Below are 112233 nucleotides of genomic sequence, written 5' to 3'. Positions count from 1 at the left end.
CAATTGGCATTGACTTTTGGCACGCTGTTGAGTTCTCAAGGAACGGACGCTTCCTTCAAGACCCTCTCAGGCCTCTCCGGGCGCTTCCCTTCGGTATGTCCACTACTTTAGAGGCATTCCCCGGCTTTTCCAAATCGGCCCCCGCGCGGTCTATTCGGGCCATGCCGAATAAGACCCTTGCGGGCTTCGAGATGTCGAGCGAGAGAGTGCCACTTCAGTGGCGGAAGCCGCTTACCGGAATCGCCGTTGTACACGGCGGCTCGGTGGCAGCTCGGAGAACGTTACGCCGCTGTGGCGGGCGCGTCAAACCGGCTGCTCAGGCGGCCACCGGGGCCTCCGCCTCGCGGTCGGCGGCCACCACGTCGCCCGTCTCCCCCGCCGCGGCGGCACGTCTGCCGACCACGAAGACATAGAGGAGGAACAGCGCCTCCGCCACCACCCCGATCGCGATCCGCGCCCAGGTCGGCAGACCCGAGGGGGTCACGAAGCCCTCGATCAGTCCGGAGACCAGCAGGACCACGGCCAGCCCGACGGCCATGCCGAGGGCGGCCCTGCCCTCCTGTGCCAGGGCCGTCGCGCGTGTCCGCGGCCCCGGGTCGATCACCGTCCAGCCCAGGCGCAGGCCGACCCCGGCCGCGAGGAAGACGGCCGTCAGCTCCAGCAGGCCGTGCGGCAGGATCAGGCCGAAGAAGACGTCGAGACGGCCGGCCGAGCCCATCAGCCCGACGCCGATGCCGACGTTCACCGCGTTCTGGAGGAGCACCCACAGGACCGGGATGCCGAGCAGCGCGCCGAAGGCCAGGCAGGTCGCGGCGACCTGGGCGTTGTTCGTCCAGACCTGGGCCGAGAAGGCGGCGGCGGGACTGCTGGAGTAGTACGTCTCGTACTGGCCGCCGGGCCGCGTCATCTCGCGGAGGTCCTCCGGGGCGCCGAGAGCGGCCTGGACGTCCGGGTTCCCGGCGATCCACCAGCCGGTCACCGCGATGACCAGGACGCTGACCAGTGCGGCGGGCACCCACCAGCGCCACGTGCGGTAGCAGGCCGCGGGAAAGGCGGAGGTGAAGAAGCCGAGCGCGTCCCGCCAGGTCGCGCGGCGGGTGCCCACGACGGCGCTGCGGGCGCGGGCGACGAGCGTCGTGAGCCGGCTGATGAGCGCCGGGTCGGGGGCTGTCGACCGCAGCTGGGAGAGATGGGTGGCCGTGCGCTGGTAGAGCGTGACCAGCTCGTCGGCCTGCGCGCCGCCGAGCCTGCCCCTGGGCGTGCGCAGCAGGGCTTCGAGGCGTTCCCATTCCGCCCGGTGGGTGGCGACGAAGACGTCCAGGTCCATGGGACAGAGCTTGTCAGACGGGAATGCCACACTGTCCAGAGGAAGGGGGTCACGATGAGTCAACTGGTGACGGGGGACGCGGTCGTCCTGGGGCTCCAGCCCGCGCGTCTGCCGAGCCGGGCGATGGCCGTGCTGCTCGATCTGCTGATCGTCTTCAGCGCCTATCTGCTGATCTCGATGCTGCTCCTCAGCTCCGTGTTCTCCCTCGGCACGGCCGCGACGGCGGCCGTGCAGGTCGCCCTCTTCGTCCTCCTGCTGGTCGGTGCCCCCATCGCGGTGGAGACGCTGAGCGGGGGGCGCTCGGTGGGGAAGGCGGCGTTCGGGCTGCGGGTGGTGCGGACGGACGGCGGGCCCATCCGCTTCCGGCACGCGCTGGTCCGCGGGGCGGTCGGGGTGGTCGAGCTGCTCCTGACCCTCGGGACGGTCGGTGTCATCGCGTCGCTCGTGTCGGCGGAGGGGCGGCGGCTCGGGGACATCTTCGCGGGCGCGCTGGTGGTGCGCGAGCGGCTGCCGGGGGCGGCGTCACGGCCCGTGCCGCCCGCCCCGCACTGGCTCGCGGGCCACTTCACCGAACTCGACCTGTCCCGGGTGCCCGACGATCTGTGGCTGTCCGTACGGCAGTTCCTCACCAGGCTGCCGCAGCTGGACCGGACGGTGGCGTGGTCGATGGGGGTGCGGCTGTCGCAGGAGCTGATGGCGCGTGTCGGTGTCGCCGCGCCCGCCGGGGTGCAGCCGGTGGACTACCTGTCCGCGGTGATGGCCGAGCGGCAGCGGCGTGAGGCGGCGCGGATGTACGCGGCGGGTCAGCACGTGCAGCACGTACAGCAGTGGCCGCAGGCGCAGTACCCCCAGCAGCAGTACCCGCAACAGCACTACGCGGCGCCGCAGTACGCGCCCCAGCAGCCGTACTTCCAGCCTGAGCAGCAGGCGCAGCCGCAGCCCGTGGCCGAGCCGCGGGAGATACCCGTGGAGGAGCCGCCGTCCGGGGGCGGGTTCACTCCGCCTGGGTGAGGACGGACGGGGGTGAGTCGAGTGCCTCCAGTTCGACGCCCGGTGCGGCGAGGACGACGTCCCCCGCGAGGTGGACCGTGCCGCGCGCGCCCGTCTCCAGGTCGTCCAGCTGGTAGTGGTCGACGGTGAGCGTGCCGGTGTCGGTGGCGTGGTCCTCGGAGCCGAGGAGCGTCCAGCCCTGGTCGAGTGTGCGGGGCGCGAGGTGCGGTGCGGTGAAGGCGACCGTGCGGACGCGTGCCGTGGGGGCGTCCGGGGTGAGGCGCAGCAGGCGGGCGGTGGCGATGAGGAAGGCCGGGGACTCGCCGGAGAACGCGCGGCCGTCGGCGGTGCGCTGCTCGGCGTCCGTGCCGTCCGCGCCCATGCGCACCCAGGTCAGGCCGTCGAGGGCGGCGCCGCGTACGCGCCAGTGGGCGGCGGCCAGTTCGAGGCGTATGGGGCGGCCGAGCGCGTCGAGGGTGAGGTCCACGGAGCCCGTGGGGGCGCCGGTCCCGGTCGTGCGCCGGGAGACGTACCGCCATCCGGTCGGGCCGGGCGCGCACTGGAAGTGCTCGTCGGCCGGCGGGGTGCGGTCGTCGGGGTCGTGCAGGCGGTAGCGGCCTCTGGGCATGGGGTGGAGTACCGGTGCGCCCGGCCCCGCGAACGGGGCCGGGCACAGGGACGGCTGGTCAGTAGCGGTAGTGCTCGGGCTTGTACGGGCCCTCGACCTGGACGCCGATGTACGACGCCTGCTCGGGGCGCAGCACGGTGAGGCGCGCGTCGAGCGCGTCCAGGTGGAGGCGGGCGACCTTCTCGTCGAGGTGCTTGGGCAGCGTGTAGACGCCGGTCGGGTACTCGTCGGTCCGCGTGTAGATCTCGATCTGGGCGATCGTCTGGTTCGCGAAGCTGTTGGACATGACGAACGAGGGGTGGCCGGTGGCGTTGCCCAGGTTCAGCAGGCGGCCCTCGGACAGGACGATGATGGTGTGGCCGTCCGGGAAGGTCCAGGTGTGGACCTGCGGCTTGATCTCGTCCTTGACGACGCCGGGGACGCGGGCGAGACCGGCCATGTCGATCTCGTTGTCGAAGTGGCCGATGTTGCCGACGATCGCCTGGTGCTTCATGCGGCTCATGTCGGCGGCCATGATGACGTCGCGGTTGCCGGTGGCGGTGACGAAGATGTCGGCCGTCTCCACCACGTCGTCCAGGCGGGCGACCTGGTAGCCGTCCATCGCGGCCTGGAGGGCGCAGATGGGGTCCACCTCGGTGACGATGACGCGGGCGCCCTGGCCGCGCAGGGACTCGGCGCAGCCCTTGCCGACGTCGCCGTAGCCGCAGACGACGGCGGTCTTGCCGCCGATGAGGACGTCGGTGCCGCGGTTGATGCCGTCGACGAGGGAGTGGCGGACGCCGTACTTGTTGTCGAACTTCGACTTGGTGACGGAGTCGTTCACGTTGATCGCGGGGAACAGCAGGGTGCCCTCGCGGAACATCTCGTAGAGGCGGTGGACGCCGGTGGTGGTCTCCTCGGTGACGCCGCGGATCTCGGAGGCCGCCTGGGTCCACTTCTGCGGGCTCTCGGCGACGGTGCGGGTCAGCAGTTCGAGGATGACGCGGTGCTCGTCGTTCTCGGCGGTGGACGGGTCGGGGACCTTGCCGTCCTTCTCGTACTCGACGCCCTTGTGGACGAGGAGGGTGGCGTCGCCGCCGTCGTCGAGGATGGCGTTGGGGCCGCCGGTCGGCGCGTCGGCCCAGGTGAGGGCCTGCTCGGTGCACCACCAGTACTCCTCCAGCGTCTCGCCCTTCCAGGCGAAGACGGGGATGCCGGCGGCGGCGATCGCGGCGGCGGCGTGGTCCTGGGTGGAGAAGATGTTGCACGAGGCCCAGCGGACGCGGGCGCCGAGGGCGATGAGGGTCTCGATGAGGACGGCGGTCTGCACGGTCATGTGCAGGGAGCCGGTGATGCGGGCGCCGGCAAGCGGCTGGGCGGCTCCGTACTCCTCGCGCAGGGCCATCAGGCCCGGCATCTCGTGCTCGGCGAGGGTGATCTCCTTGCGGCCGAACTCGGCGAGGGAGAGGTCGGCGACCTTGAAGTCGCCGGAGGTGTTCGACGTCATGACGTCTGCTCCTGTGGAGGTGAGCGGATGGCGGACAGGGTGCGGCGTCGGGCGCGCGGGGGGGCGCGACCGTGCTTCCGCGGTCCGTCGGAGGGCCTTCTTACCCCTCGGCCGGGCGGTGTGCCGCCCGACTGCCATCAGCATCGACTGTGACTCCGCCGCCGAATCTACACCGCGGCCCCCGGGGCGGCTCAAGGCCCGGCGGTCGATACCGGCCACACGTCGCGCCGGGGCGGCGCGTTCCGCCGTCCCGGGGCGGGGCGGTCAGGGGGCGACGGCGGCGCGGAAGAGCGTGCCGGAGCCGGAGGCCTCCACGCGGTCGGCGGCGGTGGCCCAGGCGGACCGGCCGGGGGCGAGGGTGAGGGTGGTGCCGTCGGCGGTGCGCAGGTCGGCGTGTCCTTCGGTGCACAGCAGGATCTGCGGGCTGCCGTAAGGCAGGGCGCGCGGGGGTGCGCCGTCGGTGAGGAGGTGGCGCGAGAGGCGGAACTCGTCGATGGGCACGTCGTACGTGTGGTCCGCGCGATCGGCCGGGTCGCCGACGGGGCCGATGACGCCCGGGTCCGTCGGCTCGAAACGGACGATGCGCAGGAGTTCGGGCACGTCGATGTGCTTGGGCGTGAGGCCGCAGCGCAGGACGTTGTCGGAGTTGGCCATGATCTCGACGCCCAGGCCCTTGAGGTAGGCGTGCGGGACACCGGCGGCGAGGTAGAGCGCCTGGCCGGGCTGGAGCCGTACGTGGTTGAGCAGCATCGCGGCGATGACGCCGGGGTCGCCGGGGTAGTGGCGGGCGATGTCGGCGTAGGCGGCGTACGGGCCCTCGGGGTCGTCGGCGCCGAGGCGTGCGGCGGCCTCCGCGGCCTGGGTGGCGGAGGCGGCGATGGCGTCGCGGTCGGCCGTCAGGACGGCGGTGAGGACCTCGCGCAGGGCGTCGGTCGCGGGGCGGGCGCGCAGCAGGTCGGCGTACGGCTTGAGGCTGTCCACGCCGAGGCCGTCGAGGAGGCCGGCGGTCGCGGCGGGGTCGCGGAAGCCGCAGAGGCCGTCGAACGGGGTGAGGGCGCAGATCAGTTCGGGCTTGTGGTTGGCGTCCTTGTACGTGCGCTCCGGCGCGTCCGCGGGGACGCCGCGCGCCTCCTCGGCCGCGTAGCCGGCCTGGGCCTGGGCGCGGTCGGGGTGGACCTGGAGGGAGAGCGGTGACCCGGCGGCCAGGACCTTGAGGAGGAAGGGCAGCGACGGGCCGAAGCGGTGGACGGTGTCCTTGCCGAGCTGGCCCTCGGGGTCGGCGGCGATGGCGTCGGCCAGGGAGAGCGGGCCGCCGGGGCGTTCGAGGCGGGAGGGGGCGCCCGGGTGGGCGCCCATCCACAGTTCGGCCTGGGGCTCGCCGGTGGGCTCGGTGCCCAGGAGTCGCGGTATGTCGGTGGTGGAACCCCAGGCGTAGGGCCGGACGGTGTTGGTGAGGCGGTCCACGTGTGCGTCGTTCCTTTGCGGTTCTGCCGGTGGCGCGCGGCGGGCTCGGTCAGCCGCGGGCGCCGGAGGTGAGGGCGAGGTAGACGGCGGCGAAGTCGAGCTGGGCGATCAGCTCGGCGGCGGTGGCGAGGAGGCCGCCGCCCTCGGCGATCGCCGGTTCGCCGAAGGCGATGCCGTGTGCCTGTGCCAGGTCGCGGGCGGTGTCGGCGGCGCTGCCGGTGCCCTCGTCGGTCGCCGGGAGGGGGCTGCGGAGCAGCAGGACGCGGGCGTGGAGGGGCGCCGGCTCGTCCACGCGGTCGCGGAAGAAGTCGTCGGGGTCGCCGGTGGAGGCTGCGAGGTTGCCGGACAGCAGCGCGCGGTGGGTGAGGAGCGCTTCGGGCAGCTCGGCCGTGAGGGCGGGGCGTCCGGCGAGGGAGGCGAGGGTGGTGGCGGCGTGGCGGGCGGCGGCGCCCGCGACGGGCCCTTCGCTCCACAGGAGCGGGAGGGTGTCGGCGAAGCCGGTGGCGAGGGTCTTCGCCGGGTTGTCGGTCGTGCGGACGGTGGGTCCGCAGCGTTCGGCGACGGAGTCCAGGCGGTCGGCGAGGAGTTGGAGGGCGGCCGGGCTCGCGTGGGGGTCCTCGTCGGGGCCCGCGCCCGGCGGCGGGTCGAGCAGGCCGAGGCGGTCGGCGAGCATCAGCGCCGGGGTGACGAGGGCCCAGGCGTGGCCGGGGGTGGCGGCGGGGCCGCCCGTCTCCAGGTAGGGCGCCGGGGTGAGCGGGATGACGGGGCTGCGCCGGTGCGCGGCGACGCCCGCCAGGGGGCTGTCCGCCGGGGCGATGACGGCGACCGCGCAGCCACGGCGGAAGGCGGCCTCGACGAGCAGTGCGAGGCCGGGCTCGGAGCCGTCGGACGTCGTCAGGAGCAGCAGGTCCAGTGAGCCCACCCAGCGGGGCAGCGGCCAGGTGAGGGCGCCGTGCGCGGCCAGCGGGCCGGTGGGGCGCAGGTGGGTGACGCGGACGGAGTCGCCCGCCAGGGCGGTGAGCAGGCCCGCGGTGAGCGGGGTGGCCGGGCCGGTGCCCGCCACGAGGAGCGTCCCCGGGCGGCCCTGCGGGGTGAGGCGGCCGAGGTCGGACTCCTCCGCTCCCCTGGCGGCGGTGCGCACCTGGGCGCCGGACGCGGCGACGGCGCGGAGCATGCCGTGCGGGTCGGCGCGGAGCAGTTCGTCCGGGGCGTCGAGCAGCGATTCGTCGATCATGCGGGAGCTCTCTCCGGTCGCCGTGCGGCGTGCGTGTCGGGCCGGGGTCAGCCGGTCCTGCGGGCCTCGTCCTCCAGGAGGACGGGGATGCCGTCCTGGACGGGGTAGGCCAGTCCGCAGGTGTCGCTCGTGCAGACGAGTTCGCCGGACTCGGCGTCCCCGGTGCCCTCCTCGGCCTCCTCGCGCAGCGGCGCGTGGCAGGCGGGGCAGGCCAGGATCTCCAGCAGAGCGGCCTCGACGAGCGGCATGGCGTCTCCCCTGCGGCTGTGCGGTGCGGGCGGGAGGCCCGTACGCGGGTGGTGTCGGATGGTGTCGCTGTTGTCGCGGATCACCCTACCCGCAGGTCCGCCGCCCCGGCGCGGCGAGCCGGGGCGGCGGGTGACGCGGTCAGGCGCGGACGAGGGCGAGGACCTCGTCGCGGACCTTCTCGACGGTGCCGGCGTCGCGGGCCTCGACGTTGAGGCGCAGCAGCGGCTCGGTGTTGGACGGCCTGATGTTGAACCACCAGTCCGCGGCGGTGACGGTGAGACCGTCCAGCTCGTCGAGCGTGACGCCCTCGCGGTCGGCGAACGCGGCCTTGACGGCGGCGGCGCGGCCCTCCTGGTCGTCCACGCGGCTGTTGATCTCGCCCGAGGCGGCGTACCGGTCGTAGGCCGAGACCAGGCCGGACAGCGGTCCTTCCTGCTGCCCGAGCGCGGCGAGGACGTGCAGGGCGGCGAGCATGCCGGTGTCGGCGTTCCAGAAGTCGCGGAAGTAGTAGTGCGCCGAGTGCTCGCCGCCGAAGATGGCGCCGGTACGGGCCATCTCGCCCTTGATGAACGAGTGTCCGACGCGGGTGCGGACGGGCGTGCCGCCGTTCTCCCTGACGACCTCGGGGACGGTCCACGACGTGATGAGGTTGTGGATGACCGTGCCGCCCGGCGTCTTGCCCAGCTCGCGGGCGGCGACCAGGGCGGTGATGGCGGACGGGGGGACGGGCTCGCCGCGTTCGTCCACGACGAAGCAGCGGTCGGCGTCGCCGTCGAAGGCGAGGCCGATGTCGGCGCCGGTCTCGCGGACCTTCGCCTGGAGGTCCACGATGTTGGCGGGATCGATGGGGTTGGCCTCGTGGTTGGGGAAGGTGCCGTCCAGCTCGAAGTACATCGGGACGAGTGCGACGGGCAGGTCGGCGAGGACGGTCGGGACGGTGTGGCCGCCCATGCCGTTGCCCGCGTCGACGACGACCTTCAGCGGGCGGATGCCCGACAGGTCCACGAGGGTGCGGAGGTGGGCCGCGTAGTCGCCGAGGACGTCGCGCTGCCCGATGGCGCCCGGCTCGGCGACCGGCTCCGGCGCGCCGTCGGCTGCCCAGCGCTCGACCAGCGCGCGGATGTCGGCGAGGCCGCTGTCCTGCCCGACGGGGGCGGCTCCGGCGCGGCACATCTTGATGCCGTTGTACTGCGCCGGGTTGTGGCTCGCGGTGAACATGGCGCCCGGCACGTCCAGGGCGCCGCTGGCGTAGTACAGCTCGTCGGTGGAGCACAGGCCGATCTCGGTGACGTCGGCGCCGCGCCCGGCGGCACCCTTGCCGAAGGCGCGGGAGAGACCGGGGGACGACGGACGCATGTCGTGCCCGATGACGATGGCGGTGGCGCCGGTGATCTCGGCGAACGCGGCGCCGAACAGCTCGGCGAGCCGCTCGTCCCACTGATCGGGGACCACACCGCGTACGTCGTATGCCTTCACGATCTGTGACAGGTCCGGCACAGCTAACCCCTTGTCTGGCGGTGGCTTCATGGGCGGTGTCCGGGCCGTCCTGTGGTCCGCTGACGGGGCGTTCGGCGGACGGTCCGGTCGGGAGCGCTCCACCGTTCAATGTACCGGCCGCCGATCACTGCTCCGGGGAGCGCAGAATGCGCAGATGCCCGCGGCGGGCGACCTCAACCGGGTCCGCGCCGCGCGGCGGGGGCCCGGGGGGCGGGTTCTGGCGGGGCGGCGGGGTGCGGGCGGCCTCGCGGACGGCGTCGGCGAGCGCTTCGAGGTCGTCCCCGCTGGGCCGGGCCGCCGCCGGGTCCACGGCGAGCCTGACGACCTCCCAGCCGCGCGGCGCGGTGAGCCGCTCGGAGTGCTCGGCGCACAGGTCGTAACAGTGCGGCTCGGCATAGGTGGCCAGGGGGCCGAGGACTGCGGTGGAGTCCGCGTAGACATAGGTCAGGGTCGCCACGGCGGGGCGGGCGCACGCGGTGCGCGAACAGCGGCGGACGGGACTCACGATGTTGGACCGTACCGCACTCCTGAGCGGGCCGCGACGACTCGGGGCGGCGTCACCCCGCCGTGTCGCCCTAGGGGCGTCCGGCCTGTACGGATTCGCCCGGAGGTTCGGTGTTGTCCTCCCCCGGGACGGTCCCGCACCGTGTGCTCACCATCTGGCGCCCCGTCATCTATGGTCGGACGTTGATGGACGATTCCAGCGGCGCATCCCCGGCTCCCCCGGGTCCGGCGGGCAGGCACCGGCACCGGGACAGGCACGGCCGCGGCATGCGCGGACCCGTGGCGCCGCCGCAGGTGCCGCTCGCGGTGAGCAGGGCGGACACGTTCGACTCGCTGGTGCACGACTCGGCCGAACGGCTGCGGCGGCGGCTGCCGGAGCTGGACGACGTGGTGTTCGCCGTCCTGGACGTCCCGCTGCTGCCGCCGGAGGGCGGGGGCGGTACGCGCGGGGTGTCGCCGGACGCCGTGCCGCTGGGCGGGGTGCTGCGCGGGAAGGGCACGCGGCCGGACCGCATCGTCGTGTACCGGCGGCCGGTGGAGCTGCGCAGCAGGGACCGTGACGAGTGCGCGCAGCTGGTGCACGACGTCGTGGTGGAGCAGGCGGCCGAACTGCTGGGGCTCGCGCCGGAGTCCGTGGACCCGAGGTACGGGCAGGACTGAACCTGGAGGTCCGGTCCCGCCCGTACGGCCCGCGTTCAGTCCGTGAGGATGGACAGGTCCTGCTCCGTCCCGGGCACGGCGACCGTGGAGTGGTCGTCGGGCAGCGTCTGGACGGTGACGAGCGGCGCGTCGCCGTCGCCCATCGTGAGGATGCGGGCGGCGTGGAGCGGGCCGCCGTCCGTCTCGACCGTGAGGGAGTACGGCGCCTCGGTGCCGTCGGGCAGCTCGGGGTCGAGGGCGAACGTCGTCCTGCCGTCCACGGTGTACTGCTCGGTGACGGGCTCGCCGCCGTCCGTTCCCGCCGAGACGGTGACCGACACGTCGACCGCGTCCTCGGGGGCGGTGAGGATGAGGCGGGTGCCGGACGCCGTGTTGCCGGTCGCGGTGGCGCGGTGCCCCACGGGGGCGGTGACCGGGATGAACGCCGTCTCCGGCGGGGCGTCCTCGTCGTCGCCGCCCACGATCACCTGGAGCGCGGCGAAGACCGGGCCGGTGCCGGTGCCCTCCGCGCGGGTGAGGACCAGCGAGCCGGGCTCGTCCTGCGTCAGGCCGCCGAGGTCGACGGCGGTGACGGCGCCCGCCGTGACGTCCACCGTCTCGTGCCCGGCCGGGGTGATCGTGCCGCCGCCGCCCGCGAGGCCGACGTCGAGGACGACGTCCGCGTCACCCGGCGTGAAGGCGAACAGCCGGACGCTGCGCGCCCCCGCCGGGATGCCGGGGAGGACGAGCGCGCCGTCGGGGGCGGCGGACGGGGGCAGCCAGTCGGCGCCGCCCGCCGTGTCGACCGCCTCGATCTGCGCGCCGATGCGCCCGCTGCGCGCCGTCACGTGGACGGCGAGGGCCGGGATCTCCTCGGCGGTCAGCGTCGCGAGGCGGACGGGGACGCTGCTGCCGCCGGGGACGGCGATGTTCTGGCCCGCCTCGCTCTCGACCGCGCCCTCGGGGCCGTACAGCTCGATGTCCACGACGGTGGCGGCCGGGTCGGGGTTGGTCAGGTGGACGTAGTCGTGGCGGGCGGCGCTCGTGCTCGCGCCCGCGAACCAGAAGTCCGTGTCGGGGGCCTGGCAGGCGGTGCCGAGGAGGGCGTCGCCGCTGTCGCCCTCCGTCCTGGTGGTCTGCTGGACCGTCCAGCCGGGGGCGAGGGCCTCCTCGGCGGTGCCGGTCAGCGCGGGGTGGTCGGGGCCGGTGACGCGGCCGGTGACGGGGATGCCGGGGCCGGCCAGCGGGAGGACGGGGTCGGGGGCGTCCTCGGCGTCGCCGGACTCCCCGGACTCGTCCGTCTCCTCGCCGTCCTCCGGCTCCCCGGCATCCTCCTCGGTGCCGGGGGCGTACTCCGGCGCGGGGACGAGCGCCGCCAGGCTCTCCTGCTGCTCCTCCCCTTCGCCGTCGGGCGCCTCGGGCGCCGACAGGCCGGGGAGCGGCGGGGTGTACGCGGTGTACCAGGTCGTCGCCGACTCCGCGGACGTGGGGCGGGGGCAGGCGAGCGTGGACCGTTCGACCGGGCGGGGCTCGGTCGGCGGGGCCGCCGCCTCGCCGTCCGCCGGGCGCAGCGCGGCCGCGCCGGTGATCGCGCCGATGGCGGCGACGACCGCGACGAGGGACATGAGGGTGCGGTTCACCGCTGGTTGCTCCCGTCACCGTAGTCGGCCGGGTAGTCGTACGGCCTGACGTGCTGGGGGTCGTAGGGACTGCCGTCGTACCCGTCCTGGCCGTAGCGCTCCTGGCCGTTCCAGCTGCCGTCCTGCTGCTGCGGGATGGCGCCGCCGTCCTGGTAGCCGCCGTCCTGGTAGTACGGGCCCTGCTGCGCGTACGGGTCGCCGTACCCGCCCTGCCCGTACGGGTCGGGGGCGTAGTCGGGCTCCGGGGCGTACGCGGGCGCGGGGTCGGGCTGCTGTTCCGCCTCGGGCTCCGGCTCGTGCGCCGGCGCGCCGGGCACTCCGTCGGGGGTGAGGTCGGTGTCCGGGCCCTGCTGGGCGGGGACGGTCGCCGTCCGGCGTGCCCTGCGGCCCTGGGCGGGCTCCGCCTGCTCCTCGGCCTCCGGCAGGTCGTCGTCCAGCTCGCGGCGGCGGCCCGGCAGGGCGAGCACGCACAGCACCAGCAGGCAGAAGCCCTGCGCCCACACCCACACCGTGTGGGTGAACGGCGTCTCGTGGACGACGTCGAGTCGTCCGCCGCCCGCCGGGAGTTCGAAGCCCTGGGCCCAGCCGTCCAGCGTGACCGGGGTGAGGGCCCGCCCGTCCAGCGTGGCCTGCCACGCGTCCGAGGCGCTGTCGGCGAGCCGCAGCGTGCGGCCCTCCGGCCCGTCGGGCAGGTCGGTGTGGATCTCGACGGTGTCCGCCGGGACGGGGACCGCGTCGGCGTCCGGGGCGTCCGCCCCCGCGGGCAGGACCATGGCGCGGGCCACCTCGCGGTCGACGCGCCACAGGGACGTGCCGTCCTCCTGGCTGAGCCGCTGGAGTCCCGGGGTGGTGTCGAGCACGCGCCGCAGTTCCTCGGGCGAGCCGTCCTGCACGAGGACGTACCGCACCGCGTATCCGGCGAGCACGGCCGTCTGGTCGGCGCCCGAGCCCGCGACGAGTTCGCCGACCGCCTGGCCCAGGGTGTCGTTGGCGCCGAGGGCGTCGGCGAGGTCGGCGTCGCCCAGGCGGGCGCCCGAGCCGCGGACGAGGGTGTACGTGACATGTCCCGCCGGTTCGGAGCCGCCGCCGGGGCGTCCGGACAGGACGAGGGTCCTGGCCTGGTCGCGGGTGGTGCTCTCGGCGGCGACGAACGCGGGCACCTGTACGGCGTTGCCGCGTTCCAGGGGCCCGTCGGCGCCGCCGAGCGCCCAGCCCGCGGCGACCAGCAGCGGACCGGCCGCCGCTGTGCCCGCGACGGCCACGGCGAGCGGCTGCCGCCAGCCGAAGCTCTGCGCGGCGACGCGGTACCGGGCGCCGTCCGCGCCGAGGACGCCCGCGCACAGCAGCGCGAGGCCGTAGACGAGCGTCGCGGGCCCGGACCAGGTCTCGCCGCTCGACCAGACCGCGAAGAGCAGGCCGGCGAGCGCCACCGTCCAGGCCGTGAGGATGGCGGGGCGGCGCTCGGCGCGCAGGAGGGCGCCGAGCGCGGCGAGGACGACGCCGATCAGCAGCCAGGTGCCGGGGGTGCCGGGGCCGCCCGGGTTGGCGTTCAGCAGCTGTGCCGCGCCCGGTTGCCCGGTGTCGAACGGCAGCCCCGCCTCGTGGAGGAACTCGGCCGGGCTCAGCAGCACCGACCACGACCACGGGCCGAGCAGCACGGCGGGGGTCAGGAGCACGGCCGCCGCCCGCAGTGCCTTCGCCTTCAGCACGCCGGGCGCGGGGCGCAGCGGGAGGACGAGGGCGACGACGGCGAGCAGCAGCGTGAGCGGCCAGACGACGGGCGTGAACGCGGTGGTGACCGTCAGGAGGAGCGCGTACGCCCACACCGCGCGCCAGGGTCCGCGCCCGCCACTGGTGTGACCCGCGGCGAGGACGGCGCAGCGTGCCATCAGGGGCAGCAGGACGGCGAGGACCGCCGTGCCGATGCGGCCGCCGGCGAGCGCGCCGGTGACGGCGGGCAGGAAGGCGTACGCGATGCTGCCCCAGGCGCGCAGGAGGCGGGACATGACGAGCGGCCGGGACGCGAAGTAGGCGCTGGCGCCCGCCAGGGGGACGGAGGCGACGAGCAGCAGGCTGATGGCGCCGCCCGGGCTGCCGAGCAGCAGTGTGGAGAGCAGGCCGAACAGCGCGAGGTACGGCGGGGCGTTCTCGGTGCCGCCGGTGCCGACGGGCTGCCAGGTCTCCAGGTAGCGGTCCCACAGGGCCGAGGCCTCCGCGGGGGCGGGCAGCAGGGCGCCGCCGGTGAGGGCGCCGCCGCCGATCAGGTCGCGGCAGGCGAGCAGCGAGGCGAGGAGGAGGCCGAGGAAGAGCATCGGTCCCGGGCGCCGCGCGAGGCGGCGCAGGCGGGCGAACTGCTCGACGTGGAGGTCCTCGGCGTCGTCGTCGGTCGGGCCCGACTCGACGGCGCCGTGGCGGCCGCCGGAGGAGGCGGCCGGGTCGTTGCGTCCCCCGAAGTTGCTGACGACCTGTTCGGCGGTGGTGCGGAGGGTGGCGCCCGCCGGGGGGAAGAGGGGGCGCAGTTCGCGCGGGTCGAAGCCGGGGGCCGTGGCGCGCTTGCGGTTGCGGCGCGCGGCGAGGATGCGTTCCGGTCTCAGGAAGGTGCTGAGCAGTCCCGCGGTTTCGTCGAGGGCGCGGCCGGGGAGCTTTCCGACGAGATAGCCGAGGACGCGCAGGAGGGTGCCGAGGACGAGGCGGAAGACGACCCAGGGCAGGGTGCGTCCTGGCGCGTTGACGAGGAGCGCGTAGGCGGCGGCCGCCTTGTCCACCCGGTGCGGGCTGCCGCCGAGCCGTCCCGCGCAGTCGATGGAGCGGCGTTCGCGCGCGGCCGCCTCGGCGTGGCGGACGACGGCGGCCGGGGCGACCAGGACCTGGTGTCCGGCGGCGTGGGCGCGCCAGCACAGGTCGAGGTCGTCGCGCATGAGCGGCAGGCGCCGGTCGAAGCCGCCGAGTTGCTCGTACACGTCGCGGCGGATGAGCATGCCCGCGCTGGACACGGACAGGACGGGTCTGACCTGGTCGTGCTGGCCCTGGTCCTGCTCGCGGCGGTCGAGGCCGGTCCAGCGGCGTCCGCTGTTGGCGACGCTCGCGCCGGTCTCCAGGAGCTGCCTGCGGTCGTACCAGCCGCGGAGCTTGGCGCCGATGACGGTGGCCGAGGGGCTGGCGTCGGCCTGGCGGAGCAGTTCGAGGAGGGCGTCGGGTGCCGGGGCCGAGTCGTCGTGCAGCAGCCACAGCCAGTGGACCGGTTCGCCGTGGGGGAACTCGGGCAGGTCGTAGGTGCTGTTGTCCCAGGTGCGGGTGACGGGGTCCCAGGCGGGTGGCCGCTTGAGGTAGGGCAGTTCGTCCGGCGTGAGGACGGGTGCGGTGCGGGTCGCTTCGGCGACGGCGGCGCCGAAGCCGGTGCGGCGGGCGAGGTGCAGCACACGCTCGGCGCCGAGGGCTTCGGTGACCAGGGTGGCGGAGGAGTCGGCGCTGCCGGTGTCGGCTGCGATGACGTCCTGGACCGGCCGGTCCTGGCCGAGCAGTCCCCGGAGAACCTCGGGGAGCCAGCGTTCGCCGTCGTGCGAGACGAGCACAGCGGTGACGACGTGCCGCGGGAATTCGGGATGGCTTTGCACGGACATCGAGGGCGGGCCCCGGTTCGCTGGACGGTGGTGGACGTCGCACCACACTAGCGGCTGGGAACGGCCTGACCCTCCTGTCCGGCGGGCCCGTCCCGCCGGTCGGCGCGCCGGGCGCGTCAGACGGCCGCCTTCTTCAGGCGGCGGCGTTCCCGCTCGGACAATCCGCCCCAGATACCGAAACGTTCGTCGTTGGCGAGGGCGTATTCGAGACATTCCGAGCGGACCTCGCAGGCGAGGCACACCTTCTTCGCCTCGCGTGTGGAACCGCCCTTCTCGGGGAAGAACGACTCGGGATCGGTCTGGGCGCACAGCGCGCGCTCCTGCCAGCCGAGTTCTTCGTCCGCCTCTTCGACGAGCAGTTGTTGGAACAGCTCGGTCATATGCGCGCCCCTCGTCTTCTTTGCGTCCCCGTGATGCCGTCGTTATCGATCCCGCTCGAACGACATGAGTGAAATTACAAGTGTGGGGCTCTGCGGCAGTCAAGCCACGATCTGCCATTCACCAGATGATTCACCCTGCGGCACCACAGCCATACGGAAAGTGTTCAAATCGGCACAAACTATGCTCGCCCACCCCACCACCGGCCTCCCAACCCGGTCGATCTCATTCACTTCGGGTCTCCTTGTGCAAAGAAGGACGACCACGCGCGCCGACGCGTTGCCACCGGCGTACGACAGCGACAGGGATCACAGCCGCATCACGGATGAGCAACGGGGCACCTGTCCCGGACCTGCCGCGCATAAACCTTTCCGCATCCAGACGGACCGGAAGTGATGAAACAATGCCCGTGGCCGCGTACCCCGTTGACCGGGACGTACGCGGACGCGCGCGTCCGCGCGTACCCGCCGGTCCCGTCCGGCCGGGTCCGGTCCGACGCTCACCGGCCAGGCGGCCGTTCACCTTTCCCGACGTCAGAACACCCCAGCCGTCCGAGCGACCCGAGCAACCGAGCACCCAGAGGCGCACCGCACTCCATGGACAACGACAACGCGATCGCCGGCGACCCGCTGGCGATCCCCCACCTGCTGCCGCCCGTCACGGGGCACCCCGCCACCGTCGCCCAGTTCGCCGGCCTCGCCGGTGCCCTGGCCGGGGACCGGGAGTGTTGGGCGCCGCTGGTGCGGTACGACGCGGTGAGCCGCTGGTACCACCGGCTGCGGACGGGTCCCGGGTACGAGGTGTGGCTGCTGAGCTGGGTGCCAGGACAGGGCAGCGGGCGGCACGACCACGGCGCGTCCAGCGGCGTGTGCGCCGTCCTGTCGGGGGCGCTCACCGAGGACGCGGGACCGCGCGGCGCGCGGGTCCTGACGCCCGGTTCGCTGCGCGTCTTCGGCCCCGGCTACGTGCACGAGATGGTCAACGCGTCGCTGGAACCGGCCGTCAGCCTCCACATCTACTTCCCCGGCCTGACGGAGATGCGGATGCACCCCCGGGAGGCCGCCGCACCCGTCGCACGGGCCGCCCTGGGCTGCTGACAGACTGGCGCGCATGCGACGTATCGTGGCTCTCTCCGGCGGCATCGGCGGGGCCCGCTTCCTGCGGGGCCTGCGCCGGGCCGCCCCCGAAGCGGACATCACCGTCATCGGCAACACCGGCGACGACATCCACCTGTTCGGCCTCAAGGTCTGCCCCGATCTCGACACGGTGATGTACACCCTGGGCGGCGGCATCCACGAGGAACAGGGCTGGGGCCGGGCCGGGGAGACGTTCGCCGTCAAGGAGGAGCTGGCCGCGTACGGCGTCGGGCCCGAGTGGTTCGGGCTCGGCGACCGCGACTTCGCCACGCACATCGTGCGGACGCAGATGCTCGCGGCCGGCTACCCGCTCAGCGCCGTCACCGAGGCGCTGTGCCGCCGGTGGGAGCCGGGCGTGCGCCTGCTGCCGATGACGGACGACCGCGTCGAGACGCACGTGCTGACCGACGACGGCGACGGCGGGCGCAAGGCCATCCACTTCCAGGAGTACTGGGTGCGGCTGCGCGCCGAGGTGCCCGCGCACGCCATCGTGCCGGTCGGCGCCGAGCAGGCGAAGCCCGCGCCCGGCGTGCTGGAGGCGATCGGGGCGGCGGACGTGGTGCTCTTCCCGCCGTCGAACCCGGTGGTGAGCATCGGCACGATCCTGGCCGTCCCCGGCATGCGCGAGGCGATCGCCGACGCGGGGGTCCCGGTCGTGGGCCTGTCCCCCGTGATCGGCGGGGCGCCGGTGCGCGGCATGGCGGACAAGGTGCTGGCGGCCGTGGGCGTGGAGCCGACGGCGGCGGCCGTCGCCCGGCACTACGGCTCCGGGCTGCTGGACGGCTGGCTCGTGGACACGGTGGACGCGGACGCGGTCGGGGCGGTGGAGGAGGACGGCATCCGCTGCCGCGCCGTGCCGCTGCTGATGACGGACCTCGACGCCACCACCGAGATGGCGCGGGCGGCGCTGGCGCTGGCCGGGGAGGTCGTGAACCCATGACAGGCGAGGGACAGCCGGCGGGGGACGCGCCCTCGTACGCGGTCTGGGCGCTGCCCGGCATCCCCGAGGTGCGGGCCGGGGACGACGTGGCGCGGCTGGTCGCCGACGCGGCGTCGGGGGCGGGACTGCCCGGCCTCGCCGACGGGGACGTCGTCATCGTGACGTCGAAGATCGTGAGCAAGGCGGAGGGGCGGCTGCGGCAGGCCGACGACCGGCAGGCGGCGATCGACGAGGAGACCGTACGGGTCGTCGCGCGGCGCGGGCAGGCCAGGATCGTGGAGTCGCGGCAGGGGTTCATCATGGCCGCGGCCGGGGTGGACGCGTCCAACACCCCTGTCGGCACCGTGCTGTTGCTGCCGGAGGACCCGGACGCGTCGGCCGAGCGCATCCGGCGGGGGCTGCGGGAGCTGCTGGGCGTCGAGGTCGGCGTCGTGGTCACCGACACGTTCGGCCGGCCGTGGCGCGAGGGGCAGACGGACGTGGCGATCGGCGCGGCCGGGATCGAGGTCGTGGACGACCTGCGGGGCGGCACCGACCCGTACGGCAATCCGCTCGGCGTCACCGTGACGGCGCTCGCGGACGAGCTGGCGGGGGCCGGTGACCTCGTGAAGGGGAAGACGGCCGGGCTGCCCGTCGCCGTCCTGCGCGGGCTCGGGAACCGGGTCGGGGAGACCGGGCAGACGGCGCGCGACCTGATCAGGGACGCGGCCGGGGACATGTTCCGGCTGGGGACGTCGGAGGCCGTGCGGGAGGCGGTGACGCTGCGGCGGACCGTGCGGGAGTTCACGGACGAGCCGGTGGACCCGGCGGCGGTGCGGCGCGCGGTGGCCGCCGCGGTGACCGCGCCCGCGCCGCACCACACGACGCCGTGGCGCTTCGTGCTGCTGGAGTCGGCGGGGGCGCGCAAGCGACTGCTCGACGTGATGCGGGACGCGTGGGTCGCGGACCTGCGGCGGGACGGGAAGTCCGAGGAGAGCATCGCCCGGCGCGTGCGGCGCGGCGAGGTGCTGCGGGCGGCGCCGTACCTGGTGGTGCCGTGCCTGGTCGCCGAGGGGGCGCACGCCTACCCGGACGAGCGGCGGGCGGCGGCGGAGCGCGAGATGTTCGTCGTGGCGATGGGCGCCGGGGTGCAGAACCTGCTGGTCGCGCTCGCGGGCGAGGGCCTCGGCTCGGCGTGGGTGTCGTCCACGATGTTCTGCCGGGCGGCGGTGCGGGCGGAGCTGGGGCTGCCGGACGACTGGGACCCGATGGGCGCGGTCGCGGTGGGGTACGCCGCGGGGCGGCCGAAGGCGCGGCCGGCGCGGGACGTGGAGACATTCGTAGAGGTCAGGTGAGCCGTCGAGGTCAGGTGAGCCGTAGAGGTGCGGTGAGCCCGGCGGGGCGGTGTCAGCACAGGACGTCCTCGGCCGTGGTGGTGGGCGGGGCATGCCCTTCGGGGGGCGCGCTGTCGTTCTTGTCGCGTGCGCCGGAGCGTCCCGGCTCGTCCGGCAGCGGCTCGTCCTCGCGTACGGCGTCGAACAGGCGGTCGGCCGCCGTTCCGTCCCAGACGACCGTGGAGCCGAGGCCGGGGACGTCGCGCGCGGTGTCGGCGATCGGGACGGAGCCGAAGCGGGTGTCGGAGGTCGTGAGCCTGCCCATGGCGCGGGCCAGCGTCAGCATCTCCTCGGCGCCGAACCCGCGGTCGGCGCTGACCGAGCCGAGGAGGGCGTCGACCGTGTCGGACAGGCGTCCGGGGTTGAGGAGCGTGCCGCTGCCGAGCGCCTGGTCGAGGAAGGCGGCGAGGAAGCGCTGCTGGCGTTCCATCCGGCCGAGGTCGGAGGCGCCGTCCACGTGGCGCGCCCGGACGTACGCGAGGGCCTCGGCGCCGTCGAGGGTGCTCGTGCCGGCGGGCAGGTCGAGGCCCGCGTAGTCGTCCTTCAGCGGGCGCTCCGCGCAGACGCGGACGCCGCCGACGACGTCCACGGCCCGCATGAAGCTGACGAAGCTGACCTCCAGGTAGTGGTCCACGCGGACGCCGGTGAGGTCCTCGACCGTGCGGACCATCAGCCCTGGGCCGCCGTGGGAGAGCGCGGCGTTCAGCTTGTCGGGGTGCGCCGGGTGCTGTTCGCCCGTCACGGCGAAGGTGTGCTCCGGCAGATCGGCGTACGAGTCGCGGGGCAGGCCGATGAGGTCCACGCGGTCGCGGTCGGCGGAGACGTGGAGCAGGAGGACGGCGTCGGCGCAGTGGCAGGCGGTGCTGCCGAGGTGGTAGGCGCGGCGTTCCTCGTCGGTGAGGCCCTCGCGGGTGTCGGTACCGACGAGGAGGATGTTCAGGCCCCGGCCCGCCTCGGGGCGGCCCGCCAGGTCGTCGAACGGATCGACGCGGTGCACGCCGCCGGTGACCGTGCCGACCACGCTGTGGCCGACGCCGCTGGTGGCGAGGACGAGGGCGGCCAGGCCGGCGGCGGCGCGCAGGGCCCGGCGGCGGGTGCGTCGTGCGGGCATGGTCCACCACCTCCCGACGTCACGGTATGGCCATACGATCTACCGACCGGGGCGGCGCGCGCCGGGTTCGCCCGTTCGCGGGAACGCGCCCCGGGGTCCGGCGATCCCGGCCCCCGGCCCGTACGGCACATCGGCGGACAGCGACACGCGGGCCGGACCGGGACCGTGATCGCCGCGCGCCCGGTCGCCGAGGGCAGCCGGGTGTGGACCCGCCGGGCTCGACGTGGCGCACAGCGCGTCAGGGCACCCGGGGTGGACGGGCACGGGGTGCTGTCGCCCCCGGACGTGATGGAGCAGTAGGGCGGCTGGCGAGGGGCCGGGCGCCCGGGCGCGTCACCAGGTGTACATGGGCAGCGGGTTGACCTCCATGCACGTGTCCGAGTCGGCGCCGGAGAGGATGTCCTCCTCGTCGACGGCCTGGCCGCCGCCGTCGCCGCCGCTCCCCTCCCCCGTGCCGCTGCCGCCGTCGTCCGGGGCGGGCGCCTCGGACGGCGGGACGAACTCCGTGCCCTCGCGCCAGTCGGCGCCGATGATCAGCGTCACCTGGTCCACGCTCGTGGAGATCCGCACCGCGCTGCCCGGCAGGCCGAGGGCCTCCGCGACGGCCTGGGCGTTCGGCTTGTCGGCCTCGTCGGCGTACAGGACGCGGGTGGTGACCTCGCTCGACATCGTCGCGTCGGTGGCGGCCTGGGTGAAGCCGAGGCTCAGGAGGTGGTCGGTGATGACGGCGGCGCGGCCGTCGACCGGGACCTGGCCGTCGGCGCCCGTGCCGTTGCGCACGGCGACGGGGATGGCGTCCTCGGGGTCGGCGGTGGCCTCGGCGGAGGCGTCCGCGCCGGACTCGGCGGGGGCGGCGTCCTGGTCGTCGAGCGGGATGTCGTCGCGGACGAGGGCGAAGAGCGCCTCGGCCTCCGCCGTGTCGGGGACGATCCGGTTCTCGTCGTCCGGGTCGGGGAGCCAGGGGAGGGTGACGCTGTTCATGCGGTCGCCGGGCACGGAGCGCAGGTCCTGGCCGAGGTCGTAGAGCTTCTGGACGCTGCCGAGGCCGTGGTCGACGGTCAGGGCGTTCGTCGCCGCCTCGGCGAGGTCCATGAGCTGGCCGGCGTTGGTGAGCGAGGTGCTGTTCTGCAGCTCGTCCACCATGTTGCTCAGGTACATCTGCTGCGCCTTGGTGCGGCCGACGTCGCTGCCGTCGCCGAACGCGTGGCGGGTGCGCAGCCACTGGAGGGCCTGCTCGCCCTCGACGACGCTCTCCCCGGCGGGGAGGCGGAGGTGGGAGTCGGGGTCGGCGATGTTCTTGTCCACGCAGACGGGCACGCCGCCCACCGCGTCGGCCATGCTCACGACACCCGCGAAGTCGAGCATCATGAAGTGGTCGATGGGTATGCCGGTCAGTTCCTCCCAGGTGGCGACGGTGCAGCCGGGGCCGCCGTGGCCGAGGGAGGAGTTGATGGCGGCCTTCGTCACGGCCGGGTACACCTCGCCGGTCTCCGGGTCGGTGCACTCGGGTATGGAGACCATGGTGTCGCGCGGGATGCTGATCAGCGTGACGTTGCTGCGGTCGGCCGAGGCGTGCATGAGGATCTGGACGTCGGCGCGCTGGCCGCCGTCGCCGCCGCCGCCGAGCGCGGCGTTCTCGGCGCCCTCGCGGGAGTCGGAGCCGAGCAGCAGGATGTTCAGCGGCGTCTGGCCGGCGGCGTTGGGCTGGGAGCGCTCGACCTGGCTGTTGCCGAGGTTCAGCTCCTCCTTGTCCAGGTTGCCGTTGAGGTGGCGTATGTAGAGGTACGCGCCCACGGCGACGGCCAGGACGACGAACGCCAGCGCGCCCGAGCCCCAGACGAGGGCGCGGCGCCAGCGCGGCTTGGGCTTCTTGCGGCGCCGCTGCGCCCGCCCGCCGGTGGCCGGGGCGGGGGACGGCGGAGGGCCGCCGGGCCGGGCGTCCGGGGCGGCCCGCTGGAGCGGGACCGTGCCCTGGTCGCGGTGGAGGTCCTCGTTCCTGGCGCGTGCCGCCGCGCGGGCGGAACCGGCGGAGGACCCGCCGTCATCGTCGCCGCGCATTCCGCCTCGCCGCACGGGTACCTCCACTCTTCTCCGGTCGCGGGGCGCGGGCCACGGGGGTGGCGCCGCTCGTCTCAGGAGGCGCAGACATCCTCGTCCGCCTGGATGCTGTCCACGCCGTCGGGGATCTCGGCGGGAACCTCGATGGGCTCACCGGCGCCCCGGAAGTCGTCACCCAGGACCAGGACCATCGCCTCGCGCTCGCCCGACTCGCCCGGCAGCTCCTGGAGCGCCGAGTCCGGCAGGCCCATGACGGCGGCGAGGGTGGCGGCCTGGTCGGCCTGGTCCGCACGGTACTCCAGAGTGGTGGTCTCCTGGGGCTCCGGGGCGTTGCTCTTGTTGGTCGCGAGGCGCATGCCGTGCTCGTTCTGCAGCCACGTGAGGGTGTCCTGGGCCGCGCCGATGACGCCGCCGCCGTTGTAGATGTCCACGCGGACGTCCTCGGGGGCGGCGCGGTTCGCCTCCTCGGCCGCCGCCTCGGCCGCGGCCTCCTCCTCGGCGGCCCGGTCCGGGTCGATGTCCTCCTGGAGCATCCGGAAGATCGGCGCGGCGCGCTCCTCGTCCAGGACGACGGTGGCGCGTTCCTCCGGGGCCTCCTCCGGGTTGTCGCGCACGGGGAGGGTGACGAAGTTGACATCCGACATGGGGATGCGGCCGATGTCGGAGGCGAGGTCGTAGAGGCGCTCGATGTCGCCGATGCCGGTGTCCACGGTCAGCGCCTTGGTGGCGGTGTCGGCGAGGTCCCAGAAGTCGGTGAGGCTGGAGAGCATGTCCGACTCGGTGACCTGGCGGGCCATGGAGGCGAGGAACTGCTGCTGGAGGCGGATGCGGTCGAGGTCGCTGCTGTTCCCGACGCCGTAGCGGGTGCGGACGAAGGAGAGGGCGTCCTCGCCCTGCAGGACGTGGTCGCCCGGCGCCAGGTCGAGGCCGGACTTCTCGTCCACGATGTGCTCGCTCACGCAGACCGGGACGCCGCCGACCGCGGTGGAGAGGTCCTTGACGGCGTCGAAGTCCGCCATCATGAAGTGGTTGATCGAGACGCCGGTGAGCTGCTCGACCGACCGCCAGACGCAGCCGGGGTCGCGGCCGAAGGCGCCCATGCTGGTGTTGAAGCGCTCGCCGTAGGTGGCGGGGATGGTCTCCTTGCTGCCGTCCTCGTGGGTGACCTCGCACTCGGGTATGTCGGTGACGAGGTCGCGCGGGATGCTGAGGGCGGTGGCGTGCTCGCGGTTCTGGGAGAAGTGGATCAGGATCGTGGTGTCGTTGCCCTCGCTGGCCTCGCCGCCGTACGAGTCGTTCCCGTCGCCGGTGCGCGTGTCCGTGCCGATGATCAGGAGGTTGACGGCCTCGTCGTGGGAGAACGGGTTGTCTATGCCCGTGTCGACCTTGTCGATGTTGCCGTTGAGGCGGTCCCAGGCGTACCAGGCGAGGCCCGCGGCGACGACGACCACGAAGGCGGTCGAGCCGCCCACCCAGAGGAGGGCCTTCCTGGTGCGGGAGCGGCGCGGCTTGGCCTTGCGGCGGCCGCGGGCGGCGCGGCGGCCGCCGGGCGGGGCGGTGCCGGCCCGTTCGGCCGGGGTGTCGCCGACGGGGCGGGGGCCGGTCGCGGGGCCGCTGCCGGTGCCGCTGGTCGTCGGGGCGGAGCGGTCCCCGGTGCTCTCGACGGACGGGGCGCGACGCTGCCGTGGCGGCGCGTTACGGGGTGTGCCCGTTCCCTGGTCCGCCGGGGGGCGGGCGGCCGGTTCCGGCTGCCGTGCCCCTGGCAGTCGCAGTTCGTAACTGCCGGTGTCCGGGTTGAACACCCACTGATCCGCGGGGTCGATGTCGCCCGCGCCCCCACGTCCCTGCGCGTCCACGTTTCGGCTTGCCCTCCGTGTGCCTTCTAGAGGATCAGACGGCACACACTAGCGGGCGGTTTCAGGCGCGGGGGATCTCGGTGACGCATTCCACCCCTTTCGAGGCGGACCGGCGCGCGCCCGGGGTCGGACGCGTCACCTCTTCTCCCCCGGCAATCCTCGGATTTCCCTATCGTCCGCACAAAGCGGCGTCCCCGGCGCCCGTGGGGCGTACGGAGTTGTCGCCGCCCCATTCGGGATCGACTTCCGTGTCGGCGCGCAGGGCGGTGAACAGGGAATTGGCGTCCGGCTGGGCCGGGAGGCCGTTGTCCAGGGGCACGGTGAGGAAGCGGAGGCCGTCGTCCGGAACGGCCCGGACCTGGCGGACGAGTTCGTACAGTTCGACAAGGGAGTCGAGTTCTGTGTCGGATGTGATGGACGAGGTGAGTGCGTCAAGGACCGGCAAAAGTTTCGCGGGGTTGAGCAGGACGCCGCTGCTGGAGACTTTGCGGGCGAGGGCGTCGAGTGTGCAGGTCCTGACGCCGCCCACCGCGTCCGCGACCTTCCGCAGGGCGGTGAAATCGACGATCAGATGATGATCGATGCGGATTCCCGTGAGGCGTTCCAGGGTGCGGATGGCGCAGGCCGTGCCGCCGCTCTCGAAGGAGAGGGCGAGCGGGCCGCGGCGGGCGGCGAGGTCCGTGCCGTCGGCGCCCGTGCAGGCGGGGATCTGGGTCGTCAGGTCGCGGGGGACGCCGAGCGCGGTGGCGCTGCGGCCGTCGCCCGCGAGATGCAGGAGGACCAGGGACTCGGCGCGGCGGGGGGAGCCGTCGGGTGTCGCGTCGGACCGGATCAGCAGGACGTTCTCGGCCTTGCCGGGGGCGCGGGCGGGGCGTTCCGCGCGGTGCCGGTCCAGCTCACGGGCGGTGGTGGTGTCGGTGGTGAGCCTGCCGTCGAACCCGCGCAGGGACAGCCAGCCGACCAGCGCGCCGGCGAGCACCAGGACCGCCGCCCCCAGCGCGATCCAGCGCAGGCCGCGCGGACGTCGCCGCCGCGGTGGCTCAGGCGGCTCGGCCGCTGGTCCGGCGGGCGGGTGGTAGGCAGGTTGTCGCGGCACCCTCATGGGGACGATCCTGCGGGCGCCGCCGCCGGGCGGCCACTGTCACTCGGCGAAGTGGGTGACGCGCTCACTCTCCCGCCGGGCGGCCCTGGCGGCGGCGTCGAGGTGGTCGGCGTTGCGGCACAGGACGAGGGACGAGCCGGCGGCGAGCGGGGCGAAGAGACCGGCGGACAGTCCGGGCCAGGTGCCGTAGCCGGCCTGGGAGAGGAGGCGGCTGCCGGGGCCGAGGCCACGCTCGGCGGCGTCGGCGTGCGCCAGCGCGAGGACCTGGGCGCCGGTGAGGTCGCGGCCGCCGACGCTCAGGGCGACGTCGTCGGGCCCCGGGGGGTCGTACGCGTCGAAGGCGTCCGGCTGGGCGGGGACGGCGACGGCGTAGTCCGTGAAACCGGCCGGGGGGTCGGTGAAGCGGGCGCCGAGGGGGCGGAGGCTGAGGGCGACGCGCTCGCCCGCGCAGGCGCGGGCATCGGCGAGCCGGTCGGGGCCCGAGACGACCAGGTCGGCGTCGCGCGGGTCGCCGTCGACGTCGGCGATGACGCCGGTGGCGGCGCAGGCGAGGAGCCAGGCGGCGGTCTGCCAGTGGGCCGGGAGGAGGAGGGCGAGGCGGTCGCCGCGTGCCGCGGACAGCTCGTCCTGGAGGAGGTTGGCGGTCTTGGCCACCCAGTTGGCGAGGGTGGTGGCGGACAGTTCGACGCGCTCGCCGGTGGCGTCGTCGTAGTACGTCAGCAGCGGGCGCGCGGGGTCGGCGGCGAGCGCTGAACGCAGGAGGTCGGCGGGAACGCGTTCGGTGGAATTCATCGCCGTCAGCGTAGCCGCGGGCACCGGCGGCCCGCGGGGGCGGTACGGAACCTCTTTCGGGCTACAGCGGGAAAACTCCCTTGACCTGCGACGAGCAGCGACGGTTACTCTGTGTAGCGAGAGGAGTACGCCATGAATAGACAGATTTGCCGCTTGTACGCAAGATCAGCTGTATGCGTGCATTCACTGCTTCCTCCTTCGCCGCCTCCCGGTTCGCCTCGCCCTTCATGGCGACCGTCGGGGCCGCCTGCTCGGCCGCCCTGGCGGTGCCCCTCGTCCTCCTGCCCGGTGGTGCCGCCCAGGCGGCGGACGTCCCGGCGGGCGGTCTCCAGTCCCTGCCCCTCCAGCCGCTCAGGGGCCTCCAGCCACTCGACGCGGGCGGTGGTGAGGCCGGTGACCCGGCGGAGAGCGCGGCGGGCGGGTCCGGCTCCGCCGCGGGCCAGGGGCTTCCGGCCACGACCACGGAGCCGTTCTCCCTGCTGGGCATCGTCTGGACCGACGCGGACGCCGAACTGCACGGGCGGGCGCAGGTGAGGACGCGGGCGATCGGCGACGGCGGGACGGACGAGGCGGGCGGGGACGGCGGGAACGGCGGGGGCGGCGGGGAGGAGGAGTGGTCGCCCTGGCGGGAGCTGGAGGCCGACCCCGCCCACACGCCCGACCCGGACTCGGCCGAGGCCGCCGACCCGGGGGTGCGCGGCGGGACCGCCCCGCTGTGGGTCGGCCCTTCGGACGGGGTGCAGGTCCGCGTGCTGCCGGACGACGGGTCGGCGGCGGAGGAGGGCCTGCCGGACGGGCTGCGGCTCGAACTGATCGACACCGGGCAGGACGCGGCGCCCGAGGCGGTCACCCAGCCGCAGGCGGTCGTGCCCGCCGCGGCGGCGGCCGGGGCGCACGAGGGGCCGCGCCCGCCGATCGTCATCCGCTCCGGCTGGGGCGCCGACGAGAGCCTGCGGGAGAGCGGCTTCGCGTACACGGACACCGTCAAGACCGTCTTCGTGCACCACACGGCGGGGACGAACGACTACTCCTGCTCGGAGGCGCCGTCGATCCTGCGCGGCATCTACCGCTACCACGTGGAGAGCCAGGGGTGGCGCGACGTCGGCTACAACTTCTTCGTCGACCGCTGCGGCACCATCTACGAGGGGCGGGCCGGCGGTGTCGCCGAGCCGGTCCAGGGCGCGCACACGCTGGGCTTCAACCACAACAGCATGGGCGTCGCCGTGCTCGGGACCTACTCGAGCACCAAGCCGAACAAGGACATCACCGACAACCTGTCCCTGCTCACCGCGTGGAAGCTCGGCCTGCACGGCGGCGACCCGCAGGGCACCCGCAACCGCACGTCCTCGGGCGGCAAGCACGCGGCGGGCACCACGATCAAGCTGAAGAACGTCTCGGGCCACCGCGACGCGTACAGCACGGACTGCCCCGGCGGCGAGCTGTACGCGTCGCTCGGCACCATCCGCTCCACCGCCGCCCGCCTCCAGGGCAGGTGACCCGGGCGGATAGCCTTGCCGGTCGTGCCGGACCGAAGCTGGGCGCCGCCCGAACCGTACGACCTGCGCCGCAGCCTGCTCGTGCTGCGGCGCGGGCCGTACGACCCGGCGTTCCGTGAGACGCGCGACGGCGCGGTGTGGCGGGCGACGCGGACCCCGCGGGGTCCGGCGACGGTGCGGCTGCTGCCGGGCCGTCCCGTGCGCGCGACGGCCTGGGGGCCGGGCGCCGACTGGGTGCTCGACCGGCTCCCCGCGCTGCTGGGGGCGGACGACGCGCCGGACGCGTTCACCGCGTGCCATCCGCTGGTCGCCGAGGCGCACCGCCGCCACGGCGGGGTGCGGCTGATCAGGACGGGGCTCGTGCTGGAGTCCCTGATCCCGACCGTCCTCGAACAGCGGGTGACCACGGAGGAGGCCTACCGCGCCTGGCGGCTGCTGCTGCGGCGCTTCGGCGAGCCCGCGCCGGGGCCCGGCGGCGAGGCGGCCCCCGAGCTGTGGGTGATGCCGGAGCCGAGGACGTTCGCCCTGCTCCCGTCGTGGGAGTGGCACCGGGCGGGCGTGGACCCGAAGCGTTCGGCCGCGGTGGTCCGCGCCGTACGGCTGGCCGGGCGGATGGAGGAGGCGGCGCGTCTGCCGCTGCCCGCGGCGCTGGCCCGGCTCCAGGCCGTCCCCGGCATCGGCCCGTGGACCGCCGCCGAGACCCTCCAGCGCAGCAACGGCGATCCGGACGCCGTCACCGTGGGCGACCTGCATCTGCCCGGCGTCGTCGGCCACGCCCTGGCCGGGGAGCGCGAGGCCGACGACGCCCGGATGCTGGAGCTGCTGGCTCCCTACGCCGGGCAGCGCTACCGGGCGACGCGGCTGATCCTGCTGTCCGGCGTCCTGCCTGCCCGCCGGGCGCCGCGCCAGCGCCACGCGCGGATCGCCCGGCTCTGACTTGCCCCGGGTCTCCCCCGCGGCCGGACGACGCGTGCGACGTCACGCGGCGGTCCCGACGTTCCGGATGCGCCCGGAGACGCGGTCGCGCTCCTGGGTGAGCCGGTCGAGCCCGCGTCCGATGTGCGTGACGCAGGTCACTTCCTCTGCCCTTGAACCTCACGCCAACGTCAGGTCCTACGTTGGCGGTGCCGCCGGGAACCGCGCGGATCAGCACACCGGCCCCACCCGGGCCGGCCTTGCCGAAAGGGCACGTGGATGAACCTCTCCGGAGCGACGGCGCTGGTGACCGGCGCGAACCGCGGGATCGGACGTCACCTCGCGGCGCAGCTCACCGGGCGCGGCGCCAAGGTGTACGCGACCGCCCGCAGGCCCGGCAGCATCGGCCTCCCGGGCGTCGAGGTCCTCCGGCTCGACGTCACGGACCCGGAGTCCGTCGCGGCCGCCGCCGCGGCGGCACCGGACGTCGATCTGCTGGTGAACAACGCCGGGATCTCCACCGGCACCAACCTCATCGGCAGCGGGACGGACGCCATCGCGCGCGAACTCGACACGCACTTCTGGGGCACCCTCGCCATGGTCCGCGCCTTCGCCCCCGTCCTCGCCGCGAACGGCGGAGGCGCGATCGTGAACATGCTCTCGGCGCTGTCGTGGTTCTCGTACGACGGCAGCAACGCCTACGCGGTGGCCAAGGCGGCGGAGTGGAGCATGACCAACGGCATCCGTCTGGAACTGGCGGAGCAGAAGACCCTCGTCACCGGAGTCGTGCTGGGGGCGGCCGACACCGACATGATGGCGGGCGCCGCCTACGACGGGCCCCTCACCGACCCCGCCGATGTCGCCCGTGCCGTGCTCGACGGCGTGGAGCAGGGGCGCGTCGAAGTCGTCGTCGACGAGTGGAGCGCCCACGTCAAGGCGTCGCTGGCCGCCGACCCCGCCGAGTTCTACGGGCAGGCGCTCGGCTGACGCCACCGAGCCGGGCGGCACCGGCCCGTTCGGCCGCCCCGCGCCGCCGTCCTGGGGGGGCACCTCCCAGGCCTTGCGACGCACCGCGTCCGACAGCGCCGCCCGACCCGACGAGACCCGGACGACGGACCCTAGACGTCCGTGGGGAACGGGCGGCCCGCGCGCAGTGCGGTGATCTCGCGGCGTCGGGCGAGCCGGTGTGTGCGGCGGATCTGCGCCTCCTGGAAGCGGCGCTTGTCCCGCTCGCTGCCCGGCAGGACCGGCGGCACCGGGCGCGGCCTGCCGTCCTCGTCCACCGCGGCGAAGACGAGGTAGGCGGTGGCGACGCGGGTGGCGGGCGCCGCCTCGTTCCACCGCTCGGCGAGGACGAGGGCGCCGATCTCCATCGAGGTCCTGCCGGTCCAGTTGCACTGGGCGCGGACGTGGACGAGGTCGCCGACCCTGACCGGTTCCAGGAAGACCATCTCGTCCATCGCGGCGGTCACCGCCGGGCCGCCGGAGTGGCGCCCGGCCACGGCGCCCGCGGCGTCGTCCACCAGTTTCATGATCACACCGCCGTGGACGGTGCCCAGGAGGTTCACGTCGTTCTGCGTCATGATGTGCGACAGCGTGGTGCGGGACGCGGCGGTGGGTTTTCCGGGCAGGTCCTGTGGCAGATCGGTCATAGGGGTCAGGGTAGGCAGGGGCCTTTGCATCAGCTTCGCCACAGTCCCTGTAGCGCGTTTTTGCCGTACGGCCGACGCGGGGCAGACTCCTCGTTATGAGCGACTGGCCGGACGGGTGGACGGACGAGCAGGGCAACCGCAGCAGATATGGGCGCGGCAGCGCGGACGCACGCCCCGAGGGCGCCCGGGTCATGCCGCACGTCCCGCCTGGCCGGGCGCAGCGCCCGCCGCGCCAGCGGACCCCGTACGACGCGGACCGGGGGAACGGCGCGCCGCAGGGCGGCTCGTACGACTCCGGGTACAGCGACGGGCAGATCTACCGGGGCTCCGGCCACCGGCAGGGCCCGCCGCCCCCCGCGCCGGGACCGCAGCCGCCCGACCACGGCCCGCGGCCGCGCCGCCGCTGGGGCCGGATCGTCGGCTTCTCGGCGCTCGGCCTCGTGCTCGTGCTGCTGGTCACCGGCGTGGGCACGTACTTCTGGGCGGACGGCAAGCTGCGCCGCGAGGTGGACCTCTCGGCCCTTGAGGACCGGCCGGAGGCGGGCGAGGGCACCAATTACCTGATCGTCGGCTCGGACAGCCGCGAGGGCCTGACGCGCGAGCAGCAGCAGGACCTGCACACGGGCAACGCCGAGGGCAAGCGCACGGACACGATGATGCTGCTGCACGTCGGCAGCAACGGGAACACGATGGTGAGCCTGCCGCGTGACTCCTGGGTGACGATCCCCGAGTTCACCGGCTCCGAGAGCGGCAACCGCATACCCGAGCAGCAGCGCAAGCTCAACGCGGCGTACGCGATCGAGGGCCCCTGGCTGCTGGCCCGCACCATCGAGCACAACCTGGACATCCGCATCGACCACTACGTCGAGATCGGCTTCGGCGGCTTCGCCAACGTCGTGGACGCCCTCGGCGGCGTCGAGATGTGCTTCGACGAGCCGATCCAGGACGAGAACTCGGGCGCCGACTTCGCGGCGGGCTGCCAGCAGCTCGACGGCCGGGAGGCCCTCGCGTTCAACCGGCAGCGGTACCAGGAGGCCGAGGGCGACCTCGGCAGGACGCAGAACCAGCAGGAGTTCCTCAGCACGCTGGCCAACCAGGCGGCGTCGCCCTCCACGATCCTCAACCCGTTCCGCCTCTACCCGGTCCTCGGGGCGAGCCTGGACGCGCTGATCGTGGACGAGGACATGTCGCTGTGGGACCTGCGGTCGATGTTCTGGGCCATGCGCGGCGCGCACCGGATGAACATCCCGGTCTCCGACCCCGGCTATGCCACGTCGGAGGGCTCGGCGGTGCTGTGGGACGAGGAGCAGACGGCGCAGCTGATGGACCAGCTGCGCAACGACGAGCGCGTCACCGTGGGCGTGGACGAGTAGCGGCGCGCCCCTCCCCCCGTTCGCCCGGCCGCCCGCCGGGACCGGCAGCGCGCCGGTCCCGGCGGGCGGTCGTGTCACCGGACGCAGAGGCAGAACGGGTGGCCCGCCGGGTCGGCGAAGACGCGCCAGTCGCGGGTGCCGCCGTGGTCGTCCTCCAGGAGCTTCGCGCCGAGGGCGATCACCTGCCGCTCCGCCTCGTCCATCCGGTCGGCGGGCACGTCCAGGTCGAGGTGGAACTGCTGGCCGTGCTCGGTGCCGGGCCACTCGGGCGGCCGGTAGCCCTCGGAGCGCTGGAACGCGAGCTGCCGCCCGTGGGGGCCGTCCAGCTCGACCCACTCGCCGCCGTTGTCGTCCTTGTCCGACACCCGCCAGTCGAGCACGGCGGCGTAGAACGCGGCGAGCGCGCGCGGGTCGGGACAGTCCAGCACGGTCACTCCCATGGTGGCGATGGCCATGTGCGTCTCAGCTCCTCGGTGTCGGCGGCCCGGACGGGCCGTGGGGGTCATCTTCCGTCAGCCTGTCCGGAAACCGCGAGCGCGATACGGGGTCAGCGCGTACGGGCCGCCTCCCGCGCGGCGCGGCGGGCGAGGACGCGGTCGTGCAGCGTGCCCATCTCGCGGAGGGCGGCCTTGCGGTCGCGGGCGGCGAGGCGGTCCACGTACAGCTGCCCGTTCAGGTGGTCCGTCTCGTGCTGGAGGCAGCGGGCGAAGTAGCCGCGGCCCTCGACGACGAGCGGGCGGCCGTCCTTGTCCGCCCCGCGCACGACGGCGCGGCCGGGGCGCGCGAGCGGCACGTACGGTCCCGGCACGGACAGGCAGCCCTCGGGCTCCTCCAGGAGGCTGCGGTCACCGGCGGGCAGGTCGTCGAGCACGGGGTTGGCGATGTGGCCGACGTGGCGGGTGCCCCACTCGTCGGTCATGTCCCAGACGAACAGGCGCAGGTCGACGCCGATCTGGTTGGCGGCGAGCCCCGCGCCCTCGGCGACGTCGAGGGTGGCGAACATGTCGTCGATGAGCGCGGCCAGTTCCGCGCCGCCGAAGTCCGTGACGGGGCGCAGGGCGCGGTGCAGGATCTCCTCGCCGATGACGGTGACGCGCCGCGGTGTGCCGCGGACGGCCTCGGGCGACGGGGCCGGATACCCCTCGACGGGCTGTCCCTGGACGAGTACGGCCATCCCGGCACGCTCCTCACTGCTCGGCGGATGCCCCTGCTTGACGGGCGCTTTGCAAAGTACCAGACTTTGCAAAGTGACCGAAGACGACGAACGGACCCTGGCGCCGCTCCCCCCGCACCCCGTACGCGACGCGCTGCTCCGCCTGTTCGCCGAGCTGGCCACCGTGACCTCGACCGAGGCCGCGCGGCGGCTCGGCGTCAGCTCGGGCCTGTGCTCGTTCCACCTGCGGCAGCTGGCCAGGCACGGGGTGATCGAGGAGGCGCCGCACCGGGGCGGCGGGCGCGTACGGCCCTGGCGGCTGCGGACGGACGCGCCGGACGCGCCTGAGGAGGCCGCCGCGGGCGACGGGACGCTCAACAGGGCGCTGGAGGACGAGAGTTACCGCCACTGGCTGGAGAACCGCGACCGTGCGCCCGGGGAGTGGCGGCGCGACGCGGCGTTCAGCGAGGTCCTGCACCTGACGCCGGACGAGCTGGACGAGGTCGCGGGCGCGCTCCGCGCCGTGCTCGCCCCGTACCGCGACCGGCGGGGGCGGCCGGAGGGCGCCGCTCCGGTCGCGGCCGTGGCGCGTCTGTTCCCCCTCCTGGTAGACCTGCCCCATGGACGCTGACGAACCGGCGCTGCTCCCGCTGCCCGACGGCGGGCGGCGGCCGCCCGTCACCTGCCGCCTGTGCGGGCGGCGGCTGTACGGGCGCGAGGCGCGGATGTGGGGACTCGGCCCGGAGTGCCGGGCGAAGCTGGCGGTGCGCGTGGCGCCGCTGCCGCCGGAGCACCCGGTGGAGCAGGAGACGCTGCCCGGAACCTGACGGAGGCGTGATGCGATGATCAGCTCATGTCTCTGCTTGCCGCCGCGCGCCGCCGTACCCCGCTGCTGCTGATACCGGCGGTCCTGCTCGCCGCCGCGTGCGCGCCCGAACAGACGGACACCCACGCGGCGTCGACGCCGGCGGCCACGCCGAGCCCGCCGGAGCACGGGGACGCCCGGCGTATGGCGCCGGAACCGGATGCCGCGAGCGCCGGGCAGACCTGCCCGCCGGAGGGCGTGCGGCTGACCCCCGGGCTGGTGGACGCGGCCCTGGGCGCGCGTGGCATGCGCGTGACGCTGACGAACTGCGGGACCGAGCCGTACACCGTCGAGGGCTACCCCGTCTTCACCGTGCTCGACGAGGACGCCGCGCTCCTCGACGTCGAGCAGGAGCGGAGCGCCACGGCGGCGGAGCCCCCCGCCGAGGTCGTCGTCCCGCCGGGCGGATCGGCGTACACGGTCCTGGAGTGGCGCAACACGGTGACTGACGTCACGCGCCCGGCCACCCTCGGCACGGAGCTGTCCTTCCTCACCTCCGAGGACGGCGCGACGCAGTCCGTCTTCCCGGACGGCGGCCTCGACCTCGGGACCACCGACCTGCTGAAGGTGACGCCGTGGACGGCCGCGGAGGCGGAGTAGGGACGCCGGCTACTCCACGGGCCGCAGATCCGGCTCCTCCGTCAACCCGCCGTCGTCCTCACAGCCCATCTCACCCGCCAGCGCGAAGGCGGCAGCATGGGCAACCGTCATCATGGCGCTCTCCTGGCCCGTGTCCGCGTACACTCCCCAGCGCGCGACGTCAGTGACGAGTGTGGTGGACCGGCCGTCAGCCGTCGGGACCACGCAGTCGAGGAAGAGCACGGCTCGGTCGGACGACGCATGGGCCTCACGCCCCATGGGATACACCCTGGAGCCCTCGGGAAGATCACCGTCGTCCGTGAGCTGATAGGAACGGGCCGTGCTGTAGGTGATGGTCAACGTCATGATGGAACTGGCCTGCGACTCGTAAACCACGCACATCTCGTACCCACCGTCCCGAAGGCCCTCGTCGGGAACGCCGACCTCCCTCGTGAGTCCTTCGGTGATCTCGCCGAAGCCGGTGGAGGAATGTGCGACATAGGCGGGACTTCCGGTGATCTCCTCAAGAGCCGCCGTCACGCCCGGACCGTCCATCACTCCGCACGCCTCCGAGCGATCCGTCATGGTCGGCGCGGGGGTGCGTGCTTCGCCATTCCGGTCCTCGCCCGAGCAGGCGAGGAGGAAACCGCACAGGAACAGCGCCGCAGCTACACACCTGGAACTTTTCAACCACATCATCCGTTTCGCCCGTCACCCGGTCTGGGGCAGCAGCCCCAGCCGAGCCTGGTTGCCCGTACCCAGCATGTAGCCGGTGTTCATGCTGCCGAACAGGTCCTGTCCCAGGCCGCTGGTGTTGTCGATCCCGTGGCGTTCGAGAAAGGACGAGATCGGTGCGCTCACGTTCTCGTAACCGGCACTGAAAATCCGCGCCCCGGCACTCTGCGTCTCAGCGGAACTGTTCTGCTGGTCGGACCGCGACCACTCCCCGAGCCACTGTCCCATCTGCTCAGTGGCTGCTCCGCTCCCCGCCGTCACAGCGAGAGGAATCAGGATCGCGCCCGCGGCGGCGGGCGGCATGAGGGCCACGGCTCCGGCCACGGCCATCCCCGTCCCGTACCTCAGCCAGCTGGTCCTTTCATCCAGCGCCCGGTTGAACGCCTCGTCCCCTGCGGCGCCTTCGGCCCTCAGCTGGTCGACACGGGCCTGGTCGAGAAAACCCTGGACCTGTGCCCCGATTCCGACGGCACTGCGTGCGCGGCCCTCGTCCACCGAACCGTCAGCGCCCAGCTGATCCTCCAGAAGAGCGGTCGTCAGGACGCGCTCGGCCTGCGAAAGGGTGGCGTAGGAGTCCGGATGCTGCCCGATCGTACTGAGGAACGGCTGGACGTTGTCGCCGAACCTGGCGTGCAAGGGCATGCCGTCCCAGTCGGGGCCGAACAAGCCCACGTTCGGCTGTCCCCCGTCCAGCGCCCAGTTGATGTCATCGACATAGCCTGCCGCCATGGCCCCGAGACTGTCCGCCAGCGCGGAGAGGCGGTGGGAAAGGCCCGGGTCGTGCGCGAAGCGGGCGACGACGTCCTCCATGACGCCCACCGAGGCCTCGGTGCGGGTGATCTCCAACGGTGTCTCGTCCCAGGCGTGGCCGAGGGTTGCGGCCTCCAAAGCGTGGCCGAGGGCGTCCGGCAGGTGGTCGGCGGACCCCTCTGCGGCAGCAGCAGCATCGTGGGTGTTGACGTCGGGGAACTGTGCGTAGCCCTCTTGGAGAAAGTAGTCGATGTAGCCGGAGACCGGGCTGTCCCCGCCGCGCAGGATGCCCGCGTCGCCGTCCGGGTCCACCGTGCCGTCCTCGCGGTACGCGGTCGGGGTGGCCGAGAAGAACTGTGTGGCCGCCTCCGGGCTGTGCCCCAGTGCCTCCAGGACGCCGAGCACCGGGTCGTAGCCCGCGCCGTTCGCGCCCACCGGGTTGAACGGGTGCTCGGGACCGGCGCCGCCCTGTCTGGCGTCGGCGAAACGCAGCGGGTCGTCCGCGTGCAGTTGCACGACGTGCTCGGCGATGGGGGTGAGGAACGCGGGGTCGTACGCGCCGTACCGGAGTATGCCGCCGAGCAACTGGTAGCCGTAGGGCCCCTCGACGGCGTGCGCGGTCAGTGGCAATCGCTCGGTGCCCAGCCGCCGGAGATCCTCGCCGAACGAGGCGGGCAGGTGGTGTCCGTTGTCCGGATCGGTGGCGGTGGCCAGGCCGAGACCGAGGTTGCGTTGCAGCGCCTGCACCTGTTCGAGCCGGTGCTCGTCCACCTCGTAGCCCTCCCCCATGGTGCTCATGCTCAGGGAACCGAAGAGAGTGAGCGTCCCCTCGGCGCCGAGTTGCCGGAACAGCCCTGTGGTGAACTCCGGGGAGTCGCGGTTGTCCGCCAGCAGCTCGTTGAACTGCTCCAGCTCGCGCGACGACATCTGGTCACCCTCCCGGGCGAGCAGCAACGCTTGGGCCAGCTCCTCCTGGTCGAGCGTGGTGTACACGGGGGCGCTGAAGTCGTGCCGGTCCTCGTCGGCTTCGGCCAGCAGCGCGCGGGCCAGCGTGCGGTCCGCGTCGTCGAACCTTTCCACCAGCACGTCCACGCGCCGCTGCATCGCCGCCACGGCCTCCCGTTCGGCCGTGAAGTTGGCGCCGTAGTCGGGGTCGAGCAACTGGCGCGCCGGATCCTCTGTCATCGAGCGCCGCGCGGCGACGGCGCCGGACTCCGAGACCGTCAGCGCGGCGGCCGGGGCATCGATCTCGACGAGTTGGCGCAGTCCGTCCTGCGCCGCCTTCAGAGTGGCGTGGCCGTCGTCGAGGAGCTGCGCCAGTCCCCTGGCAGCCGCGGCCGCGTCACCGAACTCCCGGACGCTCTGCGCCACGAAGGCCCGGGTGACCGAGGCGTTGACACCCTCCCAGCGCGCCTGCTCGGAACGGGCCAGCAGTGTGTCCCGCGCGTCCTGGGCCAGGTCTTCCAGCCTGCCCGCCATGGCCGACCAGTCGTCAAGCGCCGCCTTGAGCCCGCCGAGCGACGCGTGCCACACCTGGGTGAAGGTCAGCGTCATCCGTGCTCACCTCTCACCGGAGAGACGGCGGTCTATCTCCGTGATCGAGAGGGAGGCGGCGATGTCGGCCTCGTCCTGCTGGTGGGCGGCGGCGGAGTGGTCGAGGTGGTTGGAGATGTGCGCGCAGGCGTCCAGCAGCGTCGTCGTCTGGCCGGCCCAGGTCTCCAGGAGGGTCGCCAGGGCGGTGCCGGTGACGAGGCCGTCGGCGGTCAGCCCCGTCGCGGCCTCGGCTGTGGCGGCACGCGCGTGGTCGGCGTCGGTGGCGAGCCGGCCGTGCAGTTCGTACGCCGCCGAGCCGACGCGTCCCAGGTCGTCCTGGTGCACCGACAGGTCCCGCGTGGCGCGTGCCGACTCGGCCTGGATCGCGCGCCACTCGTCGTCGAACGACATGGCTCCCCCTCCGCCCTTCGCGCCGCCCCCGCGGCAATGGCTCTGTCCCCCAGCCCCTGTCCCCCCAGGAGAACTCGACACACGGTACCCATGGCTTCACTTTCTGTCCACGCCCGAACGGGTGACAGCCGCACGGTGTCAGGCGGCGCCGAAGAGGGGGAGGCAGTCCGTCGTCAGGCCGGTGAGGGTGACGGGCACGGTGCGGTGCTTCTCCCAGCGCTCGCGCGACAGGCGCAGGCGGTGTTCGGTGGCCGGTGTGCCGCGTACGACGACCCGCGCGAGGCCGTCGCGCTCGTAGCCCAGCTTCTCCGACACGCGCAGCGAGGCGGCGTTGTGCGTCATCGCGCCCGAGACGGCCTCGGCCGCCCCCAGGCCCGCGAACGCCAGCTCCAGCACGGCGGCCCGCATCTCCGTGCCGAGGCCCTGCCCCTGGTGGGCGCGGCCGAGCCACGAGCCGCTGGCGGCCTGGCGCAGGACGGCGAACCCGTCGGCGCCGAGCGACTGGTAGCCCACGGGCCGGTCGTCCAGGAAGGCGACGAGGCCCATCGACCACGACTCGGGTGTCCACGCGCCCAGTTGACGCCAGTGGTACTGGACGACCGAGCGGGCGCGGTCGGGCGGGGGCAGGTCGGTCCAGGGGACGAGGAAGGGCATCTCGTCCGGGGGATGGACGCCGGGGAGGACGAGGTCGGCGAGGCCGGCCAGCTCCTCGTCCGTGGGAAGGCGGAGCAGCAGACGCGGGGTGCGCAGGCGGATGCCCATAACGGGCCAGTGATCGATCAGCATGGCCCATTCTGTGACCGGTTCCGCGCACCCCGCATCCGATTTCGACCGGGGTGACGGTCAGTTCACATTCGCCGAGAACGAGTTGACGCCGAGGCCCGCGCCGCCCTGCCAGGGCTCGAAACCGGCCTGGACGCTCGTCAGGTACCAGGACGGGTTCGCCAGCCCGCGGCTCACCGTTACGTCCACGAAGTCCATCACGTCGAAGCTGAGCGAGCCGATGGCGGACGGCGCGACGAAGGAGATGACCTGGTTCGCGCCGTTGCTGCCGGTCCAGACCTGCCAGCTGCGGCCGGCCACCGTCGCCGTGCCGGACTGCGACCCGATCGGCTGGATCGGGCCGACGCGGTTGAGCCAGATCATGATCTCGGTCTGGTTGACGCCCGTCCGCTTGGGCGTCGGGTCGAGCCAGATGTCGTACGACGCGTTGTACACGGCGTTGCCGGTGTACTGGTACGAGATGCTGCTCTGCGCGCTGCCGATCGAGCTGATCTGGCGGGGCAGGTTGGTGCCGGGCGAGCAGTTCCCGTAGTGGCAGCCGAAGTAGACGGACGGGTACGACTTGGGCGCGCCGTTGGTGGGCACGCTGCCGTCCGCCTGGGTGATGCGGAAACCGCTGCCCGAGACGTCGATGCACTGCGTCGCGCTCGTGCCCCAGCGGTTGTTCTGGACCGTGTAGCGGCCCTGGATGGTGGTGGAGCCGTACTGGTCGCAGATGACGGCGTCCGCGCCGATGGGCCCGGCGGCCCCGGCGGTCGGCGTGGCGGTCAGCAGGCCCGCGACGGAGGCGACGGCGGCCAGGACCGCGACCACCGCGCCGCGGAACCGGGACCGCGCGCCTCGCGTGCCCGTGAGGACGGATGTGGTGCTCATGTTGCTCCCTTCGGACGGTATGTGCGTTCGGGGGAGCGCTCCCAAGGCGATACCGCCGTGGAATCTAGGGGCAACGGGCACGCACGGCAAGGGGTCGCGCACGCACGGGCGTCACGGCGTGCGCGTCAGGGCGCGGGCGTGGCCGCCGGGGCGGGGGTCTCGCCGGTGGCGCCGCCGTCCGGGCCGTCGCCGGGGCCGCCCCGCCGTCCGCCCATCAGCCGGTTGCCCACCCACATGCACGCCCACAGCCCGACGCCGATCAGCATCAGCCAGCCCGCCACCTCGTAGTCGTCACCGGCGCGGCCGGACAGCGGCGTCGCCAGGTAGACGCAGAGCACGGCGCCGATGACCGGCAGCGCGGTGGGGGCGCGGAAGTGCTTGTGCTCGACGGGGCTGCGGCGCAGCACGAGGACCGCCACGTTGACGATGGCGAAGACGCACAGCAGCAGGAGCGACGTCGTGCCGCCGAGCGCGGCGAGGTCGGCGTACCCGATGAGGAGGAACGCGAGCAGCGTCGTGAACACGATGGCGACCCAGGGGGTGCGCCGCCGGGGCAGGAGGCGGCCGAGCGGCGCGGGGAGCGCGCGTTCGCGGGACATGCCGTACAGCAGGCGGCTGGCCATCAGCATGTTGATCAGCGCCGAGTTGGAGACGGCGAACATCGTGATCCACGCGAAGAGGTCGATGGGGAAGCCGGGGGCACCCGCCTGGACGACCTTCAGCAGCGGGGTGTCGCCCTCGCCGAGGTCGGCCGGGGTGACGAGCGCGACGCTCGCGATGGCGACCAGGACGTAGATGACGCCGGTGACCGTCAGTCCGATGAGCATGATGCGCGGGAACGTGCGGACCGGGTCCTTCGTCTCCTCCGCCATGTTCACCGAGTCCTCGAAGCCGACCATGGCGAAGAACGCGAGGGCGGTCGCCGCGCTGACGGCGCCGAACGCGGTCTCGCCGCCGCCCGTCTCGAACTCGGTGACGCGGCCGAACTCGCCCTGGCCCTGCACGATCGCCCAGACGCCGACGCCGATGACGATCAGCAGCCCGGAGAGTTCGACGGCGGTCAGCGCGACGTTCGCCTTCACGCTCTCGCCGACGCCGCGCAGGTTCACCAGGCTGATGAGGACCATGAACGCGAGGGCGATCGTGAGGGTGACGCGGCCGTGACTGCCGTCCACGTCGAGCGCGGACAGCAGGTTCGCGGCGAACGCCTTGGACGCGCTGGACGCCGAGGTGAGGCCGGACGCCATGACCGCGAAGGTGACGAGGAACGTCAGGAAGTGGATGCCGAACGCGCGGTGGGAGTACGCGGCGGCGCCCCCGGCGCGGGGGTACTTCGTGACGAGTTCCAGATAGCTGGTGGCCGTCAGCATCGCGACGACGAAGGCGCACAGGAAGGGGAGCCAGACCGCCCCGCCCACCTCGGCGGCGACGGTGCCGGTCAGCGCGTAGACGCCGGTGCCGAGGATGTCGCCGATGATGAAGAGCAGGAGGAGGCCAGGGCCCATGACCCGCTTGAGTTCGATCGGTTCCGCCGGTGCCGGCGGGGTGGCTGGATTCCCCATGGTCTCTGGCATGCCCGGACCCTAGCGCACCACACCCGTCACAAAGTGGGAGAAATGGTGCGCTTGTGGTGACTGTCCGTGGCGAGCGGGGGGGCGTCAGGCCGTGGGCCGCCCGAGGGCGCGGTACGTCCAGCCCGCCTTGCGCCACAGCGCCGGGTCGAGGGTGTTGCGCCCGTCGAGGATGCGGCGGGCGGTGACCACCTCGCCCATGGCGGCCGGATCGACCTCGCGGAACTCGCGCCACTCCGTGAGGTGCAGCACGGCGTCGGCCGACTGGGCGGCCTCCAGGGCGGACGAGGCGTAGGCGAGGGTGGGGAAGACGCGGCGGGCGTTCTCGGTGGCCTTGGGGTCGTAGACCGTCACCTGGGCGCCCTGGAGGTGCAGTTGGCCCGCGATGTTGAGGGCGGGCGAGTCGCGGACGTCGTCGGAGTCCGGCTTGAAGGCGGCGCCGAGGACGGCGACGCGCTTGCCGAGCAGCGAGCCGTCGAGCGACTCGCGGGTCAGCTCGACCATGGCGGCGCGGCGGCGCATGTTGATCGCGTCGATCTCGCGGAGGAAGCCGACGGCCTCCGCCGCGCCCAGCTCGCCCGCGCGCGCCATCAGGGCGCGGATGTCCTTGGGGAGGCAGCCGCCGCCGAAGCCGATGCCCGCGCGCAGGAACTTGCGGCCGATGCGGTCGTCGTGCCCCAGCGCCTCGGCGAGCTTCACCACGTCGCCGTCGGCGGTCTCGCAGATCTCGGCCATCGCGTTGATGAAGGAGATCTTGGTGGAGAGGAACGCGTTGGCGGCCGACTTGACCAGCTCGGCGGTGGGCAGGTCGGTGACGAGGAACGGCGATCCGGCGGCGACGGGTGTGGCGTACACCTCGCGCAGGGCCGCCTCGGCGCGCTCGCTGGTCACACCGGCGACGATGCGGTCCGGGCTGAGCGTGTCCTCGACGGCGAAGCCCTCACGGAGGAACTCGGGGTTCCACGCCAGCTCGGCCTCCTCCCCCGCCGGGGCCAGCTCGGCGATGCGCCGGGCGAGGCGGGCGGCGCTGCCGACCGGCACGGTGGACTTGCCGACGACGAGGGCGGGCCGGTCGAGGTGCGGGGCGAGCGCGTCCACGGCGGCGTCGACGTACGACATGTCGCACGCGTATTCGCCGGGCCGCTGGGGGGTGTTGACGCAGATGAAGTGGATGTCGCCGAAGGCGGCCAGGTCCTCGAACGAGGTGGTGAACGACAGGCGCCCGGTGGAGCCCGGGAGTCCGGCGACATGGCGGCCGAGCAGCTCGTCGAGGCCCGGTTCGTAGATCGGCGCGTGTCCTCTGGCCAGCTTCTGGATCTTCTCCGGCACGATGTCGAGGCCGAGGACGTCGAAGCCCAGCTCCGCCATGGCCGCCGCGTGGGTGGCGCCGAGATAGCCGAGGCCGATGACCGTGATCTTCGTCGGGCTGTTCACGGGTCCAGAGCATAGCCCCCGCGACCGACAGCGGGCCGCGAGCACCGGCGCCCGTTGCCCCGGACGGCGACGGTGCGCTTTAGTTACTTAACAGTCGTTAGCATCGCCGCAGCCGTCAGCAAGGAGTTGGGACCCGTGGTCCGAGCCGCAGACTTCGATCTCTACCGCCCCGCCGAGGAGCACGAGATGCTCCGCGAATCGGTCCGCGCGCTGGCCGAGGCGAAGATCGCGCCGTACGCCGCCGAGGTGGACGAGGCGGGCCGCTTCCCGCAGGAGGCGCTGGACGCGCTCGTGGCGAACGACCTGCACGCCGTGCACGTCCCCGAGGAGTACGGCGGCGCGGGCGCGGACGCGCTGGCGACGGTGATCGTCATCGAGGAGGTCGCGCGGGTGTGCGCCTCGTCGTCCCTGATCCCGGCCGTGAACAAGCTGGGCTCCCTGCCGGTGATGCTGTCCGGCTCGCCCGGGCTGCGGGCGAAGTACCTGGCGCCGCTGGCGAAGGGCGACGCGATGTTCTCGTACTGCCTCTCCGAGCCGGACGCGGGCTCGGACGCGGGCGGCATGCGCACGCGCGCGGTGCGCGACGGCGACGCGTACGTGCTCAACGGCGTGAAGCGCTGGATCACCAACGCCGGGGTGTCCGAGTACTACACGGTGATGGCCGTCACCGACCCCGACAAGCGCACGCGCGGCGGGATCTCGGCGTTCGTCGTGGAGAAGGGCGACGAGGGCGTGTCGTTCGGCGCGCCGGAGAAGAAGCTCGGCATCAAGGGCTCGCCGACGCGCGAGGTGTACCTCGACAACGTGCGCGTCCCCGCCGACCGGATGATCGGCGAGGAGGGCACCGGCTTCGCCACCGCCATGCGGACGCTCGACCACACCCGGATCACCATCGCAGCGCAGGCGCTCGGCATCGCGCAGGGCGCGCTGGACTACGCGAAGGGGTACGTGCGGGAGCGCAAGCAGTTCGGAAAGCCCGTGGGGGACTTCCAGGGCGTGCAGTTCATGCTGGCCGACATGGCGATGAAGCTGGAGGCGGCGCGGCAGCTCACGTACGCCGCGGCGGCGCGGTCGGAGCGGGGCGACAGCGATCTGACGTTCTTCGGCGCGGCGGCCAAGTGCTACGCGTCGGACGCCGCGATGGAGATCACCACCGACGCGGTGCAGCTCCTCGGCGGCTACGGCTACACGCGGGACTACCCGGTCGAGCGCATGATGCGGGACGCGAAGATCACACAAATTTACGAGGGCACGAACCAGGTCCAGCGGATCGTCATGGCCCGCAACCTGCCCTGACCCCCCCGCGCGGCGCGGCGGGGGCCGTACGGGCTCCCCGCCGCGCGCCGCCGTCACACCGCGCCGTCCTCCGCGGCGGGGGCGGCCCGCCGTTCCAGGAGCGCGGCGATGCCGTCGAGGACGAAGCGCAGGTTGTAGAGGAAGTCCTCCTCGGCCGAGGAGCGGTCGTCGGCGAAGACGCCCGACCTCACCAGGCGCGACAGGGCCGGATAGGCCGGGTCGTGCACCACCGTCTCCAGCATCCGCTGGTACGCCTCGCCCCACTCCATGTAGTCCATGCCCGTGCGCGGGGTGGCGCGGAGCATGGAGACCTCCTGGCGCACCTCGCTGAGGACGAAGCCGGAGACGACCATCAGCACGCCGAGCTTCGTCTCCTCGCTCATCGGCGTGTCCGACAGCGAGGCGAGCAGGACCTCCATCCACGCGATGTTGTTGGGCCCCATCGGGGGGCCGCTGATAGGGATGTCGATCATCCAGGGCCGCGCGACCATGAGGCGGCGCACGTCCTTGCCGTAGGCGAGCAGGCGGCCGTACCAGTCGTCGGGCCAGCCACTGGTGTCGGGCCGCCCGGTGCCCATCTCGAACATGAGGTCGAGCAGGTCGTCCTTGCCCGGCACGTAGCGGTAGAGCGACATCGTCGTGACGCCCACCTTCTGCGCGACCTTGCGCATCGACACGCCGTCGATGCCCTCGGCGTCCGCGATCTCGATGGCCGCGCCGACGATCTGGTCCAGGGTGAGGCTGCCGCGCGGGCCGCGCGTCCCGGGGCGCTGCCGCCGCCAGAGCAGGTCGAGCAGGTATTGCGGGTCCCGTCCGCCGCCTTTCGGCTCGGTGGCCATGCCCGTTCTCCCGTTCCCTCGGTCCGGCCCGCCCGCCGGTTGACGTCATCCTAGAACTGTGTATGGTGTACAACGAAATCTACAGTGTAAACAGTTTGCGCTGTAGAGAGTTCCTTGTACTCAGGGGGTTCCCCATGGCAGACCTCGCCATAGCGGCCGACGGGCTGCGGAAACGGTTCGGCGACCCGGGCGGCGGCGGCAAGCTGGCGCTGGACGGCTTCGGCCTGACCGTGCCCGCAGGAACGGTCCACGGGCTGCTCGGCCCGAACGGCGCGGGCAAGACCACCGCCGTCCGCGCGCTCACGACACTGCTGCGCTACGACGAGGGCCGCGCCGAGATCTGCGGCCTCGACGTCGCGCGGCGACCGGACGAGGTACGCGGCCTCATCGGGCTCACCGGGCAGTACGCGGCCGTGGACGAGCAGCTCAGCGGACGGCAGAACCTCGTCATGTTCGGCACCTTCCACGGCCTCGGCCGGCGCGGGGCGCGGCGGCGGGCGGACGAGCTGCTGGAGCGGTTCGGCCTCACCGAGGCGGCCGGGCGCAACGCGGGGCAGTACTCGGGCGGCATGCGCAGGCGTCTCGACCTCGCGGCGAGCATGGTGCGCGTACCGCGCGTCCTCTTCCTGGACGAGCCCACCACCGGGCTCGACCCCCGCAGCCGCAACCAGGTGTGGGACGCGGTCAGGTCCCTCGTCGCAGGGGGGACGACCGTCCTGCTGACCACGCAGTACCTGGAGGAGGCCGACCAGCTGGCGGACCGCATCTCCGTGATCGACGCCGGGCGGATCGCGGCGGAGGGCACGGCGGACGACCTGAAGGCGCGGCTCGGCGGCGCACGGATCGAGGTCGTCGTGCGCGACTTCGCCGACCTGGCGGGCGTGACGCAGCTGCTCGCCGGGGTGGCCGGGCCGGGGGCGCGGCCGGAGTCGGACCCCGACACGCGGCGGGCGTCCGTACCCGTCAGCGATCACGTGGCGGCGCTCACCGGAGTGGCGCGGGCGCTGCACGAGGCAGGCATCACGGTGGAGGACATCGGCACACGGCGGCCGACGCTGGACGAGGCGTTCCTGCACCTCACCGGACACACCACGGACGCCGGGAAGGAGCGTGCCGCATGAGCGCGGACACGGTGCACGAGGGGTACGCCCCGGCGCGGCGGCGGGGGCTCGTCGCGGACAGCCTGACGATGACGCGGCGGCACATGGCGCACCTCGTGCGGGTCCCCGAGGAGGCGGTGCTGTACTTCGTGCTGCCGATCATGTTCGTGCTGGTCTTCGGCTACGTCTTCGGCAGCGGCATGTCGGTCGCGGGCGGCGGGAACTACCGGGAGTTCCTGGTGCCCGGCGTCTTCGCGATGACGATGCTGTACGGCATGGGCGCGAGCGGCACCGCCATCGCCGTGGACGTGCGGCGCGGTGTCGTGGACCGCTTCCGCTCGATGCCGATCGCCCGCCCCGCTCTGCTGATGGGCCGGTGCACGGCCGACCTGCTGCGCGCGCTGGTGGAACTGGTGGTCGTCCTGGTGTGCGGCCTGCTGGTCGGCTGGGACTGGCACCGGGGCATCGGGCGCGCGGCGCTGGCCCTGCTGCTCGTGCTCCTGCTGCGCGTGGCCATCACCTGGATCGGCATCTACCTGGGCCTGGTGGTGCGCAACGAGGAGGCCGTGGGCGGCATCGTCTTCCCGCTGGCCTTCCCGCTGACCGCGGTGTCCAACGTCTTCACCTCCCCCGAGCTGATGCCCGGCTGGCTCGGCACCGTCTCGGAGTGGAATCCGCTGTCCGCGACCGTCACCGCGCTGCGCGACCTGTTCGGCAACCCCGGCGTCAGCGGCGGCGGCTGGGCGTCGGACAACGCGCTGCTGCTCGCCGTGGCGTGGCCGGTCGTGCTGACGGCGGTCTTCGCGCCGCTGGCCGTACGCCGCTACCAGGCGCTCAGCCGCTGACCCGGCCGGGGGACGGCGCGCGGGGGGCAGGGCCCGGGGAACCGGGTCCTGCCCCCCGCGCGTGTGGGGACGGGGTGGGCCGTCAGGCGGTCACGCCGTGCTGCGCCAGGTAGGCGATCGGGTCGATGTCCGAGCCGTAGTCGGGGCCGGTGCGCACCTCGAAGTGCAGGTGCGGGCCGGTGGAGTTCCCGGTGGAGCCGGACAGGCCGATCTGCTGGCCCGTGGAGACGGTCTGGCCGACGCTGACGGAGATCGACGACAGGTGGGCGTACTGGCTGTAGTGGCCGTCGGCGTGCCTGATGACGACCTGGTTGCCGTACGAGCCGCCGGAACCGGCCGTGATGACCTCGCCGTCCGTGATGGCGGCGACCGGCGTACCGCTGCCGACCGGGAAGTCGGCGCCGGTGTGGTGCCCGGAGGCCCACAGGGACCCGGCCGTGCCGTAGCCGCTGCCGTGGACGCCCGCGACGGGGGCGACGTACGAGCCGGTCGCGGGCTGCGCGGCGGGCGCCTCGGCGGGCGCGGGGGCGGCGGCCTGGGCGGTGACGGAGATGCCGTCGAGCGTCAGGGTCTCGCCCGGGTGGATCAGGCCCGGGTCGGTGCCGACGACGTCCTTGTTGGCGCCGTACAGCGCCTCCCAGCCGCCGTCGACGCCCTGGGCGGCGGCAATCTTCACCAGGCTGTCGCCGGGCTGGACCTCGTATGTGTCGGGCGTCGCGGCGTTCGCCCCGCCCGCCGCGACGAGGGGCAGGGCCACGCCGGCGCCGCCGGCGGTGAGCAGCAGGGAGACGCGGGAGATGCGGCCGGCTCGCCGGCGACGGTGACGTCCGTGTGCGGGCATGCGTGTGCTCCTCTCCGACGCCTGCGAGGTCAGCTGTCGGGTTCGGGCCGGAGACTGCCCGGCCGACGGCGTTCCGGGCACACGGATGCCCGGTGCACGGCGTCGGCTTCACCCCGAGCCGGTGCGTCCCCTGGGGTCGGCACCGGCGGAATTGGGTCCCCCGCTCCTGTCACGCGGAAAGCTCTGTGTCCCCGCCTCCGGTGACAGGACTCGGCGTCCGGGGGCGGTGCGCCGCGGAGACGCGGCGCGGCAGAACGTTAAGCCGATGAATTCGGACGGCACAAGAAAGAGGGCGCAGAAGGAGTGTGACCGGCGATACCCGGACGAGGCACCCGTCACACCGCGCGTCCGGTCCGGCACGGAGGGCGAGAACCGGCGGCGGTGACGCACCGTCAACGACCCTGGTCCGGCCGTTGATCGGCGGACGGCGGTTGACGCGCGTCACGTTCACAGGATGAACGGGCCGCGGGCCGAGTGAACTCGGTCACCAGGAGGCAACCGGCGTCCACTTGGCTCCGCTATGCGGCAGATGCCCGTTTCGTTCGCGAGGGTCAGCCGTCGAGCCGCGCGAGGGTCGCGAGCGACGGGCCGCGCCGCCCGGCCACGTCCCGGGCGACCGCCTCGGCGTCCCGCAGGACGCGCACCGCGTTCCGCCACGTCAGCTTCGCCAGGTCGGCCTCCGACCAGCGCCGGTCGAGCAGCTCGGCGACGAGGTTCGGGTAGCACGCGACGCTGTCGAGGCCGTCCGGCAGGTACGCCGTCCCGTCGAAGTCGCCGCCGAGGCCGACGTGGTCCACGCCCGCGACGTCCCGCATGTGGTCGAGGTGGTCGGCGACGGTGGCCACCGTGGCGTGCGGCCGGGGGTGGGCGGCCTCGTACGCGGCGAGCAGGCGCATGGCCTCAGGCGTGTGGTCCAGCGGCCGGAAGCCGTGGGCGCGCATGTGGTCGGCGGCGCCGGTGAACCACTCGTACGCGGCGGGCAGCACGAACTGCGGCACGAAGGTCGCCATCGCCACCCCGCCGTTGGACGGCAGCCGCTCCAGCACGTCGTCCGGGATGTTGCGCGGGTGGTCGCAGACGGCGCGCGACGACGAGTGGGAGAACAGGACCGGCGCCTCCGTCACCCGCAGCGCGTCGCGCATGGTGCTGGGGGCCACGTGCGACAGGTCCACGAGCATGCCGAGACGGTTCATCTCGCGCACGACCTCCTCGCCGAACGCGGACAGGCCGTCGTGGCGGGGCGCGTCGGTGGCGGAGTCGGCCCAGTCGATCGTCAGGTTGTGCGTGAGCGTCATGTAGCGCACGCCCAGTGTGTGGAGGGCACGGAGGGTCGCCAGGGAGTTGGCGATGCTGTGCCCGCCCTCCGCGCCCATCAGCGACGCGATACGGCCCTCGGCGCGTGCGGCCTCCAGGTCGTCGGCGGTCAGCGCGCGGCGCAGCGACCCGGGGTAACGGGCGAGCAGCGCGGCGACCGCGTCGATCTGCTCCAGGACGGCGCTCACAGCGCGGTCCCCCGCGTACTCGGCGGCCACGTACACCGACCAGAACTGGCCGCCCACGCCGCCCGCCCGCAGCCGGGCGAGGTCCGTGTGCAGGCTGGCGCTCTGGTCGGCGGCGATGTCGAGGCGGTCCAGGTCGTAGCCCGCCTGCTCGCGCAGGGCCCACGGCAGGTCGTTGTGCCCGTCCACGACGGGGTGTTCCGCGAGCAGCGCGCGGGCCGCGGCGAGGCTGTCGGTCACGCGGCGGGCCCTTCCGCACGGGCGGCGCGCAGTCGGCGGCCCTTCTCGGTGGCCTGCTCGCGCAGGGAGAGCTGGAACTCTTGCATCCGCGTCAGCAGCGCCTCGTCGTGCGCGGCGAGCAGGCGGACGGCGAGGAGCCCGGCGTTGCGCGCGCCGCCGATGGACACCGTCGCGACGGGCACGCCGGCGGGCATCTGCACGATGGACAGCAGCGAGTCCATGCCGTCCAGGTGCTTCAGCGGCACCGGCACGCCGATCACCGGCAGCGGCGTCAGCGCGGCGAGCATGCCCGGCAGGTGCGCCGCGCCGCCCGCGCCCGCGATGACCGCCTTCAGGCCGCGCCCGGCCGCCTCCTCCCCGTACGCGAGCATCTCGTGCGGCATCCGGTGCGCGGAGACGACGTCCACCTCGTGCGGCACGCCGAACTCGTCCAGCGCCTCGGCGGCGGCCCGCATCACCGGCCAGTCGGAGTCCGATCCCATCACGATGCCGACCAGGGGCGGGCGTCCTGCGGTGTCCTGCGGGCTCATTCGGTGATGACTCCTCTGAGGTAGTCGGCCGCGTGCCGGGCGCGCTCCCTGACGTCGTCCAGGTCGTCGCCGTAGGTGGTGACGTGGCCGACCTTGCGGCCCGGCTTCACGTCCTTGCCGTACATATGGATCTTCAGCTTCGGGTCGCGCGCCATGCAGTGCAGGTAGCCCTGGTACATGTCGGGGAAGTCGCCGCCGAGGACGTTGGCCATCACCGTCCAGCGCGCGCGGGGGCGCGGGTCGCCGAGCGGCAGGTCGAGCACGGCCCGCAGGTGGTTGGCGAACTGGGAGGTGACGGCGCCGTCCTGCGTCCAGTGGCCGGAGTTGTGCGGGCGCATCGCCAGCTCGTTGACGAGGACCCGGCCGTCCCTGGTCTCGAACAGCTCGACGGCCAGGTGGCCCGTGACGTCCAGGTCGGCCGCGATCCGCAGCGCCAGCTGCTGGGCCGCGAGGGCGAGGTCGTCGGGCAGGTCGGGCGCGGGGGCGATCACCGTGTCGCAGACGCCGCCGACCTGCACGGACTCCACGACCGGGTACGCGACGGCCTGGCCGTGCGGGGAGCGCACCACGTTCGCCGCCAGTTCGCGGGCGAAGTCCACCTTCTCCTCGGCCAGCACGGCGACCCCGGCGCGGAACGGCGCGGTGGTCGCGGCGGCGGAGGCGGCGTCCGGCACGACCCACACGCCCTTGCCGTCGTACCCGCCGCGCACCGTCTTCAGCACCACGGGGAACCCGCCGGTCTCGGCGGCGAAGCGCACCACGTCGTCCGGGTCGGCCACGACGCGGTGGCGCGGGCAGGGGACGCCCAGCTCGGTGAGCCGGGCGCGCATCACGCCCTTGTCCTGCGCGTGCACCAGCGCGTCCGGGCCGGGGCGGACGGGCACGCCGTCCGCCTCCAGGGCCCGCAGGTGTTCGGTCGGGACGTGTTCGTGATCGAAAGTGATCACGTCACAGCCCTTCGCGAACGCGCGGAGTGTCGCGAGATCGCGGTAGTCGCCGATCACGACGTCCTGCACCGCCTGCGCGGCGGAGTCCTGCGGCGTGTCGCTGAGCAGCCTGAATCTGATGCCGAGCGGGATGCCCGCCTCGTGGGTCATACGGGCGAGCTGCCCCCCGCCGACCATGCCGACCACGGGAAATGTCACGCACACAGCGTATCCGCCACGCCCCCGGAGGACGCAGGGAGGCGCCTGGTTACCATGGCTGCCATGACCGAGGCGCTCACACTCCGCGACCGGCTGCGCGGAGTCGCGCGGGAGGCGGCCAAGTTCGGCACCGTCGGGGCGTTCGGTTTCCTCGTCAACGTCGTGGTCTTCAACCTGTGTACGCAGGCGGCGGGCCTCGCCCCCGTGCGCTCCGGCGTGATCGCCACCTCGGCCGCGATCTGCACCAACTACGCGGGCAACCGCTACTGGACCTACCGCCACCGCGACAAGACCGGCAGGAGCCGGGAGGCCGGACTCTTCCTGCTCTTCTCCGGCGCGGGGATGGTCATCGAGAACGGGCTGCTCGCGCTCTCGCACTACGGCCTCGGCTTCACCTCGCCCCTCGCCGACAACCTCGCGAAGAACGTCCTCGGCCTCGGCATCGGCTCGCTCTTCCGCTTCTGGTCCTACCGCACGTGGGTCTTCCGCGCCACCCCCGCCACCGCCCCGGCGGAACCGGCGCCCGGCGGCACCGTGCGGACGACCGGCCCGTCAGACGCGGTCTGAGCCGCCGCCGCCCTGCTCGGCGGCCTCCCGGCTCAGGAACAGCGCGAAGACCGGCGGCCGCGCCTGGAGCAGTTCGAGCCGCCCGCCGTCCGCCTCCGCCAGGTCGCGCGCCACCGCGAGGCCCAGGCCCGTCGAGTTGCGGCCGCTGACCGTGCGTTCGAACACCCGGGCGCCCAGCTCCGAGGGGACGCCGGGGCCCTGGTCGGTGACCTCGACGACCACCTGGTTGCCCGTCGTGCGGGTGCGCAGCGCGACCGTGCCCGCGCCGTGCATCAGCGCGTTCTCGATCAGGCAGGCGAGGACCTGCGAGACGGCGCCCGGCGTGCCCACCGCGCGCAGGCCCGCCCGGCCCGAGTGCACTATCGCCCGGCCCTCGCTGCGGTAGGCGGGCTTCCACTCCTCGATCTGCTGGACGACGACCTCGTCGATGTCGAAGGCGACGGCGGAGCCGAGCCGGGGGTCGCGGGAGTTCGTCAGCAGCCGCTGGACGACGTCGGTGAGCCGCTCCACCTGCGCCAGGGCGATCGCCGCCTCCTCCTGGACGGTGTCGCGGTCCTCGGTGGCGATGATCTCCTCGAGCCGCATCGACAGGGCCGTCAGCGGGGTGCGCAGCTGGTGGGAGGCGTCGGCGGCGAGGCGGCGCTCCGCCGTCAGCATGCGGGCGATCCGCTCGGCGCTGGCGTCCAGGACGTCGGCGACGCGGTCCAGCTCCGGGACGCCGTAGCGGCGGTGGCGGGGGCGCGGGTCGCCCGAGCCGAGCCGTTCCGCCGCCTCGGCGAGGTCGGTCAGCGGCGCGGAGACCCGGTTGGCCTGCCGGACCGCCAGCAGCACGGCGGCGCCGACCGCCAGCAGCGAGACGACGAGCGTGATCGTCACCATGCGGCCGATCTCGTCGCTGACGACGCTGCGCGGCTGCGCCACGGTCACCCGCTCGCCGTGCACGCCGGTCTCCACGGCCGTCATGTCCTCGCCCGACGGCTCCTCGCCGATCAGGACCGGCTCCCCCTCCGCCAGCTCGATCTCCACGAACCGGTCGGCCGGCACAGACGCGCGCAGCTCCTCGGCCGTGACCGGGTCGCCGGACGCGATCCGGCTCTCCACGTCCGCCAGCACGCGGGCCGCCTCCGCGTCCAGCCGGTCGCGGGCGGTCGACTCGATGGACCTGGCCTCCACCAGGAAGAGCGAGAAACCGAAGACCGCGAGGACGACGAGGACGACGGCCAGGGTCGAGTTGATCAGGCGACGGCGCACGGCGGGGGTCCGTCAGCTCTTCTCGAAGCGGAACCCCACGCCGCGGACCGTGGCGATGTAGCGGGGGTTGGCCGCGTCGTCGCCGAGCTTCTTGCGGAGCCAGGAGATGTGCATGTCGAGGGTCTTCGTGGAGGACCACCAGGTCGTGTCCCACACCTCGCGCATCAGCTGCTCGCGCGTCACGACGCGGCCCGCGTCCCGTACCAGCACGCGCAGCAGGTCGAACTCCTTGGCGGTCAGGTGCAACTCCTCCTCGCCCATCCAGGCGCGGTGCGACTCGACGTCGATCCGGATGCCGTGGACGGCGGGCGCGGGGGCGGACTCCGTCGTGCCGCGGCGCAGCAGGGCCCGGACGCGGGCCAGCAGCTCGGCCAGGCGGAACGGCTTCGTCACGTAGTCGTCGGCGCCCGCGTCGAGCCCGACGACGGTGTCCACCTCGTCCGCGCGGGCCGTCAGGACCAGCACGGGCAGGGTCAGACCCTCGGTGCGCAGCCGGCGGCAGACCTCCAGGCCGTCCATCCCCGGCAGGCCGAGGTCGAGGACCACGAGGTCCACGTCGCCGCGCAGTCCTGCGCGCAGGGCCGCGGGGCCGTCCTCCCGCACGTCCACCTCGTAGCCCTCGCGACGCAGGGCACGTGCCAGCGGCTCCGAGATGGATGCGTCGTCCTCTGCGAGCAGTACTCGGGTCATGGGGCGATGGTAGACGCCCCGCGACGCCGTACCGGTGTCACCGGGCAATCCCGGCGGACGGCGGAGGACCCGGTGGAGCCGGGAGGGGCGGACGGGCCCCGCGGGTCACGCGAGGCCGGGCGGGGCGGCCACCTCGGCCCAGACGGTCTTGCCGCCGGACGCGGTGTCGTGCGCGACGCCCCAGTCGAGGCAGAGCCGTTCCACGATGAACATGCCGTGGCCGCCTGGCTGGCCGGCGCGGCGGGTGGTGCGCAGGGCGGGGTCGCCCTCGCCGCCGTCCACGACCTCGATGCGCAGGACCTTCGCGGCATGGCCGACGCGCAGCTCGTCGGGGCCCCCGGCGTGGAGGCAGGCGTTCGTGACCAGCTCGGAGACGACGAGCAGGGCGTCCTCGGCGGTGGCGCGCTGCTCCTCCGTCTCGGAGGGGAGCCAGCCCCAGTCGTGCAGGGCCTCGCGCAGGAACTCGCGCGACCGCGCGACGACACCGGCGGTGCCCACCAGCCGCAGCCGTCTGATCTGCCGCATCGGCTCCGCGCGCGGGCGCCCCTCGTCCGCCGTGTCCGTGTCCGCGTCCGCCGCGTCCTCCGTCACCGGCGGGGCGCCGTGCTCCCGCACGTCCGTGCCGGTCTCGCCCACGGCCTCGGCGCCCACCACGTCCCCGTAGCCGGCGGTGCCGTATCCGCTCTCGTCGACGGCGGCCGGGCTCTGTGGCTCCGGCCCGGGGTCACCGCTGCCTGCCGGGATCGGCCGGGTCGCATTCATGCCCACGCCTCCCCTCACCGCGTCCCCACGCTGCTGAAACGTTCGTCCGCCGGCGTCCTGGGGACGCCGGGGACACATCGGTCTGTGTGGTCTCCTGCCCGGAGGGCGGGTCGCCACACCCACCCCATCCCGGCAATCGTGTGACGCGCGCGCCTGTGGCGGTTCGGCGCGTATCGCCCGTCACTCAGTCCGCCGGGAGCGCCGCGAGGGCGTCGGCAAGGGTGCTGTGCACGGTGAAGACCGAGCCGGCACCGGTTATCTCGAAGACCCGGGCGACGATGGGCCGCATCGCCGCCAGGTGGATCTCGCCACCGACCGCCTCCGCCTCCAGCCGTGTGGCCAGCAGCACATTGAGTCCGGTCGAGTCGCAGAACTCGAGCGCCGAGCAGTCGATGACGATACGGCGGCAGCCGTCCGCGATGCACTGCTCCAGGGCGTCGCGCAGCGCGTCGGCAGAATGGTGGTCCAGCTCACCTGCCGGGGTGACCACGGCGCCAGGCCCGTTGCGCCGCACGTCGATCGTCAGCTGCTTCCGGTGCGCGCTGTCCGGTGTCCCGCGGTCCATGCAGCCCCCTCTTCTCCTCCGAGCCTTCACTGGCTAGGTTCGAAACCTTAGCCCGTGCCCTCTGGTCCCGACAGCCGAACGAATCGGGCATCCCTCCGGTTCCGGGCGGAGCGAACTTGCCAGGGCGGCCCGATCCCCGATAGGCGTAGGGGTTGAAGGAATCCGATACGGCCGGCTTGGAGGCGCCGCACCTCGCAGTGCACGTCACGGCTTCGGCAGCCATATGCCGAGATACTTACGGAGGACACCGTTATGTCACCCGCCCCTCGACCGCGCACGTTCACGGCGGCGGACCCGGTACTCGAACCGGCCGCCACGGCGTTCGTGCCTGCGCAGTTCCGGGCCACGGAGGACGATCTGTTCGCGTCCCTGGCCGAACTGCCCCCGTTCGAGGACGTGGCGCCGCCCGACGCGCGCGCCCTGTCGAAATCCCTCTTCGCCCGCCTGGCGGCGCTTGAGGAGGGCACCCACGCCTACGCGTATGTCCGCAACACGCTGGTGGAACTCAACCTGGCGCTGGTCCGCTTCGCCGCCTCGCGCTTCCGCTCCCGCAGCGAACCGATGGAGGACATCGTCCAGGTCGGCACGATCGGGCTGATCAAGGCGATCGACCGGTTCGACGCGGAGCGCGGTGTGGAGTTCCCCACATTCGCGATGCCGACGATCATCGGGGAGATCAAGCGGTTCTTCCGCGACACCTCGTGGTCGGTGCGGGTGCCGCGCCGTCTCCAGGAACTGCGGCTCGACCTCGCCAAGGCGGGCGACGAGCTGACGCAGCAGCTGGACCGCGCGCCCACCGTCGCGGAACTGTCCGAGCGGCTCGGCGTGCCGGAGGACGAGGTCGTCGAGGGACTGACGGCGTCCAACGCGTACACCGCCAGCTCGCTGGACGCGCAGCCGGAGGAGGACGACAGCGAGAGCGCGCTGGCCGACCGGCTCGGCTACGAGGACCACGATCTCGAGGGCATCGAGTACATCGAGTCGCTGAAGCCGCTGATCGCCGGTCTGGCGCCGCGCGACCGCACGATCCTGTCGCTGCGGTTCGTCGCCAACATGACGCAGTCGGAGATCGGCGAGGAGCTGGGGATCTCGCAGATGCACGTGTCGCGGCTGCTGACGCGGACGCTGGCGCGGCTGCGACGGGGGCTGCTGGCCGAGGACTGAGCCGGGCGCGGGGCCGCGGTGACGCCCCGATCCCGCAGGCGCCGTTTCCGCGCCACCGCAGGGGCCCGCCGGGGCATTCACGACCTTCACGTGCGTGGATGCCCCGGAGGGCCTCTTTCGCGTGCGCGCGGGGCGGCGGAACGGCCGGGCGGCTCAGGGGGCGCCGAGCAGCGGGGCGATGTCCGGGAGGGTGGCGAAGGACTCGCGCATCCTCGCCTTGAGCGCGGCGCGATCGGGCGCACCGCCCTCGGACCAGCGGGCCAGCGCCCAGCGCCAGGCGGTCAGGAAGAGTTCGAGCAGCAGGCGCAGCTCCAGCTCGGAGCGGCCGGGCGGCAGGCTGACGGCGACGACGCGGTCGGTGACGTCGGCGCAGTGGCGCAGGCTGTGCGCGACGAGGACGGGCGTGCGGTCGCACAGCGCCCTGCTGGCCAGGAACCGGGTCTCCCACCCGTCGGCCATCGCGTCGAGCGCCGCGTGGAGCGCGGCGACGTGGTCGGGCAGCGGGGACGGGCCGGGCGGGTGCTGTTCGACGTGGGCGAGGTACGCCGCCCACAGCTCCTTCTCGGGCGCGAGCGCGACGTCCTCCTTCGAGGCGAACATGCGGAAGAACGTCCGCTGGGAGATCTCCACGGCGTCCACAAGTTCGTCCAGCGTGGCGGCGGCGAAGCCCTTCTCGGTGAACAACCGCAGCGCCTCGTCCACCAGCGCGTGCCGGGTGCGCAGCTTCTTGCGCTCCCGCAGCGTCAGTCCGGTGTCCGTCATGCGACGGAGTCTACCCGCCGCCGGTGACATCCAGAAGCCTGTTGCACGCATGTGCCGGTGACTGGCACTATCTGTCCGTCGCCCGGTCGGGGACCTCCGTCCCCACCGGCGCCGCCCGACATCTGCGTGCCCGACCGACAGAGAGGTGACGCGCCATGCGTGCCTGGACCATCGACCACTCGGCTCCCGGCCATCTCGCGCCCGCCGAGGTGCCCGACCCCGAGCCGCGCCCCGACGAGGCGCTGGTCCGTGTCTCCGCCTTCTCGCTGAACCACGGCGAGGTCACGCACGCCGTGCCCGAGGGCGAGGCCGGCACCGTGCCCGGCTGGGACGCGGCGGGCGTCGTCGTCCGGGCGGCGGCGGACGGTTCGGGGCCGCCGGTGGGCACCCCGGTGGTCGGGCTCGGCGAGGGCGGTGCCTGGGCGGAGCTGCGCAGTGTGCGGACGGACTGGCTCGGCGCGATACCGGAGGGGGCCGACCCCGGCGCGGCCAGCACGCTGCCGGTCGCCGCGGGCACGGCGCTGCGGGCGCTGCACCGCGTGGGGCCGCTGCTGGGCCGCCGTGTGCTGGTGACGGGGGCGGGCAGCGGGGTCGGGCGGTTCGCGCTCCAGCTCGCCGCGCGCGGCGGCGCGCATGTGATCGCCACGACGCGGGACGCCGCCAACGAGGCGGCGCTGCGCGCGCTGGGCGCGGACGAGGTGGTCGTCGGCACCGAGGGCATCACGGACGGGCTGACCGCGCCGGTGCACGGCGTGCTGGACACGGTGGGCGGTGGTCATCTGGTGGCGGCCTTCGGCGCGCTGGCGTCGCACGGGACGCTGGTGGCGGTGGGGCACACGGAGGGACGGGGCGAGACGTTCCCCTTCGGCGCGCTGTTCGGCTCCCTGGGGCACGACCGTGTCGTGACGACGTACTTCCTGCTGCACGACGGCGTCGGGCTCGGTGCGGACCTGAGCTGGCTGGCCGGGCTGGTGGCGCGGGGTGAGCTGGACCCGCAGATCGGCTGGCGCGGCTCCTGGGACCGCACCGGTGAGGCGGTCGCGGCGCTGGGCGAGGGACGCGTGACGGGGAAGGCGGTGCTTGAGGTCACTCCCGCCACGGGGGGTTGAGGACGCGGGGGCGGCCGTATCCTCGGCACCGTGCGAGAGACCACTGTGCCGGGCGACACCGCGCCCTTGGACGTACCGATGGTTCCGACCGTGCTGACCGTCAACGTCGGCAGCGCCGGAGCGGTGGCGACGACCGACGCGCCGTCGGGACTGACCGGGATCGACAAGCGCCCGGTCGCCGGGCCAGTCGCCGTCAGCGCCCCGGGACCGCGCGGGGTCGGCGGCAGCGGGCTCGCCGGGGACACGGTGTGCGACCTGCGGTTCCACGGCGGCGACGACCAGGCGGTGTACGCGTACGCGCGGGAGGACCTGGACCGCTGGGAGGCGCTGCTCGGGCGCCCGCTGGCCAACGGCGTCTTCGGCGAGAACCTGACGACGGTCGGCGCCGACCTGTCGGACGTGCGGATCGGGGAGCGGTGGCGCGTCGGCGGCGGGCTGGTGCTGGAGGCGTCGAGCCCCCGCATCCCGTGCCGGACCTTCGCCACGTGGCTCGGTGAGCGCGGCTGGATCAAGAGGTTCACCGCGGAGGCGCGTTCCGGGGTCTACTTCCGGGTGCTCGTCCCCGGTCCTGTGTGCGCGGGCGACGGCATCGAGGTGCTGCACAGGCCGGACCACGAGGTCTCGTCGATGTTCCTGTTCAGGGCCATGACCACGGCGCCGGAGCTGCGCCCCCGGGTGATCGCCGCCGGGGACGCGCTGCACTCGCGGGAACGGGCGCGGGCCCGCGCGTGGGCGGGCCTGCCCGCGGCGGCCGACGGGGCGGCGGACGCCCCCGTGCCCGACCCCGCCTGACCGGGGCGGGTGCCTCAGGGACGCGTGCCCAGCGCGGCGTCGATGCTGCGCTGGCGCAGATGCCGCCGCATGTAGAGCGACAGCGCGGCGATCCCCAGCAGCGCGACGGCGTACGGGGCGCGCAGCCCGGCCTCCCGGCTTACGAGCGCCTCCACCGCCACGGCCAGGCCGCCGACAGCGGCCATGCCCAGCGGCATGGTGCCCCAGCCGAGGAGGCGGTAGACGCTGTTGACGCGGCCCAGCAGGTGGTCGGGGATGAGAGTCTGCCGCAGCGAGACTGTCACGACGTTCCACATCACCACGCCGAAGCCGGAGATGCCCATCGCTGCGCCGACCGCGTAGGCGTTCGACGACAGGGCGGCCGTCCCGTAGGCCACGCACTCGATGGCGAGCAGGCAGAAGAGGGACCGCGCCTCGCCGATACGGCGCGTCAGCCGCGACGCGAGCAGGCCGCCGAGCAGGCCCCCGACGCCGCCCACGGACGTGAGGACGGCGAAGCCGAGCGCGCCGAGGCCCAGGATCTCCTGCGCGTACAGGACGTAGGTCGCCATGGCGCCCTGCCCCACCATGTTGAGGACGGCGAGCGAGATGGCGAGCGGGCGCAGCAGCGCGTGGCCCCACAGGTAGCGGACGCCCTCGGCGATCTCGGCGCGCATCCGCCGCCGGGTGGCGGGCGCCGCCTCGGCGGGCCCCGGCTGGGCGGGCACGCGCACCGCCCGGAAGGTGCCGCGCAGCGTGAGCAGCAGGACCCCGGCGACCACGGCGGTGAGCGCGTCGAAGGCGAACGGCACGGCGACGGCGACGCCGATCAGGAAGCCGCCGAGCGGGCGGGCGAAGAAGTCCTCGGTGACGACCTGGCCCGCCATCAGCCGCCCGTTGGCCGCGGCGAGGCGGTCGCGGTCCACCAGCGAGGGCAGCAGGACCTGCGAGGTGTTGTCGAAGAGGACCTCGGCGAAGCCCAGGACCAGCGCGCACACGTACAGCAGCGGCAGGGACATCACGTCGAGGGCCACGAGCAGCGCGACGGTCCCGACCACGACGGTGCGCGCGGCGCTCATCGCGAGCATGATCCGGCGGCGGTCGAGTCGGTCGGCGAGCACCCCGGCCGGGAGGCTGAACAGCAGCCAGGGCAGGCGGACCGCGGCGCCGACGAGGGCGATGGCGAGCGGGTTGCCGGTCAGGGTCGTCGCGAGCCAGGGGAAGGCGATGGCGCTGGCGCCCTGGCCGAGGTTGGAGAACGTGACGGCCGCCCACAGGCGCAGGAAGCGCGAGCCGAGTCCTGTGGCGGGCGCCACCGGGGCCGGGGGGCCGGGCAGGGGCGCGGCCGGGTCGGCGACCGTTCCTGACGGGTGGGGTGGCGTGGCGGCGCCCTCGCCGCCGGTGGTCCGTCCCCGGGTGTCCTTCGCCATGTGCTGTTCTCTCTCCGCCGGGCCGGTGTGGTCCGCCCGGCACGGTCGCGACCCTAGTGCTGTGACCGGAAAGGTTCACCGACTCACGACGCCCGGCGTGGGGGCACCTCCCAGGCCTCCAGGCCTGGGGGAACCTCGCTGCGTTACCGAATCGCGCAAGTACGGCCGAGTACGAGCTGCGATCCGGCGCCTTGCGATGCACCGCACCTGGGGGCACCCCCAGCCGCCAGGCTGGGGGAGCCGTGACCCGGCAAACCTCCCCGGCCACAGCACTAGACGACGCGCCGTCCGGCACGCCAGACCATTGTGACGAGGGGGACGCCGGGCCGGTAGGCGAGGTGGACGGGCGACGGGGCGTCGAGGAGGACGAGGTCGGCGCGGGCGCCGGGCGTGAGACGGCCGATGTCGGTGCGGCGCAGCGCGGCGGCGCCGCCCGCGGTGGCGGACCAGAGGGCCTCGTCCGGCGTCATGCCCATCTCCCGGACCGCGACGGCGATGCAGAACGGGAGCGAACTGGTGTAGGACGAGCCGGGGTTGCAGTCGGTGGCGAGGGCGACGACGGCTCCGGCCGCGAGGAGGCCGCGGGCGTCCGGGTAGGGCGAGCGGGTGGAGAACTCGCAGCCGGGCAGGAGGGTCGCGACGGTCCGGCCGCCGCTGTCGGCGAGGGCCGCGATGTCGGCGGCGGTCAGGTGGGTGCAGTGGTCGGCCGAGGCGGCGCCCAGTTCCACGGCGAGCCGGACGCCGGGGCCGGGCCCCAGCTGGTTGGCGTGCAGGCGCGGCGTCAGTCCCCGTGCCGCGCCCGCCGTCAGGACGGCGCGGGCCTGGTCGGCGTCGAAGGCACCGCGTTCGCAGAAGGCGTCGATCCAGCGGGCGTGGGGGGCGGCGGCGTCGAGCATCGGGCCGGTGACGAGGGCGACGTAGGCGTCGGGCGCGTCGGCGTACTCGGGCGGGACGACGTGCGCGCCGAGGTAGGTGACCTCGTCGGTCATGCCGCGCGCGATGCGGAGGGCGCGGGCCTCGTCGGTGACGGTGAGGCCGTAGCCGGACTTCGTCTCGGCGGTGGTGGTGCCCTGCCGGAGCATCTCGCGGAGGTGGGCGGCCAGGCGGTCGGCGAGGTCGGCGTCGGTGGCGCGGCGGGTGGCGGCGACGGTGCGCCGGATGCCTCCGGCCGTGTACGGGCGGCCCGCCATCCGCGCGGTGAACTCGTCGGTGCGGTCACCGGCGTACAGGAGGTGGGCGTGTGAGTCGACGAAGCCCGGGATGACGGTGCGGCCGCCCGCGTCGACGTGACTGTCAGTGGCGGGTGCTTCACTGGTCGTGCCGGTCCAGACGACGCGGTCGCCTTCCAGGGCGAGGGCGGCGTCGTGGACCGGGCCGAGCGGACCGGCACCGAGGGAGGGGTCGTTGGTGACGAGGGTGCCGATGTTCGTGATGACCGTGCTGCGGCTGCTGGCTGGGCTGGTGTCGGCGGTCGGCATCGGCTGCGGTCTCCCGGCGGGTGGTGCGGGCGGGCGGGGGTCAGGCGGCGCGGTGCAGGGCGGTGATGGCGCGGTCCAGGAGCCGGGGGACGTCGGGCATGAGCTGGTGCACGCCGTCGCGGACGATGTGCCGGCCGGCGACGACGGTGTGCCGGACGTCCGCGGCGGTACCGGCGGCGAGCGCCGCCTCCACGGCGAGGGCGGGCGGGCAGCCGGTGGTGCGGACGGTGTCGAGGGCGAGGGTGGTGAAGTCGGCGAGCGCGCCCGTGGCCAGCCGTCCGCCGTCGGGGCGGCCCAGTGCGGCGTGCCCGGCGGCACCGGCCGCCCGGAGCAGTTCGGCCGGGGTGAAGTGGCCGCGTCTGCCGGTGCGCAGCCGTTCGCCCCCTTCGAGGGCGCGGGCCTCGGCGAGCGGGTCGATGACCGTGTGGCTGTCCGTGCCGAGGCACAGCGGGCTGCCCGCGTCGCGCAGCCGGGCGGCGGGCCCGATGCCGTCCGCCAGGTCGCGTTCGGTCGTCGGGCAGAGGCAGACGGCGGTGCCGGAGCCGGCGAGCAGGCCGATGTCCTCGTCCGTGAGATGGGTGGCGTGCACGGCGGTCGTCCGGGGGCCGAGCAGCCCGTGGTCGGCGGCGAGGCGGGTGGGGGTGACGCCGTGGGCGCGGCGGCAGTCGTCGTTCTCGGCAGGCTGCTCGGAGAGGTGCAGGTGCAGCGGGGCGTCCCGGTCGGCGGCCCAGCGGGCGACGGTGGCCAGCGCGGCGGCGGGCACGGCGCGGACGGAGTGGACGGCCGCGCCGACGCGGACGGCGGGACCGGACAGCTGGTCGTGCAGGGCGGCGGCCCGGTCCGCCCAGGCGTCGGCGGTGCCGTCGCTGAAGCGCAGCTGGCGGGGGCCGGGCGGGCTGCCGAATCCGGCGGCCAGGTAGCAGGTGTCGAGAAGGGTGAGGCGCAGGCCGGCGTCCCGGGCGGCGGTGGCGAGGGCGAGCCCCATCGCGTTGGGCTCGTCGTAGGGGGTGCCGTCCGGGCGGTGGTGGACGTAGTGGAACTCGCCGACGGACGTGATGCCCGCCAGTGCCATCTCCGCGAAGACGGCGCGGGCGAGGGCGGCGTACGAGGCGGGGGTGAGCCGGGCCGCGATGTCGTACATGCCCTCGCGCCAGGTCCAGAAGGTGGCGCCGCCGACCTGGGAGAGGCCGCGCAGCGCCCGGTGGAAGGCGTGGCTGTGGGCGTTGGCGAAGCCGGGGACGGTCAGCCCCGGCAGGGCCACGGCGCCGACCGGGGGCGCGGCGAGACCGGGGTGCACCTCCGTGATGCGGCCGGACGCGTCGGTGGCGAGCGCGACACCGGGCTCGACCGTCCCGTCGAGCCAGGCGAGTTCCGCCCAGTACAGCTGCGCCGTCAGGGACACGCGAGGCCCTCCAGTACGCGGGTGAGCGCGGCGACACCGGCCAGGCAGTCGGCCTCGTCGGCGTGCTCGGCGGGGGCGTGCGAGACGCCGGTGGGGTTGCGCACGTACAGCATGGCCGTGGGGACGGCGGAGGCGAGGACGCCCGCGTCGTGGCCGGCACCTGTCGGCAGGGCGGGGGGATCGCCGCCGACGCGGGAGGCGACGAGGCCGCGGAGCCCGCCGTCGAAGTGGACGGCGGCCGTGGCGGACTCGCGCGTGATGTCGACGGTCACGCCGTCCCGTTCGCCGCGCTGGGCGGCGCTGTCGGCGATGGCGGTGACGAGGCCGTCGAGCGCGGTCTGGTCGGGGGCGCGGCAGTCGAGCCAGCCGCGGACGCGGGACGGCACCGCGTTCACCCCGCCGGGTTCCGCCGCGACCTTGCCGAAGGTGGCGAGGGCGCCCGCGAGCCTGGCCCGCTTCCTGGCGGCGAGGACGGTGTGGGCGTACGTGAGCATCGGGTCGCGGCGGTCCTCGACGCGGGTGGTGCCCGCGTGGTTGGCCTCGCCGCCGAAGTCGAGGCGCCAGCGGCCGTGCGGCCAGATGACCGAGCCGACGCCGACCGCGTGCGGCGTACCCGCCAGGGCGCGGCCCTGCTCGATGTGCAGCTCGACGAACGCGCCGATGCGCGCGAGGCGTTCGGGATCGGGCCCGAGGCCGTCCGGGTCGAGTCCCGCCCCGGCCAGGGCGCGGTACAGGGGGACGCCGTCCGCGTCGCGCAGGGCGCGCGCCCTCCTGGGGTCGAGCTGCCCGGTGGCGAGCCGCGACCCGGCGCAGGCCACGCCGAAGCGGGCGCCCTCCTCGTCGGCGAACGCCACGACGCCCAGGGGGCGCCGGACCGGCCGTCCCCGGGCGCGCAGCCCGTCCAGCGCGGCGAACGCGGAGACGACGCCGAGCGGCCCGTCGAACGCGCCGCCGTCCGGCACCGAGTCGAGGTGCGACCCGGTGACGACGGCGTCCCCCGCGGCGGGGTCGCCCTGCCAGGCCCACTGGTTGCCGTTGCGGTCGGTCTCGTGGCGCAGGCCGCGCGCGTCGGCCTCGGTGCGGAACCAGGCGCGCAGCTCGATGTCGGCGGCCGTCCACGCGTAGCGGCGGTACCCGCCGGTGGCGGGGGCGCGGCCGATGGGCAGCAGCCGTTCCCACATCGTGCGGAACGAGGCGGCGGCGGCCGGGTGCGGCGCGGTGGTCACGCGGTCTCCCGCATCGGCACGCGGACGCCGTGCTCCTCCGCGACGGCCTCGGCCCGCTCGTACCCGGCGTCCACGTGCCGGATGACGCCGGTGCCCGGGTCGTTGGTGAGGACGCGGCGGATCTTCTCCCCCGCGAGCGGGGTGCCGTCCGCGACGGTGACCTGTCCCGCGTGCAGGGAGCGGCCCATGCCGACGCCGCCTCCGTGGTGGACCGAGACCCAGGAGGCGCCGGACGCGACGTTCACCATGGCGTTGAGCAGCGGCCAGTCGGCGATGGCGTCCGAACCGTCGCGCATCGCCTCCGTCTCGCGGTAGGGGGAGGCGACCGATCCGCAGTCCAGGTGGTCGCGGCCGATGACGACGGGCGCGGACAGCTCGCCGGAGGCCACCATGTCGTTGAACCGCTCCCCCGCGCGGTCGCGCTCCCCGTAGCCGAGCCAGCAGATGCGGGCCGGGAGCCCCTGGAAGCGCACCCGCTCCCCCGCCAGGCGCAGCCAGCGGGCCAGCGGCTCGTTCTCCGGGAAGAGGTCGAGGACGGCGCGGTCGGTGGCGGCGATGTCCTTCGGGTCGCCGCTGAGCGCGGCCCACCGGAAGGGCCCCTTGCCCTCGCAGAACAGCGGCCGGATGTAGGCGGGGACGAAGCCGGGGTAGTCGAAGGCGCGCTCGTAGCCCGCGAGCCGTGCCTCGCCGCGCAGGGAGTTGCCGTAGTCGAAGACCTCGGCTCCCGCGTCCTGGAAGCCGACCATGGCCGCCACGTGCCGCGCCATCGAGTCGCGGGCGCGGCGGACGAAGTCCTCGGGGCGTTCCGCGGCGTGGGCGGCCATGTCGGCGAAGCCGATGCCGAGGGGCAGGTAGGCGAGCGGGTCGTGGGCGCTGGTCTGGTCGGTGACGACGTCCACCGGCGCGCCGCGCGCCAGCAGCGCGGGGACCACCTCGGCGGCGTTGCCCAGGACGCCGATGGACAGCGCGCGGCGCTCGCGGCGGGCGCGTTCCGCCTGGCGCAGGGCGTCGTCCAGGGAGTCGGCGGCCACGTCCAGGTAGCCGTGGGCGACGCGGCGGGCGATGGCGCGCGGGTCGCAGTCCACGCACAGGGCGACGCCGCCGTTCATCGTCACCGCGAGGGGCTGCGCGCCGCCCATGCCGCCGAGCCCGGCGGTCAGGGTGAGGGTGCCGGCCAGCGTGCCGCCGAAGCGCTTGGCGGCGACGGCGGCGAACGTCTCGTAGGTGCCCTGGAGGATGCCCTGGGTGCCGATGTAGATCCACGACCCGGCCGTCATCTGGCCATACATGGTGAGGCCGAGGTGTTCGAGGCGGCGGAACTCGTCCCAGTTCGCCCAGTCGCCGACCAGGTTGCTGTTGGCGATGAGGACGCGCGGGGCCCACTCGTGGGTGGTCATGACGCCGACCGGGCGGCCCGACTGGACGAGCATCGTCTCGTCGGGGCCGAGCGTGCGCAGGGTGCGGACCATGGCGTCGAACGCGTTCCAGTCGCGCGCCGCCTTGCCGCTGCCGCCGTAGACGACGAGCCGGTCGGGGTGTTCGGCGACGTCGGGGTCGAGGTTGTTCTGCAGCATCCGCAGCGCCGCCTCCTGGGGCCAGCCCCTGGCGGTCAGCGCGCCGCCGCGCGGTGCCCGGACGGGCCGGGGTCCTGCCGGACCTGCCATGCGTGCCTCCCCGGTGAGGACGGACTGTGCCTTGCGCGCGCACCGATCCCTCCGACTGTAGGGGCTGAGCAAGGCGAGTCAACAACCCCGCACCGGCCGCCCCCTGGGCCCGCCGGACGCCGCCCGGCCCGCCCGTACCGCGGGCCGCGGCGGGTCAGGCGCCCGTCGGCGCGTCGAGGAAGTCGAGCACCAGGGGGCTCGCGACGGCGTGGAACTCCTCGAAGTAGGCGTGCCGCGCGCCCGGCAGGAGGTGGAGCCGCGCGCCCGGTATGCGGTCGGCGAGCAGGGGCGCATTGGCCGCCGGGTTGAACGTGTCGTCGCTGCCGTGGACGACGAGGGTCGGCGCGGTGACGCGGGGCAGCGCGTCCCAGGCGTCGTGCCGCTCGCTGGCGGTGAAGTGGCGCCGCCGGGCGTACACCGGCATGTCCGGGTCGCCGATGGTGGTCCACGGGCCGTGGCGGCCCTCCAGCCACGCCGGGGTGTACATGAGGCCGAGCAGGATGCGGGCTGCCTCGCGGGGCGTGGCGCGCGCCAGGGAGCGGCTGATGGCCTCGTCGCGCGGGACGCTGTGCGGGCCGCCCGGTGTGGTGCAGCCGAGGACGAGGCGCCGTACGCGGTCCGGGTGGCGGACCGCGATCCACTGGGCCGCGCGGCCGCCCATGGAGGTGCCGTACACGTCGGCACGGTCGAGGCCGAGGTCGTCGAGGACGGCGACGGTGTCGTCCGCGAACTGCCGCGTGCTGTACTCGTCGCGCGGCTTGTCGCTGTCCCCCGTGCCGCGGTAGTCGAGTGTGACGGTGCTGCGCGCGGCGTGGAAGTCGGCGCGGACGGGGTCCCACCAGCGGTGGGTGTTGGCCTGCCCGGCGAGCAGGACGAGCGGCGCGCCCGTGCCCTCGACCTGGTAAGCGATGCGCGTGCCGTCCGGGGCGGTGGCGTGCGGCATGGTGGCGGGCCCCCTGGGGGTGTGCGGTCCGGAGGCGGGACGGCCGGTCCCGCCGCCGAGGATCGTGGCACACCCCGGGCCGCCGGGCGGGACCAGGTCCCGTGGGCGGGCGTGACCGGAACTGGTCGCGGGTGGGCGGGACAGGACGCTTCCGACCGTTGTCGCACCGGCTCCGACCGGTTCACCGGTCGGTGTCTCCTTCACTGACGAATTGTCAGTGCCCTCCCCTACAGTCGGGCGCATGAACGAGACGCAGCAGGACACGTACAGGCAGCAGGTCCAGGCCCCCCGGGGCAGCGAGGGGTGGGGGGCCGCGCGCTGGGGTGAGCGGCGGCCCGGTGTCCCGGTCGTCATGTCGCTGGCGGAGGCGCTGGGAAGGCCAGGGGGAGCGGGGCGGCGTGCGATAGCGGACCGGGCGGTGCCCGGCGGGTGAGCCGGGCGCCCCGGGGACTCAGGGGAACCGGCGATAGGGGGGCTACCCCTAATGGCAACGGCCGGTCGGCCCCCGTAGCGTGGACCGCATGATGAGTGGCAGTGACCGCGGCTTCGAGCGTGACCCGGAACTCCGGGCGGATCTCGACGCCGCGTTGCAGACCCGGAAGGAACTGGGCCCGGCGTACGAGGCGGAGCTGGTCGACGCGTTCCTGGAGAAGGTCGAGCAGCGCGTGGACGCGGCGGTGGAGAAGCGCGTCCGGCGGCAGCTGGCCGAGCAGCAGATGGTGATCGCCAGGGGCGGCCGGACCAGGACCCCCGGCGAGGTCAGGGGCCCCGGTACCGAGTTCATCCTCGCGTCGATGTCGCTGGTGCTCGCCATCCCGCTGTCGGCGATCGCCGCGAACCTGGCCGACATGGAGGGCCTGCTCACCTGCTGGGCCGGGATCGTGGCCGTGAACGCCTGCTACGTCCTGCGGCGCGGCGCCCACCGCGGCGAGGACGACTGACCGCCGTACGTTCGTCCGCGGGCGGGCCGCGCCGCTGCCCGGAGCGCTGACGCCCGCCGGTGGACGGTTGTGCGGGCGCTCCCACCGCCGCCGGTGGTGGTCGTAAACTTCCGGCCTCCCGTGCGCGCCTGTCTGGTCAAGGGGCGGCCGCTTGCCCGGGTGGGAACGCCGACACCCGACAGCCGCATCGGCACGTGACCGTCCGTCGCCCGCAGGGGCCGAGGGGGAAGAGGTTGGCGGGGACCGCCGCACCCCGGTGAGCGCATCACCAGGGGCGGGACGACGGCGGTCCCCGCGGGGACGCCGGCCGGGTCGGGGCCTGGCGTCCGGGCGACCAGGGAGGTCCGGGAGCCGCTCCGGAGGTCCTTGGTGCCGACAACCGCTACTCTGCCGGGCCGGTGTTAACGACGCGTTGCCCAGCCGTGACACTTCGGGATCTCTTGTCCGGCCCTTCCGCGACGCTCCGGAGTCGGCGGCTCAGCGCCCGCCCGCGAGATAGGCCAGCAGGTCCTGCCTGCTGACCACCCCGGTCGGCTTGCCGTCCACCAGGACGACCGCCGCGTCGGCCTCGCGCAGCACCTGCATCAGGTCGGCGACCGGCTCGCCCGAGCCGACGTGCGGCAGCGGCGGGCTGACATGGGTCTCCAGCCGGTCGGCGAGGGCGGCGCGCTGCGTGTACAGGGCGTCGAGCAGCTCCCGTTCCACGACCGAGCCGACGATCTCGGCGGCCATGACGTCCGGGTGCCCCGCGCCCGGCTTGACGACGGGCATCTGCGAGACGCCGTACTCGCGCAGCACCTCGATGGCCTCGCCGACCGTCTCGTCCGGGTGCATGTGGACGAGCGAGGGCATGTCGCCCTCCTTGGCCCGCAGCACGTCCCCGACGCGCGCGGTGGGCTCGCCGCCCTCCAGGAAGCCGTAGTCGGCCATCCACTCGTCGTTGAAGATCTTGCTGAGATAGCCGCGCCCGCCGTCCGGCAGCAGCACGACGACCACGTCGTCGGGGCCCAGGCGCCGCGCGACCTCCAGCGCGCCGACCACGGCCATGCCGCACGAGCCGCCGACGAGCAGCCCCTCCTCGCGCGCCAGGCGCCGCGTCATCCGGAAGGAGTCCTTGTCCGAGACGGCCACGATCTCGTCGGCGATCTTCCGGTCGTAGGCGTCGGGCCAGAAGTCCTCGCCGACGCCCTCCACCAGGTAAGGACGCCCGCTGCCGCCCGAGTACACCGACCCCTCCGGGTCGGCGCCGATCACGCGCACACGCCCGTCGCTGACCTCCTTGAGGTAGCGGCCGGTGCCCGAGATGGTGCCGCCCGTGCCGACGCCCGCGACGAAGTGCGTGATCCGCCCGTCCGTCTGCCGCCACAGCTCGGGGCCGGTGGTCTCGTAGTGGGACAGCGGGTTGTTCGGGTTGCTGTACTGGTCGGGCTTCCAGGCGCCCGGCGTCTCGCGCACGAGGCGGTCGGACACGTTGTAGTACGAGTCCGGGTGCTCGGGATCGACGGCCGTCGGGCAGACGACGACCTCGGCGCCGTACGCGCGCATCACGTTGATCTTGTCCGTCGAGACCTTGTCCGGGCAGACGAAGATGCAGCGGTACCCCTTGCGCTGGGCGACGATGGCCAGGCCGACGCCGGTGTTGCCCGACGTCGGCTCGACGATGACGCCGCCGGGGCGCAGTTCGCCCGACGCCTCGGCCGCCTCGATCATCCGCAGCGCGATGCGGTCCTTCACCGAACCGCCGGGGTTGAAGTACTCGACCTTGGCGAGCACGGTCGCCCGGATTCCGGCCGTCACCGTATTGAGCTTCACCAGCGGGGTGTTGCCGACAAGGTCGATCATCGACTCGTGATACTGCACCTGGGTCTCCGCACGTCCGGGGCGCGGGAGCGGGTTCTTCCGCCCCACCGGCAGCACTGTATTGCGTTGCGCGGCGCGCCGCGCTGGGCACCACACAGGTGAGGAGACGGGTCGGGACGGGACGGACGGGAGGCGTGAGGCTTGCCATGTCGTCAAGGGCGCGGGTGGCACGGAGGATCGCGACCGCGGCGGCGCTGGGCGGCGGCGGCATCAGTGTGCTGGGGGGCGCGGCGGTCGGGCTGCTGCTCACCGAGGTGCGGTACGCGCGGCGGCGGCTGAGCGGGGGCGGCGACCGTGAACCGCCGGTGGCGGACGGGCTGTACGGCGCCGCGTTCACCGACGCCCCGGGACCGCCCCTGCGCCTGGCCCTGCTGGGCGACTCGACGGCCGCGGGGCAGGGCGTACCGCGCGCGGGGCAGACACCCGGCGCACTGCTCGCGGCGGGGCTCGCGGCCGTCTCCGAGCGCCCCGTCGAGCTGCACAACGTCGCGCTGTCCGGCGCCCGTTCCTCCGACCTCGAACGCCAGGTGTCGCTGCTGCTCACGGAACCGGGCCGCGCGCCCGTGCCCGACGTGTGCGTGCTGATGATCGGCGCGAACGACATCACCGGCCGCGTCTCGCCCGCCCGTTCGGTGAAGTACCTGTCGGAGGCGGTGGCGCGGCTGCGCACCGCGGGCTGCGAAGTTGTCGTCGGCACCTGCCCCGACCTCGGGTCGGTGGAGCCCGTGGCGCAGCCCCTGCGCTGGCTGGCGCGGCGGCTGTGCCGGCAGCTCGCGGCGGCGCAGACGATCGCGGTGGTGGAGCTGGGCGGCAGGACCGTGTCGCTGGGGGCGCTGCTCGGGCCCGAGTTCGCCGCGCACCCGAGGGAACTCTTCGGCCCGGACCGCTACCACCCCTCCGCCGAGGGCTACGCCACCGCCGCGATGGCGATCCTGCCGACGCTGTGCGACGCGGTCGGGGTGTGGCCGCTGGAGGAACGCCCGCCGTCGCAGCGGCGCGAACGCGTCCTGCCGGTGGACAAGGCGGCGGCGCGCGCCGTGTCCGAGGGCGGCTCCGAGGTGAGCGCGGCGGACGGCCCGGACGGCGCCCGGGGCGCGGCCGGGCAGCGCGCGCCCCGGGCGCTGCTGCGGCTGCGGCGCAGGCGGCGGCTGCCGGAGGAGGAGCGCGATCCCGTCGCCGGGAGCGGGACGTGACAGCCGATACTACCTGCGAGTAACTTCGGGGTACGGGCCGCGGCACCCGCCGCGGCACCTCCGAGAGAGGCCAGGGACATGCCTGAAGCAGTGATCGTCGCCGCCGCACGCTCCCCGATCGGGCGCGCCGTCAAGGGCTCGCTGAAGGACATGCGGCCGGACGACCTGACCGCCGCGATCGTCCGCGCCGCGCTGGACCAGGTGCCCGCGCTCGACCCGGCCGACATCGACGACCTGATGCTCGGCTGCGGCATGCCGGGCGGCGAGCAGGGGCACAACCTCGGGCGGGTCGTCGCCGTGCAGCTCGGCCTCGACCGGCTCCCGGCCTGTACGGTCACGCGCTACTGCGCCTCGTCCCTCCAGACGACGCGGATGGCGTTCCACGCGATCAGGGCGGGCGAGGGCGACGTCTTCGTCTCGGCGGGCGTGGAGACGGTCTCGCGGCACCGCTTCGGCTCCTCCGACGGCCAGCCCGGCACGCGCAACCCGCTCTTCGCCGCCGCCGGGGAGCGTACGGCCACCCGCGCCGAACGGGGCGGCGAGGGCTGGCACGACCCGCGCGAGGACGGCGGACTGCCGGACGTCTACATCGCGATGGGGCAGACCGCCGAGAACCTGGCGCGCCTCAAGGGCGTGACGCGCGAGGAGATGGACGCGTTCGGCGTCCGCTCGCAGAACCTGGCGGAACGCGCCGTCGCGGACAGCTTCTGGGCGCGCGAGATCACCCCCGTGACCACGCCGGACGGCACGGTCGTCGCGGCCGACGACGGCCCGAGGCCCGGCGTGACCCTCGACGGCGTACGCGGCCTGAAGCCCGTCTTCCGCCCGGACGGCCTGGTCACGGCGGGCAACTGCTGCCCGCTCAACGACGGCGCGGCGGCGCTCGTCGTGATGTCCGACACCAAGGCGCGCGACCTCGGCATCACACCGCTCGCCAGGATCGTCGCCACGGGGGTGTCGGCCCTCTCGCCGGAGATCATGGGCCTCGGCCCGGTGGAGGCGAGCCGCCAGGCGCTCGCCCGCGCGGGGATGGGCGTCGGGGACATGGACCTCGTGGAGATCAACGAGGCGTTCGCGGCCCAGGTCATCCCGTCCTACCGGGAGTTGGGCGTGGACCCGGAGCGGCTGAACGTGAACGGCGGCGCCATCGCGGTCGGCCACCCGTTCGGCATGACGGGGGCGCGTATCACGACTACGCTGATCAACGCGCTGCGATGGCACGACAAGCAGTTCGGTCTGGAGACCATGTGCGTCGGCGGCGGCCAGGGCATGGCCCTGGTGCTCGAGCGCCTGAGCTAGGCGGGCCCCGCGGGTCCCCGGCGCCAGGGCGCGTCCGGAGCGCGGGAGGCGCTCCGCGGGACGGGGGAGGCTGAAGTGACATCCGTCACCCGGTATATACGGGCGATACCGAAGCGCCCCCGGGATGTGATGCAGGGCGGAAACGGACGGAAAAGCGCAGCTCACAGCGGTGTGCGCGGGACGCCCCGGACGAAGGACCTGTCCGGTGGATGACGTTGTGCACTGCACGCCGTGGCCTCGCCCCGGAAACCTGGGATAAGAAGTCAGGGACAAGAACACTGGGAGCGAGTCCGTGAGCGCCATATCCGTCATCCTGCTGGTGACCGCAGGCACCGCCGTCGCCCTGGGCGCGGGAGCCCTGATCACCGCGCGCGGGCTGCGTGCCGACCTGGCCGCCCTGCGCGCGGAGCTGGCCGCGCACCGGGTGCCGGGCGCGCGGCCCGTGCCGCCGGAGGAGATCCGCCGCGCCGTCGCGGCCGCGCTGGCGGACGAGCGGGACCGCGAGCTGGCGGAGGCCCGCGCGTACTGGGCGGAGCAGGACGCGGCCGAGCACGGCGTCCCCGGCGGGCTGCTCTCGGGGCGCGGCGGCCTCGGCCACGACGTGGCGGACGCGGACGAGGAACTGCTCGACGCGCTCCTGGAGCGTTACCTCCTCAGCGACTCGGGCCTTCCCGGCCCTGGACGCGACGGGGCGCCGCTCATCCCGCGCCAGTCGGCGGAGGCGATGGACGAGGACCCGGCCGGTGCCGCGGCCGGCGCCGAGCAGGACCCCCAGGACGGCGGCGAGTCGCCCGAGCTGGCGGCCGCCCGCCGCCGCCACCCCTCGCACCCGGGCTACACCCTGTCCGGCGAGCCGGTGGACCGCTCCACAGCGGCGGAGCGCGCGGCCCGCGACGAGCACCGGCGCACGGCCGAGCGGCTCGCGCGGCTCGCCGAGGCGCGGACGCCGCTGGCGGACGTGCGCCCGGGGCCGCTGGGCACGCTGGACGTCTTCCTGTTCACGGACGGCACCACGCTGTGCCTCTCCCCCAGCCACCAGGAGGCCGCCGGGCGGCTGGCCGAGGCGGTACGGTCGGGGGAGCCGCCGGTGCTGATGGGCGGCTCGGGAGTCTCGGGGGCGTACGCCCTCACGTTCTCCTGCGGCGACGACAGCGTCTACCTGCTGGCGGACCGCGTGGTCGCCTCGTCCTACCTCAACGAGCCGAACGAGTAGCCGTACGTGACCGAGCGCCCCCGCCCCGACGACCTCGACGCCGCCGTGGACCGCGTCGCCGACCGCGTGCGGCCGATGCCGGAGAGCGCGCTGCGGCGCGGCACCGGCGCCCGGGGGCTGGCGCTGGCCCGCGAGCTGGCCCGCCGCGCGCAGCTGGTGGAACGCCCGGACGCGCCGCCGCGGGAGCTGCCGGACGACGGGCTGTACGTCGTCGGGGACCAGGTCGCCGTCGCGGGCCACGACCTGGCGCACGCCCTGCGCGCCGCCCCGCCTGGCCCGGCGGCCGAGGCCGAGCTGGCGGCGGCGCTCGACCTGCTGCGGGCCTTCTGATCCGGCCGGGTCGGCCTGGTCGCCGGACGCGGCGCCCGTACTCGCGCGATACGACAGCGCGGCGAGGTCCCCGTCCCGGCAGCACGGTCCCGGGAGGACCCGGTGGACGGGCTCCAGGGGCCGCACCCGGGCGCGTACGGGTCGCAGGGCACCGAAGACACCTTCTCCACCGGGCACACCCGGGCGACACGGCGAGCGTGCGCGTCCGAGGGCGTCACGAGCAGGAGGCCCTCCCCCGGCGGGCACCGGAGCCGCTCAGCCGCCCGGGTGCGTGCGGGTCGCGCGGCTCCGGAGGCACCTTCGCCGGGCGCGCTCAGGCAACGCGGCGAGCGGGCACGTCCGGGGGAGTCACCCGCAGGACGGCCGCTTCCCCGGCATCGCGCCGGCGCCCAGGTGCGTACGCCTTGCGCCCGTACGCACCCGGGCAGGGCCGCCTCTGTCGAGGCAGGCGCCGGGACCCCTCAGGCGCCCGGCTGCCGCCGCGCACACACGTGGGCCCCGGCGGGAGGTCTCCCGCCGGGGCCCACGGACGGTATGTCACACCCGTGCCTGCCCGCGTCAGTCACCTTGCAGGATGGCGATGAGCCGCAGGAACTCCAGGTAGATCCAGACCAGCGTCAGGGTCAGGCCGAACGCCGCCAGCCACGACTCGCGCTCCGGGGCACCGTAGGCGATGCCGTCCTCGACCATCTTGAAGTCGAGGGCGAGGAAGCAGGCGCCGAGGACGATGCCGATCAGGCCGAAGACGACGCCGAGGGCACCGTCGCGCAGGCCGAGGCCGTTGCCGTCACCGATCAGGGCGACGACCAGGTTGACCATGGCCAGGAGGACGAAGCCGACGGCCGCGGCCAGCACGAACTGCGTGAACCGCTGCGTCACCCGGATGATGCGCTGCTTGTACATGAACAGCACACCGGCGAAGACCGCCATCGTGCCGATCACGGCCTGCATCGCGGCGCCGGGCGCCACCTGGTTGATCGCCGCGCTGATCGTGCCGAGGAACAGGCCCTCGAAGACGGCGTAGGCCAGGATCAGCGCGGGCGAGGCCTCGCGCTTGAAGCTCTGCACCATGGCCAGGACGAAGGCGACCAGGGCCGCGCCGACGCCGAGGGCGACCGGCAGGTCGCCGATCCAGGCGGCGGCCGCCGCGAGGACGACGGTGCCCAGGGTGAGCGTGGTGCGGGAGACGACCGAGTCGATCGTCATCACACCGGCGCGCTGCGGTGCGGCCGGGGGCACGGCACCGCCGGCGGGGCCGGTCTGCGGCTGGGCGTAGGGGTTCGCGGGCTGGGCGTACGGGTTGCCCGGCTGCGCGTAGGGGGTGCTCGGGCCGCCCGCGTAGGGATTCCCGGTCTGCGGCTGCGGTCCGGCGTTGAAGCCGGCGTAACCACCGTCCCGACTGAACCCCCGACGCGTGAGGACCGGGTTGCTACTCCTCATCTCACTCCTCCATGGCCGCACGGCACGGCCTTGACCACCAGAGTAATGCGTTCGCAAAGAACGCACGGTAGTGCAGTCGGGGAAACGAGCGGAAGGGGGTTTGTGTTCCCGTACGGACTCGGTACGCGGCCGGGCGGGACGCCCGGTCACCGCGCGGGGGGACGAGGGGCGCGGGTGTCCGGGCGGAGGGAGCCGGACGCGGCGCCCCGGCGGGTCCGGGGCGTCCCCCGCGACGGACGCGGTACGGGCGGGGGCGGACGTCTGTTCTCCGGTGCACCGTCCCCGGTCACCGGTTCGAGCCCAGGGATGCCCGGAGCCGGACTTGAACCGGCACGGCCCGAAGGCCAGCGAGTTTTAAGCTCGCCGTGTCTGCATTCCACCATCCGGGCACAGATCCCCAAGCCGTACCGGGCACGTGCGCGCCAGGGCCTCTACCGAGCTTATCCGGCCGATTCGGCTGAACACCGGTGCCCCAGGCCGATGTTGTCTGATTTTATGAGCCCCTGATGGCTCATCAGACCAGCACCGGGCGGCCACGTGCCGTTTTGACTCCGTCACACGAGCGACGCGGTGGACGAGGATTGACGCAAATCAACCCTCCGCATCCTCACGGGCACACAGGGGTGCCGTCCTCCTCAAGGATGACGCCGGGACACGCGGCGTACCCCTGAAGAGAACAGAGAACAAGCACGATGACGGATCGCGCCCGGCGGGCGGCGTGGCGGAGGATGGCGGGGCACCATCAGCCACCCACTCTCCAGGAGCGCTCCCGTGTCCACGTTTGCCGACGCCTCCCCGGCCGCCCCCACCGCGCCGGTGGCCGCACGTGCCATCGACCTGACGAAGGTCTACGGCAGCGGTGAGACCCAGGTCGTCGCCCTGGACCACGTGTCCGTCGAGTTCCGGCAGGCCGAGTTCACCGCGATCATGGGGCCGTCCGGCTCGGGCAAGTCCACGCTGATGCACTGCATGGCGGGTCTCGACACGGTCTCCGGCGGCTCGGCGCACATCGGCCCGACGGAGATCACGGGGCTGAAGGACAAGAAGCTGACCCAGCTGCGCCGTGACCGCGTCGGCTTCATCTTCCAGGCGTTCAACCTGCTGCCGACGCTGAACGGCCTGGAGAACATCACGCTGCCCATGGACATCGCCGGGCGCAAGCCCGACAAGGAGTGGCTGGACCGCGTCATATCCACCGTCGGGCTGGCCGACCGGCTCAAGCACCGCCCCGCCCAGCTCTCCGGCGGCCAGCAGCAGCGCGTCGCCGTCGCCCGCGCCCTCGCGAGCCGGCCGGACATCATCTTCGGCGACGAGCCCACGGGCAACCTGGACTCGCGCGCCGGCGCCGAAGTCCTGGGCTTCCTGCGGGAGTCGGTGCGCGAACTGGGCCAGACGGTCGTGATGGTCACCCACGACCCGGTCGCGGCGTCCTACGCGGACCGCGTGGTCTTCCTCGCCGACGGGCGCGTCGTCGACGACATGGCGGACCCGACCGCCGAGCGGGTGCTCGAACACATGAAGCGGTACGACGTCAAGGGCCGCACCAGCTGACGCGGCCGCCGCCGTTCCACCGGTACCGCACAGACCGACCTCACCCGACACCGTTCCCGGGAATCCAGCATGCTCAGAACCGCCCTGCGCAACGTCTTCGCGCACAAGGCGCGCTTGCTCATGACGACCCTCGCCGTCCTGCTCGGCGTCGCGTTCGTCGCGGGCACCCTCGTGTTCACCGCCACCCTCTCCGAAGCCTTCGAGCGCAGCGCGGAGGACGGCCTCGCCGACGTGGACGTGGCCATCAGGCCCGACGACGACAGCGACGCCGCCGAGGAGACCCCGGGCGGCGCCGCCGACCTGCCGCCGGAACTGCTCGGCGCCGTGGCCGCCCTGCCCGGCGTCGCCTCGGCCACCGGCGACGTCTCCGGATTCGCCGCGCTCGCCGACAAGGACGGCGACCTCGTCGGCGACGGCTGGGACACGACGGGCGCCAACTACTTCGCCGGCGCCGACGGTTCGGGCACCGACGCGCGCTACCCGCTGGCCGAGGGCCGCGCCCCCGAGCGCGACGGCGAGATAGCCGTCGACGCGAAGACGGCGGAGCGCACCGGCTACGCCGTGGGCGACACGGCCCGCCTGTCCGTGGACGGCCCCGTCCGCGAGGAGACCATCACCGGCGTCTTCACCACCGACGACGGCGCCGTGGCGGCGGGCGGCTCGCTCGTGCTGTTCGACACCGCGACCGCCCAGGAGCTGTACACCTCGGACGGCGGCTGGACCGAGATCGTCGTGGCTGCGGAGTCCGGCACCTCCCAGGACGCGCTGCGGGAGGCCGTCGCGCCGCTGCTGCCCGACGACGCCGAGGCCGTCACCGGCGAGCAGGCGGCCGAGGACCAGGCGGAGAGCATCGAGGCGACCACCAGCGGCATGCGGACGGCGCTGCTCGGCTTCGCCGGGATCGCCCTGTTCGTCGGCGTCTTCATCATCGCCAACACGTTCACCATGCTGGTGGCCCAGCGCACGCGTGAGCTGGCGCTGCTGCGCGCGGTCGGCGCCAGCAGGCGGCAGGTGACGCGCTCCGTCCTCGTCGAGGCGCTGGCCGTCGGCGCCGTCGCGGGCGCGGCCGGGCTCGCCGCCGGCATCGGCATCGCGGCCGGGCTGCGCGGCATCATGTCGGCGACCGGCGTCACCGTCCCGGACGGGCCGCTGGTCGTCTCGGCCTCGTCCATAGCCACCCCGCTGCTGGTGGGCGTCGTCATCACCGTGCTGGCCGCCTGGCTCCCCGCGCGGCGCGCGGCGAAGATCCCGCCGGTGGCGGCGATGAGCAGCCTGCACGCGGTGCCCACCATGCGCGGCCTGCTGGTGCGCAACGCGATCGGCGCCCTGTTCGCCGCGGCGGGCGGCGCGCTCGTCCTGGCGGGCATCGGCGCGGACGACAGCGGGGCCACGATGGGCCTCGGCGCCGCCCTGCTCGTCATCGGCGTCTTCGTCCTCACCCCGCTGCTGTCCCGGCCGGTGATCGCGCTCGCGTCCCCGCTGATGCGGCCGTTCGGCGTCTCGGGCAAGCTGGCGCGGCTCAACGCGGTGCGCAACCCGCGCAGGACCGCCGCCACCGCGTCCGCCCTGATGATCGGCCTCACCCTCATCACGGGCATGACGGTGATCGCCGACTCGCTCGCCAAGGGCATCGACCGGCTGGCCGCCGAGTCGATGACGTCCGACTACGTCGTCTCGATGGCCAACTTCGCGCCGCTGTCGCCCGAGGTCGGGAGCACGCTCGCCGAGCAGCCCGGCGTCACGGCCATCAGCGGGCTGCGGGCCTCGCCCGTCCTGGTCGCCGACGACCCGGACGTGCAGTACCTCACCGGCGTGGACGGCGCGGCGATACCCGAGCTGGTGAACGTCCGCTTCACCGCCGGGTCGTTCGACGGCCTCGACGGGCAGAACGCCGTCGTGGACGAGGACATGGCCGACGAGTACGGCTGGGGGCTCGGCGACACCGTCGACGTCACCTGGGAGGACCAGGAGACCGGCAGCCTCACGGTCTCGGGTGTCTACGAGGGCAACGAGCTGATCAGCGGCATCATGCTCGACAGCGCGACGCTCGACCCGCACATGAGCCGCGTGCGGGACTTCCAGGTCATGCTGCGCACCGAGGACGGCGCCTCCGACGCCGCCAAGGACCGGCTGGAGAGCGCGCTCGGCGACAACCCGGCGATCCTCGTCCAGGACGAGGAGGACATCTCCGAGGACATCGCCTACCTCTTCACGCTGATGCTCAACATGCTCTATGGGCTGCTCGCGATGGCGGTGATCGTCGCCGTCCTCGGCGTCATCAACACCCTCGCCATGTCGGTCTTCGAGCGGCGCCAGGAGATCGGCATGCTGCGGGCGATCGGTCTCGACAGGCGCTCCACCAAGCGCATGGTCCGGCTGGAGGCGATCACCATCGCGCTGTTCGGCGGCGTGCTCGGGCTGGCGCTCGGCGTCTTCTTCGGCTGGGCCGTGGGCCAGGTGATAGGCGACGCGATGTCGACGTACGAGATGGTCCTGCCCTGGGGCCGCATGGCGGTCTTCCTGCTGCTGGCCGGGCTGGTGGGCGTCCTGGCCGCCCTGTGGCCCGCCCGCCGCGCCGCGCGGCTCAACATGCTGGAGGCCATCAAGGCCGACTGACCGCCGGGACGGAGGGAACGGCGCGGCCCGGCCGGGAGAACCCCGGCCGGGCCGCGCCGTTCCCGTCGGGCGGTCCGTCAGGCGGCGCGTTCCACCCAGGCGCGGGGGCGCAGCGGCAGTGACGACGCGCCGTCCGCCGGGGGACGCACGGCGAGGATCTGGTTCACGCCGATCCGCCCCCGCTCGAAGGCGAGCGCGGAGGCCGCCATGTACAGCCGCCAGACGCGCGCCCGCCCGGCGCTCGTCAGGCGCACGGCCTCGCCCCAGCCCGCCTCCAGGTTGCGCACCCACTGCCGCAGCGTCAGGGCGTAGTGCTCGCGCAGCGCCTCGGCGTCCCTGACCTCGAAGCCCGCGCGCTCCAGCAGCCCGGCCGTCGTGCCGACCGGCGCCAGCTCGCCGTCCGGGAAGACGTACGCGTCGATGAACGGGTCGATGCGGTAGGCGCCCTCGTCCTGCCACGGGCGGCGGGCGATCTGGTGGTTGAGGAGCCGCCCGCCCTCGCGCAGGAGGCCGAACAGGCGCGTGGCGTACTCCTGGTAGCGCGCGGCGCCCACGTGCTCCGCCATGCCGATGGAGGAGATGGCGTCGAACGGCCCGTCCGCCGTCTCGCGGTAGTCCTGGACGCGGATCTCGACGCGGTCCTCCAGGCCCTCCTTGAGGACGCGTTCCCGCGCGTAGGCGGCCTGCTCCTCGGAGAGGGTGATGCCGACGACCCGCACCCCGTACTCGCGCGCCGCGTGGATCGCCATCGAGCCCCAGCCGCAGCCGACGTCGAGCAGCCGCTGCCCCTCGCGCAGGGCGAGCTTGCGGCAGACGAGGTCGAGCTTGGCGGCCTGGGCCTCCTCCAGGGTGGTGTCCTCCGTGCCGAAGACGGCGCACGAGTAGACCATCGAGGGGCCGAGCACCAGCTCGTAGAAGTCGTTCCCCACGTCGTAGTGGTGGCTGATGGCGGCGCGGTCGCGGCGCAGGGAGTGCATCGGCCCGCTGCGCCGTGACACCTCCTCGGGCGGCGGGGGCAGCGGGACGGGGACGACCGGGCCGATCAGGCGGACGAGGTCGCGGACGAGGGAGAGGCGTGTGGCCGGGGCGAGCGGGGGGCGCCGCGCGGCGAGCGAGGTCAGGCGGTCGAGCGCCTCGTACAGGTCGCCCTCGACGTCCAGCTCGCCCGCGACCCAGGCGCGCGCCAGGCCCAGTTCGCCCGGCCGGTAGAGGAGGCGGCGCAGGGCCCGCCGGTGCCGTACGACGAGGACCGGTCCCGTGGTCCCGGGCGGCCCGGCCTCGCTGCCGTCCCAGGCGCGCAGGCGGACGGGGAGCGGACCGCCGAGTACCTGTTCGATGAGTGCGGCCAGCCGTTGGGCAGCGGGCATACGGACACACCTCCAGAAAAGGGAACAGTCTGATTCTGTTCAGCCCGGAGAGTCAGGCGATCCAGAAACGCCCGGGGAGGCAGGTGCATTCCGCAGGTATTAACGCCCGAGGCGTAACAAAGCGGTACAAAACGTGGCACAAGGAGAGGGTAAAAAGTAGGAAAAGCGCCCGTCGCCGGGAGGCGCGCACGGCGGAGGGGGCGGTCCGGCTTCCGCCGTACCGCCCCCTCCGGGGTCGCTCTGATGCCTGGTCAGCCCGCCTTGACGGTGGGCTTCGCCTCGGCCTCGGCCGGTGCCGCGGCCAGCCGCTTCTGCTCGGCGGCGGCCGTCACCGGCGCCGCGGCCTCGTAGAACTCCTCGCGCGGCCGCTCCATCGCGCCGAGCGAGACGACCTCGCGCTTGAGGAACAGGCCGAGCGTCCAGTCCGCGAAGACGCGGATCTTGCGGTTCCACGTCGGCACGGCCAGGCCGTGGTAGCCGCGGTGCATGTACCAGCCGAGCCGCCCGCGGAAGCGGAAGGTCAGCTTGCCGAGCTTGATCGCGGCGACGCCCTTGTGCAGGCCGAGACCGGCGACCGCGCCCATGCTCGCGTGCTTGTAGTCCTTCTGCGGGAAGCCGCGCATCCCCGAGATGACGTTGTCACCGAGGACCTTGGCCTGCCGCAGGGCGTGCTGGGCGTTCGGCGGGCACCAGGCGTTCTCGACACCCGCGGCGCGGGCCGCGAGGTCGGGGACCTGGGCGTTGTCGCCGGCCGACCAGATGTAGTCGGTGCCCTTCACCTGGAGCGTCGGCTCGGTGTCCACGTGGCCGCGGGGGCCGAGCGGGAGGCCGTAGCGGGCGAGCACCGGGTTGGGCTTGACGCCCGCCGTCCAGACGATGGTGTTCGAGTCGGCGGTGACGCCGTTGCTCAGCTCGACGTGGCCGTCCACGCAGGAGTTGACCGACGTCTTGAGGTGGATCTCGATACCGCGCGCGGCGAGGTGCTCCAGGCCCCACTCGCCGAGCTTCGGGCCGACCTCGGGGAGGATCTTGTCCGCGACGTCCACGAGCACGAACCGCATGTCCTCGCGGGTGATGCCCGGGTAGTACTTGGCGGCGTCGCGCGCCATGTCCTCGACCTCGCCGATCGTCTCCGCGCCGGCGAAGCCGCCGCCGACGAAGACGAACGTCAGCGCCTTGCGGCGGATCTCGGGGTCGGTGGTGGAGTCGGCCTTGTCGAGCTGCTCCAGGACGTGGTTGCGCAGGCCGATGGCCTCCTCCACGCCCTTCATCCCGATCCCCTGCTCGGCGAGCCCGGGGATGGGGAACGTACGGGAGACCGCGCCGAGCGCGACCACCAGGTAGTCGAACGGGACCTCGTACGGCCGGCCGACGAGCGGCGCCACGGAGGCGACCTTGCGGTCCTGGTCGATGGAGGTGACACGGCCGGTGAGGACCTCGGCCTTGGGGAGCACCCGGCGCAGCGGCACCACAACGTGACGCGGGGAGATGCTTCCTGCTGCCGCTTCGGGGAGGAAGGGCTGGTACGTCATGTAGGAACGCGGATCGACGACGGTGACGGTCGCCTCGCCGTACCGCATCTTCTTCAAGATCCGGCGGGCTGCGTACAGACCGACGTACCCGCCGCCTACGACGAGAATTCGGGGACGCTCCGTGGTGCTCATGCCATCGAGTATCCACCCGGCCCAGGGGGGTAGCTCGTGAGGGGCTTCACAAGCATGGGGTGCCGTTCTGCTACACTGCGCCCCCTTTTCCGCCCGCCGTCCGCGCGGGGCGGCCGGCGGCGGCGGGGCGGAGGGCGCGCGTGCGGCCGTAACCGGACGAACGCCGCAGCTCGCGGCCGGTGCGCCGGGCGCCCCGTGGCGGCCGCCACTCCCCCGCCGCCCGGTGCGCGGCCCGGCGGCTCCGGTACGGAACCGGCCCGCCCAGCGGCGCTTTCCGGCCACCCGGACCCGTCGGCGACCCGTCCACCACCCTTGTGGGGTCGATCCCATGTGAAAAACTTCACGAACCTTTCGGCGGGGCACTTCCCCGGCACCGGACGCACCTTCCGCGCGGAGGACGGCAGTCGTCCGCGCGCAGGCCGCTGACCTGCGCGTACACCTGCCGGGCGCCCGGCGTGTACACATGCCGTATGAGAGACGACATCGCGAGCGTACGGGCGGTCCGCGCCCGCTTCGCCGACCACGTCGAACGGGCCGGGCGGGGGATCCCGACCGTGATCACCCGCCACGGGGTGCCCGTGGCCGCACTGGTGCCGATCGCCGACTTCGACGCCGCCGAGGAGGCGGCGGACCTGCGGCTGTCCCGCGAGGCGGAGGCCGAACTCGCCGCCGGGGAACCCACGGTGTCCATGGCGGAACTGGTGGCGGGCCTGTTCCCCGAGCGGACCGGCGGCGCCCCGGCGTGACGGCGGGCGCGGGCCCCGGCGTCAGGCGTGGTCGGCCACGCCGTAGGCGATGCCGTCGAGGATGTCGTGCTCGCTCACGACGACCTCCGACGCGCCCGTGCGCTCCATGACGCGGCGCAGGATCAGCGCGCCCGCGCCGATGACGTCCACGCGGCCCGGGTGCATCACGGGGATCGCCGCGCGCTCCGCGTGCGTGGCGGCGAGCAGCCGGTCGGTGGTCTCGCCGACCTGGCCGACGCCGATGCGCGCGTGGTGGATGGCGCCCGGGTCGTACGCGGTCAGGCCGAGGGCGATCGCGGCGACCGTGGTGACCGACCCGGCGAGGCCCACCAGCGTGCCCGCCTCGGTGAGCGGCACCCGCTCGGCGGCCAGGTCGAGGGCGGCGTCGATGTCGGCCGTCATGGCGGCGACCTGTGCGTCGGACGGCGGGTCGGCGACGGCGCCGTCGTCGCCCGTGAGGTGGCGCTCGGTGAGCCGGACGCAGCCGATGTCCACGCTGCGCGCCGCCCGTACGCCGCCTGCGCCGAGGACGAACTCCGTCGAGCCGCCGCCGATGTCCGTCACCAGGTAGGTGTCCTGGGCGAGTTCGCGGGTGGCGCCGGTGAACGACAGGGCGGCCTCCTCGTCGCCCGTGACGACCTCGGGGGTGACGCCGAGGATCTCCCGCACGCCGCGCGTGAAGTCGTCGCGGTTGGCCGCGTCGCGCGTCGCCGAGGTGGCGACGAAGCGGACCCGCTCGGGCGGCACGCCGTGCGCCCGGATCGCGTCGGCGTACGCGCGGCAGGCGGCGAACGTGCGCTCCAGCGCCTCCGGGGCGAGCCGCCCGGTGCGGTCCACGCCCTGGCCGAGGCGCACGATCTCCATGCGCCGGTCGAGGTCGGTGAGCAGCCCGGTGCCCGGGTCGGTGCGGGCGACGAGGAGGCGGATCGAGTTGGTGCCGCAGTCGATGGCGGCGACGGACGTCATGCGGGAAGGTCCTCTCCTGAACCCGTGCTGCTGCTGTCGGCGGCCCCGCGCGGGACGCAGGGCCCCTTGCGCCACCACTCGGGCAGCATCGCCAGCGCCTCGTCGCCCAGCGGGTTGACGCCTGGCCCGGCGGCCAGGGAGTGCGCGACGAGGACGTGCAGGCACTTCACGCGGTCGGGCATGCCCCCGGCGCTGGGGAAGCCGGGGAGGACCCCGATGGCGTCGCGCCGGGCGATGTAGTCCTCGTGGGCGGCGCGGTAGGCGGCGGCCAGCTCCGGGTCCTCGGCGAGCCTGGCCGTCATCTCCTTCATCACGCCGTTGGCCTCCAGCGTGCCGATGGCGGACGCGGCGCGGGGGCACGTCAGGTAGTACGTGGTGGGGAACGGGGTGCCGTCGGGCAGCCGGGGGGCGGTCTCGACGACGTCGGGGTTGCCGCAGGGGCAGCGGTGGGCGACGGCCCGCAGCCCGCGCGGGGGGCGGTCGAGCTGGGCGCGCACGACGGCGGTGTCGGCGGCGTCGGGGGCGGTGGGTGTCGTCTCCACGGGGAACTCTCCGGTCACGGCTCATCGGGGGCGCGGACCCGTCCCGCCGTGCCGCGCGCGGCGGTCACGGTGTGGCGTCCGCGCCGTCGGCGCGGTCGAGTCCTTCCCACATCTTCTCGTGCCACGGCCGCTCCCCGGCGGCGCCCCTGTTCTCCAGGCGCTCGCCCTCGTCCGCCTCTGCGGTGTCGCCCGGGTCGGGGATGACGTAGCCGACCTCGCCCGGCAGGACGAACAGGAGCCGTTCCCTGGCCTGCCGCTGGACGTACGCGTCGTCCTGCCAGCGCGCCTTCTCGTCGCGCAGCTCGGCGACGCGGTCGCGCGCCTCCTCGGCCTGGCGGCGCTGGTCGGCGATCTCGGAGCGCTGCTGGATGTACTGCCGCAGCGGGTACGCGAGGGCGACGACGAGGGAGCAGATCACCAGCGCGAGGACGGCCGCGCGGCCGGTGAGGCGCACCCGGCGGGGCCGGGGGGTCAGCCTGCGGGTCTGCGCCTGGTAGACGCGGGCGGCGGCCTGTTCGCCGAGCGCCCGCAGTCTGGTGGCGGTGGAGAACCGGTCGCGCTCCGCGGCCACGTCGCCTCCCGTCCCGGCCCTGCCGTGTCGCCGTCTCGTCCGTGCACCCGTCCCCGCCACCGTACGGGACGGAGGGCGGGGAGGGGCGCTGGGGACGGGTGGTGGCGGGCGGATGTCGCGCCCGCCGGTGCCGTACGGGTCAGCCGCGGAAGCGCGGGAAGGCGGTGCGGCCCGCATACACGGCGGCGTCGTCGAGGATCTCCTCGATGCGCATCAGCTGGTTGTACTTGGCGACGCGCTCGGAACGGGCGGGCGCGCCGGTCTTGATCTGGCCGCAGTTGGTGGCGACGGCGAGGTCGGCGATGGTGACGTCCTCGGTCTCGCCGGAGCGGTGGGACATCATGCACTTGAAGCCGTTGCGCTGGGCCAGCTCGACGGCGTCGAGGGTCTCGGTGAGGGAGCCGATCTGGTTCACCTTGACGAGCAGCGCGTTGGCGGAGCCCGCGTCGATGCCGCGCTGGAGGCGCTCGGGGTTGGTGACGAACAGGTCGTCGCCGACGATCTGGACCTTGTGGCCCAGGGTCGCGGTGAGGGCCTGCCAGCCGTCCCAGTCCTCCTCGCTCAGCGGGTCCTCGATGGAGACGAGGGGGTACGCGTCGACCAGCTCCGCGTAGTAGGCGGTCAGCTCCTCGGCGGTGTAGGCCTTGCCCTCGAAGGTGTAGACGCCGTCGGAGAAGAACTCGGTGGCGGCTACGTCGAGGGCGAGCGCGATGTCCTGGCCGGGGGTGTAGCCGGCCTTCTGGATGGCCTCGACGATGAGGTCGAGCGCCTCGCGGTTGGAGCTGAGGCTCGGCGCGAAGCCGCCCTCGTCGCCGAGGCCGGTGCCGAGGCCGCGCTCCTTGAGGACCTTCTTCAGCGTGTGGTAGGTCTCGGCGCCCCAGCGGACGGCCTCGGAGAACGACTCCGCGCCGATCGGGGCGATCATGAACTCCTGGATGTCCACGTTGGAGTCGGCGTGCGCGCCGCCGTTCAGGATGTTCATCATCGGCACCGGGAGCTGGTGCGCGTTGGGGCCGCCGAGGTAGCGGAAGAGCGGCAGGTCGCGGGACTCGGACGCGGCGTGCGCGACGGCGAGGGAGACGCCGAGGATGGCGTTGGCGCCGAGGGACGACTTGTCGGCGGTGGCGTCCAGGTCGAACATGGCCTGGTCGATGAGGCGTTGCTCGGTGGCGTCGTAGCCGACCAGCTCGGGGCCGATCTGCTCGATGACGGCGAGGACGGCCTTCTCGACGCCCTTGCCGAGGTAGCGGCTCTGGTCGCCGTCCCGCAGTTCGAGGGCCTCGAAGGCGCCGGTGGAGGCACCGGAGGGCACCGCGGCGCGGCCGGTGCTGCCGTCGTCGAGGCCGACCTCGACCTCGACCGTGGGATTGCCTCGCGAGTCCAGGATCTCGCGGGCGACGACGACGTCGATGGACGGCACGTGGGTCTCCTTCTGTCACGGGGCCTGGTGCGGCTGCTGGGCGCGGGGCTTCTCGGCGCCCGAGCCCTCTGAGCCTAACCGGCCCGTGGGCCGCCACCGCCCCTCAGCTCGCCAGGTCCGGCTGAACATCCGACGAACTCGCAGCTCAGCGGGGGTGCCAGCTTTTTGTTTATCCAGTGAAGAAAACCCGGTGCCCGGGGGTCGTGCGACCCCCGGGCACCGGGCCTGTACCCTCCGCGCGCGGCGGACGGCTCAGAGCACGAACTGCTGGCCCGGGAGGATCAGGTCCGGGTCGCCGCCGATCACGTCCTGGTTGTCGGCGTAGATCTGACGCCAGGTCGTGTCGTGGGCGGCGGCGATGGCCGACAGGGTGTCGCCCGGCTCGACCGTGTAGTCGCCGGTGGCGGCGGGGGCGGCCTGCTGCACGACGGGGGCCTCCTCGACGGGCGCGGGCGCCTCCTCGACGGGGGCTTCCTCGACGGGGGCTTCCTCGACGGGCGCCGGGGCCTCCTCGGCCGGGGCCGGCTCGCTGCCGCCCAGCTCGGGGGCGGGACCGCCCGCGGACAGTCCGGCCTGGGCGCCGCAGACCGGCCAGGCGCCGGGGCCCTGCATGGCGAGCAGGTTCTCGGCGGCGGCGATCTGCTGCTCCTTGGTGGCCTGGTCGGCGCTGGCGGCGTACTGCGTGCCACCGGCCGCCGCCCAGCTGGACGCGGAGAACTGGAGGCCGCCGTAGTAGCCGTTGCCCGTGTTGATGGACCAGTCGCCGCCGGACTCGCACTGGGCGACGGCGTCCCAGGTGTCGACGGAGGCGGCGCTGGCGCCGGTGGCGCCGATCAGCGGCACGGCGAGGGCCGCGCCGGTCACACCGGCGGCGGCGGCGAAGCGTACGGGCCTGCCCGGACGGCGGTGACGGCCCTTGGCGGAGGAGAAGCGCATGACGTTCCTTCTCACCGACGCCTGCGAGGTGAGCTGTCGGGTTCGGGCTGGTGAGTGCCCGGCCCCGGATGCCCTGCGGCGTCCGGGACTTCACCCCTAGCCGTTCCGTACGGTGCGTACGGCGCGGCGTCCGCGGCCCGGCCATGACGGCCGCCGGGTCGCGGGTTCGGGTCCCCCGCTCCTGCCCGCGGTGGTGCGGTGGTGGTCCCCCGGACCGGGGCAGGATTCGGCGTGGTCGGTCCGGGCGCCCGGCGGTGAACCGGGCGCAGGACACTAAACACACGTCGCCTAACGATTCAAGAACGATCAAGATCGTCCGAGATCGGTAAAGATCGCCACAATGCCGCGTCGCACTCGCGAACACCCTGAATCCGCGCAGGTCATGCGGCAATCGGACAGGTGGGACGAGAGGGGCGGAACGGAAGGCGGGAGAGACGATGCTCACACCCCGCACGCCCTCGCGGACCCCACCCCGGGCGCCCCCGCCGTTCAGGCCGCGGCGGACCTCAAGTACGCGCGGCGACGCGGGGAGATGGCGACGGTATCGCCCCCCATGTCGGATTTGTGAAAGGCGGCCGCGCCCCGGCGGAACGGGAGGACCGCCCCCCGCAGCGCGCGGCGCCCCTGCGCGGAGACGGGCGCGGCCGACTCCTCGGGACCGCCCATCTCCTCCTCGGCCTGCGCCTCCTCGGCCTCCTCGGCCCAGTCGACGTCGTCGCCGTAGTCCTCCCGGTACTCCGGCCGGAGACCGGCCCGCGCGGCGAACCGCCGGGCGCCCGCCCTCCCGGCTGCCGCCGCCCCGGCACCGCCGTCCCTGACCTGCCACGGACGACGCTGACGACCAGTCCCCGAGCGCATTTTGTAGGGCCTCCCTGAACGAACATGTACGAACACTGTTGCGGCTGAGGGGAACCTAGCCCTCCCCACCACTCGATCACAAGCCGATCCCACAGAGATCACGCGCGGATCACACTATTGACGCGGGGTCACCCGTCCCGGCCCGAACTCCACGGGCAGGGCGCGGAGTCCGCGCATGATGAGGCCGCCGCGCCAGCGCAGCGCCGACCAGTCGCCGCCGGGGCGCAGGTCGGGCAGCCGCGCGAGCAGGATCTCGAACGCCGTGCGGGCCTCCAGGCGGGCCAGGGGCGCGCCCAGGCAGTAGTGGATGCCGTGCCCGTAGCCGAGGTGCGGATTGTCGGCGCGCGCGAGGTCGAGGCGGTCCGGGTCGGTGAAGCGCGCCGGGTCGCGGTCGGCCGCGGCGAGGACGACGAGGACGGGGTCGCCGCGTTCCACCGCCTGCCCGCCGAGCGTCAGCGGCTCGTCGGCGAACCGCCAGGTGGCCAGCTCGACCGGCCCGTCGTAGCGCAGCAGTTCCTCGACGGCGCGCGCGGCGCGGTCGCCGCCGTCGGCCGCGTCCGCCGCGAACAGGCCGCGCATCGCGTCGAGTCGGCCCGGCGCGCGCAGCAGGGTGTGCAGCCCGTTGCCGATGAGGTTGACCGTCGTCTCGAAGCCGGCGAACAGGAGGATGAACGCCATGGCCGCGGCCTCCTCCTCCGTGAGCTGCTCGCCGTCGTCGGAGGCGCGGATGAGCCCGGAGATCAGGTCGTCGCCGAGGTCGGCGCGCTTGCGGTGGATCAGCTCGGCCAGATACGCGCGCATCCGCTTCACGGCCCGCCCTACGCCGCCGCGCCTGCCGGTGGTGTGCAGCATCATCCCGGCCCACGCGCGGAAGTCGTCCTGGTCCTCGCGCGGGACGCCCAGCAGGTCGCAGATCGCGAGGATGGGCAGCGGGAAGGCGAAGTCGTCGATCAGGTCGGCCGAGCCGCGCGCGGCGAACCCGTCGATCAGGGCGTGCGTCAGCTCGCGCACCCGGGGCTCGAACGCCGCCACGCGCCGGGGCGTGAACGCGGCGGACACCAGGCGCCGCAGCCGCGTGTGGTCGGGCGGGTCGATGTTGAGCAGGTGCGTCATGACACCGGCGCCGCGCTCGCCCGGGATGCCGACGCGGCCCCGCGCGTGGGCCTCGGCGGTGTGCGCCCCCGGGTTCTTGCTGAGCCGCGGGTCGGCGAGCGCGCGGCGGGCGTCCGCGTAGCGCGTCACCAGCCAGGCCTCGACGCCGCTCGGCAGCGTCGCCCGGTGCACCGGCGCGTGCTCGCGCAGCCAGGCGTAAGCGGGGTACGGGTCGGTGGCGAAGGCGGGGTCGAAGAGCGCGGGCGGCGCGTCCCCGCCGACCGGGCAGCGCGGCTCAGGCACCGGACGGCTCCCGCCGGTCGGGGATCACGGCCGAGACGCGGAAGCCGCCGCCGTCCGTCGGCCCCGAGACGAAGCCGCCGCCCAGCGCCATGACGCGCTCGCGCATGCCGAGCAGGCCGTTCCCGCCGCTCGGCAGGCGCGCGCCGGGGACCTGCGCGCCCTCCGGGGCGTCGTTCTGCACCAGCACGGCCACCTCGCCGTCGCGGTGCGCGAGCCGGACGCGGGCGGCGGCGCCCGCCGCGTGCTTGTGGACGTTGGTGAGCGCCTCCTGCACGACGCGGTAGGCCGTGGACTCGACCGGCTCCGCGTAGCCGCGCGGCTCGCCCTCCACGGACAGGTCCACGGACATGCCCGCCGCGCGCGACTGGTCGATCAGCGCGGCGAGCCCGTCGAGCGCGGGCCCCTCCGGCGGCGGGACGGCCTGGGGTCCTGGGGCCGCGGGCGGGCCGGTGGGCGCGGGGCGGGGCGGGGCGGCGACGAGGGGCTTGTCGGCGGCGCGCAGGACGCCGAGCATCGTGCGCAGTTCGGTGAGTGCCTGGCGGCCCATGTCACCGATGAGGGTGGCGTTGCGCGCGGCCTGCTCCGGGTCCCTGGGCGCCACGGCGGCGACCGCGGCGGCGTGCACCACCATGAGGCTGACGCGGTGCGCCACCACGTCGTGCATCTCGCGGGCGATGCGGCGGCGTTCCTCTCCCCTGGCCCACTCGGCGCGCTCCTCGGCGCGCTCGGCGAGGAGGACCAGCTCCCGTTCGAGCCCGCCCGCGCGGTCGCGCAGGGACTCGACGAGCCGCCGCCTGGCCCGTACGTACATGCCCAGCAGCACGGGCGGCACGACGAGGACGACGGCGAAGATCCCCGCGACCAGCGGACGGAACCAGGCGGGCATCGGCTGCGCGTCCAGGCCCGGGTCCTGCTTCAGCAGCAGCAGCGTGACGGCGAACGAGCCCGCCGCCTCCGCCGCGGCGAGCGCGCCGACGAGGCGGCGGGGCGCGTCCGTGGTGGCGAGGGTGTAGAGGCCGACGACGGTCAGGACGTCGCCCATCGTCGTGGGCAGGATGGCGATGGCGATGAGGATGACGGTCAGCGGGCGTTTGCGGCGGATGACGACCGTGCTGCCCGCGACGATGCCGAACAGCGCGACCAGCACCGGCGGCAGGCCCGTGCGCTGCGCGAAGTTGAGGCCCTGCATGACGCACTCGGCGGCCGACACCAGCGCGAGCCCTATGTCGAGCGCCGCGCTGCGCCGCCGCGTCCACCACCACAGCCGGTACCCCCCACCGGCTGTGGTCTCCTCCCCCGAAGTGTTCATGCCGACCAGCCTACGGGCGGGATCGGCACGTTTTCAGGAGGGTGCGCGGGGCCGCGGCGGGGCCGTCCGGCCGTCGCGTGGAGGGGGGCCGGGCTGGCATAGTGTGGGGTGTCCGGCGGGCGGCGGGTGATTGCAGCCGTTCTGGCGGGCGTTGCCATCCCCTGTGGTGTAATCGGCAGCACTGCGATTTTTGGTGTCGTAAGTCCAGGTTCGAGTCCTGGCGGGGGAGCCTCAGTGGCCCAGGTGGCGCAGGCAGAGCTGTTCGTCCGCTCTGAGCTGGAGCACCAGCGGGTCGTACGGGCCGCGGTCGGCGGTCAGGTCGTCGGCGAGGCGGCGTATCTCGGGCAGGGCGCGCTCGTACTGGGCGGTGTCCAGCAGGGTCGCGGCGTACTGCTTGCGCAGGGTGCGTACGACGGGTGACGTCTCGCCGAAGCGCTGCGCGGCGGCCGGGAGCGTGCGCCGCAGCAGGTCGGCGACCTCGTGGTAACGGGCCTGGGCCAGCAGCTGCTTGATCTCCTCCAGGCTCGCCGTGAGGTCGGGCTCGGGGGCGGCGTGGCGGGGCGGCCAGGGGGCGAGCGGGTGGCGCAGCGGGCGGGTGGGGTCCAGCGGGCTGTCCGCGCCTGTGCCTGTGCCGGGGCCCGCGGTGTGCAGGAGTTCGGCGAGGGGGACGAAGAGGGCGGCCGCGCTCCGGGGCCGGTCGGCGGGGTCCTTGGCGAGCAGTTGGTGGATCAGGTTGGCGAGCCCGGCGGGGAGGTCGGGGCGCAGCCCGGCGAGGGGGACGGGCTCCTCGTGCAGCTTCTTGTAGAGGAGGCCCGCCGGGTTGGGCGCGGTGAACGGGACGCGGCCGGCCAGCAGTTCGTACCCGATGGCGCCGAGCGCGTACAGGTCGGCCGCGGGGCCGACGGGGCTGCCGCCGACCGCCTGCTCGGGGGCCATGTAGACGGGCGTGCCGAGGAGGGTGCCGGTCCGGGTGAGGCGCGCCTCGTCGGTGTCGTCGGTGACGGCGGCTATGCCCAGGTCGAGGACGGTGATCCGGCCGTCGGGGCGGACCATCACGTTGCCCGGCTTGAGGTCGCGGTGGACGATGCCGAGGGCGTGCACGGCGGCGAGCGCGGAGCAGAGCTGCGCGAGGACGGCGACGGCCCAGGGCCAGGGGTACGGGTCGTGCTCGGCCAGGTGGTCGGCGAGGTCCGAGCCGTCGACGAGCTGCATGACGAGGAAGAGTTCGGCCCCGTCCTGTCCCGCGTCGTGGACGACGACCAGGCCCGGGTGGTCCACGCGGGCGGTGGCGCGGCACTCGCGGAGGAAGCGGTGGCGCAGGCTGTCGGCGTCGCCGTGGCCCGAGCCGTCGGCGAGGCGTTCGGCGTCGAGGAGCTTGACGGCGACGCGGCGTCCGCCCAGGGCGGTGTCGCGGCCCGACCAGACCTCGCCCATGCCGCCCTTGCCGAGGGGTTCGGTCAGTTCGTAGCGGCCCGCGAGGAGACGGGGGGAGGTCACCGGCCCTCCTGGCGGCGCAGGTACTCGCCCAGTTCGTCCAGTTCGGAGGCGACCTGGCGCATGCGGGACGAAGTGGAGGGTGACGGGGTGGGGGTCGCGTGCGGGGTGGGGGTCGCGTAGGCGCCGGGCGTGGGGGGCGGGGTGGGGTGGGGGGTGCCGTAGGGCGACGGGAGCGGCTGCTGCTGCGGGGGGTGGGCGCTGTGGCTCGGCAGGTAGCCCGTGAGGGCGGCGTGGACGCAGGCGCCCAGGATGAGGAGGACGGTGTAGGTCCCGCCGATGGCGCCCGCGGTGCCGTCGTTGTCGCTGGGGATCGTGATCAGCATGGTCAGCTCGCCCGCCGACAGCACCCCGTAGAGGGTGGCGAAGAGCCAGTCGGAGCGGCGTCCGCGGCGGGTCGCGATGTGGAGGAACGGCACCCAGGAGAGCACCCCGAGCGACAGGAGGGGCACCACGGCGAAGAGCCACCGCAGGACCTCGGCCCGGATGTCCCGGCGGGGCGGTGGCGGGGCCGTGGGCGGACCGTACATCGCACCCCCATCGGGTATCCGTTCGAGCGGTGCGACATGTCAGGCACCGCGGATCTGGATGATAGCCCTCCCCGCCGGGCGCCGTTCAGGGTCCGTCGTCGCCGGGCGGGAGGGTGCCCTCGGTCAGTCCGTCCACGGTGCCCTGCGCCAGGCGGCGGCCGAGTGCGGCGGCCTGGGCGAGGGCGTTCTCGAAGGCGGCCAGTTCGGCGAAGCGGCTGCCGTAGCGGCGTTGCAGGGGCAGCGGGAGCCGGGGGACCTTGAGGCGGCGCAGGTCGATGCGTCCCGCGGAGGAGGCGTAGCTGCTGGCCTGCCGTGTGTTGGCGCTGCCGCGCAGGAATCCGGCGAGGAACCACGGGTCGAGGGCGGTGGGGTCGGGGCGCAGCAGGCCGGTGTGGCGTTCGGGGGTGGTGCCCGCGTCGCTGTCGGGGACGACGTACGGGGCGGCGCTGCCGTCGTGGAACAGCGGGACCAGGATGTCGCCGGGGCGGGTGGGGGGTGGGTCGGTGGGGTGCAGTTCGAGGGCGCCGGAGCGGGCCAGTTCGCCCACAGTGACCGTCGACCAGTGCGGGGCGCCCGCGGGGACGTCGCCCGGGGGTACGGGCACCGGTGCGAGTTCCAGGGTGCGGCGCAGGGTCTCCTGGAGGTCGCGCTGCACGGCGGTGAGGGCAGAGCCGCCGGTGGTGTGCCCGGGTGGGGGCAGGTGGCGGGCGGGGGTGAGGTCGACCTCGTCGTCCAGCAGGTCGATGACGGGTAGCGCGCGGTGCACACCGGGGCGTGCGGGGAGGTCGCCGTCGCGGTCGAAGGCGGTCCAGGCGGTGAGGACCGTGCGGTGCAGGGCGGGCCAGTCGAGGCCGTCACCGGCGCGGGCGCCCGGGGCGCGGGAGGTGACGTTGCCGGTCTCGACGACCAGCAGGCGCGGTTCGGCGGCGGTGGGGGACGTGGGGTCCGGCTTGCGCAGGACCCACAGGTGCAGGGGCAGGCTGTGGGGCGGGGCGGCGCCGGTGGGCAGGGCGATGACGGCGCGCAGGGTGCCGCGGCGCAGGAGGCTGGAGCGCAGGCGGCGGCCGGTACGGCGGGCGGCGACGGCGGGCGGCATGAGGATGACGGCGGTGCCGCCGGGGCGCAGGCGGGCCAGGGTGTGCTGGAGCCAGGCGAGTTCGGACTCGGTGCGGGCGGGGAGTCCGTACTCCCAGCGCGGGTCGTAGGACAACTCGGCGTGGCCCCAGTGGCGTTCGTTGAACGGCGGGTGGCACAGCGCGGCGTCGGCGGCGAGTTGGGGGAAGGCGTCGGCGAGCAGGGTGTCGCCGGGGCGGACGCGGACGCTGTGGCTGCCGTGCAGGGCGAGCCGCAGTCCGGAGAGGTGGGCGAGGAGCGGATCGGCGTCCTGGCCGTGCAGTTCGGGGGGCGGGGTGCCGTCGGCGCTGCGGGCGGCGGCGAGCAGGGTGCCGGGGCCGCAGGCGGGGTCGTACACGGAGTCGGCGGGGCCGGCGAGGGCCGCCATGAGGGACGCGACGTCGGGCGGGGTGAGCGTCAGCTGGCGGGCGGCGGCGTCGAGATGGCGGCCCAGCAGGAAGTCGAACGCCTCGGCCGGGCTCGTCCCGGCGGCCAGGCGCGCGGTGGCGTCGGCGGCCTCGTCCGCGCCGCCCGGGGGGCGGTCGCCGTGCTGGAGGAGCTGGTCGCCGAGGCGGGCGACGGCGGCGGCGGGGCCGTCGCGGTCGGACTCCACGAGCTGCCAGAGGCGTTCGCGCAGGGGGACTTCGGCCAGCTTTCCGTGGGCGCGGAGCCAGCGTTCGACCTCCGGGAGGGCGAACGTGGGGCTGGTCTCCGTACCGCCCACGGGCTGGGGGAAATGGTCGTAGCGGCGGCGCCAGTTGCTCACCGCCGCCCGCCCTACTCCGGCGAGCCGGGCGATACCGGCTGCGGTGACCTCCGAGGTGTGGCCCGGCACGTGACTGCCTCCTGTCGGCTGCGCGGTGGGATGACCTTACCCACAGTTCCCGGGTTTTCGATACACAGCATGGCGAAGGCCGTTCACAGACTTGCCTGTTGACTCGATTCACAAGCCGTGTTCTCATTGACCCGTCGGCCCGAGGGGGTCGGCGTTGACTGAGGGAGGGAACCTGACATGGTCAGGACCAGGAAGCGGATGACGGCCGTTGCCGCGATCGCCGTGGCGGCGCTCACCATGGGCGGCGCGCTGACGGCGTGCTCCAGTGAGGACGACGGCGACTCCGCTTCTGCGCAGGAGACTTCGGGCTCGGAGTCGGGGGGCCAGGAGGACGAGGAGCAGGCCGGGGCGGAGCCTTCCGAGGACGCCGACGCCGCCGAGGACACCGGCGACGCGGCCGCAGAGGAGGAGGCTCCGGCGGGTGGGGGCACGTACGGCGCGGGCGAGGGCGTACCGTTCGACGGCGACGTGACCGTCACCGTCTCGGCGCCCGAGCCCTACACGCCGGACGAGTACGCCGTGGGCCACACCGAGGGCAACAGCGCGTACGCCGTGACGGTCACCGTGGAGAACTCCGGTTCCGAGGTGTACGACACCGACATGCTGTTGGTCACCGCGCGGGCCGGTGACGACGGCGTGGAGGCGGAGGAGATCTTCGATGAGACCATGGGGTCCGGCTTCGGCGGGGCGCTCCCGGCCGGTCAGACGGCCACCGGGCAGTTCGCCTTCGACGCGCCCGCCGACGCGGCGGCGCTGAACGTCCTGGTCGAGGACATGGACGACTTCGAGAGCAACGGCGAGACCTGGACCCTCACGTTCTGACCCCCGCGCTCCGAACACCACTGCGCCGCACGGCGGCACCGGCCCACGCCGGGCGGACGGGACCCCCGTGTCCCGCCGCCCGGCGTCCGTGTGCGCGGGCGCCTGTGAGCCTCACGGGGCGCCGCGTCACGCGCCGGACCACGCCTGACCGGTGGTCCGCGTATCCCGTCGCGGGTTCACGCCACCGGGCGCCGTGCATCGCGAGGCGCCGTATCCTCCGCGCGGTGGCGCTCCCGCCCGGAGCAGGCGCTGTTCAGCGCCGTCCAAGTCGCACGGTGAACGGCCGTGCCACCAAACCCGCAGTGCGGAACGGCTCTCGCCGACCACCGCGTGATGGCCGGGCACCACCCCACCGACGACCAGGCCGGATGTCGTGGCGCAGGCGGGGTCCCGGAGGGATCGGGCGCCGGGCGGTTGTCCCCCACCTGTGTGACGCGCAGTTCGGCACCGCCCAGGTCGCGCAGCAAGCGGCCGGCACCCCGGCCCGCATTGACGAACGGGCTCGCCGACCGCTGTGTACGTCGGCGCAGAACGGTCGTCACCGGGTACCGCGCCGGGTGTCGTCGGGCTGGCGGGTCCCCGGAGGGTGTCAGGCGCCGGGTGTCGGGCGGTTGTCCTCCACGTGTATGAGGCGCAGTCGGGTGCCGTCCAGATCGCGGAGCGAGCGGCCGTGCAGGCCGATGCCCAGGTCCGAGCCGTCCGGACCGGCCGCCGCGTCGTCGGGCGCCACGTACGTGAGGACGTCCGGGTGGTGGCCGGTGATCACCCAGCCGCGCCCCTCGCCGAGGGATATCACCCCGAAGTCGCCCGCCGGGGAACCGGCGTGCACGGGGCCGAACTCCCCCAGTATCCGGACGGCCTGGCGCGCCAGGTCCTCCTCGGGCCGCACGAGGACGACGCAGGTGCCGTGGGCGAACAGCGCCCAGGACTTGTCCGGCGCGTCGAGGATGCCGCGCCAGGCGGCGACGAGCTGTGCGGTCCCCACCGGGCTGTCCGGGGCGTCGGCGTCATTCATGCGCCCCATCCTGGCGCAGGGCACTGACAACGGGCCCGACCGTCCCGCACGTGACGCCCAGCGCCGCGAGGTCCTGCGGGCGCGGGCGCAGCTGGTCGGCCGTTGCGGGGGCCTCGTCCGGCGTCCGTTTGAGGATGGCCGCCGCGCCCTCCGGCGCGATCACCGCGAAGTAACTGTCCGGCACCGCCCACGTGTTGCCGGGCGGCGCCAGCGCCAGCGCGCCGCCGGAGCCGCCCTCGCCGACCAGGAGCCCCGTCACCGGCACCGGGGAGGTGGCGACGGCCGTGAACACGTCGGCGATCGCCGGGCCCGCGCCCGCCCGTTCGTCCTCCGGGCCGTTGGCCGCGCCCGGGGTGTCGATCAGGGTCAGCACCGGCACGCCGAGCCGCCCCGCGAGCCGGATCAGGCGGGCGGCGGTGCGGTAGCCCGCCGGGGTGGTGCGCGTCCCGCGCTGGGCCGCGTAGGCGACCGTACGGCCCGCGCGGCTGCCGAAGCCGCACAGCATCCCCGGGTCGGTGCCGCCGCAGCGGTCGCCGCTGACGGGCTCGCGGACGTCGAAGTACGCGTCGAGGTACGCGTCCGCGCGGGGCCTGCCCGCCGCGCGCGCCCTGGTCACGGCCTCCCAGCCGCTGCGGGGCAGCAGTTCGGGGGGCGCAGTGGTGCCGGAGCCAGGCGGTTCGGCGGGGGCGAGCGGGTGCGGCGGCGCCAGCAGGGCGACCAGGCGGCCGAGCCTGGCGGGCAGTTCGTCCGGCGCGACGACGGCGTCCACGTGCCCCGCCGCGTACTGGGCGCGTGCCGTGTACGCCGCCGGGTCCGCGCCGGGCGGCCGCACCCGTGAACCGGCGAAGCCGATCTGCGCCCCCTCGACGGCGAGCACCACGTCCGCGCCCGCGCCGAGGACGGCCCAGCCGCCGCCCGTCGTCGGGTCGCGCGCGACGGCGACCTGCGGCAGCCCGGCGGCGCGCGTACGGGCCGACTCGGCGGTGAGGCGCTGGAGTTGAGCCAGCGCGCGCATGCCCTCCTGCATGCGGCTGCCGCCGGTCGCGAGCAGCGAGACGAGGGGGACGCGGCGTTCGCGCGCGGCCTGGTGCGCGGCGGCGAGCAGGTCGCCGGTGCGCTCGCCGAGCGAGCCGCCGAGGAAGCCGAACTCGAACGAGACCAGCACGACGTCGCGCCCGCCGATCCGCGCCGTGCCGCACACCACCGACTCCGCCTCGCCGGTGCGGCGCGCGGCGGCGGCGCGCGCCGCGTCGTAACCGGCCCAGCCGATCGGGCCGTCCGGCGGGCCGGGCGTACGCGGTGGTGCGGTGGGCAGGTCGCGGAAGTCCTCGGCGACGGCTGCCGCGGCGGCGCGGGCGCCGGGCTCAGGCATGGAGGGACCGCTTCAGGATCTTGCCCATGTCGTTGCGCGGCAGGGCCGTCAGGTAGCGGACGACGCGCGGGCGCTTGTGCGGGGCGAGGAGCGCGGCGACGTGTCCGGCGAGCGCGTCGGCGGTGGGCGGGCTCGCGGGGTCGGCGGGGACGATCCAGGCGACGATCCGCTCGCCGAGGTCGGGGTCGGGCTCGCCGGTGACGGCGGCCTCGCGGACGCCGGGGTGGCCCAGCAGCGCGTTCTCGATCTCGCCCGCGCCGATCTTGTAGCCGCCGCTCTTGATGAGGTCGGTGGCGCGGCGGCCGACGATGCGGACGCGGCCGTCGGCGTCACGCGTGGCCATGTCGCCGGTGCGGAACCAGCCGCCGGGGGCGAACGCGGCGGCGGTGGCGTCGGGGCGATTCAGGTAGCCGGTGAAGAGGTTGGGCCCGCGCAGCTGGATCTCGCCGACGGACTCCGCGTCGTCCGGCGGCAGTTCGGCCCCCGCGTCGTCCACCAGGCGCAGCTCGACGCCCGCGAGGGGCGTGCCGACCGTGCCGGGGGGCGCGTCCGCGTCGTCGAGGCGCACGGAGGTGTTCATCAGCGTCTCCGTCATGCCGTAGCGCTCGACGACGCGGCGGCCGGTGGCGCGGGCGATGGCCTCGCGGTCGGGGGCGGGCAGCGCGGCGGAGCCGGAGACGAGCAGCCGGGCGCCGGCGAGGGCGCGGACGAGGCGTTCGTCCCCGTCCAGTTCGGCGGCGATGCGGTGGTACATGGTGGGGACGCCGAACAGCATCGTCCCCTCCCCCGCGAGCGCTTCGGCCGCCGCGCCGGGCGAGAAGCGGCCCAGGTGGTGGAACGCGGCGCCGCGCCGCAGCGGGCCGAGGACACCGAGGATCAGGCCGTGGACGTGGAAGAGGGGCAGCGCGTGCACGAGGACGTCGTCGCGCGTCCACTGCCAGGCGTCGGCGAGGGCGTCGAGGTTGGCGCGGATCGCGCGGCGGGGCAGGACGGCGCCCTTGGGCGGGCCGGTGGTGCCGGAGGTGTAGACGATCAGGGCCGGGGCCTCGTCGGGGGGTTCGGGGTACTGGGTGCCGGGGGCGCGGGCGGCGATGTCCACGTCCGTACGGGGCAGGGCGGCGGCGGGGCCGGGGAGCCCGGCGCCGGGGGCGGCGAGGAGGGCGGCGGGGGCGCTGTCGCCGAGGATGTGGGCCAGTTCGGCGTCGCCCGACTTCGGGTTGAGCGGCACGGCGGGCACCCCGGCCAGCAGCGCGGCGGCGACGGCGACGACCGTCTCGGGCGACGGCGTGGCCCAGACGGCGACGGGCCTGCCGGGCGTGAGCCCCTCCGCGACGGCGCGCGCGGCCCCGGCGAGCGCCGCGTGGCTGAGCGTCAGGCCGTCGAAGCGCGCGGCCGGGCGGTCCGGCGGCACGGCGGCGGAGAGGGTGGGCAGCAGCGGGGTCACGTTCGTTCCTCCCGTGGGTGGGGATCAGCCGAGTCCTGGGACGACGAGGACGAGCCACGCGGCGGCGGGCACGACCGCCACCACGGCTCCTCCGTACATCATGAGCTGCCGGAAGAACCGTTCCCGCCGGTCCTCGGGCGCGGCGGCCAGGACGAGGGCGCCGTTGGTCGAGAAGGGGCTGACGTCCACGACGGTGGCCGAGACCGCGAGGGCCGCGACCATCCCGACCGCCCCGATCTCGCCCTGCGCGAGGAACGGCACGGCCAGCGGGATCAGCGCGCCCATGATGCCGACGGACGACGCGAACGCCGAGATCAGCGCGCCGATGTAGCACAGCACGACGGCGGCGAGCAGGGGGACGCCGATGTCGCCGACCGCGTTGCCGGCCCAGGTGATCGTGCCCATCTCCTCCAGCACGCCGACGTAGGTGAGGACGCCGCAGATCAGCAGGACGGTGGACCAGGCGATCTCGGAGACGGCGCGGCGGCCCTCGTCGGGCCAGAAGACGTTGAGGACCACGGCCAGGGTGACGGCGGTCAGGCCCGCGTCCAAGTCGAGGACGAGGACGGAGAACACGAGCGCGGCGAGGGCGGCGAGCGTGGCGGCGCGGGCGGGGGTCAGGCCGGTGGCGGCGCCGTCCTCCTGGTCCGTGTCGCGCGGGGTGTCGTCCTCGCGTCCCGACAGGCGGGTGCCGCCGAGGGTGACGAACAGGACAGTGGCGATCAGGAGGTTGGCGACGAGGCTGGCGAGGAAGAGGACCAGCTCGTTGCCCGGCAGGCCCTCGCGGTCCACGATGCCGTTGACGATCGACCCGTAGATGGAGATCGGCGAGAAGCCGCCGCCCTGCGCGCCGTGGATCACCATGCCGCCCATCAGGAGCGGGCTGATGCCGTAGCGCTGCGCGAAGCTGAGGGCGATCGGCGCGACGATGGCGACGGCGGCCGGGGACAGCGCGCCGATGCCCGTCAGGGCGGCGGTGATCACGAACATCACCCACGGGATGAGGGCGATGCGGCCGCCGACCAGGCGGATCGCGGCGCGCACCAGCCAGTCCGTCGTGCCGTTGGCGCGGGCGATGGCGAACAGGTAGGTGATGCCGACCAGGACGACGAACAGGTCGCCGGGGAATCCGGCGAAGATGCCGTCCGCGTCGAGGTCGGCGACGAGTTCGCCGACACCGAAGGCGGCGGCGAACGCGAGGACGCCCATGTTGATCGAGCGGGTGGTCGCGACGACGAAGACGACGGCGAGGACGAGTATCGAGATCAGTTCCGGGGACACGGCGGCTCTCTCCCTCCGGCCAGAATTGGCCAAGTGGCTGAACCACAGTGGGTCTCGGGCGCGCCGCCGTCAATACACCGGACGGAATTGGTCCGGCCACTCGGCCACCTCCGGTGCCGAGGCGCGGTGTTACGCTGCCCGGATGTCCGACGACGCCCTGCGCCCGATGGCGCGCACGCGGCTCTACGAGCAGGTGGTGGAACGGCTGCGGAGCCATGTCGCGGACGGCGGGCTGCGCGCGGGCGACCGGCTCCCGCCCGAACGCGAGCTGGCGCAGCGCCTCGGCGTGAGTCGCGCGTCGGTGCGGCAGGCCATCGTCGTCCTGGAGGTGCAGGGCCTGGTCGAGGTGCGGCACGGCGGGGGCACGTACCTGGTCGGCGACAGCCTCGACGCGGAGCCCGTGGAGCGGCTGATGGAACGCCGCAGGCGGCTGCCCGACGTGCTGGAGGCGCGCGAGGCGCTGGAGACGAAGCTCGCCGAACTCGCCGCCGAGCGCCGCACGGAGGACGACCTCACGGCGATAGCGGCGGCGCTCGACCACATGGAGCGCGAGATCGCCGGGGGCGGGCACGGCGTGGAGGGCGACCGGCTGTTCCACGCGGCGGTGACGGCGGCGGCGCACAGCGCGCTGCTCGCGGAGTTCATGCGGTCGATCGCCGAGCAGATCGCGGAGAGCAGGACGGAGTCCCTGCGGCAGCCGGGCCGTCCGGCGCGTTCGCTGGCGCAGCACCGGGCGATCCAGGAGGCGATCGCGGCGGGGCGGCCCGGGCCCGCGGCGACGGCGATGCGGCGGCATGTGCGGACGGTGGCGAAGGTGCGGCTGCTCAGCTGGGACCCGTCGTGACGGCGCGCGACGGGGGGCCCGTGCTGGAGGGGCCCTGGTACGTGACGCTGAACGAAGTGCTGGCTTTCGTGCTGGAGTTGGTGGCCATCGGCTGCCTGGCCTGGTGGGGGTTCGGGACGGACGGCGGCGTGGTGGCGCGTACGGCGCTCGGGCTCGGACTGCCGCTGGCCGGGGTGGTGTTGTGGGGGCTGTTCGCGGCGCCGAAGGCGCGGGTGCGGCTGCCGCTGGCGGGGGTGCTGGCGGTGAAGGCGCTGGTGTTCGGCGGGGGCGCCTGGGGGGTGCACGCGCGGGGGCACACGGCGGCGGCGGTCGTGCTGGCGGCCGTGACGACCGTGAACACGGCGGTGGCCGAGACGGCGCGGCGGCGGGCCCGTACCCGCTGAGCTGCGCGGGCGCATACTGGCCCGCATGGAGCTGATCGCCGCGGGACGGGACGCCGACGTGTACGCGCTGGACGGGGAGCGCGTGCTGCGGCGTTACCGGCGCGGCGGGTCCGCCGAGCACGAGGCGCGGGTGATGGCGCACCTGGCGGCGTGCGGCTTCCCCGTGCCGCGCGTGCACGAGGTGGCGGGCGCGGACATGGTGCTGGAGCGGCTCTCCGGGCCGACGATGCTGGACGTGCTGGCGGCGCGGCCGTGGCGTGCGCGGGCGCTGGGGCGTGAACTGGGCGCGCTGCACGACCGGTTGCACCGGATACCCGCCCCGGGGTGGCTGCGGGAAGGCGCGGCGGGGGCGGGTGACGAGCGGGTGCTGCACCTGGACTTCCATCCGGGCAATGTCGTGCTGACGCCGCGCGGGCCCGTGGTGATCGACTGGCGTGACGCGGCGGCGGGCGACCCGGCGGCCGACCTGGCCATGACGCTGGTGACGGTGGGGACGTCCGACATCCCGTGGCGCGGCGTGCGGCTGGGGCGCCGGGCGCTGCTGCGGGGCCTGCGGGCCGGGTCGCGCGCCGATCCGGGTCCGGCGATGCGGGAGGCCGTCGCGGTGCGGCTGGGCAATCCGAACGTGACGCCCGCCGAGGCGGCCAGGCTGCGGGCCCTCGCGGGCGCCCTGGGCGCCGCCTGACCGGCTCGCATGTCAGGCGCCGTTGTCAGTGGCACCTGCTTCCATGAGGGCACGTGGGAGAGCCGGTGCGGACATGCGGCGGCGTTCTAGGGGGAGGCAGCCATGGGCACGTGGGACAGCGGCAACTTCGACAACGACACGGCGGCCGAGCACCTGGCCATGGTGATCGGGCGGCTGGTGGACGAGATCGTCGCGGCGATGGCGGGCGATCCGGTGGGAATCGAGCCGGACGAGTACGGGGGCGTCGTCGTGCCGTGCAACGCGGAGCTGCTGACCGTCCTCGCCCGCGCCGGGTACGGGGCGGGAGCCCTGCCGGGGCGTGCGGTGGTGGAGGAGTGGCGGCGCCGGTTCGTGGAGGTGTGGGAGCGGACGATCGACGGGCTCGAACCGACGCCCGAGTACCGCGCGAAGCGGCGCGCGATACTCGACCGCACCTTCGACGGACTGGCCGAGGTCGCCGCCGAGGAGGCGGACTGACCGCAGGGCGCGCCGGTCGTCAGGTGTCGCTCGCGGCGAGGCGGACGCCGAAGGCGGCGATGACGGAGCCGGTGATCCTGTCGAGCACGCGCCTGGCGCGGGGCCGCTGGAGCGCGCCGCGCAGGCCCCGCGCGCACGCGACCAGCACGGACGACCAGGCCAGGCCAAGGACGATGTGGACGGAGGTGAGCAGCAGGCCCATCAGGAAGTGGGGTGTGCCCGGCGGGATGAACTGCGGCAGGACGGCGACGTAGAAGACGCCCACCTTGGGGTTCAGCAGGTTCGTCAGGGCGCCCTGGCGGAAGCCGCCGGCCAGCGCGCCGGACAGGTCGGGGACGGCGGTGTCCGCGGCGGCCGTCCCGTCCGCGCGGCCGCGCCACGTGGCGGCGACCATGCGGACGCCGAGCCAGACGAGGTACGCCGCGCCTGCCCAGCGCAGGCAGGTGTACGCGAACTGCGAGGCGGTGAGCAGCGCGGTCACGCCGAGCGACGTGAGCGCGCCCCACACGAACGTTCCGGTCTGTATGCCGAGGACGACACCCCAGGCACGCCTGCGGTGTCCGAGTCCGGCGGTGCGGAGGATGAGGGCGGTGTCGAGTCCGGGAGTGAGCGTCAGCAGCCCGACGACCAGGGCGAAGGACCACAGGGCGGTGGCGGTGTCCATGGACCGCCAGCGTACGGCCGCCGCCCCCGCGCGCGGCGGCGGGGGGCGGCTCGGCAGGTCCCGGTCAGGAACCGGGGATGGTGGTGAGGAACTCGCCCGTCCACGCGAGGAGTTCGCGCCCGGTCAGCGGCTTCCCGCCGATGCGGGCGGTCGTCGGCCTCGGCACCAGGACCTGCTGGGTGGACCGCTTGACGACCGAGCCGGGATAGACCCGGTTCAGCCGCAGCTCCTGCGACTCGCGCAGGTCCACCGGCGAGAAGCGGATGCGGCTGCCCTGGAGCGTGACGTCCGTGACGCCGCAGGAGCGGGCCAGCATCCGCAGCCCCGCGACGAGCAGCAGGTTCTCCGTCGCCTCGGGCAGCGGCCCGTACCGGTCGGTGAGTTCCTCGCGGACCGCGCGGATGTCCTCCTCGCTGTTCGCGGCGGCGATGGCGCGGTACGCCTGGAGGCGCAGCCGCTCCCCCGGCGCGTAGTCGTGCGGCACATGGGCGTCGACGGGCAGCTCGATCTTGACTTCGAGCAGCGTCTCGTCGGGCTCGCCCCCCTCGCCCGACTCCAGCGCCGCGCGGTAGTCCGCCACGGCCTCGCCGACCATGCGGACGTACAGGTCGAAGCCGACGCCCGCGATGTGCCCCGACTGCTCGCCGCCGAGGAGATTGCCCGCGCCGCGGATCTCCAGGTCCTTCATGGCGACGTACATGCCCGCGCCCATCTCGGTGTGCTGCGCGATGGTGGCGAGCCGCTCGTGCGCCGTCTCGGTCAGCGGCTTCTCCGGCGGGTACAGGAAGTACGCGTAGCCGCGCTCGCGCCCGCGCCCGACGCGGCCGCGCAGCTGGTGCAGCTGCGAAAGGCCGAACATGTCGCCGCGCTCGACGATCAGCGTGTTCGCGTTCGAGATGTCGATGCCGGACTCGACGATCGTCGTGGACACCAGCACGTCGGACTTCTTCTCCCAGAAGTCCACGACGACCCGTTCCAGCGCGCCCTCGCTCATCTGGCCGTGCGCGGTGGCGATCCGTGCCTCCGGCACGATCTGCCGCAGGCGCGCGGCGACCCGGTCGATGGACTCGACGCGGTTGTGGATGTAGAAGACCTGGCCCTCGCGCAGCAGTTCGCGGCGGATCGCGGCGCCGATCTGCCGCTCCTCGTAGGGGCCGACGAACGTGAGGACCGGGTGGCGCTCCTCCGGCGGCGTCGTGATGGTGGACATCTCGCGGATGCCGGTGACGGCCATCTCCAGCGTGCGCGGGATGGGCGTGGCGGACATGGTGAGGACGTCCACGTTGGCGCGCAGCTTCTTCAGCTGCTCCTTGTGCTCCACGCCGAACCGCTGCTCCTCGTCCACGATGACGAGGCCGAGGTCCTTGAACTTCACCTCGGACGAGAACAGCCGGTGCGTCCCGATCACCACGTCGATCGCGCCGTCGCGCAGCCCTTCGAGCGTCGCCCGCGCGTCGCTCTCGGACTGGAAGCGGGACAGGGGGCGCACGTTCACGGGGAACTGGGCGTAGCGCTCGGAGAACGTGCCGAAGTGCTGCTGCACCAGCAGCGTCGTCGGCACCAGCACGGCGACCTGCTTGCCGTCCTGCACCGCCTTGAACGCCGCGCGCACGGCGATCTCCGTCTTGCCGTAGCCGACGTCGCCGCAGATCAGCCGGTCCATGGGGACCGACTTCTCCATGTCCTCCTTGACCTCCGCGATGGTCGTCAGCTGGTCGGGCGTCTCGGCCCAGGGGAACGCGTCCTCCAGCTCGCGCTGCCAGGGCGTGTCGGGGCCGAAGGGGTGCCCGGGGGCGGCCATGCGCGCCGAGTACAGCTTGATGAGGTCGGCCGCGATCTCCTTGACGGCCTTGCGGGCGCGCGCCTTCGTCTTGGTCCAGTCGGCGCCGCCGAGCCGGTGCAGCGAGGGCGCCTCGCCGCCCACGTACTTGGTGACGAGGTCGAGCTGGTCCGTCGGGACGAACAGCCGGTCGCCCGGCTGCCCGCGCTTGGCCGGCGCGTACTCCACGACGAGGTACTCGCGCGTGGCGCCCTGCACCGTCCGCTGGACCATCTCGATGTAGCGGCCCACGCCGTGCTGCTCGTGGACGATGAAGTCGCCCGCCTCCAGCGTCAGCGGGTCCAGGGTCTTGCGCCGCCTGGCGGGCATCCTGGTGCCCTCGCGGCCCGCCGCCCGCTGGCCGGTGAGGTCGGTCTCGGTGAGGACGGCGAGCCGCAGCGCCGGGGCGACGAAGCCGTGCTCGACCGCGCCGCACGACACGTGCACGACGGACGGGCCGAGGTCGGCGGGCAGCACCGGGTCGAGGCGGGCGGGGATGTTCTCGCCGCCGAGGATGTCCACGGTGCGGCTGGCCGGGCCCTGCCCCTCGGTGAGGTAGACGACGCGCCAGCCGTCGGCGAGCCAGCCCTTGGTGTCGGCGAGGGCGCGGGCGGTGTCGCCCCGGTAGCTCTCGGCGGCCCGCAGGCCGAGGCGGAGCGTGTCGTCGCCCTTCACGCCGTCGTCGCCGCCCGGCTCGGGCGGCAGGTCGCCCGCCTCGCCCGCGTCCACGCTCTGCGAGAAGGGGGACACGGACCACCAGGGCATGCCGAGCGCGGCGGCGTGCTCGCGCACGTCGGCCAGGCCGCGCAGGGACGCGGCGCCGACGTCGATCGGCGCCTCGCCGGTGTCGCTCATCGAGGCGGCGGCCCAGGAGGCGTGCAGGAACTCCTGGCTGGTCGCGACGAGGTCGGCGGCCCGGGTGCGGACGCGTTCGGGGTCGAGGACGACCGTCATCGAACGGGCGGGGAGGACGTCGAGGAGCAGCTCCATGTCGTCCACGAGGACGGGCGCCAGGGACTCCATGCCCTCCACGGCGATGCCCTCGGCGATCCTGCCGAGCAGTTCGACCAGCTCGGGGTGGGCGACGGCCAGCTCGGCGGCGCGGCGGCGCACGTCGTCGGTGAGGAGCAGCTCGCGGCAGGGCGGGGCCCACAGGCCGTGCTCGGCCACTTCGAGGGACCGCTGGTCGGCGACCTTGAAGTAGCGGATCTCCTCGATGTCGTCGCCCCAGAACTCCACCCGGAGGGGGTGCTCCTCGGTCGGCGGGAACACGTCGAGGATGCCGCCGCGCACGGCGAACTCACCGCGTTTCTCGACCAGTTCCACCCTGCTGTAGGCGGCCGCCGCCAGCGCCTCGGTGACGGCGGGCAGGTCGGCGCTCGTGCCGGTGTGCAGCTCGACGGGGACGAGGTCGCCCAGGCCCTTGACCTGCGGCTGGATGACCGAGCGGATCGGGGCGACGACGACCGAGACGGGACCGGCGCCCGGATCGTCGGCGCGCGGGTGGGCCAGGCGCCGCAGGACGGCCAGGCGGCGGCCGACCGTGTCCGCGCGCGGCGACAGGCGCTCGTGCGGCAGGGTCTCCCAGGCCGGGTACTCGACGACGGTGTCCGGGGGCAGCAGCGAACGCAGCGCGGCGGCCAGGTCCTCGGCCTCGCGGCCGGTGGCGGTCACGGCCAGGACGGTGCGGCCGGTGCCGCGGGCGAGCGCGGCGAGGGCGAAGGGCCGCGCGGCGGGCGGGCCGACGAGATCCACGTGGCGGCGGGCGGCGTCGCCGGTGGCGGCGACGGCTTCGGCGAGCGTCGGCTCGTGCGAGACGGCGGCGAGCAGACCGGCGAGAGACATCAGAGCTTTTCCGTCCCCGGAAATGGACAAAAGATGGACAGAGCGGGCAACACGAAAGCCCGGCGGGAGCACCGACCGGGGGGTTCCAGGGTACGCCGCCGCGCGGGTGACCGCGTCCTGGCCCGGGACGGGCCCGTCCCGGGCCAGGACGCCCGTGACGCTTCGCGCGCGCGTTCCCGCCGCGCCCGACAGGCTCGGCCGTCGTCCCCCGGCCTGGCCGCCGGACGGCCCGCGACACGCGCCGACGCCGACCCGCCGCCGAGGCCCGCGCCCCCAGGCGAGCGGGGCGGAAGCCGAGCGGCCCGACCGCGAGGCCCCGCACACAAGATCGAACGGCGTGATCCCTCCCGGGCTGTGAACGGACGCGACGTGCCCACACGAGTCGCGGCCCTGTCCCCCGACGGGCGCAAGGGCGTGAGGCGACGAGGAGCGGGAGGCCCGCGCCTGCGCGCACAGCCGTACCCGGTGAGGACGCGGGCGGCTGGGCGGTCTCGTGTGCCGGAAGCCCTCCGGCGTCTGCCGCGCGGCTGTCGGCTCCGTGGGCAACGCGGCCGTGATGCCCGTGACGTGCGGCTGTGCTCGGACGCGCGTGGCCGATGCGCCCCGGCCCGGCGGCAGCGCGTACAGGCAGTCGCGGCGGAGAAGCCGCCCGGAGGAGCCGTCCGGGGCTGCGCCCAGGCGCGGGCGGGGCGGCGGGTCAAGTGGGTGCGTGGGCCGCGTGACAGCGGGTCGGGCCCGGCCGGGACCTTCGCGTGCCGGGAGCCCACGGTGTTGGTGCCGTAGCGGGCGGGGACGAGCAGCGCGACCGGAAGGTGGACGACGGCTCGGATGCGGCGCGTCGCGCGGTCCGAGGAGGAACCACCGCCGTCGGCGAACGGGGGGCACGTGGGCGCGTGCCGGAGACTCTCCGGCGCCGGTCGCGGCAGCGGGCAGGCCGCGCCGCGTCAGGTGGGCCGGGCGTCCGTCTCGGCGCGCAGGCCGCGCAGGAGCAGGTCGAGGCCCCGGGCGAACTCCTCGTCCGCCGGGAGGCGCCCGGCGTCGGCCGCCGTGGCGGCCAGCAGCGGGTAGCGGTCCGCGGGCAGTGCGGCCAGGATGCCGGTGCCGGGTCCCGCGAGCGGGCCGAGCCGGTTGTTCTGGAGCGCGCCGACCAGGTAGCTCGTCAGCGCGCGCAGCGCGGCCACGCGCCGGACGCCGCCGAGGCCCGCCCCGGTCAGCACGCCGAGGACCGCCTCCGACCAGCGCCACACGCCCGGCGCGGACTGCCGGTGGGCCACCAGCAGCGGCACCGCCTCGGGGTGCTCGCCCACCGCCGTCCGCACGCGTCCCATCAGCGCGGCCACCTGCCGGTCCCACGGCAGGCCGGGCGGAGGCGTCACGTCGACGTCGCGCAGCACGCGGTCGACGACGAGGCGTTCGAGTTCGGCGCGGTCGGCGACGTACCGGTACACCGCCATCGTGGACATGCCCAGTTCGGCGGCGGCGGCGCGCATCGTCAGGCCGCCGAGTCCGTCGCGGCCGAGGACGGCGAGCGCGGCGTCGGCGAGCCGCTCGGGGGTGAGGGAACGGGGTCGTGGCATCGCCTTGACAGCGTACCCCGTACGCTCATAGCGTCCCGTTAGGCGTACGTCGCACGCTTACGCCTCGTGCCCAGCGAAGGGACCGATCACGCATGCCCACACCCCACCCCTCCCCGCCCCCCGGGCCCGGCTCCGTCGTCGCCCCGCGCGAGCTGACGGCGCTCGGCGGCGGGAGCATCGCCGTCCCGGCGCGGGACGGGAAGCTGGTGCACCTCCAGTTCCGCCGCTTCGCGGGCTGCCCCGTCTGCAACCTGCACCTGCGGTCCGTCGCGACGCGGCACGGCGAGATCACCGCCGCGGGCATCCGGGAGGTCGTGGTCTTCCACTCCCCCGAGTCCGAACTCGCCCCGCACGCCGACGGGTTGCCGTTCCCACTGGTCGCCGACCCGGAGAAGGCGCTCTACCGCGAGTTCGGGATCGAACGCGGCGCGCGCTCCGTGCTCAGCCCGCGCGCCTGGCCCGCCATGGCGTACGGGGTGCTGCGGGACCTCGGCCCGGTGCTGCTCCGCCGCCGCCGGCCACCCGTCGCGCGCCCGGAGGGCGGACGGCTCGGCCTCCCCGGCGACTTCCTCATCGCCCCGGACGGCACGGTCGTCGCGGCCAAGCACGGGACGCACGCCTCCGACCAGTGGTCCGTGGACGAACTGCTCGCCCACGCCGCCACCGCGCGCGCCCGGTGAGCTTCGACCGGGCCGCCGACGCCGCCCGTTACGAGGTGGTGGGCGGCTGGTGCGACGAGCCGCTGTTCGCCGCCGCCGCCATCGGACCGGGGGACCGCGTCCTCGACATCGGCTGCGGCTACGGCGGCACCACCCTGCGCGCCGCCGCACGCGCCGCCCCGGCGGGCGAGGCGGTCGGCATCGACATCGCCGGGCCCCCGCTCGCCCACGCCCGGGAGACGGCGGCGCGGCGCGGGGTGCGGAACGCGGCGTTCGTGCGCGGCGACGCGCAGACGCACCGTTTCGCCGACGGCGGGTTCGACATCGCGCTCAGCCGCAACGGCGTCATGTTCTTCGCCGACCCGGCCGCCGCGTTCGCCACGATCGGCCGGGCCCTGCGCCCCGGCGGCAGGCTCGCGTTCACCGTCCCCGGCGACCCGGCGGCGAACGAGCTGCCGCGCGTGCTCGGGACGGCGCTGCGCGGCCTGCTGCCGCCCCGCATGGACGTCCGCGGCGCACCCGGCGTGTCGTCGCTCGCCGGGCCGGACCGGATCGCGGAGGTCCTGACCGGCGCGGGCTACGAGGCGATCACCGTCACGGCCCTGGAGTCGCGGCTGCGGCTCGGCGCGACGACCGCCGAGGCAGCCGCGTTCCTCCGGGCCTGGGGCGCCGTGCGCGACGCCCTGCCCGACCCGGACGATCCGGCCGTGCAGGACGCCCTGGCCGGGGCGCTGGAGCCCGTCGGCCCCCGGCCGCGCGCGGCGGTCCTGCTCGTCACCGCCCGGCGACCCGGATCTCCGGCTCGTGGCGGACGGGGAAGTTGACGGACGCGGCGATGAAGCAGCTCTCGGACGCGGGCCCGTGCAGCCGCGTCGCCGTCTCCACCATGTGCGCCTCGGCGACCGTCACCACCGGCCGCAGCACGACCTCGGTGAACGCGCCCGCGCCGCCCGTCTCGTCCATGGTGCCGCTCGCCGCGTCCTCGTAGGCGGTGACGACGACCTTCCGCAGCGAGCAGAGGGCGAGGTAGCTGAGCATGTGGCACTGGGAGAGGGCGGCGACGAGGAGTTCCTCCGGGTTCCAGCGCGCGGCGTCGCCGAGGAACGCGGGGTCGGCGCTGCCGGGGAGGGCGGCGGTCTTCCCGGCGGCGGTCGCCTCGGTGTCGCGCGCGTAGGTCTTGTAGGCGGTGGTGCCGCCCGAGGCGGCTCCGGTCCAGCGGACGGTGACGTCGTAGCCGTGCTGTCGTGCCCTGCTCACGGGGACCGCTCCTTCACATGACGAGTGCCGATCCCCCCATGATCCCGCACCCAATCTGACGTGAGCATGCCCCTAATCTGTTACCTGCAGCTCGCGGTGAAGAAACGTTCCGCCGCGACGATGGCACGTGAGCCAGGCCCCTGTCCGCCCCCACAGCGAGGGACTTCGCGTGATTCCCCACTTCTACGCGCGTCACCGCATAGCCATGGCCGCGGCCCTCACCGGCGTCGCCACCGTGGCCTCCCTGCTCAACGGCCCCGCCGCGCAGGCCGCGCTCCCGACACCGGTCAGCGCCGCGACGGCCCGCTCGTACCTCGCCGCCCTGCCCGTGGCCGCCGAGGACCGCACGGGCTACAACCGTGACCTCTTCCCCCACTGGATCACCCAGAGCGGCGCCTGCAACACCCGCGAGGTCGTCCTGCGCCGCGACGGCACGAACGTCGTCACCGACAGCAGCTGCGCGGCGACCAGCGGCAGTTGGTACTCGACCTACGACGGCGCCACCTGGTCGGCCGCCTCGGACGTGGACATCGACCACCTGGTGCCGCTGGCCGAGGCCTGGGACTCGGGCGCCGACGCGTGGACGACGTCCCGCAGGCAGGCGTTCGCCAACGACCTGACGCGGCCCCAGCTGATCGCCGTCACCGACAACGTCAACCAGTCCAAGGGCGACCAGGACCCGGCGCAGTGGCTGCCGCCGCGCACCGCGTACCGCTGCACGTACGCCCGCGCGTGGGTCCAGGTGAAGCAGTACTACGGGCTCTCCGTGGACTCCGCCGAGAAGAGCGCCCTGAGCGGCATCCTCAACGGCTGCTGACCCTCCTCTCCACCGCCCGGCACCGCCCGGCACCGCACCCCAGGACCGCCCTCCTCCGCCGCCCCGTCGTGCTCACAACCGCCGGGCGGCGGAGGGGGGTTCGCCGGGTCAGCCGCGCCGCGCGGCGAGCCAGGCCTCGAACGACGTCGGCGCGATGCGGGCGCCCTCCGCCGGCAGCAGCACGTTCCCCGCCATCTCGGCGCCGAACAGCCCGTCCCAGCTCGGGACGAGACGCACCTCCCGCCCCCGGGCCGCCAGCGTGCGGCGGGCCATGTCCACGAGGTCCTGCGGGCCGGGGCCCGCCAGGCCGGGGTGCCTGCCCTGCGGGGCGCCCGCCGCGACCTCGGCCAGCACGTCCGCCACGTCGCCCGGCGCGACCGGCCGCACGAGCAGCGGGGGCAGCGTGGCGACGCCGTCCTGCTCGGTCCAGCCCGCGACCATCTCCGCGAAGTCGTGGAACTGCGTGGCCGGGACGATCGTCCACGGCACAGGACCGGCCGCGACGAGGCGTTCCTGCTCGCGCTTGCCCGCGTAGTGCGCGTTGCCCTCCACGCGGTCGATGCCGACGATGGAGAGCAGCACGTGGTGCCGCACCCCGGCGCGCTGCCCGGCGGCGAGCAGGTTGCGCGTGGCGGTGCCGAAGAACGCGACGGTCTCGGCCGGGTCGGCGGCCGTGCTGTTGGTCGCGTCGACGACCGCGCCGGCCCCGGCGAGGGCGTCGTCGAGGCCCTCGCCCGTGACCACGTCCACCCCCAGGGACCGGCTGACGCGGACCACCTCGTGCCCGGCCCGTTCGAGCGCGGCGGCGGTCAGGGCT

General features: G+C 74.2%; 102 protein-coding genes, 2 tRNA genes, 1 pseudogene and 2 riboswitches (1 of these 107 running past the window's edge). Of the genes and pseudogenes, 37 read left to right on the top strand and 68 right to left on the bottom strand.

Annotation, left to right across the window (positions count from 1 at the left end):
- Positions 1-316 precede the first annotated feature (316 nt).
- Entirely contained in the window at positions 317-1327 is a 1011-nt protein-coding gene (locus tag ACIBPC_RS29825; RefSeq protein ID WP_398848971.1) for a stage II sporulation protein M, read from the bottom strand.
- Between the two features lie 54 nt (positions 1328-1381).
- Between ACIBPC_RS29825 and ACIBPC_RS29820 the strand changes: the two genes are divergently transcribed.
- Positions 1382-2338 carry an RDD family protein gene (locus ACIBPC_RS29820; protein WP_398848969.1) on the top strand — a complete coding sequence of 319 codons (957 nt, stop codon included), beginning with the start codon at positions 1382-1384 and terminating at the stop codon, positions 2336-2338.
- On the opposite strand, the gene ACIBPC_RS29815 is transcribed toward ACIBPC_RS29820, so the two are convergent.
- From ACIBPC_RS29815 to ACIBPC_RS29785, 7 genes are all read right to left on the bottom strand, one after another.
- Positions 2322-2945, bottom strand: coding sequence for a hypothetical protein (locus ACIBPC_RS29815; RefSeq protein ID WP_398848967.1), 624 nt, complete (start codon positions 2943-2945; stop codon positions 2322-2324). The two genes, ACIBPC_RS29820 and ACIBPC_RS29815, sit on opposite strands and share 17 nt — an antisense overlap.
- A 58-nt stretch (positions 2946-3003) precedes the next feature.
- The gene (ahcY, locus tag ACIBPC_RS29810) at positions 3004-4431 is read right to left on the bottom strand and encodes an adenosylhomocysteinase (RefSeq protein ID WP_362957691.1); all 1428 of its coding nucleotides are present in this window, start codon (positions 4429-4431) and stop codon (positions 3004-3006) included.
- A gap of 264 nt (positions 4432-4695) precedes the next feature.
- Positions 4696-5895: a mannose-6-phosphate isomerase, class I gene (gene manA, locus ACIBPC_RS29805; protein ID WP_398848964.1), complete on the bottom strand. Its 1200-nt coding sequence runs from the start codon at positions 5893-5895 to the stop codon at positions 4696-4698.
- Positions 5896-5944: 49 nt separating this feature from the next.
- Positions 5945-7129 carry an SIS domain-containing protein gene (locus ACIBPC_RS29800; RefSeq protein ID WP_362957697.1) on the bottom strand — a complete coding sequence of 395 codons (1185 nt, stop codon included), beginning with the start codon at positions 7127-7129 and terminating at the stop codon, positions 5945-5947.
- Positions 7130-7176: 47 nt separating this feature from the next.
- On the bottom strand, positions 7177-7377 hold the full coding sequence (locus ACIBPC_RS29795) for a Trm112 family protein (protein WP_398848962.1): 201 nt from the start codon (positions 7375-7377) through the stop codon (positions 7177-7179).
- Positions 7378-7516: 139 nt separating this feature from the next.
- Positions 7517-8875: a phosphomannomutase/phosphoglucomutase gene (locus ACIBPC_RS29790; protein ID WP_398848960.1), complete on the bottom strand. Its 1359-nt coding sequence runs from the start codon at positions 8873-8875 to the stop codon at positions 7517-7519.
- Between the two features lie 124 nt (positions 8876-8999).
- On the bottom strand, positions 9000-9380 hold the full coding sequence (locus ACIBPC_RS29785) for a DUF3499 domain-containing protein (protein ID WP_362957706.1): 381 nt from the start codon (positions 9378-9380) through the stop codon (positions 9000-9002).
- Between the two features lie 266 nt (positions 9381-9646).
- Between ACIBPC_RS29785 and ACIBPC_RS29780 the strand changes: the two genes are divergently transcribed.
- Positions 9647-10039, top strand: a complete 393-nt coding sequence (locus ACIBPC_RS29780; protein ID WP_398848958.1) for a metallopeptidase family protein — start codon at positions 9647-9649, stop codon at positions 10037-10039.
- A 35-nt stretch (positions 10040-10074) separates the two neighbouring features.
- Here ACIBPC_RS29780 and ACIBPC_RS29775 read toward each other — a convergent pair whose 3' ends face one another.
- From ACIBPC_RS29775 to ACIBPC_RS29760, 4 genes are all read right to left on the bottom strand, one after another.
- The gene (locus tag ACIBPC_RS29775) at positions 10075-11658 is read right to left on the bottom strand and encodes a DUF5719 family protein (RefSeq protein WP_398848956.1); all 1584 of its coding nucleotides are present in this window, start codon (positions 11656-11658) and stop codon (positions 10075-10077) included.
- On the bottom strand, positions 11655-15278 hold the full coding sequence (locus ACIBPC_RS29770) for a glycosyltransferase (RefSeq protein ID WP_398848955.1): 3624 nt from the start codon (positions 15276-15278) through the stop codon (positions 11655-11657). The genes ACIBPC_RS29775 and ACIBPC_RS29770 overlap by 4 nt, the downstream gene beginning before the upstream one ends.
- A gap of 116 nt (positions 15279-15394) precedes the next feature.
- Positions 15395-15658 carry a WhiB family transcriptional regulator gene (locus ACIBPC_RS29765; protein WP_004952403.1) on the bottom strand — a complete coding sequence of 88 codons (264 nt, stop codon included), beginning with the start codon at positions 15656-15658 and terminating at the stop codon, positions 15395-15397.
- A gap of 99 nt (positions 15659-15757) precedes the next feature.
- Complete coding sequence (locus ACIBPC_RS29760) at positions 15758-15889, bottom strand: hypothetical protein (protein WP_362957718.1); 132 nt, start codon at positions 15887-15889, stop codon at positions 15758-15760.
- A 363-nt stretch (positions 15890-16252) separates the two neighbouring features.
- On the opposite strand from ACIBPC_RS29760, the gene ACIBPC_RS29755 reads away from it, so the two are divergent.
- The 3 genes from ACIBPC_RS29755 to ACIBPC_RS29745 are packed head-to-tail and all read left to right on the top strand — an operon-like array spanning position 16253 to position 19066.
- The gene (locus ACIBPC_RS29755; protein WP_362957721.1) at positions 16253-16753 is read left to right on the top strand and encodes a cysteine dioxygenase family protein; all 501 of its coding nucleotides are present in this window, start codon (positions 16253-16255) and stop codon (positions 16751-16753) included.
- A 13-nt stretch (positions 16754-16766) separates the two neighbouring features.
- Positions 16767-17732 carry a 2-phospho-L-lactate transferase gene (cofD, locus tag ACIBPC_RS29750; RefSeq protein WP_398848953.1) on the top strand — a complete coding sequence of 322 codons (966 nt, stop codon included), beginning with the start codon at positions 16767-16769 and terminating at the stop codon, positions 17730-17732.
- A complete protein-coding gene (locus ACIBPC_RS29745) occupies positions 17729-19066 on the top strand; it encodes a coenzyme F420-0:L-glutamate ligase (RefSeq protein ID WP_398848951.1) in 1338 nt (445 codons plus the stop codon). The genes cofD and ACIBPC_RS29745 overlap by 4 nt, the downstream gene beginning before the upstream one ends.
- 52 nt (positions 19067-19118) lie before the next feature.
- Here ACIBPC_RS29745 and ACIBPC_RS29740 read toward each other — a convergent pair whose 3' ends face one another.
- The 5 genes from ACIBPC_RS29740 to ACIBPC_RS29720 form a co-directional block, all read right to left on the bottom strand.
- A complete protein-coding gene (locus ACIBPC_RS29740; RefSeq protein WP_398848949.1) occupies positions 19119-20216 on the bottom strand; it encodes an LCP family protein in 1098 nt (365 codons plus the stop codon).
- Between the two features lie 333 nt (positions 20217-20549).
- A complete protein-coding gene (locus ACIBPC_RS29735) occupies positions 20550-22274 on the bottom strand; it encodes an LCP family protein (RefSeq protein ID WP_398848947.1) in 1725 nt (574 codons plus the stop codon).
- A gap of 74 nt (positions 22275-22348) precedes the next feature.
- Positions 22349-24130, bottom strand: coding sequence for an LCP family protein (locus ACIBPC_RS29730; protein WP_398848946.1), 1782 nt, complete (start codon positions 24128-24130; stop codon positions 22349-22351).
- Positions 24131-24299: 169 nt separating this feature from the next.
- The gene (locus ACIBPC_RS29725; RefSeq protein WP_362957739.1) at positions 24300-25232 is read right to left on the bottom strand and encodes an LCP family protein; all 933 of its coding nucleotides are present in this window, start codon (positions 25230-25232) and stop codon (positions 24300-24302) included.
- Between the two features lie 39 nt (positions 25233-25271).
- Positions 25272-26024 (bottom strand): TIGR03089 family protein, encoded by a 753-nt coding sequence (locus ACIBPC_RS29720; protein ID WP_398848944.1) that lies wholly within the window; start codon positions 26022-26024, stop codon positions 25272-25274.
- 173 nt (positions 26025-26197) lie between these two features.
- On the opposite strand from ACIBPC_RS29720, the gene ACIBPC_RS29715 reads away from it, so the two are divergent.
- The 3 genes from ACIBPC_RS29715 (at position 26198) to ACIBPC_RS29705 (ending at position 29422) form a co-directional block, all read left to right on the top strand.
- Positions 26198-27520: a peptidoglycan recognition protein gene (locus ACIBPC_RS29715; protein ID WP_398848942.1), complete on the top strand. Its 1323-nt coding sequence runs from the start codon at positions 26198-26200 to the stop codon at positions 27518-27520.
- A gap of 15 nt (positions 27521-27535) precedes the next feature.
- On the top strand, positions 27536-28456 hold the full coding sequence (locus ACIBPC_RS29710; RefSeq protein ID WP_398848940.1) for a DNA-3-methyladenine glycosylase family protein: 921 nt from the start codon (positions 27536-27538) through the stop codon (positions 28454-28456).
- A gap of 258 nt (positions 28457-28714) precedes the next feature.
- Entirely contained in the window at positions 28715-29422 is a 708-nt protein-coding gene (locus ACIBPC_RS29705) for an SDR family oxidoreductase (RefSeq protein WP_398848938.1), read from the top strand.
- Positions 29423-29553: 131 nt separating this feature from the next.
- On the opposite strand, the gene ACIBPC_RS29700 is transcribed toward ACIBPC_RS29705, so the two are convergent.
- Positions 29554-30087, bottom strand: coding sequence for an acyl-CoA thioesterase (locus ACIBPC_RS29700; protein WP_362957758.1), 534 nt, complete (start codon positions 30085-30087; stop codon positions 29554-29556).
- 95 nt (positions 30088-30182) lie between these two features.
- On the opposite strand from ACIBPC_RS29700, the gene ACIBPC_RS29695 reads away from it, so the two are divergent.
- Positions 30183-31460 (top strand): LCP family protein, encoded by a 1278-nt coding sequence (locus ACIBPC_RS29695; RefSeq protein ID WP_398848936.1) that lies wholly within the window; start codon positions 30183-30185, stop codon positions 31458-31460.
- 74 nt (positions 31461-31534) lie between these two features.
- On the opposite strand, the gene ACIBPC_RS29690 is transcribed toward ACIBPC_RS29695, so the two are convergent.
- Positions 31535-31915: a VOC family protein gene (locus ACIBPC_RS29690; RefSeq protein ID WP_398848934.1), complete on the bottom strand. Its 381-nt coding sequence runs from the start codon at positions 31913-31915 to the stop codon at positions 31535-31537.
- Between the two features lie 92 nt (positions 31916-32007).
- A complete protein-coding gene (def, locus tag ACIBPC_RS29685; RefSeq protein ID WP_398848932.1) occupies positions 32008-32634 on the bottom strand; it encodes a peptide deformylase in 627 nt (208 codons plus the stop codon).
- A gap of 73 nt (positions 32635-32707) precedes the next feature.
- On the opposite strand from def, the gene ACIBPC_RS29680 reads away from it, so the two are divergent.
- Genes ACIBPC_RS29680 through ACIBPC_RS29670 form a run of 3 tightly spaced genes read left to right on the top strand, consistent with a single transcriptional unit; the run spans position 32708 to position 34078 of the window.
- Complete coding sequence (locus tag ACIBPC_RS29680) at positions 32708-33244, top strand: winged helix-turn-helix domain-containing protein (RefSeq protein WP_398848930.1); 537 nt, start codon at positions 32708-32710, stop codon at positions 33242-33244.
- On the top strand, positions 33234-33440 hold the full coding sequence (locus tag ACIBPC_RS29675; RefSeq protein ID WP_362957772.1) for a DUF6011 domain-containing protein: 207 nt from the start codon (positions 33234-33236) through the stop codon (positions 33438-33440). Before ACIBPC_RS29680 ends, ACIBPC_RS29675 begins: the two co-directional genes overlap by 11 nt.
- Before the next feature lie 26 nt (positions 33441-33466).
- Positions 33467-34078 (top strand): DUF4232 domain-containing protein, encoded by a 612-nt coding sequence (locus ACIBPC_RS29670; RefSeq protein ID WP_398848927.1) that lies wholly within the window; start codon positions 33467-33469, stop codon positions 34076-34078.
- Positions 34079-34087: 9 nt separating this feature from the next.
- Here ACIBPC_RS29670 and ACIBPC_RS29665 read toward each other — a convergent pair whose 3' ends face one another.
- The 7 genes and pseudogenes from ACIBPC_RS29665 to ACIBPC_RS29635 all read right to left on the bottom strand — a co-directional run bounded on the left by ACIBPC_RS29665 (position 34088) and on the right by ACIBPC_RS29635 (position 42147).
- Positions 34088-34756: a hypothetical protein gene (locus ACIBPC_RS29665; RefSeq protein WP_398848925.1), complete on the bottom strand. Its 669-nt coding sequence runs from the start codon at positions 34754-34756 to the stop codon at positions 34088-34090.
- Positions 34757-34768: 12 nt separating this feature from the next.
- A complete protein-coding gene (locus ACIBPC_RS29660) occupies positions 34769-37096 on the bottom strand; it encodes a hypothetical protein (protein WP_398848924.1) in 2328 nt (775 codons plus the stop codon).
- Positions 37097-37102: 6 nt separating this feature from the next.
- Entirely contained in the window at positions 37103-37486 is a 384-nt protein-coding gene (locus tag ACIBPC_RS29655) for a hypothetical protein (RefSeq protein WP_398848922.1), read from the bottom strand.
- Positions 37487-37624: 138 nt separating this feature from the next.
- Positions 37625-38272, bottom strand: coding sequence for a GNAT family N-acetyltransferase (locus ACIBPC_RS29650; protein ID WP_398848920.1), 648 nt, complete (start codon positions 38270-38272; stop codon positions 37625-37627).
- 60 nt (positions 38273-38332) lie between these two features.
- Positions 38333-39142 (bottom strand): annotated as a pseudogene (locus tag ACIBPC_RS29645) (glycosyl hydrolase family 5); the annotation flags it as partial.
- A 125-nt stretch (positions 39143-39267) separates the two neighbouring features.
- Positions 39268-40716, bottom strand: coding sequence for an APC family permease (locus ACIBPC_RS29640; protein WP_398848918.1), 1449 nt, complete (start codon positions 40714-40716; stop codon positions 39268-39270).
- An 84-nt stretch (positions 40717-40800) separates the two neighbouring features.
- Complete coding sequence (locus ACIBPC_RS29635; RefSeq protein ID WP_362957793.1) at positions 40801-42147, bottom strand: UDP-glucose/GDP-mannose dehydrogenase family protein; 1347 nt, start codon at positions 42145-42147, stop codon at positions 40801-40803.
- A gap of 135 nt (positions 42148-42282) precedes the next feature.
- Here ACIBPC_RS29635 and ACIBPC_RS29630 point away from each other — a divergent pair, with 135 nt between their 5' ends.
- On the top strand, positions 42283-43443 hold the full coding sequence (locus tag ACIBPC_RS29630) for an acyl-CoA dehydrogenase family protein (protein ID WP_398848916.1): 1161 nt from the start codon (positions 42283-42285) through the stop codon (positions 43441-43443).
- Between the two features lie 53 nt (positions 43444-43496).
- Here the strand turns inward: ACIBPC_RS29630 and ACIBPC_RS29625 are convergent, their stop codons facing one another.
- On the bottom strand, positions 43497-44282 hold the full coding sequence (locus ACIBPC_RS29625; protein ID WP_398848915.1) for a TetR/AcrR family transcriptional regulator: 786 nt from the start codon (positions 44280-44282) through the stop codon (positions 43497-43499).
- A gap of 134 nt (positions 44283-44416) precedes the next feature.
- Between ACIBPC_RS29625 and ACIBPC_RS29620 the strand changes: the two genes are divergently transcribed.
- Both ACIBPC_RS29620 and ACIBPC_RS29615 read left to right on the top strand, forming a co-directional pair.
- Positions 44417-45403 (top strand): ATP-binding cassette domain-containing protein, encoded by a 987-nt coding sequence (locus ACIBPC_RS29620; RefSeq protein WP_362957802.1) that lies wholly within the window; start codon positions 44417-44419, stop codon positions 45401-45403.
- Positions 45400-46227, top strand: coding sequence for an ABC transporter permease (locus ACIBPC_RS29615; RefSeq protein ID WP_398848913.1), 828 nt, complete (start codon positions 45400-45402; stop codon positions 46225-46227). Before ACIBPC_RS29620 ends, ACIBPC_RS29615 begins: the two co-directional genes overlap by 4 nt.
- Before the next feature lie 82 nt (positions 46228-46309).
- On the opposite strand, the gene ACIBPC_RS29610 is transcribed toward ACIBPC_RS29615, so the two are convergent.
- The 4 genes from ACIBPC_RS29610 to ACIBPC_RS29595 all read right to left on the bottom strand — a co-directional run bounded on the left by ACIBPC_RS29610 (position 46310) and on the right by ACIBPC_RS29595 (position 50482).
- Entirely contained in the window at positions 46310-47068 is a 759-nt protein-coding gene (locus tag ACIBPC_RS29610) for a M23 family metallopeptidase (RefSeq protein ID WP_398848911.1), read from the bottom strand.
- Positions 47069-47071: 3 nt separating this feature from the next.
- Positions 47072-47261, bottom strand: a riboswitch (cyclic di-AMP (ydaO/yuaA leader).
- A gap of 358 nt (positions 47262-47619) precedes the next feature.
- A complete protein-coding gene (locus tag ACIBPC_RS29605; protein WP_398848909.1) occupies positions 47620-48807 on the bottom strand; it encodes a dipeptidase in 1188 nt (395 codons plus the stop codon).
- Positions 48804-49337 carry a 5-(carboxyamino)imidazole ribonucleotide mutase gene (gene purE, locus ACIBPC_RS29600; RefSeq protein WP_362957813.1) on the bottom strand — a complete coding sequence of 178 codons (534 nt, stop codon included), beginning with the start codon at positions 49335-49337 and terminating at the stop codon, positions 48804-48806. The genes ACIBPC_RS29605 and purE overlap by 4 nt, the downstream gene beginning before the upstream one ends.
- Positions 49334-50482, bottom strand: coding sequence for a 5-(carboxyamino)imidazole ribonucleotide synthase (locus tag ACIBPC_RS29595; RefSeq protein WP_362957816.1), 1149 nt, complete (start codon positions 50480-50482; stop codon positions 49334-49336). The genes purE and ACIBPC_RS29595 overlap by 4 nt, the downstream gene beginning before the upstream one ends.
- 63 nt (positions 50483-50545) lie before the next feature.
- Between ACIBPC_RS29595 and ACIBPC_RS29590 the strand changes: the two genes are divergently transcribed.
- Positions 50546-51049 carry a GtrA family protein gene (locus ACIBPC_RS29590; RefSeq protein ID WP_362957819.1) on the top strand — a complete coding sequence of 168 codons (504 nt, stop codon included), beginning with the start codon at positions 50546-50548 and terminating at the stop codon, positions 51047-51049.
- Here ACIBPC_RS29590 and ACIBPC_RS29585 read toward each other — a convergent pair.
- The 4 genes from ACIBPC_RS29585 to ACIBPC_RS29570 form a co-directional block, all read right to left on the bottom strand.
- Positions 51035-52300 carry an ATP-binding protein gene (locus ACIBPC_RS29585; protein ID WP_362957822.1) on the bottom strand — a complete coding sequence of 422 codons (1266 nt, stop codon included), beginning with the start codon at positions 52298-52300 and terminating at the stop codon, positions 51035-51037. The genes ACIBPC_RS29590 and ACIBPC_RS29585 overlap by 15 nt on opposite strands.
- A 12-nt stretch (positions 52301-52312) precedes the next feature.
- Complete coding sequence (locus ACIBPC_RS29580) at positions 52313-52990, bottom strand: response regulator transcription factor (RefSeq protein ID WP_362957824.1); 678 nt, start codon at positions 52988-52990, stop codon at positions 52313-52315.
- Positions 52991-53095: 105 nt separating this feature from the next.
- Complete coding sequence (locus ACIBPC_RS29575) at positions 53096-53752, bottom strand: ATP-binding protein (protein WP_398848906.1); 657 nt, start codon at positions 53750-53752, stop codon at positions 53096-53098.
- A 184-nt stretch (positions 53753-53936) separates the two neighbouring features.
- Complete coding sequence (locus ACIBPC_RS29570; protein WP_362957828.1) at positions 53937-54317, bottom strand: STAS domain-containing protein; 381 nt, start codon at positions 54315-54317, stop codon at positions 53937-53939.
- Positions 54318-54569: 252 nt separating this feature from the next.
- Between ACIBPC_RS29570 and ACIBPC_RS29565 the strand changes: the two genes are divergently transcribed.
- A complete protein-coding gene (locus tag ACIBPC_RS29565) occupies positions 54570-55481 on the top strand; it encodes an RNA polymerase sigma factor SigF (RefSeq protein WP_362957830.1) in 912 nt (303 codons plus the stop codon).
- A 153-nt stretch (positions 55482-55634) separates the two neighbouring features.
- Here ACIBPC_RS29565 and ACIBPC_RS29560 read toward each other — a convergent pair whose 3' ends face one another.
- Entirely contained in the window at positions 55635-56243 is a 609-nt protein-coding gene (locus tag ACIBPC_RS29560; RefSeq protein WP_398848903.1) for a TetR/AcrR family transcriptional regulator, read from the bottom strand.
- Positions 56244-56398: 155 nt separating this feature from the next.
- Here ACIBPC_RS29560 and ACIBPC_RS29555 point away from each other — a divergent pair, with 155 nt between their 5' ends.
- The gene (locus tag ACIBPC_RS29555) at positions 56399-57352 is read left to right on the top strand and encodes a zinc-binding dehydrogenase (protein ID WP_398848901.1); all 954 of its coding nucleotides are present in this window, start codon (positions 56399-56401) and stop codon (positions 57350-57352) included.
- Between the two features lie 78 nt (positions 57353-57430).
- Positions 57431-58144 (top strand): MOSC domain-containing protein, encoded by a 714-nt coding sequence (locus ACIBPC_RS29550; RefSeq protein WP_398848974.1) that lies wholly within the window; start codon positions 57431-57433, stop codon positions 58142-58144.
- Positions 58145-58158: 14 nt separating this feature from the next.
- On the opposite strand, the gene ACIBPC_RS29545 is transcribed toward ACIBPC_RS29550, so the two are convergent.
- The 6 genes from ACIBPC_RS29545 to ACIBPC_RS29520 all read right to left on the bottom strand — a co-directional run bounded on the left by ACIBPC_RS29545 (position 58159) and on the right by ACIBPC_RS29520 (position 66266).
- Complete coding sequence (locus tag ACIBPC_RS29545) at positions 58159-59553, bottom strand: MFS transporter (RefSeq protein WP_398848900.1); 1395 nt, start codon at positions 59551-59553, stop codon at positions 58159-58161.
- A 272-nt stretch (positions 59554-59825) separates the two neighbouring features.
- A complete protein-coding gene (gene hutI / locus ACIBPC_RS29540; protein WP_398848898.1) occupies positions 59826-61031 on the bottom strand; it encodes an imidazolonepropionase in 1206 nt (401 codons plus the stop codon).
- Positions 61032-61071: 40 nt separating this feature from the next.
- The gene (locus ACIBPC_RS29535) at positions 61072-62433 is read right to left on the bottom strand and encodes a formimidoylglutamate deiminase (protein WP_398848896.1); all 1362 of its coding nucleotides are present in this window, start codon (positions 62431-62433) and stop codon (positions 61072-61074) included.
- Positions 62424-63614, bottom strand: a complete 1191-nt coding sequence (locus ACIBPC_RS29530; protein ID WP_362958635.1) for an allantoate amidohydrolase — start codon at positions 63612-63614, stop codon at positions 62424-62426. Before ACIBPC_RS29530 ends, ACIBPC_RS29535 begins: the two co-directional genes overlap by 10 nt.
- Positions 63615-63655: 41 nt before the next feature.
- Positions 63656-65323 (bottom strand): urocanate hydratase, encoded by a 1668-nt coding sequence (gene hutU, locus ACIBPC_RS29525; protein ID WP_398848894.1) that lies wholly within the window; start codon positions 65321-65323, stop codon positions 63656-63658.
- Between the two features lie 154 nt (positions 65324-65477).
- On the bottom strand, positions 65478-66266 hold the full coding sequence (locus ACIBPC_RS29520; RefSeq protein WP_398848893.1) for an alpha/beta fold hydrolase: 789 nt from the start codon (positions 66264-66266) through the stop codon (positions 65478-65480).
- A 241-nt stretch (positions 66267-66507) separates the two neighbouring features.
- Between ACIBPC_RS29520 and ACIBPC_RS29515 the strand changes: the two genes are divergently transcribed.
- Both ACIBPC_RS29515 and ACIBPC_RS29510 read left to right on the top strand, forming a co-directional pair.
- On the top strand, positions 66508-66699 hold the full coding sequence (locus ACIBPC_RS29515) for a hypothetical protein (RefSeq protein WP_398848891.1): 192 nt from the start codon (positions 66508-66510) through the stop codon (positions 66697-66699).
- An 88-nt stretch (positions 66700-66787) separates the two neighbouring features.
- Complete coding sequence (locus tag ACIBPC_RS29510; protein WP_398848889.1) at positions 66788-67207, top strand: hypothetical protein; 420 nt, start codon at positions 66788-66790, stop codon at positions 67205-67207.
- Positions 67208-67684: 477 nt separating this feature from the next.
- Here the strand turns inward: ACIBPC_RS29510 and ACIBPC_RS29505 are convergent, their stop codons facing one another.
- On the bottom strand, positions 67685-69067 hold the full coding sequence (locus ACIBPC_RS29505) for a cystathionine beta-synthase (RefSeq protein WP_398848887.1): 1383 nt from the start codon (positions 69065-69067) through the stop codon (positions 67685-67687).
- A gap of 164 nt (positions 69068-69231) precedes the next feature.
- Between ACIBPC_RS29505 and ACIBPC_RS29500 the strand changes: the two genes are divergently transcribed.
- From ACIBPC_RS29500 to ACIBPC_RS29485, 4 genes are all read left to right on the top strand, one after another.
- On the top strand, positions 69232-70260 hold the full coding sequence (locus ACIBPC_RS29500; RefSeq protein ID WP_398848885.1) for an SGNH/GDSL hydrolase family protein: 1029 nt from the start codon (positions 69232-69234) through the stop codon (positions 70258-70260).
- A gap of 78 nt (positions 70261-70338) precedes the next feature.
- The gene (locus ACIBPC_RS29495; protein ID WP_398848883.1) at positions 70339-71559 is read left to right on the top strand and encodes an acetyl-CoA C-acetyltransferase; all 1221 of its coding nucleotides are present in this window, start codon (positions 70339-70341) and stop codon (positions 71557-71559) included.
- A 292-nt stretch (positions 71560-71851) separates the two neighbouring features.
- Positions 71852-72772, top strand: a complete 921-nt coding sequence (locus tag ACIBPC_RS29490) for a hypothetical protein (RefSeq protein ID WP_362957863.1) — start codon at positions 71852-71854, stop codon at positions 72770-72772.
- 6 nt (positions 72773-72778) lie between these two features.
- On the top strand, positions 72779-73102 hold the full coding sequence (locus tag ACIBPC_RS29485; protein ID WP_398848881.1) for a hypothetical protein: 324 nt from the start codon (positions 72779-72781) through the stop codon (positions 73100-73102).
- 558 nt (positions 73103-73660) lie between these two features.
- Here the strand turns inward: ACIBPC_RS29485 and ACIBPC_RS29480 are convergent.
- A complete protein-coding gene (locus ACIBPC_RS29480) occupies positions 73661-74542 on the bottom strand; it encodes a Bax inhibitor-1/YccA family protein (RefSeq protein ID WP_362957868.1) in 882 nt (293 codons plus the stop codon).
- A gap of 307 nt (positions 74543-74849) precedes the next feature.
- Positions 74850-74931 (bottom strand) — tRNA-Leu (locus ACIBPC_RS29475).
- Between the two features lie 382 nt (positions 74932-75313).
- Here ACIBPC_RS29475 and ACIBPC_RS29470 point away from each other — a divergent pair.
- Both ACIBPC_RS29470 and ACIBPC_RS29465 read left to right on the top strand, forming a co-directional pair.
- The gene (locus tag ACIBPC_RS29470) at positions 75314-76093 is read left to right on the top strand and encodes an ABC transporter ATP-binding protein (protein WP_398848879.1); all 780 of its coding nucleotides are present in this window, start codon (positions 75314-75316) and stop codon (positions 76091-76093) included.
- A 69-nt stretch (positions 76094-76162) separates the two neighbouring features.
- The gene (locus tag ACIBPC_RS29465) at positions 76163-78709 is read left to right on the top strand and encodes an ABC transporter permease (protein WP_362957873.1); all 2547 of its coding nucleotides are present in this window, start codon (positions 76163-76165) and stop codon (positions 78707-78709) included.
- 77 nt (positions 78710-78786) lie between these two features.
- Here the strand turns inward: ACIBPC_RS29465 and ACIBPC_RS29460 are convergent, their stop codons facing one another.
- Together ACIBPC_RS29460 and ACIBPC_RS29455 are read right to left on the bottom strand one after the other, a co-directional pair.
- Positions 78787-80076, bottom strand: a complete 1290-nt coding sequence (locus ACIBPC_RS29460) for a class I SAM-dependent methyltransferase (RefSeq protein WP_398848877.1) — start codon at positions 80074-80076, stop codon at positions 78787-78789.
- A 251-nt stretch (positions 80077-80327) separates the two neighbouring features.
- The gene (locus tag ACIBPC_RS29455; RefSeq protein ID WP_362957880.1) at positions 80328-81740 is read right to left on the bottom strand and encodes an NAD(P)/FAD-dependent oxidoreductase; all 1413 of its coding nucleotides are present in this window, start codon (positions 81738-81740) and stop codon (positions 80328-80330) included.
- Between the two features lie 470 nt (positions 81741-82210).
- On the opposite strand from ACIBPC_RS29455, the gene ACIBPC_RS29450 reads away from it, so the two are divergent.
- Positions 82211-82486, top strand: a complete 276-nt coding sequence (locus ACIBPC_RS29450; RefSeq protein ID WP_398848874.1) for a type II toxin-antitoxin system Phd/YefM family antitoxin — start codon at positions 82211-82213, stop codon at positions 82484-82486.
- A 21-nt stretch (positions 82487-82507) separates the two neighbouring features.
- On the opposite strand, the gene ACIBPC_RS29445 is transcribed toward ACIBPC_RS29450, so the two are convergent.
- The 8 genes from ACIBPC_RS29445 to ACIBPC_RS29410 all read right to left on the bottom strand — a co-directional run bounded on the left by ACIBPC_RS29445 (position 82508) and on the right by ACIBPC_RS29410 (position 90483).
- On the bottom strand, positions 82508-83452 hold the full coding sequence (locus ACIBPC_RS29445) for an exopolyphosphatase (RefSeq protein ID WP_398848873.1): 945 nt from the start codon (positions 83450-83452) through the stop codon (positions 82508-82510).
- Complete coding sequence (locus ACIBPC_RS29440) at positions 83449-84012, bottom strand: DUF501 domain-containing protein (protein WP_398848871.1); 564 nt, start codon at positions 84010-84012, stop codon at positions 83449-83451. The genes ACIBPC_RS29445 and ACIBPC_RS29440 overlap by 4 nt, the downstream gene beginning before the upstream one ends.
- A 46-nt stretch (positions 84013-84058) precedes the next feature.
- Positions 84059-84565 (bottom strand): septum formation initiator family protein, encoded by a 507-nt coding sequence (locus ACIBPC_RS29435; protein ID WP_362957889.1) that lies wholly within the window; start codon positions 84563-84565, stop codon positions 84059-84061.
- Between the two features lie 139 nt (positions 84566-84704).
- Positions 84705-85985 carry a phosphopyruvate hydratase gene (gene eno / locus ACIBPC_RS29430; RefSeq protein WP_362957892.1) on the bottom strand — a complete coding sequence of 427 codons (1281 nt, stop codon included), beginning with the start codon at positions 85983-85985 and terminating at the stop codon, positions 84705-84707.
- A gap of 252 nt (positions 85986-86237) precedes the next feature.
- Positions 86238-86921, bottom strand: coding sequence for a transglycosylase family protein (locus ACIBPC_RS29425; protein WP_398848868.1), 684 nt, complete (start codon positions 86919-86921; stop codon positions 86238-86240).
- Positions 86922-86924: 3 nt separating this feature from the next.
- Positions 86925-87055: riboswitch (cyclic di-AMP (ydaO/yuaA leader) on the bottom strand.
- 355 nt (positions 87056-87410) lie between these two features.
- Complete coding sequence (locus ACIBPC_RS29420) at positions 87411-87779, bottom strand: hypothetical protein (protein ID WP_362957897.1); 369 nt, start codon at positions 87777-87779, stop codon at positions 87411-87413.
- Positions 87780-87893: 114 nt separating this feature from the next.
- Positions 87894-89174: a cytochrome P450 gene (locus ACIBPC_RS29415; RefSeq protein ID WP_398848866.1), complete on the bottom strand. Its 1281-nt coding sequence runs from the start codon at positions 89172-89174 to the stop codon at positions 87894-87896.
- Complete coding sequence (locus ACIBPC_RS29410; protein ID WP_398848864.1) at positions 89167-90483, bottom strand: sensor histidine kinase; 1317 nt, start codon at positions 90481-90483, stop codon at positions 89167-89169. The genes ACIBPC_RS29415 and ACIBPC_RS29410 overlap by 8 nt, the downstream gene beginning before the upstream one ends.
- Before the next feature lie 157 nt (positions 90484-90640).
- Here ACIBPC_RS29410 and ACIBPC_RS29405 point away from each other — a divergent pair.
- A tRNA-Gln gene (locus ACIBPC_RS29405) sits at positions 90641-90712 on the top strand.
- Between the two features lie 2 nt (positions 90713-90714).
- Here the strand turns inward: ACIBPC_RS29405 and ACIBPC_RS29400 are convergent.
- From ACIBPC_RS29400 to ACIBPC_RS29390, 3 genes are all read right to left on the bottom strand, one after another.
- The gene (locus tag ACIBPC_RS29400) at positions 90715-91980 is read right to left on the bottom strand and encodes a serine/threonine-protein kinase (RefSeq protein ID WP_362957906.1); all 1266 of its coding nucleotides are present in this window, start codon (positions 91978-91980) and stop codon (positions 90715-90717) included.
- Positions 91977-92507: a hypothetical protein gene (locus ACIBPC_RS29395; protein ID WP_398848862.1), complete on the bottom strand. Its 531-nt coding sequence runs from the start codon at positions 92505-92507 to the stop codon at positions 91977-91979. Before ACIBPC_RS29395 ends, ACIBPC_RS29400 begins: the two co-directional genes overlap by 4 nt.
- Before the next feature lie 85 nt (positions 92508-92592).
- Positions 92593-94455, bottom strand: coding sequence for an N-6 DNA methylase (locus tag ACIBPC_RS29390; protein ID WP_398848860.1), 1863 nt, complete (start codon positions 94453-94455; stop codon positions 92593-92595).
- 177 nt (positions 94456-94632) lie between these two features.
- Here ACIBPC_RS29390 and ACIBPC_RS29385 point away from each other — a divergent pair, with 177 nt between their 5' ends.
- Positions 94633-95277, top strand: a complete 645-nt coding sequence (locus tag ACIBPC_RS29385; RefSeq protein WP_362957915.1) for a DUF4352 domain-containing protein — start codon at positions 94633-94635, stop codon at positions 95275-95277.
- A gap of 589 nt (positions 95278-95866) precedes the next feature.
- Here ACIBPC_RS29385 and ACIBPC_RS29380 read toward each other — a convergent pair.
- The 4 genes from ACIBPC_RS29380 to ACIBPC_RS29365 are packed head-to-tail and all read right to left on the bottom strand — an operon-like array spanning position 95867 to position 100389.
- Positions 95867-96292, bottom strand: a complete 426-nt coding sequence (locus tag ACIBPC_RS29380) for a hypothetical protein (protein ID WP_398848858.1) — start codon at positions 96290-96292, stop codon at positions 95867-95869.
- Entirely contained in the window at positions 96285-97664 is a 1380-nt protein-coding gene (locus ACIBPC_RS29375; protein ID WP_398848856.1) for a carboxyl transferase domain-containing protein, read from the bottom strand. The genes ACIBPC_RS29380 and ACIBPC_RS29375 overlap by 8 nt, the downstream gene beginning before the upstream one ends.
- Positions 97657-99108 carry an acyl-CoA synthetase gene (locus tag ACIBPC_RS29370; protein ID WP_398848854.1) on the bottom strand — a complete coding sequence of 484 codons (1452 nt, stop codon included), beginning with the start codon at positions 99106-99108 and terminating at the stop codon, positions 97657-97659. The genes ACIBPC_RS29375 and ACIBPC_RS29370 overlap by 8 nt, the downstream gene beginning before the upstream one ends.
- Positions 99109-99132: 24 nt before the next feature.
- Positions 99133-100389 carry an SLC13 family permease gene (locus ACIBPC_RS29365; protein WP_362957926.1) on the bottom strand — a complete coding sequence of 419 codons (1257 nt, stop codon included), beginning with the start codon at positions 100387-100389 and terminating at the stop codon, positions 99133-99135.
- Positions 100390-100531: 142 nt separating this feature from the next.
- Between ACIBPC_RS29365 and ACIBPC_RS29360 the strand changes: the two genes are divergently transcribed.
- From ACIBPC_RS29360 to ACIBPC_RS29345, 4 genes are all read left to right on the top strand, one after another.
- Positions 100532-101233: a FadR/GntR family transcriptional regulator gene (locus tag ACIBPC_RS29360; protein ID WP_398848852.1), complete on the top strand. Its 702-nt coding sequence runs from the start codon at positions 100532-100534 to the stop codon at positions 101231-101233.
- A 41-nt stretch (positions 101234-101274) separates the two neighbouring features.
- Positions 101275-101616, top strand: a complete 342-nt coding sequence (locus ACIBPC_RS29355) for a YrdB family protein (RefSeq protein WP_398848850.1) — start codon at positions 101275-101277, stop codon at positions 101614-101616.
- 25 nt (positions 101617-101641) lie between these two features.
- Complete coding sequence (locus ACIBPC_RS29350) at positions 101642-102301, top strand: phosphotransferase (protein WP_398848848.1); 660 nt, start codon at positions 101642-101644, stop codon at positions 102299-102301.
- A gap of 102 nt (positions 102302-102403) precedes the next feature.
- A complete protein-coding gene (locus ACIBPC_RS29345) occupies positions 102404-102778 on the top strand; it encodes a DUF4259 domain-containing protein (RefSeq protein WP_398848846.1) in 375 nt (124 codons plus the stop codon).
- Positions 102779-102797: 19 nt separating this feature from the next.
- Here ACIBPC_RS29345 and ACIBPC_RS29340 read toward each other — a convergent pair whose 3' ends face one another.
- The 3 genes from ACIBPC_RS29340 to ACIBPC_RS29330 all read right to left on the bottom strand — a co-directional run bounded on the left by ACIBPC_RS29340 (position 102798) and on the right by ACIBPC_RS29330 (position 108683).
- The gene (locus tag ACIBPC_RS29340; protein WP_398848844.1) at positions 102798-103442 is read right to left on the bottom strand and encodes a LysE family translocator; all 645 of its coding nucleotides are present in this window, start codon (positions 103440-103442) and stop codon (positions 102798-102800) included.
- A 64-nt stretch (positions 103443-103506) separates the two neighbouring features.
- Positions 103507-107106: a transcription-repair coupling factor gene (gene mfd, locus ACIBPC_RS29335; RefSeq protein WP_398848842.1), complete on the bottom strand. Its 3600-nt coding sequence runs from the start codon at positions 107104-107106 to the stop codon at positions 103507-103509.
- A 944-nt stretch (positions 107107-108050) separates the two neighbouring features.
- The gene (locus tag ACIBPC_RS29330; RefSeq protein ID WP_398848840.1) at positions 108051-108683 is read right to left on the bottom strand and encodes a TetR/AcrR family transcriptional regulator; all 633 of its coding nucleotides are present in this window, start codon (positions 108681-108683) and stop codon (positions 108051-108053) included.
- 92 nt (positions 108684-108775) lie between these two features.
- On the opposite strand from ACIBPC_RS29330, the gene ACIBPC_RS29325 reads away from it, so the two are divergent.
- Together ACIBPC_RS29325 and ACIBPC_RS29320 are read left to right on the top strand one after the other, a co-directional pair.
- Positions 108776-109363 carry a peroxiredoxin-like family protein gene (locus ACIBPC_RS29325; RefSeq protein WP_398848838.1) on the top strand — a complete coding sequence of 196 codons (588 nt, stop codon included), beginning with the start codon at positions 108776-108778 and terminating at the stop codon, positions 109361-109363.
- Positions 109360-110166: a class I SAM-dependent methyltransferase gene (locus tag ACIBPC_RS29320; protein WP_398848836.1), complete on the top strand. Its 807-nt coding sequence runs from the start codon at positions 109360-109362 to the stop codon at positions 110164-110166. Before ACIBPC_RS29325 ends, ACIBPC_RS29320 begins: the two co-directional genes overlap by 4 nt.
- Here ACIBPC_RS29320 and ACIBPC_RS29315 read toward each other — a convergent pair.
- Positions 110117-110599 (bottom strand): OsmC family protein, encoded by a 483-nt coding sequence (locus ACIBPC_RS29315; protein ID WP_362957957.1) that lies wholly within the window; start codon positions 110597-110599, stop codon positions 110117-110119. The genes ACIBPC_RS29320 and ACIBPC_RS29315 overlap by 50 nt on opposite strands.
- Before the next feature lie 172 nt (positions 110600-110771).
- Between ACIBPC_RS29315 and ACIBPC_RS29310 the strand changes: the two genes are divergently transcribed.
- Complete coding sequence (locus ACIBPC_RS29310) at positions 110772-111416, top strand: HNH endonuclease family protein (protein WP_398848972.1); 645 nt, start codon at positions 110772-110774, stop codon at positions 111414-111416.
- A 108-nt stretch (positions 111417-111524) separates the two neighbouring features.
- Here the strand turns inward: ACIBPC_RS29310 and ACIBPC_RS29305 are convergent, their stop codons facing one another.
- Positions 111525-112233, bottom strand: partial view of an SDR family oxidoreductase gene (locus tag ACIBPC_RS29305; RefSeq protein ID WP_398848833.1) — the 3' portion only. Its footprint extends 38 nt past the window's final position; 709 of the gene's 747 nt are visible here — the last part of the coding sequence; its start codon lies beyond the right edge, outside the window — the gene reads right to left on this strand; it ends in the stop codon at positions 111525-111527.

The organism is Streptomyces sp. NPDC049879, assembly GCF_044461265.1.
Lineage (GTDB): Bacteria > Actinomycetota > Actinomycetes > Streptomycetales > Streptomycetaceae > Streptomyces.
This window is presented reverse-complemented; position numbering and strand designations above follow the sequence as displayed.

Excerpts from the sequence above, each read along its gene's own strand:
- ACIBPC_RS29825 (WP_398848971.1), bottom strand. The coding sequence starts at position 1,327 with ATGGACCTGGACGTCTTCGTCGCCACCCACCGGGCGGAATGGGAACGC.
- ACIBPC_RS29820 (WP_398848969.1), top strand. The coding sequence starts at position 1,382 with ATGAGTCAACTGGTGACGGGGGACGCGGTCGTCCTGGGGCTCCAGCCC.
- ACIBPC_RS29815 (WP_398848967.1), bottom strand. The coding sequence starts at position 2,945 with ATGCCCAGAGGCCGCTACCGCCTGCACGACCCCGACGACCGCACCCCG.
- ahcY (WP_362957691.1), bottom strand. The coding sequence starts at position 4,431 with ATGACGTCGAACACCTCCGGCGACTTCAAGGTCGCCGACCTCTCCCTC.
- ACIBPC_RS29800 (WP_362957697.1), bottom strand. The coding sequence starts at position 7,129 with ATGATCGACGAATCGCTGCTCGACGCCCCGGACGAACTGCTCCGCGCC.
- ACIBPC_RS29795 (WP_398848962.1), bottom strand. The coding sequence starts at position 7,377 with ATGCCGCTCGTCGAGGCCGCTCTGCTGGAGATCCTGGCCTGCCCCGCC.
- ACIBPC_RS29780 (WP_398848958.1), top strand. The coding sequence starts at position 9,647 with ATGCGCGGACCCGTGGCGCCGCCGCAGGTGCCGCTCGCGGTGAGCAGG.
- ACIBPC_RS29770 (WP_398848955.1), bottom strand. The coding sequence starts at position 15,278 with ATGTCCGTGCAAAGCCATCCCGAATTCCCGCGGCACGTCGTCACCGCT.
- ACIBPC_RS29765 (WP_004952403.1), bottom strand. The coding sequence starts at position 15,658 with ATGACCGAGCTGTTCCAACAACTGCTCGTCGAAGAGGCGGACGAAGAA.
- ACIBPC_RS29755 (WP_362957721.1), top strand. The coding sequence starts at position 16,253 with ATGGACAACGACAACGCGATCGCCGGCGACCCGCTGGCGATCCCCCAC.
- cofD (WP_398848953.1), top strand. The coding sequence starts at position 16,767 with ATGCGACGTATCGTGGCTCTCTCCGGCGGCATCGGCGGGGCCCGCTTC.
- ACIBPC_RS29745 (WP_398848951.1), top strand. The coding sequence starts at position 17,729 with ATGACAGGCGAGGGACAGCCGGCGGGGGACGCGCCCTCGTACGCGGTC.
- ACIBPC_RS29740 (WP_398848949.1), bottom strand. The coding sequence starts at position 20,216 with ATGCCCGCACGACGCACCCGCCGCCGGGCCCTGCGCGCCGCCGCCGGC.
- ACIBPC_RS29735 (WP_398848947.1), bottom strand. The coding sequence starts at position 22,274 with ATGCGCGGCGACGATGACGGCGGGTCCTCCGCCGGTTCCGCCCGCGCG.
- ACIBPC_RS29725 (WP_362957739.1), bottom strand. The coding sequence starts at position 25,232 with ATGAGGGTGCCGCGACAACCTGCCTACCACCCGCCCGCCGGACCAGCG.
- ACIBPC_RS29720 (WP_398848944.1), bottom strand. The coding sequence starts at position 26,024 with ATGAATTCCACCGAACGCGTTCCCGCCGACCTCCTGCGTTCAGCGCTC.
- ACIBPC_RS29715 (WP_398848942.1), top strand. The coding sequence starts at position 26,198 with ATGCGTGCATTCACTGCTTCCTCCTTCGCCGCCTCCCGGTTCGCCTCG.
- ACIBPC_RS29705 (WP_398848938.1), top strand. The coding sequence starts at position 28,715 with ATGAACCTCTCCGGAGCGACGGCGCTGGTGACCGGCGCGAACCGCGGG.
- ACIBPC_RS29700 (WP_362957758.1), bottom strand. The coding sequence starts at position 30,087 with ATGACCGATCTGCCACAGGACCTGCCCGGAAAACCCACCGCCGCGTCC.
- ACIBPC_RS29695 (WP_398848936.1), top strand. The coding sequence starts at position 30,183 with ATGAGCGACTGGCCGGACGGGTGGACGGACGAGCAGGGCAACCGCAGC.
- ACIBPC_RS29690 (WP_398848934.1), bottom strand. The coding sequence starts at position 31,915 with ATGGCCATCGCCACCATGGGAGTGACCGTGCTGGACTGTCCCGACCCG.
- def (WP_398848932.1), bottom strand. The coding sequence starts at position 32,634 with ATGGCCGTACTCGTCCAGGGACAGCCCGTCGAGGGGTATCCGGCCCCG.
- ACIBPC_RS29675 (WP_362957772.1), top strand. The coding sequence starts at position 33,234 with ATGGACGCTGACGAACCGGCGCTGCTCCCGCTGCCCGACGGCGGGCGG.
- ACIBPC_RS29670 (WP_398848927.1), top strand. The coding sequence starts at position 33,467 with ATGTCTCTGCTTGCCGCCGCGCGCCGCCGTACCCCGCTGCTGCTGATA.
- ACIBPC_RS29665 (WP_398848925.1), bottom strand. The coding sequence starts at position 34,756 with ATGATGTGGTTGAAAAGTTCCAGGTGTGTAGCTGCGGCGCTGTTCCTG.
- ACIBPC_RS29660 (WP_398848924.1), bottom strand. The coding sequence starts at position 37,096 with ATGACGCTGACCTTCACCCAGGTGTGGCACGCGTCGCTCGGCGGGCTC.
- ACIBPC_RS29655 (WP_398848922.1), bottom strand. The coding sequence starts at position 37,486 with ATGTCGTTCGACGACGAGTGGCGCGCGATCCAGGCCGAGTCGGCACGC.
- ACIBPC_RS29650 (WP_398848920.1), bottom strand. The coding sequence starts at position 38,272 with ATGCTGATCGATCACTGGCCCGTTATGGGCATCCGCCTGCGCACCCCG.
- ACIBPC_RS29640 (WP_398848918.1), bottom strand. The coding sequence starts at position 40,716 with ATGCCAGAGACCATGGGGAATCCAGCCACCCCGCCGGCACCGGCGGAA.
- ACIBPC_RS29625 (WP_398848915.1), bottom strand. The coding sequence starts at position 44,282 with ATGGCCACCGAGCCGAAAGGCGGCGGACGGGACCCGCAATACCTGCTC.
- ACIBPC_RS29620 (WP_362957802.1), top strand. The coding sequence starts at position 44,417 with ATGGCAGACCTCGCCATAGCGGCCGACGGGCTGCGGAAACGGTTCGGC.
- ACIBPC_RS29615 (WP_398848913.1), top strand. The coding sequence starts at position 45,400 with ATGAGCGCGGACACGGTGCACGAGGGGTACGCCCCGGCGCGGCGGCGG.
- ACIBPC_RS29610 (WP_398848911.1), bottom strand. The coding sequence starts at position 47,068 with ATGCCCGCACACGGACGTCACCGTCGCCGGCGAGCCGGCCGCATCTCC.
- purE (WP_362957813.1), bottom strand. The coding sequence starts at position 49,337 with ATGAGCCCGCAGGACACCGCAGGACGCCCGCCCCTGGTCGGCATCGTG.
- ACIBPC_RS29590 (WP_362957819.1), top strand. The coding sequence starts at position 50,546 with ATGACCGAGGCGCTCACACTCCGCGACCGGCTGCGCGGAGTCGCGCGG.
- ACIBPC_RS29580 (WP_362957824.1), bottom strand. The coding sequence starts at position 52,990 with ATGACCCGAGTACTGCTCGCAGAGGACGACGCATCCATCTCGGAGCCG.
- ACIBPC_RS29575 (WP_398848906.1), bottom strand. The coding sequence starts at position 53,752 with ATGAATGCGACCCGGCCGATCCCGGCAGGCAGCGGTGACCCCGGGCCG.
- ACIBPC_RS29570 (WP_362957828.1), bottom strand. The coding sequence starts at position 54,317 with ATGGACCGCGGGACACCGGACAGCGCGCACCGGAAGCAGCTGACGATC.
- ACIBPC_RS29565 (WP_362957830.1), top strand. The coding sequence starts at position 54,570 with ATGTCACCCGCCCCTCGACCGCGCACGTTCACGGCGGCGGACCCGGTA.
- ACIBPC_RS29560 (WP_398848903.1), bottom strand. The coding sequence starts at position 56,243 with ATGACGGACACCGGACTGACGCTGCGGGAGCGCAAGAAGCTGCGCACC.
- ACIBPC_RS29555 (WP_398848901.1), top strand. The coding sequence starts at position 56,399 with ATGCGTGCCTGGACCATCGACCACTCGGCTCCCGGCCATCTCGCGCCC.
- ACIBPC_RS29550 (WP_398848974.1), top strand. The coding sequence starts at position 57,431 with ATGGTTCCGACCGTGCTGACCGTCAACGTCGGCAGCGCCGGAGCGGTG.
- ACIBPC_RS29545 (WP_398848900.1), bottom strand. The coding sequence starts at position 59,553 with ATGGCGAAGGACACCCGGGGACGGACCACCGGCGGCGAGGGCGCCGCC.
- hutI (WP_398848898.1), bottom strand. The coding sequence starts at position 61,031 with ATGCCGACCGCCGACACCAGCCCAGCCAGCAGCCGCAGCACGGTCATC.
- ACIBPC_RS29530 (WP_362958635.1), bottom strand. The coding sequence starts at position 63,614 with ATGTGGGAACGGCTGCTGCCCATCGGCCGCGCCCCCGCCACCGGCGGG.
- hutU (WP_398848894.1), bottom strand. The coding sequence starts at position 65,323 with ATGGCAGGTCCGGCAGGACCCCGGCCCGTCCGGGCACCGCGCGGCGGC.
- ACIBPC_RS29520 (WP_398848893.1), bottom strand. The coding sequence starts at position 66,266 with ATGCCGCACGCCACCGCCCCGGACGGCACGCGCATCGCTTACCAGGTC.
- ACIBPC_RS29515 (WP_398848891.1), top strand. The coding sequence starts at position 66,508 with ATGAACGAGACGCAGCAGGACACGTACAGGCAGCAGGTCCAGGCCCCC.
- ACIBPC_RS29510 (WP_398848889.1), top strand. The coding sequence starts at position 66,788 with ATGATGAGTGGCAGTGACCGCGGCTTCGAGCGTGACCCGGAACTCCGG.
- ACIBPC_RS29495 (WP_398848883.1), top strand. The coding sequence starts at position 70,339 with ATGCCTGAAGCAGTGATCGTCGCCGCCGCACGCTCCCCGATCGGGCGC.
- ACIBPC_RS29480 (WP_362957868.1), bottom strand. The coding sequence starts at position 74,542 with ATGAGGAGTAGCAACCCGGTCCTCACGCGTCGGGGGTTCAGTCGGGAC.
- ACIBPC_RS29465 (WP_362957873.1), top strand. The coding sequence starts at position 76,163 with ATGCTCAGAACCGCCCTGCGCAACGTCTTCGCGCACAAGGCGCGCTTG.
- ACIBPC_RS29460 (WP_398848877.1), bottom strand. The coding sequence starts at position 80,076 with ATGCCCGCTGCCCAACGGCTGGCCGCACTCATCGAACAGGTACTCGGC.
- ACIBPC_RS29455 (WP_362957880.1), bottom strand. The coding sequence starts at position 81,740 with ATGAGCACCACGGAGCGTCCCCGAATTCTCGTCGTAGGCGGCGGGTAC.
- ACIBPC_RS29450 (WP_398848874.1), top strand. The coding sequence starts at position 82,211 with ATGAGAGACGACATCGCGAGCGTACGGGCGGTCCGCGCCCGCTTCGCC.
- ACIBPC_RS29445 (WP_398848873.1), bottom strand. The coding sequence starts at position 83,452 with ATGACGTCCGTCGCCGCCATCGACTGCGGCACCAACTCGATCCGCCTC.
- ACIBPC_RS29425 (WP_398848868.1), bottom strand. The coding sequence starts at position 86,921 with ATGCGCTTCTCCTCCGCCAAGGGCCGTCACCGCCGTCCGGGCAGGCCC.
- ACIBPC_RS29420 (WP_362957897.1), bottom strand. The coding sequence starts at position 87,779 with ATGCGCTCGGGGACTGGTCGTCAGCGTCGTCCGTGGCAGGTCAGGGAC.
- ACIBPC_RS29410 (WP_398848864.1), bottom strand. The coding sequence starts at position 90,483 with ATGAACACTTCGGGGGAGGAGACCACAGCCGGTGGGGGGTACCGGCTG.
- ACIBPC_RS29395 (WP_398848862.1), bottom strand. The coding sequence starts at position 92,507 with ATGTACGGTCCGCCCACGGCCCCGCCACCGCCCCGCCGGGACATCCGG.
- ACIBPC_RS29385 (WP_362957915.1), top strand. The coding sequence starts at position 94,633 with ATGGTCAGGACCAGGAAGCGGATGACGGCCGTTGCCGCGATCGCCGTG.
- ACIBPC_RS29380 (WP_398848858.1), bottom strand. The coding sequence starts at position 96,292 with ATGAATGACGCCGACGCCCCGGACAGCCCGGTGGGGACCGCACAGCTC.
- ACIBPC_RS29375 (WP_398848856.1), bottom strand. The coding sequence starts at position 97,664 with ATGCCTGAGCCCGGCGCCCGCGCCGCCGCGGCAGCCGTCGCCGAGGAC.
- ACIBPC_RS29360 (WP_398848852.1), top strand. The coding sequence starts at position 100,532 with ATGTCCGACGACGCCCTGCGCCCGATGGCGCGCACGCGGCTCTACGAG.
- ACIBPC_RS29350 (WP_398848848.1), top strand. The coding sequence starts at position 101,642 with ATGGAGCTGATCGCCGCGGGACGGGACGCCGACGTGTACGCGCTGGAC.
- ACIBPC_RS29345 (WP_398848846.1), top strand. The coding sequence starts at position 102,404 with ATGGGCACGTGGGACAGCGGCAACTTCGACAACGACACGGCGGCCGAG.
- ACIBPC_RS29340 (WP_398848844.1), bottom strand. The coding sequence starts at position 103,442 with ATGGACACCGCCACCGCCCTGTGGTCCTTCGCCCTGGTCGTCGGGCTG.
- mfd (WP_398848842.1), bottom strand. The coding sequence starts at position 107,106 with ATGTCTCTCGCCGGTCTGCTCGCCGCCGTCTCGCACGAGCCGACGCTC.
- ACIBPC_RS29330 (WP_398848840.1), bottom strand. The coding sequence starts at position 108,683 with ATGCCACGACCCCGTTCCCTCACCCCCGAGCGGCTCGCCGACGCCGCG.
- ACIBPC_RS29325 (WP_398848838.1), top strand. The coding sequence starts at position 108,776 with ATGCCCACACCCCACCCCTCCCCGCCCCCCGGGCCCGGCTCCGTCGTC.